Source organism: Egbenema bharatensis FJBBOT/2019 (genome assembly GCF_048077055.1).
Classification (GTDB): domain Bacteria; phylum Cyanobacteriota; class Cyanobacteriia; order Elainellales; family Elainellaceae; genus Egbenema; species Egbenema bharatensis.
Genome location: NZ_CP182236.1, coordinates 5,158,677 through 5,270,283 on the forward strand (window position 1 = coordinate 5,158,677; position 111,607 = coordinate 5,270,283).

Consider the following 111,607-nt stretch of genomic DNA (forward strand, 5'->3'; position numbering starts at 1 on the left):
TTCTAGAACAACTTTCAGGCAAGGAATTCCATTGTTTTCAGCTAGTCATACCAATGGTCGAGACGATCGCGCTTTAAGTGGGAACACTGGAGAAAAGGTTCAGGGGCAGCAATGCCTCTGGGCCATGGGATACTCTGGTAATGTATGTGGCACCGGCTCAAGAATTTTGCGCTTAGTTTTAAGACCTACAGGGCTTTGAGTCCCGATTGGCAAGTGCGTCAACGGGTCAATCGGGTACTGGCTCATCGTCCTAGCCTAAATCTGGATGAGTGGTTTGAGCGATTTTATCAACGTCAGGGCATTGCCTATCCGATCGCCCAGTTTGTTTACACGCGCCTGAGCCACTATTCAGGGCTGGAATTTGGGTGTGTCTTGCCCAGCGATCGGCTCACAGAAGATCTGAAATGGTCCAGGGTTTGCTGGTTTGATTGGGATCTTTGTTTCTGCGATGATTTTTATGGACAGTTTCAGGTGGATATTAGCGATCATCTGGATGAACTGCCTACTTTAACCGTAGAAGAGCTAATTTGCTTACTCGATCGATCGTTGAACGCTGAAAAAAGCTGGGATCAAACTCAAAAAAAGCTAACGTAAGGGAGATAGGTTGCAACCTGAAGCAATCGTTCACTCACTTCAATCTCTCTTCTCGATCTCACCATGAACCGCCGATCGTTTCTCATCACTGCCAGTTCCCTCACGCTGATGCAGCTTTTAGCCGGGTGTCATCGAACCTCCAATGCTCTGGTGCAGGTGCGGCTCCTGGAGAACTCAGTACCATTGCAGATTTTGCGAGAATTTCAGCGACGAGTGGAGTCGGCTCAGAACATTAACGTTTTAGCGAGTGGGCAACTAGCAGAATTGTTTGACCTCTTGCAAACCTGGCAGCAGGCGGATCCAGAGACAAATGGTTCTGCTCAACCGCAACCAGCAGCAGATCTGATCACTTTAGGAGATTTCTGGCTGGCGGCAGCGATTCAGCAAGGACTGATTCAACCCCTATCCCTGGATGAAATTCCGGGATGGGAAGCTCTGGCAGAACAGGAACTCTGGCAAACGCTGGTACGGCGCGATCGCCAGGGACAGCCCAGTGATACTGGAGAACTGTGGGCCGCTCCCTATCGCTGGGGAACGTTGATGATTGCCTATCGCCGCGATCGGTTTGAGGAGCACGGAATTCCCGCACCAACGGACTGGCGAGATCTATGGCAACCTGCCCTGGAGCGACGCATTTCTTTACCAGATCATCCCAGAGCCGTAATTGGCTTAACCCTGAAGCAGTTAGGGGAATCAGCGAATACCGCCGATCTTTCTACCGTAGCGAACCTATCCTCGGACCTGGAAGCCCTGCACCGTCAAACCCGGTTTTATAGCTCCGATGCTTACCTGCAACCGTTAATTTTAGGGGACACCTGGGCGACAGTGGGATGGTCTACCGAGATTTTGCCGCTGGCAGAACGCAATCCCAAAATTGTCGCCGTTGCGCCTGCCTCTGGAACGATACTGACAGCAGATCTCTGGGTGCGTCCGGCGGTGGAGCCTGCGGTGCAATCCGTGCAGGAGACCACCCCAGCGGGGATTCCCGATCGCTCGAATTTACTCAACGAATGGATTGGCTTTTTCTGGCAGCCCCCGATCGCCAATCAGCTTTCCCTGCTGAGTTTTGCCGCTTCTCCCGTTTTAGTAGGAACCGATCGCACCCAACTGCCAGCGGCCCTGACCAATACCCCCCTTCTGCCGTCCGACGAGATCCTGGAAGCCAGCGAATTTCTGCTGCCTCTGGATGAATCGGCTACTGCCCAATACCAGGCGGAATGGGTTCGGGTGCGCCGTTCGGGATCGGACTAGCGAAAATGCCCAGCCCAAAGGTATCCAGAAACACCCGGCAGTCTGATGCAATGGGTGGGGTAGCGGGAGGCAGAGGGGATTGTGCTGGTTCAAACTGACAGACGTATACCCCCAGCAAGTCTCCCTGCCAATCATAAATCCGGGTTTGATAGCCAAAGTCACTGGCGGCCGTGCCAAAGTGATTCAAAAACGCATAGCGATCGAGGTAGGTGGAGCGCAGCCAGACCTGGCGATTGATGATCAGATCCACCCGACGCAGTTCTCCATTCACGCCTGGATAAGCCACCCAAAAGTTCAGCAGATTATCCCCAAACTGCTCCTGAGTCCACCAGAGGCTGGGCGGGGTCAGGTTGGTCTGGGAAATGGTGCCCTCTGTAATCACTGAACCATCGGTGGGAACTTCCCCCTGCCAATAGCGAATCACCTGGGGCATATCGATCGGTTCCAGGAGCAGCAGTACGGCAGTATCTTCAACCGCCACAGCGGGCGGTGATGCCAGCAGCAATCCACCCAGACCCATGCCACTTGCCAGGAGTGACCTGATTCGCTCAGGCAGATGTTTCAGCCAGTTCCGCATCATCCTCTGCCTCATCCTCCGCATCGGGTAACGTCACCACGATTACGCTATCAACTTTCTCCTTTTTCGCCAATTTAAACAGCCGATCGCCAGATTCATCTCGACGGCAGACAGGGACTTCATCCACTGGAATTCGCACCATCCGGTCTTGATCCGTTAACAGCATCAGTTCCGTGGTGCCTAAGCTGGAAGCAATTCCCATCAGGGTATCGGTTTTCAACGCGAAGGTCATCGCCTGCACCCCAATTTCCCCCCGGTTGATTTTCTTGATTGCGTTCACCGCCATCTGCTTGGCATAACCCTGGGCCGTGACCATCAGCAGCCGATCGTCCGATGCCAGAGCCACACAGCCCACCAGGGCCTCTTTTTTGTGCAGGCGGAGGGCCTGCTGCCCCTGGGCCGTCCGCCCCATTACCGGGACTTGCTCATCGTTAATTTCAAACCGCAGGACTCGCCCGCCCGTCGTGGCCAGGAGAAGCTGTTCCCCCACCTCCGCCAGGGTCGCAAACAGTAATTCATCATCATCCTTGAGTTTCAGCGCAGTCAGCCCTCGTCCCGTCAGGTTGGTAAATTCTGACAACGGCAATCGCTTAATCCGTCCCTGCCGAGTCAGCATCACCAGATCCAGGGTTTCCAGATCATCGGTATACAGGACAAACTGCGTCACGATCGTTTCTGGATCGCCCTGAGCATTGGATGGCAGCAGGCTCACCAGAGGCGTTCCCTTCGACTGGCGAGTGGTAACGGGAATATCACTGACCTTGATGGTGTAAGCCTTGCCACTACGGGTCAGCATCAGCAATTCCTGCTCGGTGGTGGCCATTTCTACCAGGGTGACAAAATCATCACTGTCCATTGGCTCCAGGGAAGGCAGATCATCCTGCTTGGACTGCTTACGCTGAAAGGATCTGGGCGAAGATCGACGCACATAGCCCCGCTGGGTAAACTCCAGAACGGCTTCCTGCTCACTTTCTTCCTCGACGATCTCCGCCAGTTGGGCGGATTCCTCGGCCTGTTCCTCCGCTGAGATCAGGTGGGTGCGACGCGGATCGGCATATCGCTTTTTGAGGGCTCGCAGGTCTTTTTTCAGGGCTTTCATCAGCTCCTTGCGATCGTCCAGTAACCGATGCAGTTCCTCCATCCGAGTCAGCAGTTCATCAAACTCCTGTTGAAGGTTCTGGCGTTCCAGTCCGGTCAACCGCCGCAACGGCATAGACAGAATCGCATCCGCCTGGCGATCGCTAAAGTCAAACTCCTCCTGCATTCTCACCTTGGCGGTACTGCCATCGGGGGCACTCCGCAAGATTTCAATAATCGCATCAATATGTTCCAGGGCAGAGAGCAATCCCTCCAGAATATGGGCCCGATGTTCTGCCTTGTTTAGCTCATGGGTGAATTGCCGGGTCAGGGTGATTTCCCGGAAATCGAGGAACTGTTGCAGCATTTCCCGCAGGGGCATCTGACGCGGTTGCCCATCGGACAGGGCCAGCATAATTGCCCCGAAATTAGTCTGCAAAGGCGTGAGTTTGTAGAGCTTATCCAGCACCAGAGCCGGTTGGGTGTCGCGCTTCAGTTCGATCACCACCCGCATCCCATCTCGATCGCTCTCATCCCGAATATCGGCAATCCCATCAATCCGGTTGTGGTTAACCAGATCAGCGATTTTCTCAATCCAGGCGGCTTTATTCACCTGGAAGGGGAGTTCCGTCACCACGATCGCCGTTCGCCGATGCCGTCCCCGACCCACCTGAACTTCCTCGACATGGGCCACCCCACGCACGGGAATGCTGCCACGCCCGGTGGTATAAGCATCTCGAATGCCTTTAGTGTCAATAATTTGCCCGCCGGTGGGAAAGTCGGGAGCCGGAATCAGCCGGAACAGATCTTCGTTGGACAAGTGGGGGCGATCGATCAGCGCGATCAGCCCATCGACAATTTCTCCCAGGTTGTGGGGCGGCACATTGGTGGCCATGCCGACGGCAATTCCAGAGCAGCCATTCAGCAAGAGGTAGGGCAACTGGGCGGGGAGGACGATCGGCTCCTGCTGGGAGTTATCAAAGTTGCCGATAAAATCCACCGTCGCTTCGCCAATCTCCGACAGCAAGCCCTCATTGCCGACTGCCGCCAGCCGCGTTTCCGTATACCGCATTGCCGCCGGGGGGTCGTCATCCACCGAGCCAAAGTTGCCGTGTCCCTCCAGCAGGGGATAGCGACTGGAAAAGTCCTGTACCATCCGTACCAGGGCATCATAGACCGCTTGATCACCGTGGGGGTGGTATTTACCCAGCACATCCCCCACCACACGGGCACATTTCCGGTAGGGGCGATCGGGCGTTAAGCCCAACTCATGCATGGCGTAAAGGATGCGGCGGTGTACGGGCTTTAACCCATCTCGCACGTCAGGGAGTGCCCGTCCTACAATAACGCTCATGGCATATTCAAGGTAGGAGCGTTGCACTTCAGTATGGAGTGCAGTAGTGATAACCTGTCCTGATGGGAGAATGCTCAACTGTTCAGCCATGAGTTTTCCTTCTAGCAAGTCCTAGCGTGATAATACGGAGATTCGGTACGGGGCAACAATTCACAGTATTTTCACAGTAGTATTCGATCGCAGGGGATAACGATGAATCATTAGGATGATTTTTATTGATAACACTGGGGGCAGCTTGGATCGAGAGTAGATTAATAACATTAGCAGGTGAATGTTCAATCGTTAGGCACAGCACTATGAAAACGGTTCTGATTGTAGAGGATGACTTGATTAATGCTCGCGTTTTTTCCAAGATTTTGACAAAACGCGGTGGCTTGGAAGTCAAGCATACCGAAAACGTGGACGAAGTGATGAAGATTGCTCAAGCACGGGAAGCAGATATTATTCTGATGGATGTTTCGCTGTCGCACAGCGTTTATCAGGGAAAGCCAGTAGATGGCATCAAGATTACCCAGATGCTGAAGGCGGATCCTCAGACCGCTAGCTTGCCCGTCATTCTGGTCACGGCTCATGCAATGGAAGGCGATCGAGAAAGCTTCCTGCAGCAAAGTGGTGCAGATGACTACATCTCTAAACCCGTTGTGGATCATCAACAGTTTGTCGATCAAATCCTGGCCCTCCTGCCAACCGACTGAGTATATGTGTACTATTGTGCCAGACTTATCGGTGCTTCGTGAAATTTCTTCCCATCGAAATCGTTACAAATGGTCTAGCTGTTGTTACAGATTGTCTGGTTTTATCCAACTTCAGTCATCCAGGACAGGTCATGTCAGGGTCTTGGCGTTGCGCGAGGAGTGGGGAACTGTGAGCCTGGTATTCAAGCAATAGCGGTTGATCCCGCCCGTTCGGTAGTTCTCTGACCAGCGCAGGAAAAGTTACGCTAAGAAAAGTAAAGCAGAATGGGATTGTGTGATCTATGGGATCTGCGTGATCTGTGGGATTTGCGTGATCTGTAACGTTCAATAGGAGACTTAATCTTCATGGTGCAGTTTGCCCCTGACTCAACCAGCCTGACCCCCATCCCCTCCGATCGCATTCATCAACTGGTGCAAAATCAGCGATCGTTTTTTAGCACCGGCAAAACCAAGGATGTGGATTTTCGCCTGGCTCAACTCAAAAAATTACGGCAGGCACTCAAAGATAACGAAGCATCGATTTTGCAGGCCCTCCATGCTGATTTGCATAAGCCAGAGTATGAAGCGTTTTTAACTGAGGTGGGGGTGATCCAGGAAGTTGATTACGCGATCAAACATCTGCGCTCCTGGGTGAAGCCGAAAAAAGTTTCTGTGCCGCTGACTCAGATGCCCGGTAGCGCCAAAATCTATTCGGAACCGTTGGGGGTTGTGCTGATTATTTCCCCCTGGAATTATCCGTTTCAGTTGGCGATCTCTCCGCTGGTGGGAGCGATCGGGGCTGGAAATTGTGCCCTGATTAAACCGTCTGAAATTGCGCCTCACACCTCTAAGGTGATCGCTGAAATTGTCGAGAAAACCTTTGATCCAGCCTATATTGCTGTCGTAGAAGGAGGGGTAGAAACCAGTCAGGCGGTTTTAGAAGAAAAGTTTGATCACATCTTTTTTACAGGTGGAACGGCGATCGGCAAGATTGTCATGCAGGCCGCAGCGAAGCAATTGACCCCCGTAACGCTGGAACTGGGTGGCAAAAGTCCCTGCATTGTTGCCCCAGATACGAATTTAAAAACGACGGCCAAGCGCATTACCTGGGGTAAGTTTTTGAATGCTGGACAAACTTGTATTGCACCCGACTATTTACTGGTCGATCGCCGGATTAAAGCGGCTCTAATTGACGAGATTCAGAAAAACATTCAAGCGTTTTATGGTGAGCATCCAGCCCAGAGTCCCGACTATGCGCGAATTGTCAGCCACAAACATTGTTCTCGATTAGCAGAACTGATTGATCCACAAAAGGTGATCACGGGTGGTGAGGTGAATCTGGACGATCGCTACATTGCGCCAACTATGATGGATTCCGTCACCTGGGATGATCCAGTTATGCAGGATGAAATCTTTGGCCGATTCTGCCGATTCTGGAATATGACGACATCGCAGAGGCGATCGAGCAAATTAACCGTCGCCCTAAACCGCTTGCCCTTTACCTCTTCACCCACGACAAATCATTACAGCAACGGGTTTTACGCGAAACCTCGTCGGGTGGGGTTTGTATTAACGATACGATTCTGCAAGTAGGTGTGACGGAACTGCCCTTTGGTGGAGTAGGCGATAGTGGCATGGGTTACTACCACGGTAAAGCTAGCTTTGATACCTTCTCCCACCCCAAAAGTGTTTTCTTCAAACCCTTCTGGCTCGACTTTGCCATCCGCTATGCCCCCTACAACGGGAAGCTAGAAAAGATCAGAAAGTTACTCAATTAACTTTTGTGGGTGGGCATCTTGCCTGCCCAGTCCATTGGACTCAATCAATTCTTAACTCTTGTGGGGTGGGCATCTTGCCATTGGTGTCAAGTTAAGTAAAAGGCACTGTTGTCAAGCAAATTACAGAATCTAACAGATTGCTCTGTCGGTAAGGCCTTCCGGCAATTCAGTAGTTTTCATACTGATTCCGCCAAACTGTTAGAGAACTGCACATTTGGTTGGTTGCTCTAATAGAAACGCCAAATATAGGACTTGACAAAATCGATTAGCCTTTAACTTGTCACCTATGGCATCTTGCCTGCCCAGTCCATTCCACTGATCTATTACACGCTACTACACAGATTGTTTGTCCACCTCTCCGAACACCGAACCATGCAAAGCTTAATCGATTTTTTTCTAGGACGAACCTCAGAACAGGTCAACGCCAACGTTGAAATCTACACCTGGCAAACCTGTCCCTACTGCATTCGAGCCAAGTTACTGCTGCGCTGGAAAGGTGTACCGTTCACAGAATACAAAATTGATGGCGACGGCGGTGCCAGAGTCCGAATGGCTCAACGGGCGAATGGACGAAGAACTGTACCACAGATTTTCATTAACGATCGCCACGTCGGTGGGTGCGATGATCTGTACGCACTCGATCGGCAGGGCAAGCTGGATGGGTTGTTGGTAGAGGGGGAGTAGGGGCGCATTGCGTGCGCCCGCACAGGAAGATAGGGAGTAGTAGGGGCGCATTGCGTGCGCCCGCACAGGAAGATAAGGAGTAGGGAGTAGTAGGGGCGCATTGCGTGCGCCCGCACAGGAAGATAGGGAATAGGGGCGAATCTCGATGCGCCCGCACAGGCAATAGAGAATAGGGACAAATCGAGATTTACCCAGGGAGAGGAGTGGGGTTCCGTTAACTATCGCCAGACTGGAAAGAGCAGGATAGAATCTGCTTAAGGAATGGAGGTTCAATCGTGGGTTGAATGACGGCCTGGATGGGAGTCGATCGTTTTCCAGTTCTGTTTTCGTTTTGTTTGATGGAGCGATCGACCTTCTGAGGACTGCGAATTTAATCATCTGGAATTCTTGTGGGGTGGACATCCTGCCCGCCCAGTCAGTGAAGCAAGTTGTCCAGATTATTTAATCTATATTTAATCCACGATCCTGAGTCATTCAGTTCTGTGCCTCTGTATCCGGTATTTGTTGAATTCCACCCCAATCCTATGAAGATGCACCTCCCTTGGTTGGCTTATCGGTTCGGCGCGATGACAACAACGATGACAGCAACGATCGCAACAACGATCGCGGTGATGGGGTTGCCCCTGTCGGCTTCGACAGTTCTGGCAGAAAGTTTGACAGAGTACTCGACAGATCGTTGGATTGGCGGACAAGCGCCGCTTCAGATCGCGCAAACTGATTCAACCGAATTTAATCCCGCTCTGACCTACGTTCAACGAGGGCTGTTGTTTGCTCGCAGTGGTGATTATCAGCAGGCGATCGAGCAGTTTAATTTAGCGATCGAAATGGATCCTGAATTGAGTGTGGCCTATGGCAATCGGGGCTTTACCCGTGTCTCAATGGGTGATAACGAGGGTGCGATCGAGGATTTTAGTCGGGCGTTGGAGTTGGAACCAGACAATGCGATCATGCTGGCCAGTCGGGGGATTACCTACGCAGAAATGGGGGATCCTGAGGCGGCTCTGGTAGACCTCGATCGATCGATTGAGATTAACCCAGCGTTTGCGCCAACCTACTACAACCGGGGGCTGGTTCGGATTGAGCTAGAAGACTCGCAGGGTGCTCTGACTGATCTGACGACCACGATCGAACTGAATGGGAACTTTGCCGAGGCCTATGAGGCGCGAGGACGGTTGCGATCGGACTTAGATGACACGGAAGGAGCGATTGAGGATCTGGAGCAGGCAGCAGAATTGTTTCAGGCTCAGAGAAATAATGCAAGCTACAGAGAAACGATGGAGGAATTGGAACGGTTAAGAGGGGAGGAGTAGATTTTGCAACGCTGGGGGCAGGTGTCCTGTCTGCCCCGTCAACGAAGCATGGCGGTAGCCCAAGTCAGTGAATCCACCCTCCTAAGCGACCACAGTCATCGATCGATGGTTCAGATCCAACCCTTTGGGCAAGATTGCCAGGAGTGCCTGTTTACTGCTGCCGCTTCCGTCTGCATCAAAGAATAGCCTGCCATTGGCTGAGTTGTAGATGAACCGATCGTCTCCCCCGGTTGCTCTTGCTCCCAGGACAAACTGCTGGGCGGCTAACCTGCCTGCTTTAAGCTTTCCTCCAAATCCCCTAGCAGACACGATAATGCGATCGCGTTCGGCAACAGAGAAATCCTTGATGTGATCGCCCCGTTCGGACAAAGAGTTGAACAGGAAGCGATCGGCTCCCAACCCGCCCAGCAACCAATCTTTGCCGAGTCCGCCAATCAGCACATCGTCCCCATCCTCACCGAAGATCTTGTCGTTGCCCGCTTCGCCCCAGAGTGTGTCATTACCTTCGCCGCCTACCAATGTATTGTTTAACCCATTGCCGTGAATGACGTTATCCAGTTCATTGCCAGCCCCACGAACTGCATTACCCGTCAGCCGCAGATTCTCCAGATTTTCCCCCAATTCGTAGTTGATCGAAGCTTCAATCCAGTCAATCCCTTCTTCAGCATTTTCCACAATCACATCACTACCGCGATCGACAATGTAGGTGTCATTGCCTGCACCGCCTGTCATAGTGTCAGACCCTAATCCACCATCCAGGGTATCATCCCCCTCAAAGCCGTTCAGATCATCATCTCCAGCATTGCCGCTCAGATGGTTGTCAGCATCATTACCGAGGAGAAGATCATGCCCCGCACCGCCGATCGCATTTTCAATCGTCACGCCGTAGGCAATCGCTACATTCTCGGAAGCTCCGCCCAAATTAGAGCCGATCGAGCTAAATTCTCCCGCCTTGAGGTTGATGACCACGTCTCGGAGTTGGTTGTCTGCACTGATCGTGTCATTGCCACCCGCATCCCAAATCGCCTCCAGAAATGTTGCATCCGGATTCCAGCGATAAATATCATCTCCCGTACGAGTGGTCATATTCGCCCCGTAGAGATATTGAATCGCAGCAATGTCATACAGCATTAGCGATCGAGGAGCCCCAGCCCGATCGCCATAGTCGAAATGCTTGTCGTAGGCCATGATGCTGTACTTGAGGTTGTCTTCCTCACTCCAACTGATAGTCGGATATTGATCAAATGGATGTTTGAGTCCTAGTGCATGACCGATCTCATGCAGCAACGTATGGAAGGAATCTGTGCCGGGGAAGGGTTTATCGTTTTCGGCATATTCATCGTTGCTTAACCAGACATCACCCTCAAATCCCGCGAATTCCTCAGCCGGTGGATTGGCCCATCCTAAGATGCCTGTGAACTCGTTGTTCCTGCCATCTACACCTTTGGTGCCTCTTGTCTTCCACCAGTCTTCCCAAATAAAGTCATAGTAGGGTAGAGCTGTGCCAAATTGGATTTTCCCTGCGCCCTTAGGATCTTCTGTAAAGGTCAGTCCTGATACGTCTGAATAAAACTGGAAGGCGCGGCGAGTCGCTTGTCGTTGTGCTGCTGAAAAGGGTTTAAAGTCTTTGAGATCCAGGTATTCATCTTTCCAGGTGCCATCCGCAGTCGGTTTGTATTGTGCAGGCACAGACTCCATGAAGCTATAGGTCAAGGCAGTGGGCGTTCCCAGCGGAGCCTCTTTATTCCAACGGGCATTCCCGGGCCATAGCAAAACGCTGATGTAATACGGATTGGCAGTAATATCTTCAGACATAGGGTAGAGGTAGAGTCCTGTAGTAACGTTGAGTATTCAAAGGAGAAACAACAAGCACCCAGTCTGCCATTGCATCCCAGCACAGGGCTGGATCACTGAGGCACCCAGCCCGACACATCCCGAAAACTGGCGAGATGGGTTTAATTAAAATGGGTTTAAGAGTGAGTCGTTGAACTGTAATGCAGCGCAGCGCAAATGCAGACAACTTGTAGAGAAGATCTCGTCAAAACAAGTTGAGCTAAAACGGAGAACCCAGTTTGAGTGAGGGCATGAGAGGAAATAAGAGAGAGCAAAAGGGCTGTCAAATTCGTGTATCGAGTATTGACCAGCAGCGAGGGGAATTGCAGGTGCAGGGAAGCAGAACCCAATTTCCAGGACACATTTGGAGAAGATTGTACAGTTTCTTTAACGCTGTGTCGAATTGCGCTTTAGACACTTCTGGAGGGCAGGGAGCTATATCAATCTATGTCATGTCTAGGTCATATTTTTGTACTGATCCTCAGTAATTTCACTAATATAGCAAGTTCTTTCATCGATCGCAGGCTTGGAAATCACGGAATCTAGGACAAGCTAGTTCACTGAATTTATTCTCATCTAAATGACGGGCAATGACATTCCCCTGGAGGAGACTTGGCAACTCCTCTTTTTTAGCTCTAATGTTCTGATTTGATCATTTGTATTTGACCATTTTTATTTGACAATCCCTAGTGTTCCCCGATCGCCATCGAGCCAGGCGGGCACACCCACGGGTAAAGCGGCATTGGGGCCATCGTGGCCAAAGGGCAGGTCTGACACGACCGGAATTCCCCCAGATACCAGATCAGAGAATCGATCGCGCAGCACTTCTTCCACCGTGAAGCTCGGTACATTAGCAGGTGGATCACACTGACTGAACCGGCCGATCGCAATCCCTTTGACCTTCTGAAATATCCCCATCATTCGCCACTGGGTTAGCATCCGATCAATGCGGTAGGGAGCCTCAGTCACATCTTCAAAGGCCAGGATGACCCCTTCCAGAGCGGGTTGAGCAGCGGTTCCTAAGATATGGGTTGCCACCGTCAGATTTGCCGGGAGCAGCATTCCCTCAGCCCGTCCACCACCCCAGCCTGTTCCGGCGATCGAGGGAATCGATCGACCTTCCACCCAGTCAAACAGTCTTTGAACTGACCATTCCGGCTCCGCCGCCAGGGTAGTGAGCAACGGCCCGTGAACCCCGGATACCCCCTGCCGACATAATCCCCATAGCAAACTCGTAATATCAGAAAAACCAATCAACCATTTGGGCCATTTAAGATCTCCCCAATCCCAGTTCTCCAGCAACCGCGCTCCCCCATAGCCTCCCCTGGCGCACAGGATGCCCTGGTACTCTGGATCCTGTAAAGCATCTGCAAGCTGCGATCGCCGTTCAGCATCGGTTCCCGCCAAATATCCCCAACGCTGGTCATAGCCAGGACTGAGATCGATCTGGTATCCCCTCGATCGCCAGATTTCTACTCCTTTCTGAAAGGTTGCCAATTCTCGCAAGGCTCCACTGGGGGCAATGACCCGCAGCCGATTGCCCGGTTTGAGGGGAGGAGGAAGGAGGGGGGAGGAAGGAGGGGAGAAAGAGGAATCAGGCATGAATGGGAGTGTTTCTCTGGAATTGGGTGTGCCAATACTGCAATAGGGGTTCAGCCTCGATCGGTTGACTCCGAAAGCCAATGTAACCATCGGGTCGAATCAAGTAAAGGGACTCGGCTGCTGCGCCGTATTGCTGATGCAGATCTTGCTGAGGATCTAACAGCAATGAACCTTTCCAGTTTAGGTCAGTTGGGGGTTCCAGTGCGGCCACGATGATATGCGACTGGATGATTTCGCCAAGCTGCGTTTCAATTTGGGCATAAAAGATTGAATCATGCCCAGATTCAGAAGTTGGGTCAATAATTGATCCCGAATCAACCGAATCGCTGGATTCTGAGTGGTAATTATTTGAGTCGAAGCATGGGTTTCAGTCAGGACAGTTTGGGCGATCGGAATTGCATCTTCCCGATCCAGAAGCCACTGCGCGAGTGATTTTAGGAACGATCGCGTACTACATCATCTTGCAGGAAGTAATGCATGGGAAAGACATTCTGCCGATGGAGCGCGATCGAGTGATTGATAGTTTGGTGTTTCTGGTCACAAGGACAGGTTGACGGGTTGACTTTTGTTCTCAAGGCTCTCAACGCTCTAAGGATCGCGGATTAAATAACCTGTCCACCGTTCTGCTTATTTGACTGGGCGGGCAAGATGCCCATCCCACAAGAATTGCAGCTTGTTAAAACTGTATTCCTAAATCGGTCTTTCCGCGAATTCGCTACACTGAGACTGTAGATATGAAGTTTTGTTAAAGTGAGCATTGAAACCGTTAAGCTTGGCTCCAGTGATGTTTCCGTCGTTCCCCTGGGGATTGGGACATGGGCCTGGGGAGATCAATTATTCTGGAGCTACGGTAGGGATTACAGTCAGACCGAGCTACAGGGAGCCTTTCAAGCTGCTCTGGACGCAGGCATCAACTTTTTTGATACGGCTGAAATTTATGGGTTGGGTGAGTCCGAAAATCTCCTGGGACAATTTATGCGCCAAGCCGATCGCCCGGTGCAGATTGCAACCAAATTTATGCCCTTACCCTGGCGGTTCAGTTCTCAGTCTGTCACCGATGCCCTCACTGCTAGCTTGAAACGGCTAGAGCAATCAACGATCGCGCTTTATCAGATTCACCAGCCCTTTGATTTTTTTATAGGGCAAAAGAATTTAATGAACGTTCTGGCGGATGAAGTGCAGCAGGGACGGATTCAGGCGGTGGGAGTCAGTAACTACTCAGCAACTCAGATGCGCCAGGCTCACCAGTACTTGGCCGATCGTGGAATTCCGTTGGCTGTCAATCAGATGCATTACTCCCTACTCGATCGGCAGATTGAGACCAATGGGGTACTGGATGCAGCCCGCGAATTAAACATTACCATTCTGGCCTACAGTCCCCTGTCCCAGGGTTTGCTAACGGGTAAGTATACGGCGGAAAACGACAAGAAGCCGAGTGGGGCGCGAGTCCTCAATCCGCGCTTTAGTAAGAGTGGATTAGAAAAGTTGGCTCCGGTGCTTCAGAAGTTGCAGGAAATTGGAGCACGGTACGATAAGACTCCGGCGCAGGTATCGCTGAACTGGCTGATTGCGCAAGGAAATGTCATTCCTATTCCGGGAGCCAAAAATGAACAGCAGGCACGGCAAAATGCTGGAGCACTGGGTTGGATGATGACTCCAGATGAGGTGGAGCAGCTTCGGGAAGTGGCTCGATCGGTCTAATACTCGATCGGTCTAACTATCTGGTCAAAGAAATGGATTAAACATCCGTGATGGTGGGAGCATGTCACTTTTGCAGCCCTCACCCTAAATCCCTCTCCCTTTGGGAGAGGGACTTCCAATCCCCTTCTCCCTGGGGAGAAGGGGCTGGGGGATGAGGGTAAACTTTCAAAGGTGACATGCTCCCCGTGATGGTTCTGCTTGGTTGACTGGGCAGACCTTTTGCTATGGGCATCTTGTGGGCATCTCATTCAGGAAGGGTCTAGGTCAAAACGACAGCTTCCCCCTTGCTACTTTTCAAAAATTCGATATCATTAAGCCTCTAGATGGCACAGTCGATCGCCAGTTTTTGCTGCATATGGAGTTGAATTAACAAAATATTTTATTTTTCCTCTACATATGGTGATTTATGTGCCATGATTGAGATCAATTTTTCCAGGTTGAGCTGGTTAAGTTGATTGGATGGATTAAGGGTGCGCCAAGGACGAGGCAACGTTAGGTTAGATGGCTCTGAATTCAGTCCATAGGCAATGCCTACCCTACGGGAAATCTGACTCGTTTCTGCAAATCCGTCCTTTAGAACCGATCGGATATCGAGTGTATTGACTTATTTTCAAAATTTTCGACTTTTGCCTGTGGTTTGTTGAGATTGGATAGGAGTAAGGGAAATGCGTCATAGTTCCTCAGTTGCCCCATTAGAATCCCCTCCGGAAGGGCTACATCCCTTGCTGGGAGCAGCTTTAGATAGCTTGGATGTGGAACTGGAAGAGGAACTAACTCGATATCGTCGGCAGAAGCATCGGATGGCGCGGCAGGTTGGGTACAGGCAGCATATTCCCACCTGGAAACCGACCTATCGCTCCGTGCAGAGGACTGCGATCGATTTACCGTTCCATACCTCACCTCCCGTGCTGGATCCACCCGAAGCTCATCAGCTTCAGCAATTGGTGCGGCAAACGGAGGTCGTGAACCAGACCTTGAGGCAGGAGTCGAGGCAGACCTTCAAGCAGATGCCGGATACTCGTGCTGTGACCTATCAGGATCGGGCAATGGCCAACGGTGTGAATCCTGATCTGGATGTTTGGGCAGATCCAGCCCCGACTCCAAATCAGGCTGATCCTGGTTCGGGAGTTTCAGACCCTTTACAACCGTCCACCCGCCCTCTGACGCAGGTTTCTGCTAGTACATTGAGTGGTGGAAAACTGACAACTGTATCAGCGCAATCGCAATCTTCATCTACACCGGAGGAATCCGAAGCAGAATCGCTCCCTTCCTCTGCCCTGATGGTTCAACCCCATCGATCGATCGACTCAGCCGGATTTGCGGATACGGAAGACTCCCCCGATGATTACCTGGAATCTTCTGAAGAACTGTTGCGGAGCATGGGAGAGGAAACGCTCGATCGGGAATACGAACAGGAAACCACCCTGCTGGACTCCATGCTATCTCCCCTGGGAATTGGTTCGATGTTGCTGTTGCTGTTGTCTACGGTCACTTTAGGCTATGTGGTGATGCATCCTTCCAGCCTGGACTTTTTGACCGCCCAGGAGCAACCCAGCCCGGAATCAGCAGGCTCGATCGCCTCGCCAACTCCAACTGGTTCCGCTTTTGTCCCCGATTCACCGAACCTGGCCGCCGAGGAGTTTGTTGATCTCAATGTCAATAATCTCAGCACCCTGCCCAGACCCTCTCGACCCAATACCGTTGCCAGTCCTCTGCCCAATTCTCCTACCGATGGGGCCAGTCCGGCTCCTGGCGTGGCAGTATCTCCTCAAGCTCCCCAGGATTTAGGTCGTCCCACTTCAGACCATTCCAGCAGCTATGCTCAACCTGCACCAGCTCCCGTTCCCGTCGTTCCTCCCTCCGCCCCATCGGCACCTGTCAGTGTTGCGCCTCCAGCCTACGAACCTCCGGCGATCTACGAATTCCCAACTTACGAATCCCCTGCCGCGATCGACTATCCACCCCCGATCGATTATCCACCCCCGATCGACGCTCCACCTGAAGTCACAGCCTCTACCCCCGCTGCATCCAGTGCGCCCTACTACTATGTAGTTACACCCTACAATGGCGACCCCAGTCTGGAAAATGCCCGCGAGGCGGTTCCTGAAGCCTATGTGCGCAACTTCGATTCTGGGGCAAGTGTCCAGTTGGGAGCATTCAGTGATCCTGCTAAGGCCCAGGAACTGTTGCAGCAGCTAGAATCTCAGGGAATCCCTGCTGAAATTTATCACCCATAAATTCCAGAACGAAATTGGACTTTAACTTTTATTAATTAACTATTGGGGCAGTTTAGTTCATGCTGATTCAAAAGATTATTCAGGAATTACAAAATATCCCCGAAGAAAAACTCGCAGAGCTTTACGATGTCATTCACTACTTTCGCCTGGGGTTGAGTAAAGAGACAGCCCAGCCCCGTACCCCCGGACTCCTTGTAGGAAAGCTTGGCGATGCCTTCTTTGAACCCCTGCCCGAAGAAGAACTTCAGCCCTGGGAATGAGCTATCTTCTTGATACCCATATCTTGCTCTGGTGGCTCTTTGACGATCCGAAACTTGACTCCACCTGCCGCGATATTATCCGCAACCCCGATCATCGTATCCTTGTCAGCAGTGCATCTGCCTGGGAAATTGCTACTAAATATCGCCTTGGCAAACTCCCTGAAGCTAAACAACTGGTAGAAGCATATTCGCAGATCTTGCAGCAAGCAAAATTCATCGAGCTTGCCATTACGGCTGCCCATGCCGTCAGGGCTGGCAGTTTACCCATTGCTCACCGCGATCCATTCGATCGCATGCTAATGGCTCAAGCCGAACTCGAAAATTTGCCCGTTCTCACCTACGACGAAGTCTTTCAGACTGGATTGATCCAGGTACTTCCCTCGCGCAAGTAAAGATCATAAACAAAGCTGAAACCCGCGCAAAACCATTGATCCAGCCCTTCAAGCCGCAGGGTGGGGAGTTGTGGAAGCATGTTCATGTTGCCTGTAGTTCCTCCCATGTCCGCATTTTCCCCGGATTCAATAGACCATAGGGATCAACTCTTTTTTTGAACTCTAACTGCTGAGGATCGATCGTCTTGCGTCCCCCCTCTTCAATGATGTAAGTATGAGGATTGGCAATAAGCGCACCATTGTCTTCGTGGTATTTAATAATCTCCTGAAGTCGTTCTGGCGTTGAGTAGCGAACAATTTGCAGGGCAGCAGGAATCACAACTCCCTTCACGCGAATATACTCCAGGTGCATCATCACCTCATCGCCAAAGTGGTGATAGAGATGCTCAACCAGCTTCAGTTCCTTATCGGCTGGAAAGAGAGTTTGCAGGTAAGTCAACGATGGATCAATACTGCGGGCATGGAGCGTCGTGTGGTTCCAGGTAAATTCGCCGATCGCCACTCCTTTCCCGGTTTCCTGGGCTGATTTTTGGTAGCGAATCATCCCACCAAATTCTTTAACGAGTTCACCAAACGGTTCCAGACAGGGTTCTGCGACCATTAACAGGGCACAGTGACTATCGGCAGGAATGTGATCCTTAAAGGGGGCAAAGTAATTAGAAATGGGGGCAGCGCAGATGCAGATCAGCTTTTTGACAATGCCATCGGCATCCCCCAAAGCCTGTCCAAACCGGGCAGCCGTCATGAAGTCGGGAAAGGTGACAATGAACTCAGCCCAGGGATAGGCTGGAGCCAGGGGAATTTCTAGCTCAGTGATAATACCGTTTGTGCCCCAGGCATGGGCCACCTTGTAGACATCATCCCCCCGCAGTTCAATCACCTGCGGCTCCTCCTCCATCGTCACCACCCGCAAGGCTAGCAGGTTCCCCCGATCGGCTAGTAGCCCATAGGTGATCGACCCAATGCCACCACTTCCCCCCCCAATAAAACCGCCGATCGTTGCGGTGCGGTAGGTAGAAGGAGCCATGCGAATTTCCCAGCCGATCTCGCGGGTTTGCTTGTCCAGGGCAGCCATCTTGACTCCGGCTTCAACTCGCGCCATTCCCGGTTTAGCCCACTTCACTGCCTGCATTTTGCTCATGTCGAGAATTACCCCACCCCGTAGCGGAATGCACTGGCCGTAGTTGCCCGTTCCCGCGCCTCGAACAGTGACCGGAATTCGATGCCGGGTGCAAACCGCTGCCACTTGGATGACCTCCGCTTCATTGGCAGGACGCACCACCACGTCACCAACCTTATCCGCTAGAGCAGCTACCAGCAAGGGACTATAGGAATAATAATCCTTAGAAAGCTTTGCCACCTGGGCTGGATCGCGGATGATTTCAATGGTCTCCGACTGTCCGGAGGCAATCGACTGTAATTCGGTCAACACCTGATCCCAATCATGCGATCGAGTTGTAGCGGCTGTCATTCCCTAACCTCCATCATTGTCCTGGGTCTTTATTCTCGCACGACCCTTTATGACTGTACCAAGGAATACCCTAACCAGTCTGACAGTCCAAATTTGCTGTAATAGTTACGATTTGAGAGGATTTAGGATTTAGACAGGGTTCCGTCTGAACATTTAGCGTTTCAGCGTCAAAAGCTCCTTCAGTGCTGCCAGCAGCTTTACCTCAACGGAACAGATTTCAGCAGAATCATTCAGGACAAAATTCCACCCGACGTTAACGCTGAACAAAGCGGTTTGAGCGGTTCCCACAATTTTGTAGCAAACGTCGCCTGAATCCAGTGATTCAATGGTTTTGCGCAAGGGAATGATATGCAACCCCTGAGCGTCTTTATTGAGGTAATCCACGATCGCCTCTTGTCCAACCATTCCTGACTCAAAGGGCGGATGCATCACCCCATCCTCCGCAAACAGGGATGCAGTCCCGGCAAAATCGCCTGCATTCAGGGTTTTGAAGTAGCGATCGAGGGTTTGCTCGGCAGGTGACGGATCAAATGTCAGGGGAATCACAGGATTCTCAGTTTGATGCCCGACGGTTGTATTTCCGTTACTAGGATACTCTGCAGCAACCTGATATTCGTCCTGATGCTCGATCGTTGAGTTGGACGATAGGGATTGAGTGGATTCAGCCATACAACAAAGATTATTTGTATATCGGTTTGTATCAAGAATTCGCATTCATTGTGACATTCCTAGATCAATCACAAATCCACCGCTGGGTAGGTCGCTTATCTCCCCCTTCCGCTAGGTTTGACGAATGTTTAGGTTTGTTAAGTTGTCAGTTGAGGTGTCAAAAGGAAACCTTTTATGACTTATACAACGACAAACGCCAATAATTCTCTCGTACAGGCTTTTCAAAAGCTAGATGTTGATCAACAGTTAGCATTGTTCTGGTACATCTACACTGAAATGGGAGATTCCATTACTCCTGCCGCTCCTGGAGCCAGCACCGTTTCTCCCCAGGTTGCTCAATCGCTATACGATCAAGTTGAAAAGATGTCCAGTGAGGAGCAGCTTGAACTTCAGCGCGATCTGATCAAGCAGAAGAATTCACTGATTGCCCGCGAGTATGGCGCAATGAGCGATACAACTAAGCTCCTGTTCTGGTATCTGCTGGCACAGGGCATGGAAAAGATGACGATCGTGCCATTCCCCCAAAACTATAAGCTGGTTTCTGAGGCAGAACAATTGCTGAATGAAGTCAAGAAGCTTGATTTTGGTCAACAAATTACTTTCTTTAGAGATATCGTTGCACCGATGGGTGTTGACCCCAATGCAGTTCCCCACGATCAAGAGTCGGGTCTGTAAGCAGCACCAATCGGCAGATGAATGATGCTGAACTAGGGCAGATAATTGGTACTCACTTACCGGAAACCACGGCTCTCAGCGATTCAAAGTTGCTGATGTAACGCCATTTATCTTTAGATAGCGAAAAGGGGCGATCGAATGATCTGCCCCTGTAAAATATCTTTCTGCTGCAAAGTACGGGAATAAATTCACTGCATCTCATCTTTAGCTGCATGTGGCATCAGAGGGTCAGTTCCGTGTGAGTGGGCCTGACGTACTCTTCCTGATCAAAAGTCATTCCCTGAACAATTAGCACAGAGCAGGGAGCATGGTGAATCACATAGTTGCTGACACTACCTAGAACAATCTCCTTGATGCCCTGATGTCCTCTTCGCCCCACAACAATCAAATCGGCATTCCAGGTTCGCGCCAGTTCACAGATCCATACGGCTGGTTCTCCAGCATGACAGTCTACTTCAGTAGGAATTCCCTGCTCGATCGCCTGCTGATAGTAAGACTGCAACCATTCCTCAGCCTGATCTAGCTGTTTCTGAATCCGTTCCTGGTGCAATCGCTTCATGGTGTTGTAGGTGTCTACGTCAGCGATCGTACCTAAACCCATGAAAGCACCCGTTGAGATCTCTGATTCCACTCGTACAGTATGGGCAATCATCAAACAAGCCTGATTTCCCTGCATTTGCTCCAATGCCTGTTCAAAAACAATGGGAGCTTGAGAGGAGCGATCGATTGCCACAAGTATGCGCTGATATCCCATGATTATGATCCTCTTTTGAACAAACGGCGGATTTAAACGGTGTCTATTGTCACGCTAGACGAAAAATCTGAGGATCTTGTGAAGATGGAGAGGATAGGGACACATCTGAGATGCAATTAGGCTACTGCGGCTTGAGCTAAATCATCAGGGGTGAGGTGATCGTGCAAAACCTGACCGTCCCGAAACCAGACGATCCGATTGGTTTGACGAGCCACTTCCGACTCATGCGTCACCATAATTACCGTAATTCCAGAAGCATTCAGTTCCCCGAAAATTTCTAGCACTTCTTGAGTGGTGTGAGAGTCTAAGGCTCCGGTTGGTTCGTCTGCCAGTAAGACGACGGGACGATTGACAATGGCGCGGGCAATGGCAACCCGTTGTTGCTGCCCCCCGGAAAGCTGGGTGGGTTTGTTGTTGATCCGATTGGCTAATCCCACACGCGTCAATGCCTCCACCGCTCGATCCCTGCGCTCTCTGCTGAGCACTCCCCCATAGACCATCGGCAGCATCACGTTCTCAACCGCCGAAAGTTGGGGTAACAAATGGAATTGTTGAAAAACAAAACCCAGCTTGCGATTGCGAATATGGGCCAGTTCCACATCAGACAGATTGGCCACATCCACTTCATCCAGGAAGTACCGTCCCGATGTGGGGCGATCGAGGCAACCAATCACATTCATTGCAGTGGATTTGCCGGAGCCAGAGGGGCCCATAATGGCGCAATATTCCCCCGACGCAATCACGAGGTTCACATCATCCAGGGCGTGAACCGCCGTTTCGCCAGAGCCATAGGTTTTGTTGACGTGTTCGAGTTGAATAATCGGTTTCATGCAATTAGGCACTCCGCAATGCCACGATCGGGTCTAAACGAGCTGCCTGACGCGCTGGGAACACGCCGAAAAACAAGCCAATGCCACCAGACACCCCAACCGCCAGGGCAACGGCTGCGGTGGAAACTCCCGCTTGTAGGGGAGTGGTGACGGCCACCAGCGTCACGCCAGCGACCCCAATGCCCGTGCCAATTAGCCCACCGATCGCCGATAGGATGACCGCTTCAATCATAAATTGCAGCAGGATATCACTCTGGGAAGCCCCGATCGCCTTCCGCAGTCCGATTTCCTGAGTTCGTTCCCGGACTGAAACCAGCATAATATTCATAATGCCAATGCCGCCCACAAATAGGGAAATTCCGGCGATCGCGGCCAGCATAATGGTTAGAGCACCCGTGACGTTGCCAACAATTTCCAGGGCATCTCTCTGAGAACGGATTGTAAAGCTGTCTTCGTTAACTACTCGATGGCGCAACCGGAGTAAGTTAGACATCTGAAACTGGGCAGCGTTGATCGCATTCTCATCTCTGGCGGTGACGGAGATAAAGGTAACTTCTGTGCCATAGGGGGAAGTGTTGCCCGTAATCCGGCTAGACATGGTGGACACAGGAATATACACTGCATCATCCTGGTTATTCCCCAGAAATGCCCCCTTCGATTCCATCACCCCAATCACCTCAAAGCTGAGGTTGCGAATCCGAATCTGCTGCCCAACGGGGTTAGAGTCATCAAACAACCGCCGAGCCACATCTGAACCCAGGGCCACAACCCTGGTATTACGCTGCACGTCCTGCTCGCTGAAGAAACGACCGTGATCCATGTCAAAATCGCGGACGATCGTAAAGTCTGGCGTTGTTCCCACAATCAGAGTGCTAACCCGGCGATTTCCTGCAGTGACCGGCTGCTGGCTCTGAAGTTGAGGTGCCACAGCACGCACCGAGGGCACCTGGGAGGCGATCGCTTCTGCATCCTCCAGGGTCAGGGCCCGTTCTACTTCAAAGGTACGCTGCCGTGCTTCATCACTGCCGGGAATGATAAATAGCGTATTTGGCCCAAGGGTTTCAAACTGTTCTGCGGCATAGCGTTGGGCCCCCTGCCCCACACCCACCATTGCAATTACAGAGGCATTACCGATAATAATGCCCAGCATGGTGAGAGTACTGCGGAGCTTGTTTGCAGTCAGGGTTTTGACTGCCATATTGACGCTTTCAAATATGTCCATCTGTTCTTCCTACCCTTCGCTAAGGGGCTGATTCCATTCCGAGTTAGCGGGAATATCGGTGAAGACTTGCTCCCCCGGTTCCAAGCCCTCAATCACCTGGGTCTGATTCCCCACGGCTGTGCCTAAGGTGACAGGACGAAATTCAGGGTTGTTCTCTGCATCGGGAACCAGAACTCCTGTTTCTCCCTCACGGGTGACGATCGCCACCGTCGGAACCACCATCGCATTCTGAACTTCTTCCCCCAAAAACACCACATCTACATTCATGCCTGAGAGCAACTGTTCCTGCCCCGTCAGCAACTCTACCCGCACCTGAAACGAGGTGACGTTTTGCCGAACAATCGCTTCCGGAGCAACCAAACGCACCCGCCCTTCAAAGCGGCGATCGGGGAAGGCATCGGCAATCACTTCGACGGGTTGCCCCACTCGAAGCTGCTGAATGTCCACCTCTGGGACTTCTGCCAGGATCTCTAACCCCTCCGCCAGAGCGACGATCGCCGTTGAGGTAGCCGACGAAGCATCCGAAGCCGACGTAGCCGGAGCCACAAAACCACCCGGAGTGGCGTATTTCTGAGTAATAATGCCGTCAAAGGGAGCACGGATAAAGGTATCTCCCAGTTCCACTTCCAACGCCTGGAGATTTGCCCTGGCTTCCTGCACCTGGGCCTGCGCCTCATTCACATCCTCCACCCGACTGCCCCGCTCCGATAGCTCCAGGGCCCGCTGGGACTCTCCCAATGTTGCCTGATTTTGCTCCAGGGTGGTTCTGGCCACTTCCGCCTGATTCAATACTGTATCCAGATCATCCAGGGAAATGGCTCCCGCTGCGGCCAGATCTCGATTTCGCTGAACTCGTTGCTCTGCAAGCTCCAGTTGCACCTGAGATTCCCGCACCCTGGCTTCTGCCTGGGCCACTCTGGCTTCTGCCTGGGCAATTTCCTCTGGACGGTTTCCCGATCGCACTCTGGCCAGACGCGCCTCTGCCTGGGCAACTCTAGCTCTAGATTGCTCCAATCGAGCTTCTACATCATCGTATTCCATCCGCGCCAGGACTTGCCCCCGTGTGACTCGATCGCCCTGTTCGACGTAGAGTTCTGCCAGGATACCCTGAATTTTAGGACTGACATTGACGGTTTGGATCGGCTGTACCGTGCCGCTGGCATCAATCCGCACCTGGAGAGACTGAGACTCGACCTGCACCGTCATGCTGGATACATCCGGAACCGCCGATCGATTGCGTAGCGTCCAGTACGTCACAGTACCCGTACTAAGCAAACCCACTGTAACCAACCCAATCAGCCAGGGGGCAGGTTGACGCGCTTTACCAGTGAAAGGAAATGGCATAGACATGGTTCTATAAGATCAAGAGAGTTTAGCAAGGGACAGCGTTAGCAGTCATGCGTTCCACCTGCAATTAAGTTTGCGCTCACGTAACCAACCGCTCGTTTGTTGGCATCCTCAAAGCGATATCCAATCAATTAACCGAATCAATTAAACGAGTTAAAAATATAAAGTGACAAAAGCTCCATTACCTTTCCTCCGACTGAGTGGATTGGCGATGCCGTTGCTCTTGCTCCCAGCGTTCATCTAATAGGGGTAATTCCCGTTCCCAAAAGGCGTGAATATCCCGCATTTCCTGAAGTCGCGCTTTGTGGTCAGACGGCATTCCTTCCAGCAGTGAGAGTCCCTTCTCGGCCAATTGGCGAAATGTAGTAATTTGAGCAATACGCTGTTTGGTTAGCTGCGACCAGGCTTGCGGCTTAATCTGGAAATAGTCTCGACGCGCCCTTGGCAAACTCACCCGTTCAATCAACCCGATTTGAATCAGCAGACGGGTCATCGTGCTAATTGACCCCTTACTGGCTTGCAGTATTTCTACTAGATCCGATGTGGATTGTTGGGGCGGGTCAGCAATTAATAGCCACCCCAGGATGCGCCCTGACATGCGGGGGAACCCGACCAGCTCAAACATTAAACCGACTTCTTCGACAAAGTGAATGTGCTCAAACGGCTGCTTAGGGATACTCAATTGCTTTTGTCTTAAAAACTCAGATATCATCGTTACATTTATTAACTCAGGTTAACATATTTTTGGGGTGTTCAGTATATACTGAACGGACTAAACGATTGTGCTTCCACTTTAACTCACCTTCACGGCATCGCCATCCCCCACTGAATCTCATGCGATCGGGTGATGTGGTTTAGGAGACACCCTGAGAGAGGCGTTAGCATGGATGCTGAAGTCACCTTTGAGCTATTTTGAGCTATGATGTCGTTTCCATTCTTTAAGGGAGTGCTTTAAAGGCTTCTGTCAATGGCATGGCTGATTTTGACTCCCAGATGCTCTATTTCATTAATGTCTGTTTTAGCTATCTGTTTTTAGCTATCTGTTTTTAGCAGGTTATTTTTAGCTATCTATTTTTATCGCCGTTCTACTCCCATTAATGCCCTGTGATGAATCTTCGATCGCATTTCCCTCGCTCCGTTTTTCCATCCTTGCTGGCTGCCAGTGCGGCATTACTCCTGATTAGCTGTGGTCGCTCCTCTGAGGTGTCTTCTACCGCCACGACTCCATCCGCCGATGAGACCATTGCCGCAGACCTCCCCTCCACTGAAACGCCATCCACTCCAACGGTGACTCAGACGACATCGGCCGCAGATAAAACATTAATTTCAGCCCGGGGGATTGGTGATGCCCGGTTGGGTATGAGCCTGGGTGAGCTGAAAGATATTCTGGGGGATGAGGCAGAATTTACGGTTGAATCGCCCTTCATGGTAGATTTCGATGCGATCGCCGTGCGTCAAAATGATGAGGTCGCCTACTACATCCTCTATCTGGCAGGAGAAACCCTGACCGATGCGGATGTGATTCAAGGACTGCTGACCGATAATCCCACCTTTCAAACGGCAGAAGGAATCGGAACCGGAACTTCGATCGCTGAAGCAGAGCAGACTTACGGGTCAGCCCATCTGTCCTACAACACTCTGAATGAGTCGCGGGAATACGCCCGTTTTCAAAATCAGCCCGCCAACAATATTTCCTTTGCAACGGGGAATGGCAATCAGGAGCTAGCAGGGATCTATGCTGAACCCGCAGATGAATACAATGAAACAGAAGCCTTCCGTGAGGATGCCACGATTCAATCGGTGCTGGTCATCTGTCTCTCTGAGGTCTGTGCTCCTCCAGGAAGCAACTAAGGGATCTGCAATAACAATAACTCCCCATCTTTGAAAAAACCGGCTGTAAGGACGCACAGCAGTGCGCCCCTACCGGATCTGCTATTTTTCCGCATACCCCTAAACGGTTCTGCTGACCTACCACAAACTAAGTCCAATGGTCAAAATACTTACCTCAATCATTCTGGCGGCATGGATCTGTGCGATCGCCCTGCTGGCTATCCAGAATGCTGCTCCCATTTCCCTCTACTTTTTCAACTTCCAGTCCATCCAGATTCCCCTGGGCATCATGCTGGCTTTTAGTGTGGCGGCTGGGATGGTGGGTACGGCGATCGTCCTTCCCTTGTTTCGTCCTGCCCCTGTCCGTCCTTCCCTGCGCGATCGAGAGGATTTTGAGTAAGTTCTACTCCCCACTCCCCACTCCCGGACGGGCGAACGCAATTCGTCCCTACTCCTCACCCTTTGACTGCAATACACTCGATCTCCACTCGCACATCCTTGGGTAAGCGAGCCACCTCCACACAGGCCCGCGCAGGAGCTGTGGCTGCCTCGAAGTGTTGGGCGTAAACTGCATTCATTGCAGCAAAATCATTCATATCGGCTAGAAATACCGTTGTTTTGACCACCTCACCCAGGGTTACTCCAGCGGCCTGCAAAATTGCCTTGAGGTTGGTGAATACCTGCTCTGTCTGCTGCGCCACATCATCGCCGCCCACCAGTTCTCCCGTTTTCGGATCTAATGGAATCTGTCCCGCGACAAAAACCAGTTGCCCGGAAGCGACGATCGCCTGATTGTAGGGGCCAACGGGTGCGGGAGCGTGTTCAGTGCGAATGATTTGGTGAGTCATGGGGCGGGGAGTAGGAGCTAATTTAAAGAGTTCTTCCCTAGCCTACATCGTTATTCCTCGATCTCTGCCAGATTTCCCTTCTGCCCAGGAATTTTGCTGATGCGCTGCAAATCTGTTTTGTCCTGCTGCCGCTCTCTCTGTGAAATTTCCAGCTTTCCGCGATTCTGCTGAAGGAAACTACGGAGTAAATGCTAGACTGTTGATGTTCATAAGTTTCAAAAGGTTGCGGTACGTTGAAACTTTTTTCCCAATTTGGATTTTACGGGGTACTGCTGTGGTACCTGGAAATGAAGTTGCAGCGTAGAAGATTAGCAATTCCTGCCCTGTCCTGGGTTGACCGTTGTGAAGGACCCAGTATGGGCTGATCGACCTGTAACTTTAGGTTTGCGGACTTGCTAGATAGATGGTTAAACCCCGTGAGTGGGTTGTGTGTATTCCCTCACCCAGTACCCTGCAAACTCGGTCGATCGCTGCTCTGTGAGCGTTTTACAAATTAACTGGTTCAACGGGTTGTTCTGCTGAATAGCGGCTTCCCGATGGGTTGGACTGCCAGTTTTTAAGCATTTGGTTCGGTGTGCAGATCTTTCTCGACCTCAGTGGATCTGCGGGTAGAGCCTGCTGCTGATTTTGGGCAGTTTACCCATGGAACATGCCTGAGCGCATTTCCCAATTTTGTACTTTGTCTCTTTTATGTACTTCGATCGCAACTATCCAGGAGATCAGCCATGTCTAACGTGCTTAGTCACAAAATCGCACCCGCCCCCATGCCTGCTGAAATCAACGTCGTAGACTTGATTGACGGCTATTTCACTGCTTACAATTCGGCCCGTCTGCGCGAAATTTGTCATCTTCTCAGCCGTGAGGTGATGCAGGCGGGAGTAACCGTCGCGGTCAGTTTGTCTGGAGCCATGACCCCGGCGGGTTTTGGGGTTTCGGTATTGGCTCCCCTGATCCGCAATGGCTTTATTGATTGGATGATCAGCACTGGGGCAAATCTCTACCATGATCTGCACTACGGTTTGGGCATGGATCTGTACGCCAGTCATCCGTTTGTGGACGATGTCAAACTGCGGCAAGAAGGGCGAATTCGGATTTATGACATTGTGTTTGGCTACGATGTGCTGCTGGAAACCGATGCCTTTATCCGGGAGTTGCTCAAGGCGGAACCGTTCCAAAAGCGGATGGGAACGGCTGAGTTTCACTATTTATTAGGCAAATATATCCATGCCGTTGAGAAACAGTTGGGGGTGAAAAATCCCTGTCTGCTCTCCACTGCCTACGAGTGTGGCGTTCCGATCTACACCTCTTCTCCGGGAGACAGCTCGATCGGCATGAATGTGGCAGCTCTGGCGTTGGAAGGCTCCCAACTGGCGATCGACCCGATGCTGGATGTGAATGAAACGGCGGCCATTGCCTATGCGTCCCGCGAGTCGGGGATTCCTGATGTGGAGGGCAAGAGTGCAGCGGTGATCATTGGCGGTGGCAGCCCCAAAAACTTCCTGTTGCAAACTCAGCCGCAAATCCATGAGGTGCTGGGCTTGGAAGAGCGGGGTCACGACTACTTTATTCAGATCACCGATGCCCGTCCTGACACCGGGGGATTGTCTGGAGCCACTCCGGCCGAAGCGGTGAGCTGGGGCAAGGTTGACCCGGAAGAACTGCCCAGCACGATCGTTTGCTACACCGACAGTACGATCGCCCTGCCCATCATGACAGCTTATGTGATGAGTCAGTGTGCCCCTCGTCCCCTGAAGCGGTTGTACGATCGGCGGGAGGAACTGCTGGATCAAATGCGGATGGACTATTTTGCTGCCAAACTCAGACAGCCAGAACAATCCACCGTTTCCGTAGCCCAAACCGTAACCAGAGAGGCGATCGAACGGGAACCTGTGATTGCCACCTATCCCTGCGGCACTCCAATTCGCAATGGTCGGAAGTAAGGCGAGAGGGTGAGAAAGTAGTGTGGCTCCGAGTTCTGCCAAACGGTGTCAAGCATCTGGGTAGAACTGGGTTGACCACACTCTTTCCACCAAACAGGGCCAGTCCACCAAGGGGCAGGATGAAGTTAGAGGGCTGATTGACTGACAAAACTCCTAAAACCCTGATTCTCTTGTAGGTTGGGTTAGCGATAGCGTAACCCAACAGAATATAGGCTGGTGTTAGGTTTCACGTTGTTCAACCCAACCTACGGGAAAAGATTTGTCAGTCAATCAGGTTAGAGGGTCATCGATCGCACGTAGATCCGCATAATTTCTCCCGGTGCTTTGGTGGTCGCCTGCTGAATGTGCGAGAAGGGCAGGGGTCTTGACCAGTCTTCCACACGGCAAAAATCGCACTGATACAGACGGGCAATGGTCAATTCCACATCGTCAGGTTGCCCGATCATCAGTATTTTCACTGAACGACGGGCAGGGGAAATCAGCCGATCGCCCTCTGGAGGCAGACCGAATCGTTTGTCGGACATGATTTGTGAATCTCCTTATGTTCCAGGGTTTGAGGAAACCCTAGAGACTGGCTCCCAGCTCAGACGGTGCGAGCCAAGGACTAAGAATGCTATCATGCACCCTAGCCCGGACTAGCTCAGGTAGTCTGTGGTGAGGAGGTTGGGCGTTAAGCTTGCTAGGCACGCTTGACCTCCGCTAGAGAATTTCGTCTCTAGGTGATCCAGCTACCCCCCAGGTCTGTGCAACCCAAAAGATAGCTATAGCTGATGAGCGTAGCATTTTCGATCGAGCAAATCAAGTCAAATTTGTTACGGTTTGATTATCCTCAGGAAGATCGCAGTGGAGAGAGGTGATCGGTTTGGTTAGCGGAGCAGGGCAACAAAGCCCGCTTGTTCAAAGTGGCGATCGTGGGTCAGGGCTTCAAGAATGTTCCGTTGCTCCATGATGCAAAATGAGGCACAGTCGGTTTGACTCCAGGCTTTATCGGCTCTTTGTTCGTAAAGATGAAGAGATTGTTGAAATAGATCGCTAGTTTGAGGCACAACCTCAATTTTAGAATTACCGAACGATCGCCTGACAAATTGAGCAATTGCTTGCCTGAAACTAGTTTTTTGTTTGGAGAAGGAATTCAAGACTTCGGTAAAGACCATCTCACTAGTCAAGATTTGAAAAGGTTCCAGAGTATTGGAAAGATTAACGGCTTGAACGTGTAGATCATCCGCCGGATTGAGGATTGCAATCCAATACCCTGCATCGGCAAAAACGGTTTTCATTCCTCGTCCTTGGGTGCACCATACAAATAATGATCTAAATTCTTAGAAAGATCTGTAGGAAGGGCTTCCCATTCTTCTCTGGGAACCTGGGCACTAATTTCTTCAACAAACTGGAGGAAGGCAGGAAGACTGGGAGATTGTTCTAAATCGATCGCCTGATTTTCCTCGATTTTGTGCTTTAGGCGAACTTTGATAAACAGCAAAAAGTCTAAAACTTCCTGCACAACAAAATCAGGAGTTCGATCGAGTTCTTGAATCAGTTGTTCTTTTGCGCTTGTCATATTTATTTCCCTAATTAAGTATTTGTGATTTTACATTTCTTTATTTTTATTTTCTGCCAATCCGTCATTTAATGGGAGCATCCCACTTCCGCCTCAATTTTCCTCTTGTGGGGTTAGGCATCTTGCCTGCCTAGTCAACAAAGCAACGAACCATAATACTGCTCAATCCTAACGAACCACAATACTGCAATCCCCTGGATCAGCTCACCCAACCCACCCCTTGATTTTTCTCCCTTCAAGAGTTAAAGTAACTATCAAGAGATTTATAAAATTTGTTGCATCTACCGTCAGAGGCGGGCACAAGTTCATCGGCGAGATCGGTCTACTAGAGAGAGATCGGTCTCGTTTTGTCTATATATCAGTGCATTCACTGAGGAAACCTTCTCCGACCAATGGCTTGATATCCTAGGGCTAGCCAAGATTTGCAGCTTGCTGAATCTTAACGGTTGCAATCATAAAAATTTGCTATCTTGTACAGCCGATCGCCAACTTGACCCATTCACCTCAACCACTCTGACGGTACATCACAAGACGGTACACCACAAAACGTTGATGCTATGAGACTCTCTTTCCGAAAACTGACCGCGATCGCAGCAATTACTGCGTTGCTGACGATCCTATTTACAAGCCGACCTGTTCCCGCTGCTACATTTGGCCAACGCGAAGTCGATCAAAGTCGTTTTATTGCGATTGCGGCTCCGGTATCTGGGGGAGCAGGCCATCAACTGCTCATTTTGGAGCAACTGACCGAAGAACGTCCCTGCTGGCGGGAATTTGGTAGCCAGCCTGTAATTGTTGATCCGGTACTCACCAACTTTGACTTTACGGGGATTTGTGGGCGCAGTACGGATAGTAACGGTTACTCTGTGCGGGTCAATGGACAGGATATGGGGTTAGATTTCAACCTCCGCGTCCTCCGACGTGACAATGACCTGAGACTGTATGCCGTGTCTGGCACACGAGGTCAAAATGAAATTGAAATTGGTCGAGCCTACGGCACCACTTCCGATTTTGCCCGAATTTATCTGAACCCTGGCTGGCGGTTCACCAAGCGGACACTAGACGATCGCACCCTGGGACACGTTTACCTCACCTACGAAGGCCAGTTCCCACCCGCCCCGATCGCCGATCTGACTCCCCCACCCGCCCCTGAGTCCTTTGCCTTCCGCGATATTGCCAACGATACCTATGTCAGCGAAATTCAGCAGGCGGTTCAAATTGGCTTTATTTCAGGCTTTGAGGACAATACCTTCCGTCCCAGAGAAACGCTGACCCGTGAGCAATTGGTTTCAATGGTGCTGGAAGCCCTGGTGCGGGTTCCGGGACTGAACGTCACACTTCCCAATACTGCATCGAGCAGTCCTTACCGCGATGTGGATGCTGGTCGCTGGAGTGCTGCCAAGATTCAGTTTGCCCAGCAAAACAACATTGTCAGTGGCTACGAGGATGGCACCTTCCGTCCCACGCAAGCCGTCACCCGTGCCGAAATGATGGCGGTTCTCCGGCGAGCGGCTGAGTATGCTAAGTCTCGTCAGGGCGTTAGTACAGAACTGCAACCCACTCAACAAACGTTCACTTTCTCAGACACCTCAGGACATTGGGCAGAGTCACTGATTAGTCAAATGTCTGCTTACTGTGGAGTCGCCACTCCGCTGAATGAAGCTGGAACTGCCTTTGCGCCTAACACAGGCACTCAACGGAACTATGCGGCAGCGGCCACCCTGCGCATGTTGGAGTGTAATGCACCCCAAACGGCACGAAACTAAGATGTTGCCTTTGACGGAGTGTTGATGCCCTAACGACATCTATATAGATCTAATAGTCTCAGTAGATCGAAAATGAATTTGCATTTATGGCAACACCTGCATTTGATCCCCCTAAATCCTCCTTAAAAAGTGGGACTTCAAGCCTTTTTCGGATCGGTTCTCCCTTTTTCAAGGGGGGCTAGGGGGGATCTAAACAGGGTTTGCGATCGCCTGAGTCTAGAGATCTAACAGACATCCAAGAATATCTTGCTGAAGTGTCCTGCCATTCAGGGCACTTTTTTATTATTAGATGATAGAGTCCCCTGCAATGATCCAGATTTTGGACGAAGGCGATCGACTGTGGATTATCTCCTCTGTAACCTGGCAAGAACGACTTTTGTTTGCGTTCCTGGCTCTGCTCCCTCTGCTTGCGCCCTACGAACTGGTGCTCCGCATCCAATGGCGTGACTACCGACACCCGGTTTTTATCCTGGCGGCCTTCATCTCAATCGGAGCGATCGCCGTGAGCCTGCTATTTATTTGTGCTGCCCTGGCTGGATTAAATTTTCAAACGACCCTGGATACAACGCGCTCAACCTTCAGCTACTCTGAGTCTGCGCCAGTGATTCGATCGCGGACTCAAGTATTCCCGTTATCCTCGCTAGACAGCATTGAGATTCGCAGCCATGAATGGAGTGATGGTGCTCCCAGCTACTCCTTAATGATCAAAATCGGCAGAGCTACGTTTAAAGCGGGTTCATCCTGGTCGCGTCAAGAGATAGAACAGGCCAAAGCGCAGATCGAAGCGTTTTTAGACCGAGAATGTCCCCTTTGGCGATCGTCTTAATTTTTGGCTCTTAATTTTGGCTCTTAATTTTTGGCTCTTAAGCTTGAGTTCACTCTCTCCAGTTCCGGGAACCGCTATCCGCTTTACTTTTTACTGGTAGAAAATCTTCACCCCTTAGATTCCGTGAATTTGGGTAAAATCCTGATCCCAACCTGATGATTTTCAGCACATCGAAAACGTTGATTTTTCAGTTTTTTTACGGAGATGATTTCAGGAGAACCACGAATGGCGATCGGTTCAATCTTGGGTCTGAATCACAAACCTGCTCGCTTCTGGATGGGCTGCGGGTCAGTCTGACGGGGGCACAAGTTCCCATAGGTAAGTCAGGTAGTGGGTTTCCCCTGATTTCACCCGATTCAAACAAGAGAGTGCGTCGGTCAATCGTTCTTTACCGATGGACGAATTAAAACCAATCAGAAATCGTTGAAATCCTTTTTATAGATAAATAACCATTTAGATTTATACCGTTGCATCTCTGTGACTCTATAGAGATGTACATCTCCCATGAACCCAAAGAATAAGTGTGAAATTAATATAAAGTTTTCATGAAGCTGAAAAACAAAAAAATAGGGTAAAAACCTTGTCAGTAGGAGCATTTAGCCTTAAAGTGCTTTATGAAGCTTGTGTAAAGTTGTGCCAATCTCCTGGCTGTCCCTGATTCCCACTACAAAAACTTCATGTTAGTCTGTTGCAGTTCAGCTATTAGGAGCAAACCCGTAACGAGTACGAGTTAGTGAATGGACATTAGGTTTTTCATCTACCGCCTGTCCAATTGAAGTCACTCTCCTAGTACTATTTGTGAAGAGCGTATGAGTCAAAAACTTTGGAGCGGTTTAACCGCCGTCACTCTGTTAGTCACCACCATGGGAATTGCGCCTTTGAGCTACGCAAACCAGGCTGGCTCAGAGGACGGAAATGCAGAGGCTCAAGTTCCCACTCAGGAACCCTCAACCGATCGGGCAAATGCGGATTCCGCGCAGCCTGCGTCCGAGCCTGTTGCTTCTCAGTCTGACGAAGTTGTGAAAGTCGGAGAATACCAGTCCGAAGCCGAGACCGATTCTGAAGCCACTATCACTGAAATTTTTCCCCACGAAACTGGAGGAAGGGATGCAGCAACCCTCTATGTCAGAAATATTCCAGTTCTGACCTTCCTTAGCTCCGAAGAAACTTCCTCCGTCGGAGCACGTTCAGAGTCCGCATCCAGCAGCTCAACCGATTCAGAGGTTAAAGTTGCCAGTGTGCAAAATCACTCCAGCGATCGGACCGATTCTTCAACAACCAATGTTTCAGTTACCCGATCCAATGCGGCAACTGAAAGCGGGGCAGAGACAGAAAACGCTGATTCAAACGAACCTGTATGGCGAGCAACCTCCCTGGCGGCTCGGCTCAACCAACTCTACCGTGATGGTGTGGATGCGGATGCGATCCGGGCAGAATGGGACTCCCAGCAGCAACGCTACCTGATTAAGGTAGGCGATGACGAACTGGTTGAAATTAATTCAGACACCGTTTTGCCTCACACTACGCAAGACCTCGCAGAAGATACAGTACAGATCACTAACCTTCTGCGCCGACTGTTAGGAGATGCACCCCCAATTCAAAGCGTGGCAGGCGATCCACGTTACTCTAACCGAATCTCAGTTGGCCCGGTGCAGGTTTCCATCTCGGGAATGGCATCCTGGTACGGCCCAGGGTTTCACGGTAATTACAGTGCTAGCGGCGAAGTATTCAATGAGAATGCGTTAACAGCAGCTCACCGTACCTTGCCCTTTGGCACTCAAGTCAGAGTCACCAACATGGATAATGGACTGTCCGTCGTTGTTCGGATCAACGATCGTGGTCGATTTCACGGGAATCGAGTCATTGACCTCTCCACTGCGGCTGCCCGTTCGATCGGGTTAGTGCAGTCAGGAGTAGCTCCAGTGAATGTAGAGGTATTAGGTGCGACCCAATCTGCCTCTAGTACACAAGAGTAATACACCTCTTATTCACCTAATAGATTAAGATGCCACTTTGGCAAGTGTCATCTATCAAATGAATTAGGGCAAACGAGTTAGGGCACAGGTCAACTGTGCCCTTTGTTTTGCTTGCTATACAGTTTTGCTTGCTACACATCGCCTGCTCCCTCTACCCGTCGTTGCTTCGCCTGTTTGCGTTCTTCTAACTTCAGCAATATTTCGGTATGGGCTTCGCGGGTGATGGGATAAAAGTAGGTCACGATTAACCCCAGCACTAGAAACAGGGCAGGAAGAGGGCCGATCGTCGCTCGAATCGCCAGCAGGGCCGCAGGAGGTTGGACTTCAGCAGTTCCGTCAAATCCAGTGGTCTGGAGGGCAATACTGACTAAAAGTTGCCCCAGGGCTAAACCAATCTTTTGCAGAAACACCATAAAGCCGTAGAAAATTCCTTCCCGGCGCTGTCCGGTGCGTAGCTCATCCAGATCAATCACATCGGGAATCATTGACCAGGGCACCAGATAAGCGGTGGCGACCCCAAAGCCCGCCAGTACCGCATAGAAATACATCAGCCCCACCTGATCCGGTTGCAGGAAAACCAGCCCAATTTGGGCAATAATCCACACGGTCATTCCCATGAAGTAAACCGCTTTCTTGCCAACCCGCTTGCTGACCAGACTCCACACCGAAAGCATGATGACCGCCGTTCCCTGAACCGCCAGGGCCGCCTGCGCTGAATGTTGAGCCGGTAAACCCATCCAATCGGTGACGAAGTAGGGAATAATGGCCGCCGTATTCTGGAGCGCCAACCAGGAGAAGAGGTAGATTCCCACGACGCAGAGAAATGCCTTGTTGCTAAAAGCCAGCTTCAACTGCTGCAAATAGGGAATTGAAGTGGGAGCTTCTTCCTCCTCTTGATGCACTTCCGCAATTCTCCGTCGCGTTCCCAAGATGCAGAGATAGGGAGTCACGGTACAAAAGATCGCACCTAATCCGCCCAGGAGGAGATACTGCTCAACTGGATTTTCCAGCCTGGAGAAAATCACCTGCGCCATAATCAGGGCCAGGATGCCGCCGCTGACGGAAAAGGTAAAGCGGAACTGGTTCAGGCTGGTGCGCTCGTCGTAGTTTTTGGTTAGCTCTGGCGTGAGGGCACTGTAGGGCAGATTGACAGCAGTATAGGACGCATTAAAGAAAATACTGACCACTACGTAGAACCAGAACAAGGCGATCGTCTGCGTCCCATCATCTTCGCTGAACGCTGGAATCAGCCAACTGAGAAAGAACGAAATTCCCAGGGGCAATGCTCCACAAAACATCCAGGGATAGCGTCTACCCCAGCGGGACTTGGTGCGATCGCTCATTACGCCAATCAAGGGATCATTGACTGCATCCCAAATCCCACCGATCGTCCGGACACTGCCTGCCAGGACAGGAGGCAATCCGGCTACATTCGTCAGGAAAATCAACTGGAAGAACAGCAGGATATTGGCGCAAAGGGCGGTTCCAAAGTCGCCGATCGCATAGGCCAGCTTGGTCGTAACGCGGAGTTTACTTTGGACGACGGTTTGGGGTGGAGTGGGATGGGAGTCGGTCATGGAGAGTGAGGAGTGAGGAGTGAGGAGTGGGTAGGGGCGATTCGCGAATCGCCCGTACTAGGCAATGGGTAGGGGCGATGCTGTAGGGGGTTTAGAAATCGAGTTCAGTAGTTACACCGTACGCCAAATGTATGCTTATCGTAACTTGTCAGGAAACCCCTACTCCTGAAACTGCTGGGCATAAAAGCGGGCATAGCGTCCAGCCTGATCCAGCAATTCAGCATGGGTTCCCGATTCGACCACCTGACCCTTTTCCATCACCAAAATTCGATCGGCTCCGCGAATGGTGGCTAACCGATGGGCAATGATAAATACGGTACGCCCCTGCATCAGGCGTTCTAAGGCCTCCTGGACTAATGCTTCAGACTCCGAATCGAGGGCAGAAGTTGCTTCATCCAGGATCAGGATACGGGGATTCAGCAAGACGGCCCGGGCGATCGCAATTCGCTGCCGTTGACCGCCGGATAGATTGACTCCCCGCTCTCCCACCCAGGCGTGATAGCCATTGGAAAACTGACTGATGAACTGATGGGCATTGGCCACCTTGGCCGCTTCCTGCACAGCATCCAGGTCGAACTGTTTTTGTCCGAAGGCAATATTTTGGGCGATCGTCCCGGAAAACAGCACCGTCTCCTGGGGCACAATCCCGATCTGCCGCCGCAAGCTTCGCAGGGTGACATCCCGAATGTCTACGCCATCAATTAAAATTTGCCCTTGTTGGGGATCATAGAAACGGGGCAGCAAATTCACTAAGGTTGTTTTTCCCGCACCGGATGCTCCAACCAGAGCGATCTTTTCTCCGGGCAGGGCGAGCAGGTTGAGGTGATGAAGAATCCAAGGGGCAGAAGGGGAATAGGGAGTAGGGAGTAGGGAGTGGGGGGTAGAAAGGGGGCGTAGCTCTTGGGCAGGAGGGGCATTTTGTCTGTCTTCGATTTCCGACTCCTGATTTCCCACTAACTTCTGCTCCCGACTCCCGACTCCCGACTCCCGACTCCCCATTCCCTCATACCCAAAACTCACTTCCCGATACTCAACCTTACCCGTCACGGTTGGCAGTTCGATCGCCCCTGATTGCTCGACCACCGCAGGCTGAATTTGGAACAGTTCAAAAATGCGATCGACGGAGGCTTGACCTTGCTTGAATTCGTTGTAATTTTCGGTGATGTGGCCAACGGGATCAATCAGCATGGCGACGGCGACCACGTAACTACCAAACTGTTCGCCCGTGAGATTGCCCTGGGAAATTTGCCAACCACCCAGCAGGAGTAACAGGAGGACGGAGAGGGCGTACATGAAGCCCACAACAGGGAATTGAACCGCTTTTAAGTGGGCTGCGGCGTACTTTGCCTGACGGTTGCGCTCGGCTTCTTGACTGAACCGATCGACTTCATAATCTTCTGCGGCGAAGGCCCGCACCAGCCGAATGCCGCTAAATACCTCCGTCAGGATAGAAGACAGATCGGAAATCAAGTTCTGGCTGCGGCGAGAATACACCAGCATCCGATCGCCAAACCAGCTAATCAGTAAGCCCATCAGGGGCACGACGATCAGGCTGGCCAGGGTAAGTTGCCAGTTGAGGTAGATCATGTAGGCAAACACGGCGATCAGTTGCAGGACGCAGGGGGTGAAGTCATGCAACACTTTGTTCACCACTTCGCCAATCCGATCGATATCCTCGGTCAACCGATAGGACAAATCTCCCGTTGGGGCTTTCTCAAAGTAGCTGAGGCTGAGGGTTTGCAGGTGGGCGTACACCCGGTTGCGGAGGTCGAGGGCGATCGATAAGGCGGCCTGGCCATCCACGCATCTTGCCCATACTGAGCTAATTTTTGAACTAGAAAAATTCCGGCGACGATCGCGGCAGTTTGCGCCAGTTCCAGCACATTTCCCTGCACCAGGTAGCCCAGCAACAGTCCCGCAATCCATGCTAAAAGGGGCCAGCATAGGGTAAAAATCAGCGTACAGATAAACGCCTGGAGAATGGTTCGCCAGTGGGGACGCAGATAGGGCAGGAGGAGCCAATAGCTGGCACGGGATTTCATAAGTCGGACGGTGCAAAATTAAAGTAGGACTGACAAGAGGCATCATCTAATGGTGGCAATCGTACCACAGGCAAATACGCAACCCATCGGCGAAAAGCGAGTCACGTTACGCGGGTTGAACTGGCAGGCTTACCAACAAATTCTCCATGCCTTACCCCAAAGCCGAGGGGCACGTCTGACCTACGATCGCGGAATTTTAGAAATCACAATGCCGTTAGAAGATCATGAATTTGCCAGTCGGATGATTGAATTGTTTATCCGCATTCTGGTGTTTGAAATGGGTATGAAACTCAAAACAATGGGATCGACCACGATGGATCGAGCGGATCTCGATCGCGGTTCCGAACCCGATTGTGCCTACTATATTCAAAATCAGCCGCGAGTCGCCGGTCGCAAGGTTGACTTTACCCATGATCCTCCCCCAGATCTCGTTTTGGAAGTAGACATTACCCATACCGATATTGATAAGAATCGGCTCTATGCTGCGATGGGAGTGCCGGAGTTCTGGCGATTTAACGGACAGGAATGGCGCATTTTTCAACTGGAAGATGGAGCGTATCAAGAATGCGATCGCAGTCCCACCTTTTCCTGGGTTGAAAAGGAGTATTTATACCAATTTTTAGAACAGGCGCAACAGGATGAAATTGCTGCTGAAAAAACGTTTCGTGCCTTTGTTCAACAAAAACTTGCAAATTAGTATCACATCATGATTCAAGCCACTGCTATCACAAAAGCCATTCTCAGTTTTCGGGATGTGGAAGAAAAACTGGGTTTACAACGATCGCGCAATCCTAACTTTTTTCCAGAATGGCAAGGAACATTACCCCTCCTCACGGATAGGGAAACCGCTACACTCAATCGGCTTGCCGATCGCTATTTGCATTACCTGGAAGAAGGAGAGGTGAGTGAGGGGACATTGAATATCATTCTGCTCTCGCCTTTGCTTGATGCGTTGGGATTGTGTGATCCACCCTACCGGATTCGGGGAGAAACGTGGGTTGGCGTGCAAGCCTTTGTGGATAGTGAAGCGGGAAGAATTGAGCTAGAGGGACGTATTGATGCACTCACGATCCAGGATGAGTTTTGGTTAGTGGTGATTGAAGGCAAACGGGGTGGATTTAATGTACTGCGGGCAGTTCCCCAGGCAATTGCCTATCTGTCGGCAACTCCACACCCCGATCGTCCGGTTTATGGGCTGGTTAGCAATGGCTATGATTATTTGTTTATCAAAAAACACCACCAAGAGTTTGCCGTATCCCACAACTTTTCGTTGCTGTCTGATGTCGATCGCAACTTGCCAAAAGTTGGGCAAATTCTCAAACATTTAGTTCAGATCAGTGCCCCAGCCTTGGGGGACGATGAATGATCGACGACTACCCGAATCCCGGAAATGAAATAAAGTTAGCCTGACAACTCAGGTTGATACAGAGCTTTACGCCTCCATTTCGGGCACTCTAGCGTTAGTGGCTTCATCGATAGAGGATCAGAGTAACGATGCTGGCAAGGGTTTGGAGTGCATCATTAGTGGGGATCGACGCAGTGCGGGTGGGGGTGGAAGTTGATATTGCGGGCGGACTGCCGGGGGTGGTGGTCGTGGGTTTGCCCGATACTGCCGTGCAGGAAAGCCGGGAACGGGTGAAAGCGGCCCTGAAGAATGCGGGGTATGCCTTCCCGATGCGAAAGGTGGTGATTAACCTGACTCCAGCAGACCTACGGAAAGAAGGGCCCAGTTTTGATCTGCCGATTAGTGTAGGCATCCTGGCGGCTTCGGAACAGGTGAATACGCAACTGCTGGACGATTACCTGTTTCTGGGGGAAGTCTCCCTAGATGGATCACTCCGTCCGGTGGCGGGCGTTTTGGCGATCGCAGCCGCCGCTCAACGGATTGGCTGTAAAGGGTTAGTGGTTCCGGCGGATAATGCCCGGGAAGCGGCAGTCGTGCAGGGGATCACGGTCTATGGCTTTCAGCACCTTCTGGAAGTGGCGGATTTTCTCAATGATCCCAGTCGCTATCAGCCAACTCAGGTGAATGGGATCGAGGAATTAATGCGATCGCGTTCTCTCTCGCTGGATCTGAAGGATGTGAAGGGACAGGCTTACGCTCGTCGGGCGTTGGAGATTGCAGCGGCAGGAGGACATAATTTGATCTTTGTTGGGCCACCTGGAAGTGGGAAAACCATGCTGGCTAGACGATTACCGGGGATCTTACCCGCGCTTTCCTTTGATGAAGCCTTGGAGGTGACGCAGATTCACTCGGTTGCCGGATTGTTGGAGGAGAAAGGATCGTTGGTGGGAGAACGGCCCTTCCGCAGTCCCCATCATTCCGCGTCTGGGCCGTCCCTGGTGGGGGGAGGCAGCTTTCCCAAGCCAGGGGAAATTTCCCTGTCCCATCGAGGAGTCTTATTTCTGAATAATTAAACAATAGCAAGTGCAATGCAGTACACTAATCTGCATGAGGATTATTGGATACGCCAGGGTTTCAAGTCGAGAGCAAGCCGAAAACTCTCATGCCCTAGAACAACAAATTGAACGTCTTAAAGCCGCTGGAGCTACAGAGATCCTGTCAGATGTTGAGTCCGGAACCAACAACGATCGCATTGCCTTCAATCAGGTCATCGATTTGGTTAAGTCCAGGGCCGTTGACGGAGTGATTGTGACCCGCCTCGATCGCCTGACTCGATCGTTGCCAACCTTGCGGGTTGTCGTTAATCAGTTTCAGCACACAAGTGTCAACCTCTGTGCCCTGGATGACAATATCAATCTGTCCACAGCCGCCGGGAAATTTCATCTCAATATATTAGGGTCGTTGGCAGAGATGGAAGTCGATCGCCTCAGTGAGCGAGTCAGGCATGGTTGGAGCCATCTTCGAGATCGCAAGGTCGCCATGAATCCCCCCTTCGGATACACCAAAGTGGACGATCGCCACAAGCTAGATCACAGTCCGTTTCTATCCTTGCTGATGTGTCCGGTGGAACCGCTCCTAGATCGGAATACTCAGCGTCCAATAGATCACCCCGTCGAGTATTCAAAGGCGATGATTGCTGATTGTCTCATCAATAGCTTTCTGCAATACCGCACCCTACGACGTGCGCTTCGTTGGATGAATGAAACCTACGGAATTCAAACCTTTGCCCATAACAACGCCAATGGTAAACCCCGTGGGGGAAGGTTAGCCCAGCAGATGTTCCGGTTCAGCCCAAGTGGATTTAAAGAATGGTTGATCAATCCTGTCCTGCAAGGTCATACCTGTTATCTACGGAAGCGGAATGGTCAACGGCTAAAACCAGAAAACTGGGACATCCGCCATAACACTCATCCTGAGCAAGCATTAGTTACGACTGTAGAAGCTCAACAGATTGAAGCAATTCTTAGTCATAACCGCCAGGTACGTGGATATGGTTCAACAGCCCTAAAGTACCCCCTAAGTGGACTAGTCTTTTGCGGAGAATGTCGCTCTGCCTGCTATTCCACCTGTGGACGCAAAAATTATAAGCACCCAGAACGTGGTTTTAATTACTACTTCCAATGTAAAAATTGGCGTGTACGGAGCTGCACCCAAAAGACGACTGTTCGGATGGAAGTTGCAGAGCAAGCTGTCATTGAAGCCCTGACTCAACGAAGTGAAACCATTAGCCAAATTGCTCAACTTCCCCCAGAACAACAGGAACCCCTTGAACTGAAAGAACTACGTCAGCAACTCAAGCAACTGGAATCGATACCAGGGCATAATCCAGTCATTGAGGGTGCTAAACGTGAACTGCGGCAACAAATTGATGCCTACCAGTATCAGCTCAAGCAAGACGATACAGCAAAATCAGCAAACCGTGACTTACTTCTACAGGTCTTTGGCGATCGGTCTTACTGGAAGACGCTGCTGGACTCAGAAAAGCGGGAAATTTACCGTGCTTTGGTGGATCGGGTCATCATGCGAGATGGGCAGGTTGAACAAGTCCAGTTGAAGGTATGACCTTTAAATCAAGTCAATCAAGTCAATGAGATTTCACCAATGACAAATCACGAGATCAGGCAAAATCGCTTTGGACAAGAGATTCAATGCTAGTCCGCACGGGAAGCCACTGGAGCTTTGAGAGTGAACGAGCTTTGGAAAACATCGTCGCTGACCATCTCCAGTCCTTGCTGTCCCTCAACCTACTCCACCGTCAGTACCTTTGCCAGGGGGAGATTTGCGATCTGGTTGCTACGAATGTCGATCGCCAGCTTGTCATCATTGAACTGAAGAATAGTGAAGACCGCTACATTGTCCAGCAGTTAACCCGCTACTACGAAAGCCTTACCCTGGAGCAACCCTGGTCAGACCAGCTTGACTACACCCAACCCGCCCGCCTGATTGCCATTGCACCCAGCTTCCACCGTCATAATTTCATCGATCGCAAGTACAATCGCCTCAGCCTGGAATTCTTTACCTTCCAGGTCATCCAACAGCAGGAGAGGTTCTGGCTCCAACTCTCATCCGTTGATGCCCACGACACTACATCCATTCCTCTCAACTACACCGAGGTCAGTCTCCCGCCAGACGACGACTTGCCTGCTCCCCCCCAACGCTTGTTGGAAGCTTTAGGAGCGATGCCACCGGATGCCCAGCAAACTATCCTGGCTTTACGCGATCGGGTTCTCCGCTTTGACCCACGTATCCAAGAAGTTGAAACGGCTGAGTCGATCGGCTATGGGCGAGGGCAAAAGAACTGGTGTGTTGAGTTGTCCTTTGACCGCAAGCAGTCTGGCCCAATTCTATTTCTGTGGCTTCCTCTGTTGAGCCATCGACATAAGAAAGCGATCGGACGGCATCGGATTTGGACAGACTGGGCAACGATACTGTACTGGGCGCATGTGCCCTCTGGGTTAGGGCAAGCTAAACCGATGGAAGAATGGCAACAGATTCCACCAGAGAAACATCCCCGCAAGACTTTGGCAGGTGGCAAGTTTAAGTACGTGGCGAACGGCTTCAGCCCTAATGTTGCCCTTCACTTCGGCTGTACAGAGCAAACGGCATCTCTTCAAGCGATCGTCGATGCGGCTCTCCAGCAGTGGCAGGCAAGACTGTAACTTTAACGACGCTTCACAACCAAAGGTTTTGTCTCACTCACACCCAATCATCCTTCCAACCACAGTGAGCGCAATCCCAATGCACCAGCGGTGGATAGGTCGGTAAAATCGGCATCTCACATTCAGGACATCGCCCTGTAAACATAGGATGCCTGTCCAACAACTGCAACTGCTCGGCTTGGCTCCACCGCTGCTCTGGCTGAAGAATCAGTTCCCCGTTGTAATAGCTGGCTCCAATCGGCTCCCAAACTTCCTCTGGTGCCGCATCTGGGTTAATCCGAAAATCTGGGCATTCGTCCTCATCTACCCCAGTAGGATGAACCGCACAGATCAGATGGGAATTATGGGCATAAAGCAGGCAGCGATCGCACTCTGGGAGTTTAGGCATTTAGCGAAAGTTCCTTTGAGTCTCTTAAACTATATTGTTCGAATAAATGTTCAGAAGGAAAATTAATCATGGGCTGGGAGGACATAGCTTGGTACTCAGGGTTGTTCGCCTATCCTCTAGTTCTTCAGCCTATAATTCCCAATCCTAAAATTCCCAATCCTATGGCTGGCTACTGCATTACTGAATCACTTCACAATTTGGGAATACTGAGATACAACTGCTCCATCCCCTTGCCCTATGGCGATCCTCATTCCCTCCTACTCCACCTGTGCCCAGCGCATGACTCCTGGAGAACGTCGGCTAGCCCAACGGCTTGAACAAAAGCTAGAAGATGATTATCTACTCTGGTACGATGTGGCGATCGGCTCCAGGCAACTCCACCCTGATTTCATCATCCTGCATCCCCAACGCGGCATCTTTGTTCTGGAGGTGAAAGACTGGAAGTTCAGCACGATTGAGCAGGTCGATCGTCAATCAGTCCGTTTGCTCACCGATACCGGGATCAAGTCCGTTCAAAACCCGTTAGATCAGGCAAGGGGATATGTGCTGGCGATCGTCAAACTCCTGGAGCAAGATAAACTGCTGACCCAAGCTGATGGTCGTTACCGGGGTAAGCTGGCCTTTCCCTACAGCTATGGTGTGGTATTTCCCAACATCACCCGCAGGCAGTTTGATGGTGCAGAGGGACTGTATCAGGTGTTTGAGTCCCATTTGACCATTTGCAAAGATGAAATGTACGAGTCTGTCGATTCAGGAGACTTTCAGCAGCGGCTCTGGAACCTGTGCAGCTATGAATACGGAGAACCCCTCACCTCCCCCCAGATCGATCGCATCCGCTGGCACATCTTTCCCGACATCCGCATTGACCACACTCAGCTCTCTCTATTAGACGAGGCAGAACCGGAAGTGGTCATTCCTGATCTGCTGCGGGTTTTAGATCTTCAGCAGGAGCAACTTGCCCGTAACCTGGGAGACGGTCATCGGGTAGTACATGGGGTGGCTGGCTCTGGGAAGACCTTGATTCTGGTGTATCGCTGCCTGGAGTTGGTGGAGCAAATGAATCAACCGATTCTCATCCTCTGCTTTAACGTCGCCCTGGCGGCCAAACTGCGGCAGATGCTCCATGAAAAGGGAATTGGCGATCGCGTAGTGGTGCGCCATTTTCATGGCTGGTGTTCTGACCTGCTGAGGCAATATCACCTTGATAAACCCAGCTCTAACCAGTTCAGAGGAGAAGCCTATGTCCGGGAGCTGGTGCAGTGCGTGATTCGGGCAGTGGAGGCAGGGCTAATTCCAGCGGGGCAGTATGGAGCGGTGATGATTGATGAAGGGCATGACTTTGAACCAGAATGGCTGAAGCTGTCCGCACAAATGGTTAACCCCCAAACCAATTCACTGCTGGTGCTCTATGACGATGCCCAAACCATCTACGAGAAACGCCGACGGCAAAAGTTGAACTTTAAGCAGGTTGGGATTCAGGCGCAGGGCAGAACCACCGTTTTGAAACTCAATTACCGCAACACCCAGGAAGTCTTAGCTGTCGCCTATGCCTTTGCCCAGGATGTGTTTGCTGCCACCGCCGCGACAGAAGAAGATACGCCGGTGTTAGTGCAGCCCCAAAGTGCCGGACGACGGGGAGCCAAACCCGAACTGGTTCGCTTACTCAGCTCTCGCCAGGAAATGGCATACCTGATCGAACGAGTGCAGCAATGCCATGAGCAGGGAACCGCCTGGAAGGACATGGCGATCGTCTACCGGGATAGGGACATGGGAGAACAGATTGCCAAGCAACTCAAAGCCGCCCTACTTCCGGTGGAGTGGATTAATGAAACCAAGGAGAGCCGCAACTATCACCCTGCCCAAGACAGTATCAAGCTGGTGACGATGCATTCGAGTAAGGGGTTAGAGTTTCCCGTGGTGTTTGTTGCTGGGGTTGGTTTGATGCCTCATCCCCATGTTCCCGTTCAGGAAGATGCGCGGCTGTTGTATGTGGCCATGACCAGGGCGATCGATCGGTTGGTAATGACCTGCGATCGTCCGTCTCGGTTTGTCAAGCGGTTGGAAGTGGCGTTGAGGAAGGTAGCGTAAAAATATACTGATGCCCAAATCTATGTAGCATATTGAATCTTTGCTGATTAAGGTCAATCAAGACATTCCGTGTTTGGGCAATACGAGGTGTGCTCAACGCCTCACGGCATCAGAGGTTCATCACCAATCACCAAACGAATCAATCTCAGATGCCCTGGGTGCTCAACGCCTCACGGCATCAGAGGTTCATCACCCGATGAATCGGTCGTGTTTGCGCGGGTTAAATAGTGCTCAACGCCTCACGGCATCAGAGGTTCATCACGAGATAACAGCATCAGAGCGGGAACTAGAACGGGCGTGCTCAACGCCTCACGGCATCAGAGGTTCATCACAAGGCCTCGTCGGGGTTGGAGGTTTTCGTCATCGGTGCTCAACGCCTCACGGCATCAGAGGTTCATCACTTGTTCGTTCATCCCCAAAACACCCGAAAGCCTCAGTGCTCAACGCCTCACGGCATCAGAGGTTCATCACGTTTCCCTCATGCTTGATGCACTCGACAGCCGAGTTGTGCTCAACGCCTCACGGCATCAGAGGTTCATCACGACCGTTGCAACGCGAATGGGCTGCACTTATAGCAAGTGCTCAACGCCTCACGGCATCAGAGGTTCATCACGACCGTTGCAACGCGAATGGGCTGCACTTATAGCAAGTGCTCAACGCCTCACGGCATCAGAGGTTCATCACAACCGATGTCCACCGGAACCATCCGATCGTCCTACCGGTGCTCAACGCCTCACGGCATCAGAGGTTCATCACGAGTCTGCCCTTGCTATCTCACGAGAGTTAGGGCTGGGTGCTCAACGCCTCACGGCATCAGAGGTTCATCACTGGCTATCGCGTCAACAAAATCGGCGCGTTTAGCGTGTGCTCAACGCCTCACGGCATCAGAGGTTCATCACACAGAACCCTTGCCAGTGGTTAGATCTCCAATAAAGTGCTCAACGCCTCACGGCATCAGAGGTTCATCACCCCAGGGATGGTAACGGGCACTTGCACCGGCTCGATGTGCTCAACGCCTCACGGCATCAGAGGTTCATCACCCTGCCCCAGGATAAACAGGTCGTACTTTCCCCTAGTGCTCAACGCCTCACGGCATCAGAGGTTCATCACCTCATCAAGATCACCATTCTCCATCAGGATTTGAGCCGGTGCTCAACGCCTCACGGCATCAGAGGTTCATCACACCTCCTTCTGGCGTTGCACCTCTGCCAGTTGGTGTGCTCAACGCCTCACGGCATCAGAGGTTCATCACGTAAGCAGGTTAACAATGTTGCTATAAGTGCAACCGTGCTCAACGCCTCACGGCATCAGAGGTTCATCACTAATGAGGCCCGTTGATGGTGGTAATACGGGCTTGTGCTCAACGCCTCACGGCATCAGAGGTTCATCACCAACCCCTTGGCGGCGGAAGTCCACCGCCCATTCTGTGCTCAACGCCTCACGGCATCAGAGGTTCATCACAACCGAAATGATTTCTGAGTTGACCTGTTCTCCCTGGTGCTCAACGCCTCACGGCATCAGAGGTTCATCACGATTTTAAGGGTGTGGGCTGTGTCGTTCGCAAAATGTGCTCAACGCCTCACGGCATCAGAGGTTCATCACTACTGCATTGGAGCGGCCCGCTTTTCGGCTTGCTGTGCTCAACGCCTCACGGCATCAGAGGTTCATCACTGCCCAGCTCTAGCCCAGAGCAAAACATCATCGATGTGCTCAACGCCTCACGGCATCAGAGGTTCATCACCCATCAGTACCTCTTTAGCCCTCCTAGGGCTAGCAGCGTGCTCAACGCCTCACGGCATCAGAGGTTCATCACTAACCTATCAAGTGCAATATCTGCAAGGGATTTATGTGCTCAACGCCTCACGGCATCAGAGGTTCATCACCATCGGTGGTGTGAGAATTCGCAGCATCAGTCGAATGTGCTCAACGCCTCACGGCATCAGAGGTTCATCACCACCTGGCTGCTCTGGGTGGCAACCAGTGCAAAGTAGTGCTCAACGCCTCACGGCATCAGAGGTTCATCACATGTTGCCTGACCCATCGGTGAGAATGCTGCCAATGTGCTCAACGCCTCACGGCATCAGAGGTTCATCACGTGATCGCGCAATCGTTTGTCAGGCGGGCGCGATGTGCTCAACGCCTCACGGCATCAGAGGTTCATCACGCTGTCTGCGGCGAGTGTTGTTTCTGGGGCAAGAGTGCTCAACGCCTCACGGCATCAGAGGTTCATCACCTGCATTGAGTTTCATCAGTGGGAGCAGAAAGCTTGTGCTCAACGCCTCACGGCATCAGAGGTTCATCACAGGGCTACAACTACAAAGGTGATGATTTTCTCCAGGTGCTCAACGCCTCACGGCATCAGAGGTTCATCACCCGCAACGGCTGTATGCTCAAACTTGGGTCTTTTCTCCAACGTGCTCAACGCCTCACGGCATCAGAGGTTCATCACTACTAGCCAGGGGACGGTCTTTCTACCGTACTTAGTGCTCAACGCCTCACGGCATCAGAGGTTCATCACCTTTTGCCGCAATCAACCCATATCAGCGTAAAAAGTGTGCTCAACGCCTCACGGCATCAGAGGTTCATCACTTGCCCTTCCTCAATCCAGCAATGGGTTATCCCTGAGTGCTCAACGCCTCACGGCATCAGAGGTTCATCACCACAAAGCCACCAGTGATACTGGCTTAGGATTCCTAGTGCTCAACGCCTCACGGCATCAGAGGTTCATCACCTCCTTCATCGCTTCACGATCGGCTCTGGCTTCCTGTGCTCAACGCCTCACGGCATCAGAGGTTCATCACGCCAACCTTCCTTTCCGGAGCAAAAATTGTATCCGTGCTCAACGCCTCACGGCATCAGAGGTTCATCACACCTAACCCCGATATCTATTCCTTTTCCCCACATCCGTGCTCAACGCCTCACGGCATCAGAGGTTCATCACCTGCTCAAACCTTAGTTAGGGATCTCGAAGGGTTGTGCTCAACGCCTCACGGCATCAGAGGTTCATCACGCCGCGTTCTTTGAGGGAAGTTTTTTTCATTCGTACGTGCTCAACGCCTCACGGCATCAGAGGTTCATCACTCCCTGTTTGCGCGACCACCCGACACGCCGAATTTCAAGTGCTCAACGCCTCACGGCATCAGAGGTTCATCACATGGCGTTTCCCGAAACAGTAACTCTCCCTCCTGCGTGCTCAACGCCTCACGGCATCAGAGGTTCATCACTGGACGCTGGATATTCAACAACCGGAACCCCCCCTTGTGCTCAACGCCTCACGGCATCAGAGGTTCATCACAAGATTTTTTATCTTTCGTCGCCACCATCGCCTGGTGCTCAACGCCTCACGGCATCAGAGGTTCATCACATCTCGAATCTAAGCGACTGCTTGAGAGTCGGTAGAGTGCTCAACGCCTCACGGCATCAGAGGTTCATCACGGAACTGATATTATCGGAACAGTCCACCCAACCATGTGCTCAACGCCTCACGGCATCAGAGGTTCATCACGCACCCTGGCTTCTACACATCCGCCCAATAAACAAGTGCTCAACGCCTCACGGCATCAGAGGTTCATCACAGGTTCATCACACCCCGTTAGAGCTACAGCAACTCATCCCCTGCACGTGCTCAACGCCTCACGGCATCAGAGGTTCATCACGGGCTGATTCGTGCTGTCAAGGGGGCGGCCCAAGTGTGCTCAACGCCTCACGGCATCAGAGGTTCATCACCAGGCGTTGCTGAATTGCCTCAGCCGTCATTGACGTGCTCAACGCCTCACGGCATCAGAGGTTCATCACGCCGATAGCCAAAAGCCTTGATACAAGCCAACTAGCAGACCAATTTGCAAGCATCATAGAACTTTTAAGCATGGTGTGTTTTTTAACTTCTCATTCATCTATTTTACCCAAACCAGCAAACCTAGCAAATGCTTGTTTTGTAAAGGTTTGAGTAAATTTGCAAGCATCTCCTGCACTTTGTAAATCCTAGAATCATTGATTCAGACCTAGTTTCACCCTGTTTCATACAATTTTGGCTTGAACAAACAGTGATCCATGCGCTCCAATCCTTCCAGGCTAGAAAATTCGATACTGCTCTTGTTGCACAGTCCAAACCTCTGGACGGTTACAAGCTTGGATTCGAGTCACACACCGATCGCATAATCCAGCGATCAACAGGCTGTCCTCTGGAGACAAAATTTTCTCCAACTCCCATCGTAGTTTTTCTCGTTCTCTTTGCGTTAACCGACACCGTATGATCGAATATTGCAGCGTCTCACCGTAACCCTTGAGTAACTGGTAAGCTTTGCGCCACCGTTTTGGATCGCGGATGTCGTAGCAGATCAGGTAATAATTCTTCGATTCAGACATCACACACCTCACCGAATCACGAGTTGTGCGAACAGACCACCTTCACCCATCCACTCCTTCTCTAAGAGCCTGACTTCCAGTTCAATGAGCCGACGATAGGTAAGTGAATAACCTGTTGCAGGATGTTTCCAGCTTTCCTCCTTGCGGCGTTCATAAAGACTGATAAATTTACGCCGACCGCTTTCAGAAAGCCATACTTGGCTACCTCGAATCTCGAAATCTGCTTGAACATCCCACTGATTTCGATTAATTGATCCCATAATCGGCAGATCAACCAGAGGAACGCGAAAGATCTCCATTAAGTCCAGAGCCAAAGGTGAAGCCTGAGTTCGCGGCTGATGGTAGAACCCAAGGGCAGGCTCTAATCCAACCACCAAAATGGCATTCATAACATCCTTCAGCAACAGAGCATAACCAAAACTTAGCAAGGCATTAAACCGATCCTGCGGTGGGCGACGATTACGTCCTGAAAACCGAAACTCTGGAGATGCATTCTCAGACAAAAGGTGAGGCAAACCCTCAAAGTACAAAGCCGCTATGTTGCCTTCTAACCCCAGCAGAGAAGGGATAGATTCAGCCTGCGGCACCTGCTTGAGAATCCGCTGCATCTGCTCGATCGCCTGCGTCACAACATCCGAAGTGCTGTTCTCACCTCGTTGTCCCCGCATCAAAAACTTGCGCTGGCTTTGCCCACGACAATTAACCAACTGCCGCGACAACTGTAGGCATCGCTCTGGGTCGCTAAGAGCTTTGTACTGCCGGATGCGACGCTGAATGCTGCCTTGACGAGTATCAAAGCTGCCCAGATAACGACCACCTCCAGAGATGAAATGCACCCCAATATCATGTTCAGCACAAAAGTACAGAGCCTGGGTCGAAAGTTGAGCATAGCTATGCAGGACAAGCTGGCCCACTTCACGAGATGGAATGACATCGACTGAACGATCTTTACGAGTGATTTTGAACTGTTCTCCACTCTTACCAACAGACGTGCCTGGCTCAAGAATGTGAATGATTTGGCGATCGTCATCTTCTGGGAACAACCGAGATGGATAGGGCTTGTTCCCCTGGGTTAAACGCACTTCTTCGGGCAAACAAACGGGAGCCAGTGAACAGCGAACGCACAGTCGTTCATTGGTCGTTACCGGAGGACGTTCAGTAGATAGTCGTAATTGCCGTGCCTGTTGAATCGCAGCCTGAACATCCTGTCGCCCACTTTCATCCAGGGGCACATGAACCAAAACATTATCAGCGTGATAGCGAATCCGCCCTTCTGGAACCGTTATCCCCAGAACAGCCTCAATCAAACAGGCATAGGCAAGGATTTGCAGGCGATCACTTTCCCATGCCTGGGGTTGATTATTTTCTCCCCGATGGCAACGTCCTCGTTTGTGTTCATAGGGGATGGTTTGACCGTTACGAGTGCGAAGGGCATCCACTTTCCCCCGAAGTCCTAACGCTTCATTCTCCAGGGTTAAAGATACCCACTCGTCCCCTTCATCCTTCTCAAGCTCGACGTGCAACCTGCGCCCAGCAAAAACGCGATCGTCTTGAGTGTAAAGTTCTTCCACCTCTTCCAGGTAGAAGAGACGCGGACAATAGGCTAGAGCGTGTAGTGCGCTCACACGAATGGTTTCCTGCAATTCAGCAGGATGAGTGACGATTGTATTCATAACAGGAAAAGCTCAAAAGGTCGGGCGATTGCAGTAATGCAGTCAGCCTTACATCTAATAAGGCAGGCTCTCTACAGAGAAATTTACGCAGATGTACCCTTTTTGAGAACCTGAATACACCTGTATTTCGGTGTTTTGCAGGATCGGTTCAGATCAAAGGAAATGAGGAAAACGCCTAATGGCATCTGAGGTTTGCTCATGCAACTACACACATCTATTCAGAAAATATTTAGTTTTCAAGGTTCAAAGCTTTCAATACTAGGTTCAAGCCAATCAGAAACTTAAACGCTTTTAGCTAGATCGCTGTCCACGCTTAGTTCTTGATTTGGTTGCCTGAACAGGTACAGGAGAATGAATTCTTACCCAACAATTTTCACTAAATTCTCCTAAGCTGAACCGTTGGAATGTTCCTTGTTCTGACTTGCGATCGATCCAGACAGGTAGACTGATCAAACCTCGGTTATCTGTAACCAACCAACGGATTGAACCATCCTCTTCTCGGTATGTCCGAATTCCATTGATCATTGCCCAAGATTCACCTAGACTCAAGCCGCCAAAACGAGTGATTTGGGATGGGTTAGAGAGGGCGATCGCTACTCGCTCTGCTAATTTTACAGTTGCTACCTCTTCACTCGAATCAATCTGAACCGACACTTGTAAATCGGTCAAAAGCTCCTGGAGGTTAGGTTTGGAGAACTTGCTGGTAGGGTATGTACCCATATGGGTCTTGCTGAACTTGTGATGCCGCTGCTTTCGCACAATCCGAGAGATAGGTGGATTATTTCCGATAATGCCAATCGCCAGTTTCACCCCTCGATGGGCTTCCATGTCCACTTCTCCAATAAGGGAGAGCAGTAAGCCGTAAACTGTTGAGGGAGGTGGATACTGGTAGGTTTCTTTGTAGTCCCGTGCAAAGCTGCGAGGGAAGCTAGTGCAGGGACAATCAAGATACAACTGCATCAGGCGGAAACCTCCGTTTCGGTTAGGCTCTTCTTGGCAAACATAATTGCTTCTTTCACCCCACGGCAAACCTTTACCCCTAAGTCAGTTAGCTTTTCTCCATAGGGCGTATCGGCAATCTCGCCCGCCACAATCAACTCACTGGCGGTAACATCTCCAACCTCTACCAAACGTAGCAACTTAGGACAACCAATGGTGTCTCCCATCCGCTTAAAGCTATCCATGATCCAAGGGCTGGGATCTGAGGTAACGCGAATCACAATTGACTCTGGGCGGAAGTCGTACAGAAACCGCGCATGGTTGCCACCGACATGACGAACTGCACCAATTGCATCCAGTACCACCGCTGCACGGCTTGCATCTTGGAGGCTTTCGGGGGTAAGGGCGATCGTGTATTGGTAGGCGGTGCAGTGAACCTCAGTGCTATGGATAGAAGTTTTACCTTTTGTCCCGCCTTTAGAGCCAAATGCCACATCACCCCAAAATGGATCAAGGCTAATGGCACGGCTGATTTCTAAAGCTCCCCGTCGTTTGGTTGTAGCATCTTCATTATCTTTGCCCTTCTTGGCATCCATAAAACCAAACAGGTCATCATCAATGAACTTTTTAGGGCTGAATTTTTCGTCCTTAAAATTGTACTGATCCTTATCCGGATCAAATGTGCGATTGGTTTCGTCAGCGTTGGTATTTTGCAAATACTCCCGTAATCCCCAACGAATGGCTTCAGCACTGACCGTTGTATATTGATCGTTGCCACGGGTAATTTTTTGAAGCGTTGATAGTGTGCTGCCGTCTCCTTCTCCACGGTTATTAGCTGCTACAGCAGTCGAGGTTACGATCGTTGCGAATAGATGTTGAGACATGGTAACTCCTCCAAATTTTGTCAGTGAGATAAATTACTGGACGTTGGCAGTTTCGTCGGTAGAGGTTTGTTCAATCTCTTGTTCAATCTGAGACTTTTCTTCCTGGCTTTGCCCTTGGTAAGTAGCTATGGCAAGGAGTGCTAAATCTCTTGCCTTACGCCAGTTTGACTCTTGATGAAGCCACCAAAACACCTGTGATCCACTAGATAAAGCTGCCTTACTCCGAAACTGGCTCAGGAAATCCACCAAAGCTGTAGCAAATTCTTGTTGAGTGCTGGGTCGCTGTAGGCGGTAAATCACCTTGTTAGTAATTTGTTCCCAATCAGGTTGACGACCTTGACGCTTTGCTTGATCAATCTGTTGACCACGATATTTTCTAAACGCCCCTTGCACTGCATCAAATAAAATTTGCTCATCAACATTTAAGTATTCACTCATTATAATTAGCCCTCTCCTATCTTCTGGATAGATCGTGTTTGACTTGCGAAACTCAAAAAAACCGTTATACCAAGTCTTGTCCAAAATTAAGTTGTCAGAAATCCAGGCTAAAACTTTAGACTCTGCCAGCCAAACTCCTTCACCATCCTGTTTAGAACGGAGCCTTGGTTTAAGATTCTGATATGCAATTCGATATAAACTCAGCGCATCATCCTTTAGTGGAACTCGATATACTGCCTGCTTGATGAAAGATTGATTTCCATTCCAAGGCTGACTACCCAATTGATAAACTTCGCAGTAGTTCACCTTAAATAGATACGAGTCATCTAGTTGTCTTTCGTCAAGGAGAAACCTTAAAGCAGCTTCTCCTGCACTACTAGCTCTAAATTTGCCATAAGCCGATCCGAAATTGGCGTAAATCTTGCTAGGTAATTTTTGACGGAGCTTTGCCCATACCTTTAAGTTTTGCACTTCAGGAATTACGATTGCAGATCTGCTCTTTCCGTTAAAGATAGGCAACTGGTAGTATCCGCAAGCGAGAGGCAAAAAAAGTAATGCTAGAAAATTACTAGATGATTCTTTGTAGGAGCCATTGACAAAGCATTCCTCCAAACCAGGTAGTATTTGGGTCTTGACTTCTGGTTTTCCGGAGCTAAAGTCTTTTGCCCGTTTTGCTGCTTCTGTGTAATAGCAGGAATTCAGCAATGTATAGCTTACAGAAATTTCGGGTTTGTCTGATTCAATCATGAAATTCAGCGTTTGTGTTTTGTAAAATTTCTTTTTTCCTTGTTTAGGCTTACTGGGATCTTCCACAAAACTTTTCTGCTGACCATGTTGTAGGAACGAAGACAACATCCCTTGATTGAAGGTAAAACATCCCTGTTCATCAAGATTTAAAGCTGGAGCAATTAATAGCCCACGTTTAATTTGATAAGTCTGCTCCAAAAGCCATTGAATAGCTTCTTGGTCACTTCCTTCCCACGATAATTTCACAGCATCTTCTGTCACCTCCCATTGCATTGGGGCATCAGTTGGGGCGATCGCTGACAACGCCAGAGCAAGTCCAGCAATACCTGCTCGATGGGGAAGCAAAGTGTTTGGATCGAAGATTGACAATACAAGTTCAGTCAAAATTAATCACCTCCTGCCCAGTTGATAAGCGCCAATATCCGATGAGTAGCCCCAAGCATCTGCCGGAGCCACCGGATACCGCCGACATTTCTTCCAACCTTTGGTTTGCTTACCATTCACCATCAACGGCACTGTGTAGCGTGGCAATAGCTTCGCCGGTAACTTCTCTATCGTTTTCACATCCTGCTCTAGCAGTACTGTTGTGGTGTATCCAGCTTCCCGCAGTGAGGCTGGGTAGGTGCGCCATTCACCATCCAGCCATACAGAGTCACGATCCGGTTTACCTTGGACGGCTGCTTGCTCCAACCACGAAGCTAGGTCTGCCTGACACACCTCTCCCCCAAAGCTTTGAAGCAGAGCAATCCCCATATCTAACTCGTCCTGTCTATAGGGAAAGTCCACTTTTTCATCGGGGTAGAACAGTGCATCGAGGGCATGTCCACAATAGCGACGGTTTAAGCGTCCGAGTCGTTGAATAAGACCCGCAGGATCGGAAATTTGAGACACCAGCAGAGTGGCAGATAAATCGAGCGACATTTCCGCAACCTGAGTGGCGATCGCCATCACTGCGCCATCGCCCTTAAACCGATCCACGACCTCCCGGTGATGATTGACGCGATCACCATACTTGTAGCGGCTGTGGTAAAGCAACGGTTTTAGACCACGCTGCTGGGCTTCCTCGAATACAGCGATCGCCGTATTCACCTGATTGCACACCCACAAGATCTTGCCACCCTGGTCAAATTCGGCTTTCACCCGTTCCCAATCTGGTGTATCCGCTAAATGAAACCGATAACGCGGCCTTGTTTCTAAGTCTTGTGGACCTTGGATGATTTTGATGGATTCACCTACAGCCTGCTCAATGGCTTGCACCTGCCACGGCAAAAATGAAGCTGACATCAGCAGGATAGGAGCTTTAACCACTTCCAAAAATCGCAGCAATGCCCCAAATAGCTTGTCGTCGTAGCAATGGACTTCATCAAACACAAAAGCAGCTTGGGCGATCGCGGGAAAGCAGTACATCGGGCGACGGTTGCACTGCAACAACCCCAGCACCGTATCCACCGTGCAAACACTAACTTTAGTGTTCCAGGCTTTGAATGATTCTAATTTGGTCTCCAAGTCGTCATCATCACCTGTAGATTGCAGGTGTTCTAAGTCAACGGCTGCACGACCATGTAGCAAAGTTGAGTCCACTTTGTCATGAGCGTAGTCAAGAAAGCCTTCGGTGCTGGTTCCGGTTGTGGGATAGCAGAAAAACAGTTTGCGCCCCACAGCATGGCGTTTCGCCCAGTTGTAAGCTCCTAATGTTTTACCTGTGCCGCAGCCAGCCCTGGCTAACGTGACCCGTGAGGTTGTATTCCCCAACTGCTCTTGAAACGGGCGCAACGATTCGCCGTTCAATCGTTCATTCACGACATGTTGTAGCTCAGGCTCCGTCAGCGTGTAACGAATCTGAGTCTGAATCCACGGTTGGATTTCTACATTGTTTGCAGGGAGCGCTGAACCACTGGTATCCCCTGCCACAAGCAACGCTTTAACAACAGCCGTCAAAACTGGATCAGCATCCCATGTGGCAAGTTGCTGTAAAAGAAGTTGTCTACGCTGTTTGATGTCTGCAATTGTCCAAGTGGTTGGTAAGCCTTGGGGAAGGTCTGAAGCAAGTCCGCAAACTTTCTGTCCATACCGCAGCAAACCCATAAAGTGTCTGTGGTTAGTGTAAAGAAGCAAGCGATCGCCCCGCGTCCACTCATCTACACCAGATTCTCGAATCTCTCCCACTTCATCCGTTTGCTTTCCTGCTGCACCGCCCAGCTTGAGATGATGTCCACCCGCAGCAGCGATCGCCACCATCAAATCGCCATCTCCTGTTGACAACCAATCTCTCAATTCCCAGGACAGCAAGACCGACAGCGCCTCATGCCGCATCAGTTGTGGATGCTCCATTGGGTTCTTGAGCTTGCGAACTACCGCTTGAAAATGGTCATTCGCTTTACCCAAATCATGAAGAAAAGCCGCAAGCCGAGCGGTAGCACGCAAGGTTTTAAAATCCTGAGATAGCCCAAACTGCTTGATTAATCCATCGCCTAATTCATCAAGTAGCGTAGTCACCGCTTCTACAACAGCCGCCGTATGACCAGCTAGGGTATAGGCACCTTTCCACGGCGTTTCCTTTGATTTGGCTAATAGCAATTTGGGTCGTAAAGGTTGGTGTTTAGCTGACATTTGCTTCCTCCATAGGATAAAACCAGCCACAACCAAAATGTTGTCGTCCTCCTAAGCCATGCCACTGCAACTTCAATGAGTCCGATTGATTGAGTCCCTCTATGACTACGCTGTAACCAACGATCTTCTTGTCTCTGATCTGTAATGTGCGTCGTGCTAGATCACCATTTACATCACTTGGAATAAATGCTTGACCACTGACTTCTAAACGTTCTAGCCCCTTCTGGCAAGATTCCAAAAAATATCTAGGTAACTCCACATGATCAATCGCATCCAATTTAAACGTCACCATTCTCGACGCTAAAGTTTTACTTGCTTCCGGCAATGTAATTCTTGGTTGAACTAATCGAATGAGATGACCTCGAATATCAAAAACTTGGTTTTGCAGGAACCGATACCAGGTTTGCATTTGCTCCGATGGGCATCGCAGTCTAAATCGTGATCCTCGATTAAGATAAATCAGGCCTGCTCGATCGGGAACGCCTGGTATGCTACACAGATGAACCTCTGCGGGCAAATCACTGGGGAGTGATTCATCCTTACTTTCTTGAAGTCGCTGCTTAACAGCAGAATATAAAGCATACCCGTGATCCGCAGGTAACGTTTTACCTCGTAGTGAAAACTGAATTTCCAAAAAGTTCATCGCTTTAATTCTCCAAATACTGCCTGCCCATCCCCTCCACCTCTGCCCTGACCAACTCCACCAACTCCGGCGGAGACTGAACGATCGCTCCTTTCCCATACCCCAACACCCACCGCTTCAGGTCGTTTAGTCCTCGCACGAACAGATGCAAGGTAATTGACCCATCCGCATGTTCCTGCACCTCCTGGCTGGGATGCCAGCGACGTTCTCGAACATAAGGGGAAGTCGATGCGTCAAACCAGATTGAAACAGGCATCGGGACACCGCCAGCTTCATGCTGAAAAATCATTTCCAGGTGATCTTTGGCATCAAAGGTAGGGTCAGGTACAAACGTCTCCCCCAGAACCTCAAGCTGTTTGATCCGATCGACTCTGAACCAGCGGATCTCTTGCCGTTGATGGCAGTAACCAATCACATAGGGATTTGTCCCCCGGTAGATGTGCAGCAGGTAGGGGTCGAGCTTGCGCTGGGACACTGCATTGCGGCTGGCTGTGTAGTAAGTCATCTGCACCGTCTTTTGGTAACGGCAAGCTTCCTCTAACCGATGCCAGATATCGGGATCAAGGTCAGTCTCAGCCCCCGATCGAAACAGAATGCGTTCCTCAGCCAACTGCTGTAAGTCCACCCACGTTTGATCTGGTAGCCGTTCACCGAGACGAGCGATCGCAGAGCGTAACTCCTGAGCGTAGGCTGATCCGGCATAAGCTTCCAGCATTCTGGCTCCCAGCGTTAGAGCAAACAATTCACCTTTACTGAGGCTAATGGTCGGCAATCGCCATGCCGAATCAGTATAGTAGTAGCCCTTGGTGCGATGGAATTCGAGGGGAGCATGGTAGCGATCGCGGAGAAAATTGAGGTCACTCCGAATCGTGCGTTCACTCATCTCTAGAGCAGATGCGAGGCTGGATGCCGTTTGCCGCTGCCCAGAACGGAGGAGTTCATCAATTTGCAATAGTCGTTCAAGATGGCGAGACATGGCAGATATCTATCAGACTGGCTCTATCGTAGGTGGGCTACCCTGCAAAAATGTTTCCGGGTTGAAAATGTCAAAAAAAATTTGGGTGGGTATTGAATTGGCATTTGCTGCAAATCTACTTGCGGTTCCCCTATGACAGTGTTCCCAGTTCGTTAGAGAAAATCCTGCAATACTGCGTGATTGTTAACAGAACTTTGTGCAGTTAAACTTTCTAAGCGCTCCTTCGCATTGGTAAGCCGTACAGCAGATCCTGAATCTGATGGGGCGATCGCTGGAGTTTAGCCGCCCTGGTTTTGAACGCAGCAGCCGTCTCCAGGTCATCAATCACACTGAGTAAGTTTCCTAGAGTTGTCACCCGTGAGTATTTCCCAATGCTGTTACTTACAAAAGACACATCCGCCTTTTCGGCAAATACGACCACGCCATAAACCACCACTCGATTCGCGGATACCTCATTTCTCAGCTTCTTCATGACGCTATCGACATAGCCATTGACCTGAGCGTAAGGGTTTGTGCCAACGCTAGCGATAGGAACCTCTGCTCCACTCAGACGTTGAGAAAACCAGGGAGTCAGTTTGGGAGTCCCTCTGGCTTTAATCACACCATCAAAGTTCTTAGCTTCAATCACGACCACATAGGACTTGCCGATGAGAAGAACATCCACAAACTGACGACTCTTACCAGGTTGGACATCCAGGTGAGAGAGAACCAACCACTGTCCCAAATCAAACTTTGAGGTTGATTGCAGCCGATCGACGATGGCCTGCTCAAAGCGATCGAGGTTGGGAGTATCCATTTGTTTGATCGTTTCCTCCAGCGCCGCCTTCTCCTGTTGTATGGCGAGAAGCGATCGCTTAAAATCTTCTTCCCGTTGTTTTGCTGATTCCGCTTCGCGTTGTTTCGCAGCTTCGGCGGACTGTCGCCATTGTTCGAGCAACTGAGTCATTTCGTGGAGTTTTTGATCCTTCTGGCGATTTTGCTGCTGGAGGTGATCCAATAAAGACTGGTTTTGCTCTAGCTGCGTCCTGGCAGAGGCTTGCTGTTTCAGGGCTTTTGCCAACTCCTGTTTAAGCGTTTCAACCGCCTGGGTATTTTGCGAGGAAGACTGGGTTTGAGTTTGAAGCTTCTGCTGTAAGGAGGCGATCGTCTGCCCCCGTTGCTCAATTTCGTCCAGCAGAGCGGACTGAGCTTGCGTGAGTTGCTGGGTGTTGTCAACGGATGCGGTCTGCTGAAGTTGTTGCTCCAGTTTCACAATCTGCTGATTGAGTTGATGGGTTCGTTCATCCTGCTCCTGCTCATAGGTTTGCAGTTGCAGCGCAAAGGATTCCCGTTCTGCAATTAATTCCGTTAGTTGAGCCGATCGCTGTTTCAACTGTCGTCGCAAAATATCATTTTCCCGTCGTGACTGTTGCTGGGCCATCAACGCCTGCTGCTTCTGGACTCCTTTGCGGTGAAGAAGCCACTCAATGAATGACCAGGCGGACAACCCCATCGCCAAAAATAGGGCCGTGGTTAGGCTGTAATATCGGTGGGTTCCACTGTTACTCAGAAGATTACCGACCCAACGCTGATAGTCCTGGGCAAAGGAAGGCGGAATGCCACGAACGTAGTAGACCCGTCCAATGATCTGGCCAGCATTTTGTTGATGGGTTGGCTCGCGGTGGTCTGCACGGGTACTCTGATACGACCACTCGGTTTGCAGGGGAGGCGGATCACGGAGGAGGTCAAAGGGATGATGGTGGAGATTGTCGAGGTGAAGCTCCTGTGACCAGCCTCGCTCGGATTGGGTCATGTGGAGAATCTGCTGATCTGGGCAGACCTGGGCGGTGGTGGTGCAATCTGTAACGACCATGCCAAACAAACCATAGTTGCTGTTCAGAGTACGCTGGATCTCCTCTACGTCATCCTCCAGCAGGGCATAAGACAGCTTAGTGGGCAACATGCTGGAGAGAATGTTGAAATCTGTAGTCTGAACTCGCTGGATGGTTCCATACCAGTAGCTGCGATGGTTAGCCAGGTTAGAAACCGTTGCAATCCCGATCGCCGCTGTGCTGATGAGGGTTAAACGTCCTAATAGGGCAAAGATAGTTTTCACAGAAGTTCACCTTGAGATTAAAGCAGCATTGGAGCGATCGGGGCAGGTTCATCCGTTGGATCTGGCTCCGGGTGAGGTATCCCCACCGTTGTTAATACGCTTTAGACGAGCCAGACGCGCACTGAAGCTCATCACCGTTCACGATGGGGGATGCTGGAGCCGTCTGAGAAGGGGAGTCGCTTTCACACACAATCGATCGGGTGAGTCGATTAATGACTGCAACCGCCCCGGTATAGCTCTTTAGATCGGCTTGCTGGGCAATTGCCGTCACAATTGCCTTATTTGTGCCTTCAAGCACGATGGAGAAGGTATAGTGTTCTGTTTCTTCATCTCTCCCGACATCCAACCCGGCGATCGTGGGTGAGAACCGACCATTTTCGATGTGATACGCCTGTTGTGCTCGATTGATAGAAGCGATGGATGATCTTGCAACACTTCGTGCCAGGGTTTGCTCAAGCTGCCGTTCTAATTCCTTGGATTGTCGCTCTAATTCCTTCAGGTTTCGCTGGGCTTGAGCCTGGGTTGTGGGTCGTCTGACAATCACTTCATATAGACCCCGACTGGATGAGCCTTCACCTGACACAGCTCGACGGGCTGATATGACCTCCCAGCCTTCTGCCCCCAACTGCTGCATCTTATAGTCAAACGACAAATCTTCAACCCCTTCCACTTTGTATTCCCAGACTCCGGGGTTAGGTCGGTTCGCACTCCAAGCACCCACAACCAGAAATAGAAAGATTCCTGCCAGCAGGGTAGTATTGGCGATGTCACGGATTTGAGTGAACTGGTTGAGCAGGGGAAGAACCTTTCCAGCTTGCTTGGGTTGAATCAGCGTTGTGAGGGTTGAACGACTCGATCCATTGGTGCCATTAGTGCCACTGGATGAACTGGGTGAGAGCGTGAAGCTTTCTCGCCAACTCGAATGGCTTTGCCCTGCGGCTTTCCCTTGAACTACAACGCGCTGAATCGATTTTGGGTTGAGGCTATTGAGTCCCTGGCGAATACACTCCACCAAAGTCGATTGATCCGGTTTGGTTTTCGCCTCCGCAACGATCGTCAAACATTCTCCTGCTGTTGTAGCAGTGACGGTAATCCCTTTGGGTTGCAGCGTTTTGTTCATCAGTGCGGCGATCGCTACCGGATTCCCTTGTTTTGCTGAATCTAAGCCATTTTCAGTCGTCATTTCTTTCTTTGCCTGGTTTGATATTCTTTATCCTTGAAGCATTCATGAAAGAGGAGAGATTACTGTTCAAATTCATGCTGACTCTAATTTCTAAAACCGTTCGATCGCTTCATCCATTAACTGCCTGACATCCTTCAATCCACACATGGCGTATTGCCAGTGCCCATACCTGCCATCGGCGTTGACTGCACTCACCCAACGTTCTGCTGCATCCCGTTTCACATCCCGTAGCGGGTCATATCCTTTGGTTTCCAGAATGAAGTAGCAGGGCTGCTCAGTCTTAAGCCGAATGATGAAATCAGGCAAATAATCATGGGGTTGTCCGTTGTGGACATAGGGAATGGCAAAGCCCAATCCAGCATTTTTGACAAAGGCTGCCGTCGCGGGGTGGGTATCAATGATGTAAGCTGCGGCCTGTTCCCATTGCCAGGTATCCGCCACCACTGCATTGACATGAGAGTGAACCACCTCCCGCACAGGTTTACTCGTCCAGAAGTTCACATCCTCGGTTGAGCAGTGCCCTCGATGGGATTCATAGCGGGGAACCTCTGGGGCTTCACCTTGCTCGGTATTGGGTCGAATAGCATGAACCAACTGTTCAATCACCCAGCCATAGTAGGGAGACAAGAATACATCGATCAGTTCAGCCGGTTTCACCGGAACCACCTTTTCACTCAGGTAGCGATCGCAGATGTGACGAAGCTGGGGAAACAGAACATGGGCTGGAGCTTGATAGCTGCCTGATTCCACATAGCTTTTGGTTAACCCACCTGCCAGATCAAACACCAACTCTTGAAAGCGACGACCTTTGCGATAAGGATTGAGATCTACACTCTCCAGCTTGCCTGGCCCCGACAGAGACGGTCTACCCTGATTGTTGGGTAAGGTTGCCTTCATCTGCACTTCAGGGGCAATCTTAAAGGGGTCAAGCTTCAAAGGGGCGATCGCCTCCCAATCCACCGCCACACGATTGCGAATGGACTGGGTATAGCCTTCAACTCTAGGAATCTCAATTTTGTACTGTGCTTTGCCAGGAACCGCATAAATTCGATGCCGCTTTTCCTTCTTGGGGCTGGCTGTATTGGGATTCGCCTTGTAGGGAATGATGTCAAAGGGCACACCAAAGATTTTGGCAACCTCTTCACTCATCAGCCCGGTTTCTTCATTGAGGTCGTAGCTGGCACGACGCAACCCCCGTCCCACCACCTGCTCACAGAGAAGCTGCGACATAAAGGGACGAAGCCCAATGATATGCGTCACGGTATTACAATCCCAGCCTTCGGTGAGCATCCCAACAGAGACAATGCAGCGTACATCACGCCCTGGAGGATGCAAAGGTCTACCCAACTTCAGTGCCAACGCCTCAAATCCGTCCGGGTAGATCGGGTTGCCCTGTTTGTCACACGTCCAAGCCCAACTGCCCACCGTATCGAGGGTGTAGCGCATCCACCGGGATTCATCCGACTTGGAAGCCCCAGACTCCATCTCCTGCACCACTTTGGAATCAACCCGAATGGTGTTAATTTGTTCGTCTTGATTGCGGAAGCCCTCAATTTTGCAGGGGGAGATGTGAGAAGCTTGTTTACCTTCTGCCAGCCACTCATAGATCACCTTGGCGATCGCAGTGTTTTTACACACCAAAATGAACACAGGCGGTCTTGGATCTTCACGATCTGGGTCTTGCTCCCATTCCAGCCGATTCTCTTCCCATAACCCTCCCAGCATGGCGATCGGGTGTTGAGCATACTTAAGAATGGCATCAGGCTTGGGATTAGATTTCTTGCCCCCTCGCTCAGCAGGAGTGAGCTTATCCATCACCCATTTCCAGATGTTGAAATAGCCAGGAATTTCATGTCCGGTAGTATCTCGAACCGCAAGCTGAGGGATTTTGACTAATCCTGCTTCGATCGCATCCATCAAGCTAAAGTCAGATACCACCCAGGGAAAGGGCTTATTGGCATCTTTGCCCACTCGACTGAGGTAGTAGGGTGTTGCAGAAAGATCGACACAGAAATTAATGCCGCGATGCTGATGAATGCGGTCTAAGCCCTCGACCCAGATAGTCGCTTCCTGCTGTTCATACTCACTGACTTCATCCTCGTCATCGGCTTCATCGTTTTCCGCTGGACGAATGCGATAGGCGTGATGGGCTTCATCATTGAGAATCAAAATATTTTGTTTGCCACCCACTTCCCGTCCTAGAATGCGATGAATCCAGGCTGTATCACTCTCAACGTAGCGAACAGACTCTACCTTGACTGATTCCAGGTTGCCTTGCTTGTCACGTTTCTCTTCGACCACTGCCAACATTCCCTGAGCGATTTGGAGATTCAGGGTTTCTTCAGTCAGGTAGCGTTTTCCCCGTGCAGTGTCATTTTTAGCGGCAATGCGAATGGTTTCAGTGGTGTAGAGAGGAACTCCCACCCGACTCACCTTGGCAGGTGCATCCCCAGATGTTTGAGGTGATCGCTTCTCAAAGACGTGCCAGTTCGTCGTCAGAATTCTGCCCTGGCGCAGGCGATCCATTAATTCAGCAGGCACCAGGTCACGGGTACGATAAAGGCTGGCTTCCCCCCGTTCTGGATCAAGTTCACCCAGGCGATCGCGGATTGTCACATTTGGGCAGACAATCAGCACCACATCAGAAAATCGAGCATCGCTGCGATCATTGACCTTGTTGAGAATACTCCAGGCACACAGCATTCCCATAACAGTCGTTTTGCCGCTTCCGGTTGCCATCTTGCAGGCGTAGCGCGTAAAGGCTTTGATGCCCTCGGATTGCTGCTGCTCTGTAGGTTCATCCGTTGGAATAGAAATGCCTTGCAGAAAATCAGCTCGCGCCTCTTTGAGGAAAATGATGGTTTCCACCGCTTCCAGTTGAGCATAGAACAGCCGCCGTTCTCGCCCTTCTCGCTGCCAGTAGTGGAGCAATTCATGGGTCGTACGAGTCACGCCGGGATAGTCCTGCGATCGCCATTCCTGCACCCGCTGGCGGATGTAGTTGACCAGCACCATTTCATAGCCAGGGTCAAACTCTTTAGAAAGAGCCAGAACCTGATCGCTTAAGTCCCAGGTGATTTCCCCTTCACGCGGCGGATAGACAATTGCAGGTCTACGCCCATCGCGCAGTTGCGGTTCTTCTCCTTCCCGTAGAAACCAGTAGCGATCGGGTTGGGCAAAAGGAGAATTGAGGATAGGAGTATCAACTTCGTAGGTCATGACTGCACCACTGTCTCCTTAGCAACCCAGCACCGATTTGAGCAAGCGTTTCATGTCTCCAGAGATGGGTAGCCAATCAATTTCCCTGCATAGCTGAGAGCAAGATTCACCGTTTTGGAGCCGTTGCATGTAGATGCCCTTAAGCAGTTCTTCTAACCCAAACTTGGTCAGCATCTCGGCAGCCAAACCAATGATGCCAAGGAAAATGATCCCACCAATCATGCCACCAGGGCCAAGCAACGCCAATGCAGCCGTAATCGCAGCCGCTCCAGTCAAACCTGTTGTTGCCATGACGATTAGCAACACGATCGCCGGTAAACCAATTCCAGCCGCCTTTCTCACAAACTCATCCATAATCACCTTTCCTCAAATCATTTAGAGAGATTTCACAACCAGTAATTCATTTCCCCGCTCATCAATCACCTTCACCGCGATTTGACGATGCGCTCCCGGCTCAAAGGAGGCACTCAAGGTTCCAGCCAAATGCCCCCATAACGATTCTTCATAGGTCTTACGCAACGACTTTTTGAGGTTGTCCCAGGCTTGCGTTTTGGGAAAGAAAGCCTGACACACATGGAAGCAAAGCCCGTTATAGTCCGTATCCAGGAACCAGGCAGGTACATCATCGCCGCGTCGGTGATAGGGTTCCATTGATACTGGGTCAAACACATCTAAACCAACCAGGGCAACTCGATACTTTTCATCCACTCGCTGAATGCTGACATCGGGCAAACCACACACGCTGAAGATCTGAGAACTCTTCATGTTCTTGAGCAAATCACCCATCAGCAGATCTGGAGTTGCCTGAACATAGGTGGCTGGAATGCCAGTTACCGCATCACAGTTATCGATCAACTTACGGGCATTGGGATGGATGGCAAAGCCAATCACATAGAGATGGGTATAGCGTTTGTTGCTGGCTTCATCAGCGGCTCTGTAAACCAGATGTTCCACAACTGCTGCATTTTCAGGACCAAAGACCAGAGCGACGGGCTGCTCATCAACGATCGCTTCAGCGGATAGGGAGAGAGATTTCGCAGGTTTGCGGATCGTCTTAAAGGTAATAGTGCGATTGCCTTCAAGCCTTAAAACCGGACTCTTGCGGAGAATTTCTAAGAGGCGATCGGTGAAGGAAGTTTCATCATTAAGCTGAATCGCTTGATGTCCGTTTCCATTCCCATTTCCGTTTCCATTCCCATTCGCTGATTCATCTAAATCGACTGGAACCGGAATGGTGGCTTCAACTGTAAAGGCTCCAGTGATACGGGTAATGCCGTTGAGAGTTTCAGGGCGATCGACCAGGATTTCTTCATCAGGGGGTTCGTCATTGGCAATGCTCTTAAGCGTGATGTGTGGGACAATGCCGCCCACTTCTTCTCCCTTTTTGTTTTGCTTACGCTTGTAAACAAAGCCACCTGCCGGACCACGCGATTCGTCTTTGAGATCGTAGTAAGGAAAAGTTGCTGTCAGAAGGCGTTGACGTGCCAGCGCGAGAGGAACACGGCTTACATCACAAGTAATCCAGCGTCGTCCCCACTGTTCAGCAACATAAGCCATACTACCGCTTCCGCAAGTTGGGTCAAGAATAAGATCACCTGGATCGGTAGTCATCAGTATGCATCGTTGAAGCACACGCCGTGCAGTTTGAACTACATAAGTTTTGTCAGCTCCAAAACTTTCGATCGTGTCTGTCCAATTGTTAGTAAGTGTAGAAAATGGATAATCTGACAAGTAAACTACAAAGCGTAAAGTGTTCCCAATCTGAATCAATCGTCTCTGTTGACGAAGTCTTTCAATACCTTGAGGATTAGTTGACCATCCACGTCTCGGTCTAAATATCTTTCCTTCAAACTCAATTGGAAAGTTTGATGCATCACTACCACTTGCAGATTCTAATGCTCGGTGAGTAAAAACTTTTGCACCCAACGGTATTTCTTGGTCAGGCGAGAATCTTGCACGTTCACCATTAGCACTTTCAATCCATAGAGCCTGCGATCTAGCTGCCCAACCTCCGTCACCTATCCATATGTTATTGAGTTTTACTAAGCTAATATCACGAGCATACCAAAGGAGAAAATCTGAAACTGATGACAAACCTTTATCTGTTTGAGCACCTCCTCTTAGAAAGCTAATTTGAGAGACTAGGTTTTCTGCACCAAACACCTCATCCATCAATTCCCGAACATGGTGCAAATTCTCATCCCCAATCTGCACAAACACACTACCACTGGATGTCAGTAGCTCCCTTGCCAACACCAACCGATCGCGCAAGTAGCTCAAATAGGAGTGCAGTCCCATATCCCAGGTATCCCGATACGCCTTCACCATCTCCGGCTCACGGGTCATGTCTCCATCTTCGTTATGCTTGACATCCCGCTTACGGACAAAGGGTTGAAAGTTAGAGCCAAACTTGACTCCATAGGGCGGGTCAATATAAATCATCTGCACCTGCCCCCCTAGCCCTTCGTATTCCAGCAGGGAGTTCATCACCACCAGCGAATCCCCCAGGATCATGCGGTTCACCCACTTATCCCGGTGTTCATAGGCTTTGAGGACTTGATCAGTAATGGGATGCTGTGGATCGCCCCATAAGTCCAAACCCAACTGATCACCCCCTTTTTTATGTCCTCTAAGGGTTTCAATAATCGCTTGAGTAGAGAGCCGTTCATGCACAAACAGCGGTAAGGTTGGCACATCAAAGGAGAGCCGTTCTGCTTTACCAGTCCAATTGAGAAACGGTTGACTGAGTGCCTTCAGTTTGGCTGCTGCCGCTTTCGCCGCGTCGAGTGAACCGGCTGCCAGAATTTCAGCGATGAAGGCTTCTGCCTGGTCACGAGTGGGGTGATTGTCCCAATCCAGCATAGGGGACAGGGAGGAATCGTAGCGATAGGTTTTAGGGGATTTATGCTTACTTTTGGGGAAGCGTGGTTGCGTCCCTACATCAGGACGTAAGGGGCTATCTGATTCTGGATGGTTGTAACTCTGTGCGTCTTTGTTCGATTGAACCGTCTTTCGTCTAGCCATTTTGTTGACTTCCCTAAAACTTTGCACATTCCTAAGCAGCACCTATGATACAGTGCCTTTTTTGACATGAAAAGGAGTGAGTGCAGCACGGCACTCGATCGCATTACAGATAAATTGAATTAACTAGAAAAATACTTCGTGAGCAAATCCTGTCCAGATTCACCCATCTGTTCAAGTAGTCCGCGAATGGACTGGAGGGCGAGTCGAGAGGGTTTGGCGCGTCGGTTTTCCCAACGATTGACCGTTGGAAAGGTAACACCGAGATGGGCGGCAAACTGCTCTTGAGTCAATTCCAACCGTTGGCGGAGTTCCAAAATCAAATCTGCACTATCTTGCGGACGGGTCACAGCTTTGGAGGATACGTTATTGATCATGTTTCATAAATCACCCTATAAAGAGTGATATCAGTATGATTCCCGCATCCTTGACAAAAGCAACACAGAAGTGTCAGAGAACGATGAAGTGGCAAATGACCTTAACCCAGCTTCTTGATGTGGTAAGGGCTGGGTAAGGTAAGGCAGTAGACCAGAATCAACCGCTGGTGAAGCACTCTACTTTTTGTAGTAGTCCAATTTCCAAATCTCACATGCAGCCTTAGCCATCTTAGTCTGTCGTTCTTCAATTTGTTTTGGACCCCAGATAGAATATTCCAAAATTTCTTGCGTGATCTCCAACTTAGAATAGGAAAAAGCCTTGGAACATTTGTCCTGGAATGAGCTATTCCCAATACTGCGATTTCTTTTGGAGTCAAGTAGGGTTAGATTGCCAAGTCTATAAATATACTGCCTAGAATCTGTTTTGTTGAATTTTGCCAACCAAATATCATTAGGCTTTTGTGGAAGAATATGTTCGAGATTCACTTCGGTTGCATCAGGGTTTGCAATCAACTCTTTATGCCCTGAGTAATAGCTATTTAATTCTTGCAAAATGTATCGTGCTAACTCAGTATGATTTTTATCAAAACTTCTCTTCTGAAAAGCTTCAAAGAAAAAATCATCATCAGGATAAAGCTTTTCTAACTTTTCAAAAACTTCCTTTAGATTTTTGGGTTTATTCTTTCGGATGAATACAGAAATCTCACTGTATAAAGCCTCAATTTTAGGATTGAGATTACAAATCACATTATATCGGAAAGAGAAAATAACAATCATCCTTAAAAATTTAAGGAATAAGCTACCTGTAAAGGTTTCTTTCGCAGCGAGTAAAGCAGGATAACATTCACTAACATCAAAAAGACGCAACTTTCTAATTTGGTTCTTGACATCCAGATGGTAGGAATACCATACAGAACTTTGTGGATTCTTGAATCCACTGTATATTTCCGCTGATTCATATAGCGAATTTACAAAGTCAAGAACATCTAATGGTTTTTTAAGCTTAGTTGATACTTTGCGGAACAGATCTTTTTCACTTACATAGCCGTACTTTGACATCCAGTAGTGATGAATAAATTTTGTTAAATCAAACTTATCTATTTCACGATTGATTTCCACCCATTGTTTCTGAACATCCAGGAGTTTGTCAGACGATTTGGAAAATAAGTGATTTTTGAGCAAATCTGCAACAGATAGTTGTAATCCTCTATTATTTAGAGTTTCAAAAATCAAATATGAATTTGATTCATCAGCTACTGAAATCACAATTGAATTTAATTTGTCTCTGATACATTCTTCAAGCTGAATTAAGGTTTCTATAAAATCTTTTGCCTTTGATGCGCGTTCATGAACTTTTTTATGTAGAAGCAAGTATGCAGAGAGCATCAGCTTATTTGACTTACGCTGCCCTTGAGACATCTTTTTATTTTGATTCTTTAGAAAAGAGATATCTTTAGGCTCAATGAAATTTTCTTGATAAAATTGATTGTTTGTATCGTTAAGAATTATTTTTGGCTCAGTTCTTCGGGTGCGTGAGTCTAGAGAGCCTAAATAGTTTTGCGAAATGATCAAAGCTAACTGCGAGTCTCCCTGATCTGTAGCAATATCTCGAATCACACACATTAGTAGGGAAACTGTTGTCATACGCTGTTGCCCATCGATTAGCTCAAGTTTAGGCTTGTTGGAGTTATTAACAACAATTGCACCAAAGAAGTGTTCATTTCGATTTTCATCAATTGTATTTACAATGTCAGTCCACAATTCTTCAACTTCTGTATCTGTCCAGGAGTAGTCACGCTGAAAATTTGGCACTACATAGTAATTGCTCCCAGTCAGTAGTTCACCAAAACTCATGAGTCTGCTATCAATGCTAGTCGTTGGCATTTGAGAACTCCCTCTGAAACATACGTTTAATCCAGGATAAATAAACTTCTCCGTATCGTACACCCCTAGTCCTTACTCCAAACCCAAATATCGCCTTCATAGCGATCGAAGATTTAGCGGTATAATTCCTACCTCCTCCCCCCGATCGCCCACTCAATAACCTCATCAATCTCCAAGTCACACTGAATTGGGATACCTCCATCAATGCCATGAGGCGACAAGCTGGCAGCAGTGGCTCATCCAATAGCCCCTATACCTTTGAGGTGTTCAGATTCGGGGGGATGAGTAGCGGTGAGGGGGGTGGCAGTTCTGGTGGTGGAAATTGCAACACGCCAGGAGACACAGCAGCCGATGGTAGCCGATGTGGGGGTAGAGCCGCCAGTGAAAGACCAGGAGGGCGTTAGAAATAAGCTTCCCGCACTGAGATGAGAAATCACGCCGACCTCTAGGGGTGATCAGCATTATGAATTAAGATACTGTCTGATCATCGATCTCAACTTAACGGCACACGAAAGCAATGGCAATTCCCACCGCTCCCTTAACGGGCAAGGCTCTACTCAAGAAATTGAAAGAACTCTCGCACCTTTCCAAATCGGAAAAGGCACAAGCCTGCGGTTATGGGACTGAGACTAAATCGGGGGAGATCCGCACTAACCTATCGGCATTCATTGAAGCCGTGCTGGAAGCGGAAGGGGTGAGCGTTGATCCAGAACACGCCATAGGCAGGGGAAGAACACCCACCTATCGAGTCACTGTTCATGCCAATGGTCAACTCTTGATTGGCAAAGCGTATACCGAGATGATGGGATTACAGCCAGGGGACGAGTTTGAAGTCAAGTTGGGATACAAACACATTCATCTGGTGAAACTTGCAGCAGGTTCAGGCTCAGAGGAATAACACCAGCCTGTATGTTCTCAGATTGCAGGGCTTGCCTACTTCCTCCCCCCGATCGCCTGCTCAATCATCTCGTAGATCTCCGAATAACGCTCACCCCTGGCAGGTGGTAAAACTCGCCATTGGTCAACGGGACGAGGAATGAAGGTCAGCAATAACCATTGATCACTATCGGGCTGCTCCACCTCCCAGGCGATCTGATTCTCCAGCTTTTTGACTCTGTAACCTTTTTGAACTAATGCAGTGGCGATCGCATTTCCCTGCATCAGCAGAAACTGTTCCCTATTCAAGGGGTCGTCCTCCTTTCCGGCAATGGCGGATCGACTTGCCCTCGTAATGCACCGTAAATGCCGCAGTGGGGTTAATCTTCCGCAGTTGCACAATGATCCGGTCTGCTTCGGCGCGGGTGGTCGCACGGGCACATTCCTTACCGTTTTTGCGAATGCTCCAGGTATACCGTTCAACGTCGTAACTCATACCAACTCCTTGGCAAGTCAAGAATGGGGCGAAGCACTAGCGAAGCTTTCCGCAGGAATCGCCCCTGAACTTTGAACGCTTGTGATCCGTTGGAGAATTGCGGCTCTACACCGCTAGCCTCTGGTGAGTTTGCTCTGGCTGGTCATGCAGGCATTCCCTCCGCGCCTTCTCCAAAACCTTTCCCGGACAGCATTACACCACCAGGGGTTTTTCATCTTTAATTGACGGCACTGCTACGATATCGTTGCAATATGCTTACAATATTACGACAACTGCCGCAAGAAATCAGCTTGTCTGCCAGGATTTTTCAAACTTGGGCAGATCTTCATTGCCGCAATATTGTTGCAATATTAGGAGAGAGGTTAAATGCAGGAGAACCTGGTGGCGGATACGCGAGTCGGTAGTGCAGAGTTTGGCGACTACCACTACAACGAATTTTTGAAATGGAGCTTTGGCGATCGCAAATCCAAGGCGGCATTGTTGCGGGATATTGCAGTGGCCCGAACCGATGCCAACAAGGAACTGCTCGATCGCAAGATTGCCTACTATTGCAACCTGTACGGCTTAACGGAGGAGGAGTTGGTCGATCGGATTCGTCAAGCCGATGAGGATAACATCAGTGTGGCAAAGCTCCATCAAACCCTGGCAGCAGAAGCTGGGCTAAATCCCAAGCAAACCAAACCCTATTCAGGGGAATAAGTAGTCCTTACCGCTAACTCCACCGATACTTCCAAGGCCGCATCGCATTCCCATGCCGCCACACCCTCGCCCAGCCGATCGCGCCTCGATTTCCAGTGCCTCTGCCCTGGCTTCAGCTTCCAGGTATTGCTCACGAGTTGCCGCACAGTCGTCTAGATATTGCGAGTAGACCACTGCATATCCTTTCTGCTGAAACCGTTGCAGGTAACTTGTCTTACTGGGCGAAAATATCAGCTTCGATCGTCCAGACTTTACATTCTTTTATGAGGATCGACCCGTCATCATCAATCGCGTCGATCGTGATAATGGTTTTGCCGTCAACAACATCAATTGATGCGATCGGATCTTCCTCTTCGATTCCCTCATGTCCATACTGCTTCCAAGCTTTTACTCCGTTGCTTGTTCTCAAGTCGTATTGAAAGAGATGCTCGGCTCTACCAGGTAGGTTAGGACTAGTGACAACCAAAAACTCAAAGCCGATCGGTTCATCACCTTCAAAATCAACTCGGATGTTACCAGAAAAGGTCTGCTGAAAATCTAGACCTGTCCAAATGAGAGATGCACGATATTCCTCAGTTCGATTGAGAGGAACGATTGGGCTTGGTTCTACGCTTGGTTCTATGCTTGGTTCTACGATTGGTTCAGCCGCGATTGGTTCAGCCGCGATTGGTTCAGCCGCGATTGGTTGTAACTGCGTAGGTTCAGGTTGCTGCACTTCTGCCTCTCCCTGAGACAAGAATGGAGTTTGAAGCGCAATACAGATAGGAGCAGCAACGATCCCCGTCGCGGCCCAAGCCAGCCATCGAAGAGATGATTGCTTAATCGACTTGCCGTAGAGATGAAAAACGATCGGGCTAACAATCGCCCCAACTACCGCACCCGTTAAAAACCCTACGCCCCCAGCAACGATCAAACTATTTCTATTGTTCACTTTTATCTCCAAAAACTCTGGTTGGTACAACTTAACCCGCTCAAATAGCAAAGTCCGATCGCTTTCACTAGACGCGCTCAAGTCAATCGAATCGGATCAAGTCGCCTCTGACCCAACCAGTTGCGCCGCTACCCGGAAAACCGACAAAATACCAGGTGTATCCCTCGGACACAGCCGATCGCGTTGCCCAAACCCGATCACCGACCAAACCATAATGAGGTGCGTTAGCCGAGGTTGATGGAGTCGATCGGACGTTCACCTGAGAACCTGGAGAAGCCGATAAGACCATCCATCCAGGTATAGTCGATCGGTTGGTTGCCGGAAGATTTGTGGTTGGTCTAGGTGCTGCTGTTCCGCGTCTTGGTAGATTCTGGCACGCAACGCCATCACCATCTCGATCGAGCCTTCTGCTGTAGTTGGCTTGCGCGTCTTCCTGGTAGGCAAAGTCGCTACAGGTTTGCGCTAAGGCTGGTGCGGCAATCAGGGATAAGGCGATCGTGCTTGTCAATAGTATGAATTTGTTTATCTTCATTGAAATTGCTCTGTATGTAAAAATTCAGAAACGTCTAGGATTCGTGGAAGTTGTTCTATACCCAGATTTGCCATCAGTTGAAAATACCAGCTTCGATCGGACTTGGGTATCCAAGACGAGTCATCCTGCGGACTGAACAATGGTTCTGCATCGATCTGGATGCCACCTAGAGCATACGTATACTCCTACACAGGCAGTTCTGCCCGTTTCAGGAATCCCAACATATACAATTCCCATAATTGGGATGCTTGATAGAGAATGCAGCTGCGGGCAGCAGAGAACAAAATCAATCAAGGAATCTGTTTGTCTGGCTGATCGAATATCGGAGTGATCGGAAATCTACGAAACCACCTTCCCAGTATTCCCACCTCAAATCCTAACCACCAACCAAGCGACCTTTTTTTATTACCGATCGCGTTCATAACAAACCGGACTACTGCCCCCTGGTCTGGAGTACGCCGATCGCCCACCACAGCTTCGCCCTGCCGAATCCACATCATAGGGACAGTCACAACTTCCCTGCCGTGCTGCCCGAACCGGGGCATTAGGGTTAACAGTAGGAGTAGGGGGTGGCAAAGGAGAAGGCTCTACCTCAGCGATCGGTTCTGGTTCTGGTTCTGGGGATGAAGGTTGCCCCACTTCCCCCTCAACCGCTCTGGCAAACCTCTGGGCGCGATCGGCATCGGTAAAGCTGGCCACTTGCACGGTAGGATTCCCTGTCTCCGAGCGAACCGTACTGACTGCATCGGCACAGAAGGACTGCCGTACCACTGCTACATCAGCTCCATCAATGAAGACCGGATACCAGGTGTCATCATCAGAGCCAGAGCTATCACCACAGGTGGACTGGGGAAACTGGAACTGAGCTACTTCTGGGCTGGGAGAGACTTCTGGTGTCGTGGCTGGTTCTGGGGAAGATTCAACCAGCGAAGGAGTTGCCTGGGGCGAAGGAGATTCCTGAACGGTGGGTGGCTCAGAGGGTTCACCCGTTGCAGCAGTGAGGATAAAGAACACAGCAGTTGGCAGCCCATAGGCTTTAGCAATCCGCTTGCGGCTCCGGTCGCCGATGAAAGGAACTCGTTGCGGTTGGGCCAGACCAAAAACTAGACCCGTAGATGAGAGCAAAAAGAGAAATGCGAATAGACCACCCATTGGACAAGAACTCAATTCAGCAAAATGGTGCAGTCATTGCAGCAAGGCGAATCGCTTCCATCGCAAATGCCTTAACTTCAACTGACAATTACTGCACTACTGCATCCCTCTTCTAATTGTGCCACCCACCATCCGGGTGTTTTGACCATTCACCTGGCTTCAATGAGCGCGACGGTTCTTCCTCATCTACCGCACCATCTGTTCATCTTCCATGTCCTTCAGCAGTTGGACGATCGCCTGTCTGACCAGATCTGCCTTGGAACGACGGCAACGGACTGCCAGAAACGATAAGTCTCTGTGTAGGGATTCATTCAAATCCACAGTGAAACGAATTATTTCTTCCTTCTGCTCACTCATATCCAATTTCTCCTACCTCCTACCTATGGTTGAGCTGACCCGATTAGGGGAACAACGTCTGTACTACCCCCTCGATCGCCCTCGTCCACACAGCCTGTCTCCTCAATCTTCTGCAAAATGTTCAGACATACCAGCTTGAGTTCTGGGTCAGCGGGGAGTTCACCTGTCGCTGCCAATAAACAGTGCCGTAGCCAATGAATTTCGGTTGAGTCTAGATCTAGCCGCATGGTTTTCCCTCAATTCAACTGTTGCTCCTGGTCGATCGCCTCCTGATACCGCTGCACCAACACAACCTCCATCAGAATGCGCTCTAGCTTTCGGCGGATTCGATAGGTTGCAACCAGCTCTCCTTGAAGTCGTCCCAACCAATACGCTGCCCCAACCAACACAAGAGTTATCCACCAATGCATTACGGTTCCTCCCCTGATCGAACTTCCAGAACTGCCAAAACTTCCGCGATCGGTCGTCCTTCTATCTCCACCATTTGCTGCACTCGCCAAAGTTTTCGAGCCGGGATATAGCGGCTGTGTCTGCCTGTTGCGTCCTCCCACTTGTAGACGTAGTAGGTCGTCGGCATTTTGCGCTTCTTATTAGCAAGCCGCTCCTCAATCCAGCCTGACGCTGCTCCCTTGGGAGAATGCCTGCGTTTGCGCTTCGTTGGGTTATCCCCAGAACACCGATCGGCTTTTGTGTAGGAATGCCCACGATGAAAAGCGGTTCGTCTCTCATGCCACTGTTCTGGGGATAACAGGCTCTCCTGGGTGTGGGGATGGGAAATGCCAGAACCGTAGTCTGCCCAGATCACCGTTGCCCGACCGACTTGCTCAGTGGTTGTCACCGTCGCTTGACCGCTGCTTGTGGTGATGGTTTCCCCTGGTTGGGGTGGATTGGCAATGGCATAGGAAGGAACCTCCAGCAGGAAGGAAAGCTGCCGTCCTTTGAGCGTCATGGCAATCCTCCTGACACTTCAACTGGATGGGCAGCTGCGGCCCATCTCGATCTAGCACTAACCCCCATTCTGGATGCGCTGTAATCGCCTCTCGTACTGCTTTACGGCATCGGGCAACCTTCCACATCTGCTGGCAGCGTTCCAGGTGTTCAGCAGGCGTTAACTCGGCTTGTTTTGGCAATTCAAAAACGGGTTCCGCTCCAGGTGGCGGAAGATTTGCCCTCACCGATCGCTGTTGAGACTTGAGAAATGCCTGTTGATTGATTGGATCTTGAGCTTGTTTAGTAATCCATTTGTCAACTAATGCGGGTCGTTTCGGTAATTCCTCTGCCCGTTTTAGTAGCCACTTTCTGTAGGAGTCGATCGGCTGTCCATCATTCAATAATTCTGTTTCTCTCTCTCTTGGGTGGGGTGGGTGGGAATGAGAGAGAGATGAAGAAGATCTGAAAGAGATCTGAAAGAGATCTGGGGAAGTCGGCAAAGCCTTATCAGGCAAGACTTTAAGGGGGGTGTCACTGTCACCACTGTCAGTCTCCATGACACCACTGTCAGTCTCTATGACATTTTTGTCAGTCTCCATGACACTGCTGTCAGTCTCCCTGTCATCTGTGTCAGTGGATGAATCGTCTAAATCCTCTTCATCCTCATCCAGGTCGCCATCCATGCGGACGACCCGATCGGTATCAGTTCGGTATCAGTAATGATCCAAAGCTTCAGTCGCCCTTTGATGCGCTCCCCTAATCTGCCTTGCTCAATCAGCTTGGCTTTGGCACGATAAAAGCGGCGTTCTCCAATCTCCCACAACTGACAAAACTCAGCGACGTTGGGGATATCGACCACCCAACCATCACGCTTCAAGGCTCCCAGCAGATGAATCAAATAGCCGGAAGCTGTATAGTCTCCTAGCTTCCAGTGCTGTTTAACCTGTTCTGGGGTAAGCCGTTTATGCCCTGGCTTGCGGTGATTGCCAGGGGACTTGGAATCAGAGGTAGAATCTGACATGATGTACCCTATGTAAAGAAAATGAAACAATTGCCCCGACTCTGCACTTACAGACCGGGGCACTTTTTTTAGATCAAGTCGTCAACCGTAAAACCGCAATTTGAACAAGGATGAGTTTCATCCCACGGTGATAGGCATCTGGGGCAGGCAGGTTCTAGCTGGTCTTCCAACCACCACACATCGAAGAGGGAACCCAGTCCAGAGATGAAATAACGCCATGAGCCGTTATCGCTGCGTAGAATGCCTTGAACCACTCCACCTCGTTGAATGGGCAGAACATAAACCCGATCGCCAAAGTCATAAGGGTGGTTGGGAAAAGTAGATGCAATTTTTCTCGTTGTCATGAAAACTATGCAGGGTCGTAGGAGGCACATCATTGCGGTGTGCCTGTTGCAGTGCACTAATTTCGTCTTTCACTCGTTGCTCGAACACACTTAAACAGGGACACGCTTCACAATGGGCTGCCGAACCAGGACGAGTGCAACCGCAATCGGGAATCCATTGGGAAAGGACACGCTGAACAGCCGCTTCATAACGCGCGGCAGATTGTTGCAAAAGAGTAGATAGGCTCACGCTGGTTCCTGGTCTAGACCGAGAAGAATGATCAGCTGATCTGCCTTCGCTTGAGCTGCAAGGGCAGTAGCCACGTCTTGTCGCCTTAGCTCAAATCCCTTGAGCACTTCAAACTTGCTGGTATGCAGTCCGAGGGCTAATCGCTCCAAAGTCTGCTCTGAAATTCGTCGTCCCCGATCCCATCTCGGAAAGTTGTTGGCGCGAATTCCTGTGAGTTGAGAAAGCTGAGTATGGCGAATATGCCGAATTTCTTCCGCAGAAAGGAGGAATTTTCGGGGAATTTTCATGAAGTTCATTCTATTTTCCAATAATAAATTATAGGAAAGTATAACAGATTATATTTATGTGTAATCTCGTATTCTATGAACTTGGAAGAAATTACAGGAAAATGTAAGTAAGTTCACTGTGGACAAACGGCACCGCTAAATGAAATTTGCTGACGCTTTCAGAGAAACGTTATTTCGGTTTGAGTTAACAGGGAAGGAGATCGCCGAACGAAGTGGGTTGTCTCCTGCTCAGATCAGTGAATTTCGGAATGGGAAGAACTTGAGAATTGATAGCGTTGAGAAGATTCTGGATGCCTTACCGCAAGAAGCGCGGAACTATATGCTGAAACTCGTTGCAAGAAAAGGGGTAGAATCCACTGACTCTATCCCCCTGCCCGAAAATGATACTTTTATGAATGGTTGAAAATGCGATTGCTGTCTTGTGTCCCATAGGACAGTCCTGAGTGTCCTGTCCTTGCATAGGACACTACCTGGTTAGACTGTTGTTTCAGTCAAGCTCTTCCAACGGATCACCGTCTCACCGTCCATTGCTTTAACAATGTCATCGTTGATATAGGTTGCACGACCGTCCGGGTCTTTCAGGCATTTGCGGATGCTGCTCTCAATGCTCGTAAAGTTAGCATCCTCGCCCCGTGCTTGCCGCAGCTCGACAACTTTTTTGGCCAGTTGGTATGCTGTCAACCCCAGTTCTTTCATCCGCGCTTCGTAAACCTCTTTCCGTCCCATGATGTCGTAGTAACGCACGTTTGCACTGCAATCATAGCCCAAAGGTGCTATGTACACTTGCCGTTATTCTGCCTCTGCCTTACATCGCTGCATGAATACGGTAGAGGTAAAGGCTCTGACGGTATCTTCCCGGCACTCTGGTAACGCTGCGCGAAGTTGGCGAAAGATCGTCACAATTTCTAGACAGTCCTGATCCTGGGGCAGGACAGGTTCAGCCATCGATGGAGCCACTGGAGGGCGATCGCTACCGTTAATAGGAGCCGAATCACTATGACTCACCAGCTTATAGCCTTTGCCGTTTTGCATCAGGCTCACGTCTTGTCCTTTGCGAAGGGGGGTGAGGGAAGGGTCGCCGGGGTTGCCCCACAGTCGAACGTCTTCGCCCGTGCTGAGGGTAATCATCACGTTAATCCGATCGCCATAGATAGTCTGTCTAGGTTTACCTGCGGCGTATTTGACCTTACCTGAGATGAGCATTGCTGTGGCTACCATAATGCGTTCTAAAAATGAATGAGGGGATCGCCGGGGCACGACTCCCGGTAACGTGCAGATTTTCTAGATGGGATCAAGCTGCTCTAGTGATTAAAGAGATTGGGCTGACCATGTGAGAGACTTCATAGCTCTCCTACCTCACTCTCCTCATCGATCTGAATCAGGCGATCGATCGCTGCCTCCAGGTGAAGTAACGCATTATCTAATTCATCTGAAACCTCGTCATCTGTGGCCCGATCGCGGAGTTCAATCAGTCGCTCTTGAATTCGCTCAAGGATGTTTTTCATCAGGTGTTCTGGGGATAAAGTAATCTTGATGGGCGGGTTCTGTATCGATCAGGGTGTGTGGGATTTGATTTCCTGCCTGAGACGAAGCAATTCTTCAACCACGCTTTCTAACTGCTCTGGCGCAATCCATACACAACCCATTTGAATGCGCTGGTTTGGGCTGTCGTATTCCTCAATTGCAATAAATGTCTCTTTGCCACACTCGCCAGCAGTTTGAATGATCTGAACGCAAATCATGGGAAATCCTTGGGTTTGAGGCGTTAACAGGGGGCAGTTTGACGGCACTGCCCTAGCCGGGGAATTAATGGAGCTTGGCACTGGCGATCGATGACTCACACTGAGCGATCAACCGTTTGATTTCGTCGTCTGTGCTTCCGGTTTCCATTGCCTTGAGTGCCTTGTGCAGTAGCTTGTGTGCCCTCTGCAACTCCATGTAGGTCAGGAAGAAAGTTCGATCGCTGCTCATAGCTCTAGCAACTCCTTACCCTGCTCTTCCCAAGCCAGCATCAGCCATTCAAACTGTTCAGGGTACTGGCTCTCGAACTCCTTGCCGGGGGTCAGAATGCAGGACTCACGCCGAATGGGGCATCGCTGACCGATCAAGGTCTTGACCTGGAAATTCTTTGGATGGATCATGCTTAGAACTCCCCACAGTCGCATGGATCGGGGCTATCAACCATGCCATAGGCAAAATGTTGACGGGGGCTGTAGTGCTGGATTGTGCCGTCTGGGTTGGTGGGTAGTTCTTTCAGCTTGGCAACATAACCCATGAGATAGGCAGTATCGGTATAACGGGGCAGTTGTCCGAAAGCAGCATCTTCTGAGCCATCCAGGTAACGGTTAAAGGCTGCGGTGTCCTGCTGTTCGATTTGCTCTTGAGCCAGTTGTTGTTGTTCAAATGGAGTCATAATGAGATGTCCTCTGTTCTGGGGATATGCCCCTGCTGCTCTTTGGTCGGATAGGCAGGGGCGTTAAACATAAGCCGTTTAACGTCATGCTCAGGACGGCATAGTTTAACTACCGTGTGTAAACATGAACGGTTTGATAGTCTTCTTTATGGGAGAAATAGCTGTTAATAAAAGCGTCGTTGGCGATCCGCTCCCAGTCGATGTATTGATCTAGCGTTGCCCAGTCAAAAACCTGGATCTTCTCTGCTGCTTCAGCAATACCAAAATGCTCTTCGCAAAAATCGGCTTCTGACTGGTAGCAACCCAGGTAGATATCGCTGAAGTTATCGATCTCTGCTGCGGTGTTGACGCTACCAAGATGGGCAATGAAGCCTTTTACCGCTCCTTCCCCGTGTTCATTGATCAGGTTGGCAACCTGACACAGTAGCTCTAGATCGTGGCTGCGAAATTCTGCAAAATGTTCGCTGTCGTGGATGTCCCATTCTTCCGCGTCTGGTTCTGGGGAACGCTTCAGCATCTCGTCGATCGGGGCCTGTACGTCTTCCGCGTCTGTATCGGGGGTGAACTCGATCCAAGTTCCGTGCAAATGTCCGGCATTGTAAGCGGCAAGACAAGCAACGTAGATCTGAGGGTGAGATTGCTTTGACATATTTTTAAGTCCTTTGTTCTGGGTTCTGGGATAATCGCGTGGTCGGACGCGAGAGCCGTTTTATGACTTGCTCAGGTCAAGATCGATCAGGCTTTTTTGGTGCTGGTAATCCCTAACTGTCGCTGTACCAGGTGCTTGTAGATGGCTTTCGCGTTGGGGCTAAGGGTGAGCAACTGCCGATCGCTTAACCCTGGCTTGAACAGTAGGGCCGTAAGCTGTAAGGCTTTTTGCAATTGGTAATGGCTCACTGTCTGGTAGTCGTAATGCATCCCGCGATAGATCGTTAACTGGGTGAAGTGGTAGTAAGCGGCTGCAATGTCGAAACGATCGAAGTGCATAGAATGTTTTATCCTTTCGTGTTCTGGGTTCTGGGATAATCGCGTGGTCGGACGCGAGAGCCGTTTTATGACTTGCTCAGGTCACTACTCACTAGGCGGCTTGCGGTGGCTCTGGGCTGCGCTTCAGGCAACGAGAAACAAGGTGTAAAAGCTCTGGAAACTCCCAAACTTTCACTTCCCACGCGCAATCCGGCAGGCGATCGGCTTCCCGTGCGATGGCTCTGATCGCTTTGCTTTGGCAATATTTCTGAAATTTCACGGCTTCGGCTTCTGTCTCAAAACCAAAGTAGGCACACTGGATCAAGTCTTTTCTGCCTTCTTTGCCTGGATGTTGCAATGCTCGATACATCAATCCCAGCCGGGGATTAATTGTCAAAAACGAAAACCCATCTTTTAAGCGCGTAACGCGAGTGCGGATCATGGTGAAATCTCCCTGTCGAACTAATACTAATATAGCACAAATAAACTATAAATAAAGCACAAATGTGCTATATTAAGAATAGGCAAGGGGGCGAGTAAAGCCTTTGAACGCAGTAGTAACCGCAGGATGGCAGCAGGGGAACTCCCGAACCATCGCATCAGTAGCAGGGGAACTCACCGAACTGGAGCAACTGCCTAAGCCGTAAGCCGTGATGTTGAGCCTATCGCCAAGCCACCCACTAACCAGAAACCTGATCGAGTAAAGGCGAGAGCTTCCAGGGGCGCAAGGAGCAGCAACCGAGCAAGACAGGGAAACGATAGGGGCATGGGCACGGCAACCCACCAGCAAGCGACCGGGGCAAGCTGGAAAGCCTGGGCAGAGTAACAGGGTTTATAGGACACTCTGCCCTTTTATCGCACAAACGGACTATATCAGATGAGCTATAAAACCTTAATTCTTGGATTCTCTGGCGTTCGCCATCTCGCACCGGTGCAAGTCGAGCAAGTTAAACACGATCTAATTCAACTCAGCCAGCAGAAGGCACACTGGCACGTCGGCGACGCAACCGGCGTAGATGCCCTAGTTCGCTTGATCGCCCAACAGCAACAGCAAAACCTCACCGTATACGAAGCTGAAACGCGGGAACCCTGGCAGCTCCAACGCCGAAGCAAACAGATGATCGATGCGATCGCTATCTCAGGGGGAACCCTTCATGCTTGGGTAAATAAGCCTTGCCCAGTGGGGTTAACTTTGACGAGCTGGCAAGGGAGCGGCACATGGGGAACCGTACGCTATGCCCACAGTAAAGAGGTCACGATCGTTTTACATTGGCTCTGCAACGATCCAGTGATGCCGGAGTGGATGACCCAGGAGCAACTCAGGCTGTTTTAGGGCGATCGCGGGTGTCCGACATCTGGCAGCCTGCGGCTGCGCCTTCCGCTTTCCTGTTCGTTTGGTTCGGGGTGGGGGGTGGGGGAGAGGGGTGGGTTAGTGGCTGAGAGAATTCTTCTTTTTTATCTAATAGCGGTTGGGTGGCAGGGGGTGTGGGAAACTTTTTCCGCTAAATTCAAAAAAAAAATAAAGTTTTCCATGCCTCCTGCCGGGTGTAGAACTAAGCAAGATATCGTCTTGCCGCTCCACAGATCCCCAACCGCACGAGGGCGTTAAATCGCAGCAGATCAAAGTTCTAATCACCGTCAGTCCTTTCGTTCAAGCAGATTTGGCTAAAGATTCATACTTCTAATACTGTTACGAAATCAGGCTGAAAACCTCTTTAAGCGGTCATCTCCACAAACCTAGCCGAAAAGTGGGGACTAGGGGGTTTTGACTTACCAAACGAGGGTTGGGGTTCACTGAACAGGCATCGATCGCCCTACTGCTGGATCTACTCCTTCGGGCATCACATAGCGAATGTTCGTATGTCTGGGCTTCGCTTCATCGTCCAATATGATGCCAGCCTCATCACTCGTCAGAAAGCTAAAGTCCTTCACTCCCGCAAACTCAGAGATGAACGATAGATCACAGCAGTGAAACTTTGACCTTGCCAGGAGGTTCCTGCGTTGAATGGCAGCGATCGCCCATTGGAACTTTTCACTACCGTAGTAACCCAGGTGAATAACTTTGACCCTTTGACCTCTGGCTCCCGGTAAATTGTACTGGTCGGACTTGAGCCGATAATAGCGACGAGAACCAGCCCACCTGCCATAGTTCTGGATCGTCTTAGTATCAATCATCCCTGCCTTGACCTGGAAGCCAGTGCAGTAGCCTCTGATGACGCAGTGGAAGGGTGCAATGAAGCCCTCCGCCTGAAGCCGATCGCTTAACTCACAGACTTGCTCCGGCGAATACACCAAAACGTTTGGCGCATCACGACACACTAACAGCTTATCCTTGGCTAACTTCTCCGCTCTCATCCCCAGAACCGTTTCAACGTAAGCCTTCAACTCCAGATAGCTGTACTGTTTCGTCCATGCCCCTCGATTGCTGATTCGTCCTGAGTCGATCGCTTGCACCCCCTCACCTCGCACATCTGCGGACACAATTAACCGCGATCGGGTCAATGCCCAGGCATTCAGCAATGCTGCTCGACGTTCATCCGGGTCTTGGATGCAGTTAAGGACGTAACCCATCGTTACTACATCCGCCGAGGCAGGGGAACCCGGAAAATAGTGCGGATCATAGCCATTGGACGCATAACCCCGTGAACGCAGTTGCTCAACGTCCCCTCCACGACCACAGCCATAGTCCAGGTGAGTTTCGTTAGAGGAAAGTAAACCTCGATTGAGCATTAGTTGAGCGGTCGCTGAAAGAGTACGTCGGTAAGGAGCAGCCAAGTGAGAGGTCATGGAAAATCCGATCGGGTTTACCTCAGAGTGCCCAAGATCTCAATTGTTCAGAAACCGATCGTTCATAACCATCAGCAGTAGATTTGGGGGAAAGAATTAAAGCGGCTTTCCTTATTGCAATCCCCTTCAGTGACGAGTCGAAAAATTGATGCCGCCTTGGATATTCACTTGCGCTCCGGTCACTTAAGCTGTTGGTGTGCTGTCATTATTGGAAACTCTTATGGCTCGTTTCCTAATTGCGACGATTCCTGTCATTGGACATGTCTCTCCGATGCTTCCCATTGCTCAAACCCTGGTCAGCCAGGGACATGAGGTGTGGTGGTATACCGGAGCCCTTTTCAGGAGCGCATTGCCGCGATCGGTGCTCGTTTTTGTCCCATGAACGCAGGACTTGACTACTCGATCGCGGAGAATGTTCCGCCTGAATTATCAGCTCAACGGAAAACACTCCGAGGGTTGTCCCAGTTAAAGTTCGACCTGAAGTATTTCTTCATTCAAGCAGCGATCGGCAATGCCCAAGACCTACTCCATCTCCTGGAAGAGTTTCCAGCAGATGTAATTGTGGCAGATTCTTTCTTTATTGCCGCGGACTGGGTGCATGAGCAGACAGGTATCCCGTGGGCGCAACTTGGAGTGTCCGCCCTGACACTCCCCAGCCAGGATACTGCACCCTTTGGTCTGGGATTAAAGCCGAATGCCTCACCCTTGGGACGCTTCCGCAATCGTATCCTCTATGGACTCCTCCAAACTGTGATCTTTCGATCGCTCTATGCCGATGTCAATGAAGCGCGATCGCAGGTATCCCTGGGTGCGACGAATACCTTATTGTTTGATGTTCTTTCTCCCTATTTGTACCTGGCGGGAACAGTGCCAGGATTTGAATATCCTCGGAGTGACTTACCGCCACAAGTTCATTTCATTGGTCCACTGCTGCCTGCAACATCATCTACCCACTTTACGCCACCTTCCTGGTGGGATGAGCTAAACCAAGACATTCCAGTTATTCTCGTTACGCAAGGAACCGTCGCTACAGACTTAGCCGATCTGATCATCCCAACGCTGCAAGCATTGAAGCATGAACCCGTGTTAGTCGTAGCGACCACAGGCAATCGCTCGGCAGCAGATTTGGGAGCATTCTCGCCGCCGGATAATGCCAGAGTAGAGCCATTTATCCCCTTCCAATCCCTGCTCCCCTTCGTCGATGTCATGGTGACGAACGGCGGGTATAACGGTGTTCAGATGGCATTGGCTCACGGCATTCCCTTAGTTGCCGCTGGTAAATCAGAAGATAAAGCCGAGATCTGTGCTCGAATCGCTTGGCGTGATATTGGCATTAATTTGAACACGAAAACTCCAAAGCCCAAACAGATTCGGCAAGCAGTACAGCAGGTTTTGTCTGATCCACGCTATCGCCAAAATGCTAAACAGTTGCAAACGGAAGTCGCCCAACTTCATCCGGCTGAACAAGCGGTTGCCTTACTTGAAGCCCTGGTTCAAACCAAACAGCCGATCATCAGGTGTCCTTAGTTCGCCTGACATCAGACGATCGCCCCCAAAAACAACAAACCCCGATCTGAACGAATCAGACCGGGGAAGAACGTGAGGGGAACTTTGCAGGATTAGGCGGCTTTGATGTCCTGGAACCGAACCATGCCGCGTTCTGCTAAATGCTCAATTCTAGACCAGAGGGGAAGACGTGATTTTAGCCCTAACTGCCGGATCAGCGTCTCTTCAGAATGCTGCCCATCTCCCAATGCCAGCAGCAAGCGGTAAGCATCCGCCTGTCCTGAAGGTAGGGTGTCATAGTTCGGGGTTGGCTCTAGCAATTGGATCTCGTGATTACCAATTCTCATGGGTCTTCCCTCTCAATAATTGTGATGTCCTCTGACACAAGACTATCATAGTACGTCTGAACCTCTTCAGATGAGGAGAATCCAACACCAGAATCATCCTGGGTTTGGGGTAGAGCATTCGCTTCATCATGGGCATCATCCCGGTAGTCGTTGTTGAAATCGCCCCAGTCTTCAATCACCCCCTGGGGGTCAAGCCCCTCTTTGAGATTGAGGGCAAAAAATAGCCGTTCGTCAGAATCACCAGGGAGGTCGTTACTGTCAAGATTTCCTGGTTTCGTCATATCAACTTTTCTCCCTAGTTCGATCGTAGCTGATAGTCTTGTCGGTAAATCCAACCACTGCGGATGTGCAGCAGGATAGAGTGTTCGGGGTGCCATTCCATTGGAAATGCCCAGATTCCATCTGCAAGGATTTGGCCAAAGGCTGTCCGTGTTCGCACTGGATGACGGTAATAGCCCTCTGCATCCATGCCTCTCCCCAACTGCGTCAGGTAAGCAAAGCCAGAGCGCGTCATGGGCTGCCCCTGGTAATGGGCTGGGACGTATCCTTGGGAATTGCGATCGGTGCCCTGCCGAAACTGAGCCTGGGCTGGAATTGCTGGGAGAGCGATCGCCAAACTAAGCCCTATGACTAGGACAAGATTTCGATTCATAATGCAATAAGCTCCAATGTTTGATCGACTGCGGAGTTGCTAGGGGGGAAGGGTTCCAAGCTGTCCCCTCTAGTCCTCATTGAGTGCCATTAAGCGACAATTTGGGTCATCTTGAGAACTCTCTGAGTGAGGTTGGTTTGCCCCTTCCGAAACTTCTGTAAGTGCCAGAACTTCTGCGATTTCTGTAAGTTCTGCCTGATCCTGTGATTCTTCAAGGGGGTCAGGAGGTAGTGTAATCAATCCTTTGTCCTCCAAATCTTTGAGTAGTTGAGCAATAATGCCGTTGATGCGCGTCATGACCCAGGCAATCGCTTGTAAGCCACATCGATCGCCTGACTGACTGAAGCACCCGATCGCTTTCCCGTCTTTAGCCGTCGGAGCAGTTTGGCCATCTTGCGAGTATCACTGTCTTCAATGAACTCAGCCAGCTCCTCAATCTCTGCATCTTCCCGTTGCTCGATCGTCTGCTTGATGCGGGATAGGTCACTGTCGCCCCGGCGAGTAATCTTGCCCAGTTCAGTAAAAGCTTCATCCTCCAAATCGTTTGCGGTGGCTTCGGGCTGAACCGACTGGAAGGACTGGACATTACGGAATTGGTCAAACTGCTGGAAGTGTCCTGCCTGCCGAAGGGTGCGGACTTTTCGGACATATTCGGTTCCCTTCAGCCGTCGCGTTTCCTCCGTCTCAGCAAAGTACATGGCTGCCTTTTGGCTCACATGCTTGGCACAGAGGGTCAGTAGCTCGATCGCCCAAGGAGGAAATGGGCCACTACTGGGCAATAAGATTTCAAACGCCTGATAGGTAAACTCCACCCAGTTCTGCACCGTTTTGGTAGAGACTCCCCAGGCGTTCGCAAAGTCCTCAATCGGAGTCAGCGCATCGGCTGTCCCCTTGAGTTGCTTGGTTTGCGCCATAGAAACTCCTCGTTTCAGTTTTGGAACTTCTAGAAGTCGTAAAACTTCCGAATGGATAAAAGCTTATCAAATTTTTCAGCTTATGGATGCCTATGGATGCCAAATGAAGCCATAATTTAACCACGGATGCTTTTGGGTAAAATGAGATGCGTGATTTGGTAACGGGTGAATTGCCACGAAAAGACGAACGAATCTCGGTTCCGTTTGACCTGGAAACATACAAACGTCTTGAGGAGTTAGCTTCTCAGGAGGAGCGTCCGATCGCCCGTCAAGTAACACTATTGGTCAAAGCTGCCCTTGAATTAATGGATGAGCAGGACTTTCATTTAGTCGCGGGCAAGCTGAGAAAGGTGTCCTTTGACCCTCTAGATGCTGATGAAAAGAGCGATAAAAGTTAAGTTTGCTTACATTTGAGACAAGGTTTTCTCACCGATCAGCGTTGATCTAACTGAGGTTCCGCTGTCCTGTCCTGTGTAAGACAGTGCAGTAAGTCAGTAACCTCCATCTCCCACCAGGCAAGCGATTTCGCTATCTTGTCCTACATAAGACAAGACACAGGACAGGATAATGACCACGGAACTCGATTCATTCACCATCAAAGATTTTGAGTCTCGCTACGGTGTGACGCGATCGAACATCTACAACCGCATCAGCGGACTGAGAGACAAGGGCTATTACATGGAGCCAGAAAAGCAGGGCAACCGAGCGGTCTACAATGCCGATCAACTTGCCTTCATGGATCAATTGGATCAGCACATTAAAGGGGGTGGAGCCACTGCTGAGTTTCCTGCCTTCAATGAACCTACTCAACTGTCCTACCGTCCTACAGGACAACCCCAACCGTCCTACAAGACACAGGACACCCCATCCACTGAACTGGCTCCCATGACCTTCGGCATCGCTTCTATGATTGATACGATCGCCTCCAAGGTGGCAGATATCATCAACTCCCGGCAGTCGGTTCCAGTTGAAATCCGCCTACCTGAAAATATGCAGCAACCTGACCCGCTTGCCCACCTGCGTTCCCTCCAGGAGGTTGCCGATCGGGATTGGTTATTATCTACCTCACAACTGGCTCCCCTGCTGGGACTCAAAAGCTTGCCGGGGAAAGCAGTCTTCGATCGCTATGGGTTCCGCTTCACCAAAGCCGGAAAAAACGGGTCTGAGACTGCCTGGAAGGTCAGCAGGCGATCGGAGGAAGAGAGTAGTAATTGAGGGTAAATCGTAGAGACTTCTACAATCCGTGAAATAGGTGGCTCAGGAATTCTCCAGCACTTTCTAGCAACCTACCGATTAATCCAAACAAACCTTTCCCTGTGACTTCATCCACAACACCCTCTAAAGCTGTGATGATTGCATCCGCTGAACCACCAGCTTTCTGGTTTTCCGCTTCAGCTTGCGATTCCGCTTCAGGCTGCGGCTCGTCTTCAGGCTGTTTGAAGCGCGATGCAATGAGTTCATCAATACCGTATGCACCCAGGCAAAAGAGCAGAAAGCCAAATACTGCGATCGCTAAGTATTTCATAAGCATTAAGGTTCTCTAACCTCAGAGTGCCCCTCTGCATAAAAAACTACCGCAGGCTCAACGGCAATGGACTGCTGCCATTCTTCTAATGCCAATTGGACGATATCCTCAACTGATTTAGAGAGGCGATCGCTCCCCGTTAAGCTTTGATAGAGTTCAGCATATTCTGGTAGGGTGTAGCGTTTGCTGTAGCGACTGCGGGTTTTGCCCAGATAGAAAAACAGTTCTGGTTCTGTTGGCTCCGCCGATGATGGGAATTGCCATACCTGTGCCCAAGCTAATCCTTTCACGGGTTCTGGCAAATAGGTTCTACCTGGGCCACCAAACTTCCGCCTGGGATGAGGGAGCAGCAACATTAACCGAGGTCTATAAACCCCTGGATACAGAGGAATGACTTCAGCACACTGATGGGTCTTCTCAATCTCATTCCGATCCTTGTGCAAACCATATTGGGTTGTTGTCGTTCGTCCCACTTCAGCCATGCGCTCATCAAAGCTCAAAATCTGTGATCGAACGGTCAGAACATCGGCTTTCTGTTCTGGGGATAGGGGTTCCAGCAGCTTGAGGAGAGATGAGGGAGGTGGAATGACCATTGGCAAAGACTTTAAACGACCAAGGGATTCATAGTCGCTGCCATTCATCCTTTCTGCAAGACAGAAAGGCGAGCAACAAAATCATGGCTACCGTTCTAGCACTTTTCAATTTTTCCCATATTCAAAGTTAATGCATCGGCTACCCTCAGCAGCTAATCCTTGGCTTTAGTTTTTTCTCCACGTCGGTTTAAACTCCAACCCACAAGGCCTGCTACGGAACCGGAACCCACAGTCAATCCAAGCAGTTCCTTCCAATTGGCCGTGAGAAATCCCCGTAGAGAATAACCCCAATTCGCTTTAACATTTCTGGCATCTCTAAATACCTCTACTTCTACCGGGCGTGTTACTCCCAGTTCTGGAACATTTAAATCTAACTTAGCTTTAACAACTATCAAATGTTCTCCAGGTTTAAGAGGTCTGACTTGCCAGATCCATTTGCCAGGTAGCTCACTGGTCACGAATTGTTCACCACCTCTTACTTCAAGAACATCAAATACATCAGGACTAGCGACCAGTTCCATGTTCACGCCAGACGGGTTAAACCGGACACCAGAGAAGGTGGTGATCTCTCCCTGCCCTTGAGCCTCTTGTCTAATTTTCTCAGTAATTTCTGGAGCCACCCCAGCTTCAATAATTTCTGCCTTTCCAACCTGCATCTCTTGCGGAATATTATGATAGACCTCGCCCAAAGGAAGTCTTTCGAGTCGCCTGCGAATAATTGAAGCAGCATCAAGCTCTTCATCAGGCTCTTCAGTAAACTCTGGGCTTGGCACAGATGGCGGTGGGGGAGGAGGCTCCTGCGCTTCAGGTGCCATCCCTTCTTCATACCCTGCAACAGGCGTTGGTGATGCATCCTGCCGTTCAATTGGACTAGGTGATTGGGAGACGGATGGTTGTGGAAAAGGCTCTTGTACTACTGGGGGATTATAAGGTTCCGGCTCTAGCTCATCATCCCCTGGAGCACTTGCAGAAGGAGCATCAGCGGGAGCATCAGTAAACGCCGTTTCTCCGCCACCGCAAGCAACCAAAGTAGTGGAAAAACCAAATAGCACCAGCAAAAATAGTGCAAGATTTTTATTCATAAGGCTCTCCTACTGCAACGGAAATCACTTACACACATTGCAGATATAGATAAAAAATCAACACCGATTGAAGCTTTGTTGATTTCACTCAAAGCCAAATTTTGAATCAGCTTGTGATCACGTCAAGCGACAAAAAAGATATCTAATAGTGCTGAGCCAAACTTCTAACCTATCTGCACCCTATACTTCAAAGACTTCCTGAAAAAACAAAGCTTTTACTTACAATTAAAGCAACCTTATATGTCTTACAGCACCTAACAAAGATTAGGGATATGTATTACAAAACGTAAATCATGTTCCCGGCAACTGCTGCCGCATCGCCTGCACGATCGCATCTAAGTTCTGTAACTGCCGCTTCACCTTCCCAAGTTCATCCTCTGGTTCTGGGGGAGAGAGCTTTTGTTTAATTGCATCCAATAACCACTCCGATCGCGCCTCTGCATCTGGGGGCAGTTGGTCGTAAATTTCGGTGGGGACTCTGAAGGTAATGCGTGGATTTGGCATGGTGACAACTCGGTGACAAGGGTAGTGGCAGTGGTGACAGCAGTGGTGACAACCTGAACCAGGGTGGTGACAGCAGGTGGTGACAGCAGTGGTGACAGGGGGTGACACAAGCTGAAACATTCTGGTGACAGTATGCCCAGACTACCAAAAACAGCTTTCTATAAACCAAACTTATGAATTAACGAGAGAATCAGGGTTTTAGCCGCTTTAAGCACTCAAATATTGATAAGTTGTACTTAACCCGAATAAGTTCATTTGTTCAAATAACGACATACCAATACTTTAAGCGTGTTACATGAACAAACTATAATTTGTTCATGTACATCAGCAAAATTCCCTGTGAAAGTCGATCGGCACGGTCAAGCAAAAGTTCTTTCGCCTGATGAAGCGCAGCAACTCTTCAACGCCTTCACTACTAACCGCGATCGGGCGTTGTTTGGCATTTGTCTATTCACAGGTTGCCGAATCAACGAAGCCTGCACCTTACTGACGAACGATGTCTACGACACTGCGGGAGTCAGAACTAAGATCACTATCCGCAAACAACACACCAAGGGCAAGCAAGAAACCCGACAAATTACCACTCATCCCAGCCTCAAAACCTACCTGGAAGCCTATCAGGAGCAGGCAGGCAAACGGTATCTCTTCCCTGGTCGGCATCGACGAGGACACCTCAACCCCAGATCCGCCGATGCAATTCTACGGCAGGTGTGCGATCGGCTCCACCTGGAAGGCATTAGCACCCACAGCTTCAGACGAACTGCCCTCACCCAGATGTCATCAGCAGGCATTCCATTGCGCGTGATTCAGGAAATCTCTGGACACCGCAGCCTCCAAGCTCTCCAGAAGTATCTTGAAGTGTCTGAACAGCAGGTAGAGCAGGCGATCGCTGTGGTGGGGTTTTAGGGAGAGAAATTTAGTTGTTTTGAGTGTAGTAAAGTTTTATACAAATCTTTCACGGTTGACTGCTAGTAAAGCTAGAACGGAATCAGGGTGCTTCTTGCCATAGAGCGTTTTAAGGGGGCACAATCATGTTTAGGAATCTCTTCATTGCTTCAATCGCTGCAACTGCCGCACTGACCCTCACTGCAACCCCAGTTCAAGCGCAGTATAACCGAGCCGAAACCGACTTTTTAAGTACCCTTGCAAGTGAACTGAACGCAGGTGGTTTGCATCGTGATGCTCGGCTTGTTTTCAATTCTCTAACTTATCAACGGGATGCGATTGATATCGGTTATTTCGTCTGTAATCGATTTCGCTACGGTGAAACTCCCTCCAGTCTGATGAACCAATTGAGAAACCGCGATTATGGGATTGATCTACCCATCGTCGCTCATGCAGTTACAGTGTCAGCCGCGACTCATCTCTGCCCAGAGTTTTCTTACTTAGCAAGTCAATCCATGCGGCAACCAGACTACTACTCGCCAGATCAATCCTGCACCTACCGCCTTAGACCAGACACCAACATTCGATCGGGCCCTTCAACCACATCGAACGTGATTGGGAATGAATCTACAATGCTTAGTCGAACAATTCAGCTTCACTCGTCTGAAACAGGTAGAGATGGTAATCAATGGAGCTGGATTGGTTATCAGGGAAGTGATGGTAGAACCGCAGGATGGGTGCGATCGGATTTTGTGGTTTGTGATTGAGCCGTATCAACACCAGAGATTAATCGAATGTCCGGTGAAGCAGGTTCCAGTGTCGATAGTGGTTTGGGGAAGATGAGAGATTTGACGTTTGCGAGGCTGGGGCAAAATGGCTGGAAGGCTGATTCTTTGGTTGGGAGCCTCGATGTCCTGTGGGGCAAGGATTTCAGGGATTTGAGCAGGGAGTTTTGGAGGGATTTGAGGGTGATTTGGGATGAGCCTCGCAAATGGGGTCTGGACATCCGATGGGGGATGGGTTTCAATAGGGGGGAGTCCCCACTCGCTGGGGAAACTAATTGAATGGAAACTAATGTTCATGAGGATTCCTAACTCTCTTACATGCCCTGTCCCCACTCGCTGGGGAAACTAATTGAATGGAAACCCTTTTGGTTTCTTTACATCTCGAAGACTGGCTTGTAACGGTCCCCACTCGCTGGGGAAACTAATTGAATGGAAACCTCTCTCACGGTGCTAGGCATTTGGGCAATCATCGGTCCCCACTCGCTGGGGAAACTAATTGAATGGAAACCTAATTCCCGTCCAGCCTTGAAGCCGACGCTTTGCATCGTCCCCACTCGCTGGGGAAACTAATTGAATGGAAACAAGGTAACCGAAAACCTATTAGAGGCCGTATACGCCATTGTCCCCACTCGCTGGGGAAACTAATTGAATGGAAACCATCAGAGCTTGTAGCCTGGCTGGATTCCTACCCACGTGTCCCCACTCGCTGGGGAAACTAATTGAATGGAAACTGCGCGGATAAGCTCCTTCGGGTCAATAGTTCCGGAAAAGTCCCCACTCGCTGGGGAAACTAATTGAATGGAAACAAGTAAGTAGCAATACGCCCATTCTTTAACTGAGCCCCTTGTCCCCACTCGCTGGGGAAACTAATTGAATGGAAACCCCGAAGCCGAAGCATTGCAACGGGCCATTGATAATGTCCCCACTCGCTGGGGAAACTAATTGAATGGAAACGCTTTAAATTGAGGCACAATCGGGTTAATGAAGATCTGGGGCCCCACTCGCTGGGGAAACTAATTGAATGGAAACGATACCAATGAGCCGGTATTGCCAAGGTAATACAAATTCCAAATGTCCCCACTCGCTGGGGAAACTAATTGAATGGAAACACTCACGCTGCACACGGTCATTCTGCTCCCTGAACTGTCGTCCCCACTCGCTGGGGAAACTAATTGAATGGAAACGTTCTACCTGAGTTTCTTGCTGGCAAAATCGACCAATGTCCCCACTCGCTGGGGAAACTAATTGAATGGAAACGCGTTCAGCATTGGTCATGGGTCGATCGCCTATTGGTGTCCCCACTCGCTGGGGAAACTAATTGAATGGAAACATAATTAGATTCACATTGTTCGTATGAGCAATCGATCGCGTCCCCACTCGCTGGGGAAACTAATTGAATGGAAACTCACAGACTTGTTTGGCAGTTCCTTCTTTAAGAGCAAAGTCCCCACTCGCTGGGGAAACTAATTGAATGGAAACACACCGATCACCCCATTCCTGGTTGCGATTTTTAACCATTGTCCCCACTCGCTGGGGAAACTAATTGAATGGAAACCAATGGCAATACCTTTAAGAATAGATTTGCTCATTTGCGTCCCCACTCGCTGGGGAAACTAATTGAATGGAAACACCTGTGTGTTAGATGTGTTATCACCGACTCAACTGTCCCCACTCGCTGGGGAAACTAATTGAATGGAAACCAGATAACGGGGTCAGACGACGAGACAGGTGCCCTGTCCCCACTCGCTGGGGAAACTAATTGAATGGAAACTCGACTAGCAACTTAAGGGTAGCGATCATGTGTGCGAGTCCCCACTCGCTGGGGAAACTAATTGAATGGAAACCTCTTCGTCATTTGCTGCTTCGACAATCTTGTTAACACAGCAGTCCCCACTCGCTGGGGAAACTAATTGAATGGAAACTGCCCATTGAGAGCACCATTCTTCCACACAAAGCCAGGTCCCCACTCGCTGGGGAAACTAATTGAATGGAAACCAACCGTTAGCGCCCCAGCGATGGCTACTTGCAGGAGAGTCCCCACTTGCTGGGGAAACTAATTGAATGGAAACGCAAACCCGTCAAGGATAGCTTGATTCAGCGCAGCAACGTCCCCACTCGCTGGGGAAACTAATTGAATGGAAACATTGGTGTAGCCGATCAGCGGATTCAAACTTTACTGGTCCCCACTCGCTGGGGAAACTAATTGAATGGAAACACCCTCAAACAACTCAACCGAATAACCAGAACCACCCCGTCCCCACTCGCTGGGGAAACTAATTGAATGGAAACTCGTCATCTCCTTTTGCCGCTGTTAGGACAGACAGCTGTCCCCACTCGCTGGGGAAACTAATTGAATGGAAACGCGCAAGAATCGATCGGCTAACCCTCCCTTCCCTTCGTGTCCCCACTCGCTGGGGAAACTAATTGAATGGAAACCGGCTACGTCCAGACATGTACTCTTCATACTTCAGTCCCCACTCGCTGGGGAAACTAATTGAATGGAAACGCCTGTAAGTAGTCTCCTGATGTTAGGGAGTACACCAAGTCCCCACTCGCTGGGGAAACTAATTGAATGGAAACTTCATTGAATCCAGTAACGGTAATTTTTGTGCCGTTCCAGGTCGTCCCCACTCGCTGGGGAAACTAATTGAATGGAAACTCGTCGCTGCGGCATTCCCCAGCAATGCCGCCTTCACAGTCCCCACTCGCTGGGGAAACTAATTGAATGGAAACATCTGACAATTACTTTGCAAATTCAAGTCACTCCATAGAGCAAAAATTGTCTCAATCTCCAGACTTCACTCATACTGTGCCACCCTCGGTATCTCCACATAGTCGATCGGATTCACGGCTCCCCCTTCAGCCAGATGAATCTCAAAATGCAGGTGTGGCCCGGTTGAATACCCTGTACTCCCCACCTCCCCGATCGCCTGCCCTTGCGCCACTGCTTCATTTTGGTTAACCCAAATCCGGTTGAGATGGGCATACCGAGTCAGCGACCCATCCGCATGGCGAATCTCGATCAGGTTGCCATAGCCGCCCTGATGCCATCCAGCGAACACGACCACGCCAGCCGCCGAAGCCTGCACCAACGTCCCAATCGGGGCTGCAATATCAATTCCCTGGTGTAGCCTGCCCCATCGCATCCCATAGCCAGAAGTCAAGGTTCCTTGAGTTGGCGTTGTATAGACAGGGAGTGGGGCTTTGATCTCAACTTCAGGCAAATAAGTCGTTGGATGGGCTAATGGCGGAAGCTCCTGGGCACGGACAGTTGTACTGATGACAATACCCAGCAAAAAGGCTGCAATGAGCGATCGATTCATAATGGTGTGAGGAAGTGGAGTAGCCCTCACCTATTGCCCAGTTGCGCCGCCATTCAACCGTAGATCTATGGAGGGATTACAAACCCCAATAGAAGCCAAAAAGTATTCCCGTGAAATGGAGTAACTCGCATTTCGCAAACACCAACAAAATTTCATCGATTCATCTGCCGAAACTCCCAAGGACGCTGATACTCCCCACTCCAAACCCCCAGACCTTCCTCCTGGGCGATCGCCTCTGCCAGCTTCATTGGCTCTGGGTTGGGACAAGAATCAACGTACTGCGGGTACACATATGCCATCCCAGCCAATAGCATTTCCTCTTGAAGTGATTTCTCCCCAGTTGGCAAGAGGGTAAAGACTTCAGCCACCATGCGTCCGTAGCGATCGCGGTCAGTCTGCATCAGCAAAACTCGTCCACCCGCCGCATCGATTAGCTGCTGTAGATAGGTGGTTGCCTCGGCTCCCCAGGGCTGCGCTGCCTCCGGTGCATCAATGCCGCAAAACCGGACTCGCTCCTCTCGTCCCCCAGAACGCACTACGATTGAATCCCCATCACTGACTCGTACAACCTGCCATTCCTCACTTTGTTCAGGAGATGATAACAAAGTTGTTCTGGGGGAGGGAGCAGGATTATCGTAGTCTGGGCGATCGGCTTGGTTGCGCTGCCACTGCTGGTAGCCCTGGAATCCAACTAACCCCAGCAAGCTGATGCTAACTACTACCGAAAAACCATTCTGAAGCCGCTTCATTCCGTAAATTCCTCGATGTTTCCCAGGGGAATTGGTGAATAGGTTCCCCTCAGTAGTAAGTTTTCCCTCAATTGAGGAGTGAATCTATGGCAAAAAGAATTCGTGTTCGTGCCTGGTTGGGGCTGTTGCTCGGTACAGCTACCATCGTCTCATCTTCCCTACCTGCCGCCGCTGCCCCTCCCCCCGATGTGTTCAAAGATGCCAGGGGGAATGTGTACGTCATTGGCTCCATCGCCCAAACCCTTGCCTCTGATACCAGTGCCAGAATTCAAACCGATCAATCGTTAACCCGTCGCGTTCGGGCTGGCTACTGCGGTGAAGTGCGGCTGGCGACCTCTTCCACATTACCCAGCATTGGAGACTCCTGGACAATCAATGGACAAACTCGCACCCGTGCAGCCCTGCCTTCCATCACCAGCCGTGAACTTCTCCCAAGATGCTCTGGTAATGCCTTTGCCCCTGCCTTAGATGCCAGCATTACCACAGCCGGGGGCTACATCGACAATACCGCCTCGGTTCCTCGCGTCTTTTTGGTCGGCTATAGCCCAGGCATCAGCTATGACGTAGACTTCAACGATGTCAACTCCTCCCAGGCAGCTCGTCCAAATCAGTGTGGTTTCTATCGCCTCTCCAACACAGAAGCGAATCCCCTACCCTCCACGTTGACCATTAGCGGCACAAACTACACCGTGTCTTCCCTGACCGTCGCCGATCCACCCCTCTGCCAGCGGGGAAGCAGTGGTCAGTATGTCCGCTACAACCCGATGTCCTGGAACTAGCAATTGCACAAAGGAGAATAAATCATGAATCATTGGCGATCGTTCACTCTGGCGATCGCCCTCTTTTTGTATGTTGTTATGGGCAGCCAAAGAGGGCAATCTCAGAATTCCATCAGCCCGATCTACACTCAGTCGTCGGTCTACGGTTCCGTCACCCCTGGTAATGGAACAAACCTGAATGACACCATTGGCAGCACTGGAACAGGAACTAACCATACCAGCGCATCCTGGATTCAAGCCGATCTGGGTTCAGCGAAAACGATTTCAGCCGTGTTGGTTGGAGGGGGCAACGTGTCCGGTTGGGGATCGATCGCCAGCTACCTCAACAACAGTCAAATCCAGTGGAGCAATGACGGACAGAATTGGGCAACCGCAGCTACCATTTCAGGTGTAACCGATTCAGGCTCCAATCAATTCCGGCAATTCACCTTTACCCCAGTCGCTGCACGATACTGGAGAATCCTGCGATCGGGCTACCTGTCCACCACTGAGTTTCAATTCACCGAAAGTACAGAACCGCCTCCCCCTCCCCCTCCGCCAGCACTGAGTTATACCCAGTCCTCAATCTACGGTTCCGTTACCCCTGGCAATGGCATCAACCTGACTGACACCATTGGTACAACTGGGACAGGAACTAACCATAGCAGTGCATCGTGGATTCAAGCGGATTTGGGTTCTGTAAAAACTGTTGCAGCCGTGTTGGTTGGAGGGGGTAATGTATCGGGTTGGGGATCGATCGCCAGCTACCTCAACAATGCTCAAATCCAGTACAGCAACGACGGGCACAGTTGGATAACCGTAGCAACTATTTCAGGCGTAACTGATTCAGGCTCCAATCAATTCCGGCAATTCACCTTTACCCCAGCCGCTGCACGATACTGGAGAATCCTGCGATCGGGCTACCTATCTACTACTGAATTCCAATTCACTGAAGACGCAGAATCGCCGATACCCGACCCTACGCCTACGCCTACTCCAACCCCAACCCCAACCCCAACCCCTACTCCTACGCCAGAACCAACCCCTACTCCCACTCCAACCCCAACTCCAGAACCCTCTCCAACACCCAGTCCCTCACCCTCACCCTCTCCAACTCCTAACCCTTCACCCTCCCCAGTCCCCACCCCAACCCCCGGACAAATCCAGGTCTTTCGAGATCCTGACGATCGCCTTTACATCACAGGACTGAACAGTGAAGAGTTCATTCGTGTTCTCTACCAAAACCAATTCCGCCGCGTCAGCGTTCGCCCCAACTCCAATCGCTGTAACCTCGTTCAGTTTTGGAATACCAATCGCTTCAGCCTCTACAGACAAGAAGGCATCACCATCTATTTGCCCTCTGGAGGCACAATCAATTTCAATCCCGACAATATTGCCCAAACGACCAGCCAGGTCTGCATCAATGGTGCGATTCAGTCTGGACTCACCTGGACACAACTCGGTTCTGGGGTAGAGGCGATCGGGGCAGAAATCGAGGGCTGGAATCGGTATTACAGTGAGCAAACCACCTACATGATCCTGGTGCGAGGATTGCCATCTCAAGGAGCCTACGCTACTGACCACACCCCAGCTCAACGCTTTGGTAAGGCAAACACCTGCGGCATCGCCCGATTTAGCAACACCGTCCGGTACGACAACAGCAACTTAGGGCGATTCACCTTCATCCGCGTCCAGGATTGGGCTTCCGAGGCTGGTTGGTTTAACTGGAGTAATCTAACGGTCTACAGTGCGCCACCCTTGTGTCGTAATGGGGTTTTGTATCTGCCTGCTGAGTGAGTAGGCGCAGAGGAAAGAGTTTAGCAATCAGTTCAATCTTTTGTTTCTTGATCGGAAGATTAAGAAAGAAATAACTAATCTCGGTTGGATAAATTTGTCAACTATTATATGGGTAGATCACTACAGAAACTGAATTCCCCAACCTTGGGCTTAGACGCTTCATTGATGCCAAGGAGCTTTATCATGAGCGAGTTTTATAAGTCAGAGAGTTTACTAATATTACTTTTTCTGCTTTTAATACTTTGGGTTGGAGGACCCAAAGCAGTTGAGCTAGTCGAACGGATAATTCAAGTCCTATCAACTCCAGTAACAGAAACCATCCCATCCTCACCTGAGAACACTTCAACTCCAGTAACAGAAACCATCCCATCCTCACCTGAGAACACTTCAACTCCAGTAACAGAAACCATCCCATCCTCACCTGAGAACACTGTTGAAAAATATTTTCAATTCATTAAGGAAGGGGAAACTCAAAGTGCATGGAATATGTTGCCAGATTCAGTTCAACTAAGTAGACTGGCAGGTGGTGAAGATGGCTATACTACTTGGTGGAAGGGACTCTCAAACATTAATTTCAAAATTGAACCCATCTCACGAGCTAATGATAAAAGCATCGTTATTGTAAACCTTACTTACAACAATTCAGATGGAACGTTGATGTTTGACAAAAATCGTTTTGAGCTTTCCTATGACTTTCAAGAAGGAGATTGGAAGATAGACAACATTCTGAATGCTAGACAGGTAAGTGGTAGTTTCGTCAGAATTCGTTCAGGATCAGGACAACAGTATGAGGTGATAGGGATTGTTAATTCTAATGATTTAGTCTGGTTGATTGAAATTTCTCAAAATCCTGATAGTTCTGGGAGACGCTGGTACGAGGTTTTATATCTAAATGATAACTATGAGGTGCAAGGATGGATAAGAAGCGATTTTATAAAGAGACTCTCGCAGGAGAGTGTTTAGAAATGAAAGATACAGAATACTAAATTTCTATTCTCATTCCATCTAAAGCACAGCTTAACCTCATCAGTGAGGTAGAATTATACGATTAAACCAATCATCGCATGAACCAGAGTATCTATCAGTTTGGACACTCAACCGTTTTCCTGTTGGCGTCTCCATGTCGAGCCAAATTCCACAAGTTTTCTGTGCATCAGGATACTCTGGAAATCTCATCTCGAAAGTAACTTCCAGATACAAAGGAAGCCCCCCTCTGCTAAGAAAATTACTGGTTGTAGCAATTGTTGCTTCTACTGGAACAGTTTGTGAGGGAAGAGCACCAAGACTGGGCAATGTAACAGATGGGAAAAAACAGGAACCTACTGCGTACTCTATTTGGGTTTCTAAATTTTCATAAAGATACTGAGGCGATTCTTCACTAGAAACTGTCAATGTGCATCTTCCATAGCCTCGCCGTACATAGTAAGTCCCCGTCGTGATATTGCGAGCAATGTTGACTCGATAAAGATCCATTGTATCTTCAATATCACTATCTTCGCTGACACTGGGGAAAGCAGCAGCACTCCCGTTGAAGATCAAAAAATTAGCAAGGAGAAAAGCTATTTTCTTCATGATGAACCCTCGAAAAGGAAAGTTTTTGAGATTTGTTGCTATGCCTCATTTCATTAGTTTGCTATTTTGACTGTTGCCAGCAGCTATTTCACAATTTCCAGCACGTTATTGATCTGGATTTGCCTTGCTTCTATATTCAATGGGTACCCCAGTCTGAGCGTTCGTGCAGTCATTTCCTCCGAAAAGAAGTTGGAACCAACAAAGTTATGGCAAGTAGCCCAGTAAATTGGATAGGAGCTCATGTTGTATCCAGACCACTCACCACCTGGGTTTAGTAAATGAACGTAATATCCACTAGAATCAGGAAAAATGTAAGCAGGCCTTGTCGTTGAACAGTAGACATAATTTATCTGCGATGGTTCAAAAGTAGCAGGTCGTTCACCACCATGCTCCCAAGATCGACTAGCCAACTCCACTGAATAAAGAGTCCCACGACTTCCTTCTCTCAACACCGTTTTCTGAGTTAACCTATTCTCCCAACAGTGACCCATATGGCATCTACCTGGTAGGCTGACCTCAGCCAGTGCTGGTTGAGCAAGTAGCGCCGCAGCTAAAGTGCTTATAGTCAATGCAGTTTGTTTAATCATTTTTCACCCTTTATGGTTAGCCTGACCTTGGCTGACCAGAAATTTTGTCGCTGCTGGCTACCACGTATGTAAATAAATTTCTGTAGAGTTTATTCCAAGAGTAGCCTACTTACTCCTTTGTACACGCTCTATGAGCAAATTCATTGAGGTTATTCGTAAAATCATATGATGTTATCTGAGACTTTATATTTCTGTATCTGCAAGGCTTTTTTATGCGCGCCAAAATGTTATGAACTAAAAATGCTTACAGTTGCAGTTTGGTATGCGTTAACCACTACATGAAATCCTGCGGTACCCTAAATCCACCCACCGAAACTCCAATAGCAGAGCACATCGTAGCTAAATAAGCAGCAACAGGTGGAACAGCTGAAGCAATAAGCACATCAACGGTACAACAATCGTTGTCAATATGATTCTCCCATGACCCCCTCCTCTCCTCGTCAAAAACTCTCATCCCCCAGAACCAACAACTTCACCCGCGTCAACTGCGATCGCATCCGTGCCCACGATCGATAGGTCTGGGCTTTTTGATTGTCCAGGGCATTGATCTGAGCCAAGTATTGAGGCGTATTGAGGCTACCCTCCGCATTAAAGCGATAGCCCTGCTCCAGAATAGCTAAACGTAACAGGTCACGGCGCGTCACCTCCTGGGAGATCTGAAACTCCCGCCGATAGGTATCAAAGTCCAACACTTGCAGCATCACCTGTTCCCGAATGGACTGCGCCAATTCCCCCCGCTTATTCTGAATCTCCGCCACCTTCACCTCCAGGTCAGCGATCGCAATCTGACGATTCTGCACCTCTGCACTGCCGCCGATGCTTGCCCGAAACAGGGGTAAACCCAACTGGGCAAAGATGTCGTTAATTCCCATGAGGGGGCTATCAAAAAAGCTGACAATCCGATCGATAAAGCCAATCCGCCTGGTTTGACTGGTGCCATCCGGCTGGATCTCCGTGCGTGTACCAATTTCAAAGAAGGCGCGTACCGCAGGCTCAAAGATCCCCAGGCTAATCGTCCTGAGATTATTTGCTCGTGCCTGGTCGATCTTCTCCTGCACCAGGTCTACCCGCTCATCGATCGCCTGAAGTGCCAGGGAGTTGCCGATCGCCATCTCCTGAAGCTCTCGAACACAAGCCTCCGTCACATCCAAGCAGGGCAAATCCCCCAACATTGCCGTCCAGAGGTCTTCATTAATGCGGAGTTGAATCAAGCGATCGATCGATTCCCCAGCCGGATTGAGCGGGTTTTGATCCGTATCAAAGGGGGCATCTAAGTCACGTTCGCTGCTGGGTTCCAATTCGTCAAGCTCCTCGAACTCCTCAAACTCCTCAAACTCCTCAGTCGGTGGGGGTTCCTCCATCTGCGCCATCCCCGGCAGTGTCCCGATCGCTCCCCACATCAGCAGTGAGAGACAGCACCACAATAAGATTTTGATCCTGTTGCCCTTCATATTTGATTCTCCGAATTGTGCCTGAAAATGGACTACGAACCGCTGATAGTTGAAACAGTTGGGCATTCAAAGCCGCTATCTTTTCCTCCATCTGCGCCACTTGAAACGCCCGTTCCTGTTCCTGGCGTTGCTGCTCCTGGAATTGTTGTTGCCGTTGGATCTCTGCCTGCTGGATGGCGATCGCCCGCTTACTCATCTCCAGGGAGTGAACATATTCTTGATGCTGCCGTTCTGTCTGAGCCTGAGTCAGTTTTGCCTCTGCCAGTTGTAAGTCCGCCTGCGCCTGGGTGAATTCCCGCCTGCGTTGCTCCAACACTTCCGTCTCATGGGGAATGGTCGCCTCTGGAAGACTGGCACTTGGCATCGAAGAGAGCATATCCAACATCCGCTGTTGCTGCATCAGGTTACGCTCTGCCTGCTCCACCTTGAGCCGTGCCCGTTCAATCTCTGCCACCTGGCTCAGAAAACTCGCTGGGGGTAAACCTGCCACCTCTGGAACCGGACGGGAAGGAGATGCGCCAGGAATGGGCTGCTGCAATCGCTCCATCTGAATCTCAAGCTGTCTGCGCTGTGCCTCCAGCCGATCCCGGTCGCGCGTCCGATCGGCAAGGATCTGCCCCTGCTCCACCCGATCGCCCTCCTGTACCTTGAGATCATCCGGTGCGGATAAAGTCAGTCGGACATCGAGCGATCGGCGGTTGCTGGTGGAGTCACTGGTGATGATGGAGGGGGACGGCAGTGAAGGGGATGGGGTTTGCGCCTGGAGGTGTCCTGCACAACCATAGGACAGTCCCGACAGTCCTACGAGACACAGGACAGAGAATATACTTTTCATGACTGCCTCACCTTGACGATCGCCTTACCTTGCACAATCCAGAATTCCCCAATCTGCGCCAATATCTGTGCAGGTCGGGCATTTCGTAACTCAATCTGTCCTCCCCAGCTGCGAATCGTGTCGTAGCTACTAAAATCAGTGGCGATCGTGACTTCTCTGCTGTCCTCCAGTACCAGTGAACCACTGACATAGGCGTTCTGGGGGATACGCTTCAGCCAGTCTGCCACCAGAATTTCCTTGAGCAACACTTCCTCTGAGGTGATGGCGATCGGATTGCCCAGCTGCACCTTGACCCGTGATGGTCGGATCTGTGCGTCGGGGGAGTTACCAATCTTGTAGAGTCTGCCGTTGGTCTGGCTCTCGGCAATCAAGTCATTGGAGGTCGTTTCAATCACGGTATAGCGGTCTTCGATCGCCTGAGAGGTATACGCCTGCAAGCCTCTCACTTCGACGGTCACAAGCCGTTCTGAACCGTACTTCTGAAACAATTGCACGGCGGTCGCTGCATCTTGAAAGAATCCTTTGGCAAACTGCTCCACGATGCCGCCGTTACTGGTCAGGTTAATGCTGGCGATACACAGGAATACTGCCATCGATAACACCCAATATTCCTGGGGGGATTGGCTTCGTAACCGTGCCCTGGGGTTCCCTGGAATCACCAACCGGGCTGGATTGGGATAAAACGCGGCTACCCCCGATCGCGTGAAGGCATCGGCGAACCATCCGGTGAATTGCCCAATCATCAGGGCGGCCCAATAGTGCCAATGAAAGAAGAACAGGATCGGAGCGGCAAGAATCGCCAGGGTAAGGGTAGACAGGAAGCTATGGGTAATAGTGCGGTGGGGGTATCGCTCCTCAATGTAGTGGGCGATCGGATAAGCCAGTCTGCCAACCCAGGATTCAGTGCTGTCCAGGTCAGGTAACTGGGAACCTAAGACAGCTAATCCCAAGATGAATGCATTGGCTGTACCCAACGAGATACTGGTGGTGGCGGTGGCGATCGCGGCATGGGTGACGGACATCATAGGCGTAAGGTGGGGAACGAAGAGGAGGGGAATGGCAAGGAAGGCGATCGGTCGGGAAGAGGAAGGAGGGGAGAAGAGGAGGAGAATGGTTGGCGATCGCGATCATCACAGCAAAGAGGAATACCAGATCCGAATAAGAGAAAAGAGTATAGGAGTAGGGATTGGGCAATTTGAGTTGTAGATTTTCCAGATACGTGTCCGTACATGGACTGCAAAATTAAAAAATTTTTAACAGAGACGGACTACCCCTAAAGCCTTCGCCTGCCTCGGTTTGCGGCATACAGTAAACCGCGCAACGTCACTGCAATCAGGGTGATAATTCCCCCCAGGACGTACAGCACCTTATCGCCCATTCCCAAGCCAGCAAAGCGAATGATACCGATGAGGGAAATCAGCCCGATGAGAAACGGTGTCCCATCGATGTACTGGTAATGATCGCCAGTAGCCGTCTCAGAGATCCCCAAGACCGTCTCACGGATCACCCGTTTAGCAAGAGCCGGATTGTTCCCCGATCGCTGCTGGAGTTCCGCGACTTCGGATGCTACCAGTTGAATGCCGTAGGATTCCGCCTCAGTCATCATCAGTTTGCGGATGTCCTCGTCTCGGATCAGCGGGAGTTCGATCCGGGGCATCTTCACGAACAGTTCTTTGGGTGGGCAGGGTGAAGCCACCAACAGCAGCAGGACACCCTCTGCCCTCAGCACGTCCTCCAACCAGTACCGTAGACTGGCAGACCAACGGTGGGCATCGTCGCAGATTAGAACTGTCCGCTTACGAGTTAGCCGTTTGGTCAGAGCCTCCCGCAGTTGCGCTGCTGTGAGTGCCTTGGGTTTCTCATCCAGGGTCATGGTTGATACCCCAAGCTGTTCCGCGATCAGCACCAGACATTCCTTTGCAGAACCGTTGTAGGATGCCATTGCCACGCTCCAGCGGTCTGCCCCTAGCCGTCGCTTCACCGCTTCGCCCAAAGTAGACTTGCCCGATCCAGGTTCCCCCAGAACGAGCAAGGACTGGTTGGAGAACAACGCCTCACTCACCTGCTTAATTTCAGCCTCACGCAGTTCCATCACCGATCGCCAGCTACGAACAGGACACAGGACAAGACAAACAGGACATAGCAAATCAGGTAGAGCTTAACGAGCATCGATCAGCCCCCGTGCTTTCTTCCAACGAGACACAACCCGACGACTACAGCCAGTCCCCCGGTGTTGCTTCACGTAGTCAATCAGTTGAGGATAGGTGGTCAGCCCTTTTGAGTGAGCTTCGTCCAACAGAGCCGTTACCCCATCAGCAGAGCCGGAGTCTGTCTCGTCAGTCGATTCGATCGCAGGAGCTTGAGAGTTCTGGAAGTTCTGGAAGTTCTGGAAACTCCCAGTGTCTTGTGTGTCTTGTATGTCTTGTGTGGCCTGTATGTCTTGTGTGTCTCGTAGGACAGTCTGGGGTTGTCCTGTCATCGCGTAGGACACTTGCTCACTCACCTGAAGGGTTTCTTGTTCAGAGGGAGTTAACGCAGAGGCAACAGCGGTCGGCTGGGCGGCTACCAATACCGTTTGCGATCGTGCCATTAGCCGTGCCTGCTTCCGCGCCTGGACACGACAATGGGCAGTCCAGAAGAACTGAGCGATCGTCCTCAGCCCTGACCAGACTGTATTGAGTACCGTTTGTTTCGGTTTTGCTAAGGTCATCTTGTTTCACCGTTTCACGACAGTGCATCACTGGTACTGACCAACGAAACGACGAAACAATCTAGAAATTACGGAGACTTGAAGTAAAGTTTCAACGAAGGTAGTACCGTCGCTGTCCAGCTTCGATCCGAGACTGAACGATTCCCTCGATCGACAAGTTGCGCGTCTGCCGTCTCACCTGCTCGTAGGTTAGCCCAGACACGTCAACCAGTTCATTACGCGACAGTCCTGCATGTTGCCGAATCGTATCAATCAGTTGCGATCGGGTTTGCTTGCCCTGGTTAGTTTGACGATATTGAATGCTGTACATCGGAATTCCGTACCTACAGAGTAAAACTGCGACTCTGCATCCCCTAGTGCCCAGTTCCAAAGCTTAACAATGAGGAAAACCCTGACGGTATGGGAAGTTCACGGAATCTTTATGGAAGTTGTCAAGGGATAGTACAATTCTTCATCATCTTTGGTTGGGAGCTTTTCAAGGAGTAAGGTTATTGCACTCACTAAAACCCCATTCAACGACCGCTGTTCTCAGGTTCCAGCGTTCTTGGGTAGTGGGCGATCGTCTATTGAAGAGCTTGTGTTAGGGCCAGCCACAGAAGCGGGTAAGGTAATGGATTTGGAGCTGGTGTTTGCCAAACCCTGACAGGACACATAGGATAGTCCTATAGGACACAGGACACTAAACTTGATCACTCGATCGAGGCTGGTGTCACAGGCAGGTTTATATAAATTGCTTAACTGAAAAACGTTGGAGCGTACCAGGTGGACGCAAAAACCAATAGAGGGAGTCCGAGAACTCCTAGAGAGAGTCTGAGAACTCCCAGAGAAAGTACAAGAACTGCTAAGGACATTATCGACCAGGCAATTCGGGAAAACCGCTTCGGTGAACGATTGCTTTATCTTTTTGCCATTGTATTTTTAATAACGGGGCTGCTTTTGATGGGAGTTGCAGTTGCAAATCAAAACCCGATCAGTGCAATCCTTGGTGCTGTCTCCAGTGTGTTGTTTGCACCTGCGATGGATTTGGCTCGACGTACTAGACGAGAGAATATGTCAATTCGGCTCCTAGAAGTTGCGCTCAACCAAGCAGATACCTCTAGGGAAGCAGCCGAAGCCTTACGTACTGTATTTGTCGAAACCTTTACCAGCAGAACCAATGCTAGGAATAAGAAACTTCCTTAAACCTAAACACACAGCATTGTCTGTTATCGATGAGCTTGTCCAAGGTCTTGACGATGGCACGATTACCCTTGACCCTGTGACATTGCCAGAGGCGGTTGAGATCCCTGCTGAAGCGGCTGCTTTTTACTTAGCTTTGTTAAAGAGTGATGTAGAGGGATGGAATCAGTGGCGATCGGATACTGAAGCAAACATCAGCCTTAAAGGAGCAGATCTCAGTAGGGCAAACCTTGTCGGGGCAAACCTCAATAGGGCAAACTTCATTGGGCTGGATCTCCGTAGGGCAAAACTCATTGAGGCAAAACTCATTGAGGCAAACCTCCGTGAGGCAAACCTCCGTGGGGCAGACCTCCGTGGGGCAGACCTCCGTGGGGCAGACCTCCGTAGGACAGACTTCCGTGGGGCAAACCTCAGTGGGGCAAATCTCAGTGGGGCAGACCTCGGTGGAGCATACCTCGGTGGGGCAAATCTCAGTGAGGCGAATCTCAATAGGGCAGATCTCAGTAGGGCAAATCTCAGTGAAGCGAATCTCAATAGGGCAGATCTCAGTGGGGCAGATCTCAGTGGGGCAAACCTCTATAAGGCAGATCTCAGTAGGGTAGATCTCAGTGAAGCGAATCTCAGTAGGGCTGATCTCAGTGAAGCAAATCTCAGTAGGGCAGATCTCAGTGAAGCGAATCTCAGTAGGGCTGATCTCAGTGAGGCATACCTTATCGGGGCAGATCTCAATGGGGCAGATCTCAGTGGGGCAAACTTCCGTGAGGCAGACCTCCGTGGGGCAAACCTCAGTAAAGTGCTCGTTGAACAGGCAATTTTTAGCGGTAGTCAAGGACTTACACCCAGCCAAGTGACTGAGCTTAAAGCACGAGGTGCAATCTTTGATGATTCTCCGGGATCACCTGCTAATGTTTATGTGAACAGGTGACAGCCAGGTAGATGAGAAAAAGATGCTCGTCGGCTTTGAAGAGGTGGAGAGCTTCTAACCCTTTCCCAGTGCGCCATTTGCGGAATGAGCAATATACACTTGCTATCGTTAACTTATTTCTGGATGAATTAACAGAATTTAAGCGGGATGTGCTGGAATTTCTGCGTCAGCCTTTAGAAGATGGTCACGTTACCATTTCCCGTACGCGCCAATCGGTTTCCTTTCCTGCAAAATTTACCCTGGTTGCCAGCACCAATCCCTGTCCCTGCGGCTATTTCGGTGATTCGATTCAGCCCTGTACTTGTAGTCCGCGTAGTCGGGAGCAATACTGGGCAAGTTGTCGGGCCCGCTCATGGATCGCATTGATCTGCACGTCATTGTCAGCCGCCTCAAGCCAGAAGAAATTACCCAGCAGTCTACCGGAGAAGAGTCGATCGCCATTCGCCAACGGGTCGAGCAAGCCCGATCGATCGCCCAACAGCGATTTCAGGCAGAACATCTTCACTGCAATGCTGAAATGCAGAGCCGCCATATCCGCAAATGGTGTCGCATGGATGATACAACTCGTAATTTACTGGAGGGGGCAATCCGTAAGCTGGGACTTTCCGCCAGAGCCACCGATCGCATCCTCAAAGTGTCTCGCACGATCGCCGATCTTGCCGGAGATGAACACCTCCAGACTTCTCACGTGGCTGAAGCGATTCAGTATCGGACAATCGATCGAATGCAGTAGGGAACAGAACGAAACAAGAAATATCCAAGCAGATCGCCCCAACTTGAATGATGTAAGGACGATCCGCTTTTGTTTAGGTTTTTAGTTCATGCTCAGATTCATTCTCCTGGTGAATTAATGTCTCTGAATCGTTGGCGAACACCTTGGTAAGGTTGGATTGAGTCTGCAATAGGAGCGATTGGAAATTAGTGGGATCAAGAAAACGATCAGTGCTACAACACCAACAGTGAGAAATGCAGTACGCATCCATCGATTGTCGGGGGTGGCAATTTCCCAGAAGGGATCAACATCAACGAACGAAACCTTTACCTGCTGACCGGCTCTCTCAATATTCTCGGCTGCATTCGCCGCTGAACCATAATCCCCATCGGGAAGATAGCCCACCAACACCACTCGATTTTTCTTCAAAAACGAAGCATAGGTGAGTCCTTGCCCCTTGGCTTCGTAGAGTTTCTCGCGGCTGAGAACTTCTCGGAACTCGTATACAGTGGTTGCGGTGACAAGATCGGCTTTCAAAGAATCATTGACTCCGCAGGAGACAAATTTGTTTGCTCCGCGTCCTTTTCTCCGCAAAACTTCATAGCAATGATTAATGAGTTGATCCCGCGTCATCCGTGGACTTTTTGTCTGCATGGTAGATCACTTCCTTTATTTGACAACAAAAACTCTGCTTGCCGAAGCAAGTAGAAATTGAGTTGTTACGAAGATGTTTCTAGCCGCGCAGCATGAAAGCCTCCATAGCCAACTTGAGCTTCACATCATACTCAATATGACGAAAAATAACCCTCTCTCGTAACTGAGAAAGGGCTTACGCAGAGATGCGATCGTGTTAAGTTTGCGCCTGTCACCATTCGGATCAATGCGAATTTTAGTGTGAATGCCAACTTGTACAGTTTTGGGAACTTTTTAAACCATTGGCTTTGTTA

Annotated in this window: 118 protein-coding genes, 3 pseudogenes and 2 CRISPR repeat arrays (1 of these 123 running past the window's edge); of the genes and pseudogenes, 42 read left to right on the top strand and 79 right to left on the bottom strand. The window is 50.2% G+C overall.

Going from position 1 to position 111,607, the window contains the following annotated elements:
• From ACM1PF_RS23835 to ACM1PF_RS23845, 3 genes are all read left to right on the top strand, one after another.
• Positions 1 to 6 carry the 3' portion of a COP23 domain-containing protein gene (locus tag ACM1PF_RS23835; protein WP_416667729.1) on the top strand. Its footprint begins 945 nt before the window's first position, so 6 of the gene's 951 nt are visible here — the last part of the coding sequence; its start codon lies beyond the left edge, outside the window; it ends in the stop codon at positions 4 to 6.
• 189 nt (positions 7 to 195) lie between these two features.
• Positions 196 to 594 carry a hypothetical protein gene (locus ACM1PF_RS23840; RefSeq protein ID WP_416667731.1) on the top strand — a complete coding sequence of 133 codons (399 nt, stop codon included), beginning with the start codon at positions 196 to 198 and terminating at the stop codon, positions 592 to 594.
• A gap of 63 nt (positions 595 to 657) precedes the next feature.
• Positions 658 to 1,845, top strand: a complete 1,188-nt coding sequence (locus ACM1PF_RS23845; RefSeq protein WP_416667733.1) for an extracellular solute-binding protein — start codon at positions 658 to 660, stop codon at positions 1,843 to 1,845.
• Here the strand turns inward: ACM1PF_RS23845 and ACM1PF_RS23850 are convergent.
• Both ACM1PF_RS23850 and gyrA read right to left on the bottom strand, forming a co-directional pair.
• Positions 1,790 to 2,425, bottom strand: a complete 636-nt coding sequence (locus tag ACM1PF_RS23850) for a hypothetical protein (protein WP_416667736.1) — start codon at positions 2,423 to 2,425, stop codon at positions 1,790 to 1,792. The genes ACM1PF_RS23845 and ACM1PF_RS23850 overlap by 56 nt on opposite strands.
• Positions 2,394 to 4,943 (bottom strand): DNA gyrase subunit A, encoded by a 2,550-nt coding sequence (gene gyrA / locus ACM1PF_RS23855; protein WP_416667737.1) that lies wholly within the window; start codon positions 4,941 to 4,943, stop codon positions 2,394 to 2,396. The genes ACM1PF_RS23850 and gyrA overlap by 32 nt, the downstream gene beginning before the upstream one ends.
• A 206-nt stretch (positions 4,944 to 5,149) precedes the next feature.
• Between gyrA and ACM1PF_RS23860 the strand changes: the two genes are divergently transcribed.
• From ACM1PF_RS23860 to ACM1PF_RS23875, 4 genes and pseudogenes are all read left to right on the top strand, one after another.
• Entirely contained in the window at positions 5,150 to 5,548 is a 399-nt protein-coding gene (locus tag ACM1PF_RS23860; protein WP_416667740.1) for a response regulator, read from the top strand.
• A 345-nt stretch (positions 5,549 to 5,893) separates the two neighbouring features.
• Positions 5,894 to 7,305 (top strand): annotated as a pseudogene (locus ACM1PF_RS23865) (aldehyde dehydrogenase).
• Positions 7,306 to 7,677: 372 nt separating this feature from the next.
• The gene (grxC, locus tag ACM1PF_RS23870; protein WP_416667744.1) at positions 7,678 to 7,989 is read left to right on the top strand and encodes a glutaredoxin 3; all 312 of its coding nucleotides are present in this window, start codon (positions 7,678 to 7,680) and stop codon (positions 7,987 to 7,989) included.
• A gap of 566 nt (positions 7,990 to 8,555) precedes the next feature.
• On the top strand, positions 8,556 to 9,299 hold the full coding sequence (locus tag ACM1PF_RS23875; RefSeq protein WP_416667747.1) for a tetratricopeptide repeat protein: 744 nt from the start codon (positions 8,556 to 8,558) through the stop codon (positions 9,297 to 9,299).
• A gap of 81 nt (positions 9,300 to 9,380) precedes the next feature.
• Here the strand turns inward: ACM1PF_RS23875 and ACM1PF_RS23880 are convergent, their stop codons facing one another.
• The 3 genes from ACM1PF_RS23880 to ACM1PF_RS23890 form a co-directional block, all read right to left on the bottom strand.
• Entirely contained in the window at positions 9,381 to 11,114 is a 1,734-nt protein-coding gene (locus ACM1PF_RS23880) for a M10 family metallopeptidase (RefSeq protein ID WP_416667750.1), read from the bottom strand.
• Positions 11,115 to 11,804: 690 nt separating this feature from the next.
• Positions 11,805 to 12,734: a S66 peptidase family protein gene (locus ACM1PF_RS23885; RefSeq protein WP_416667753.1), complete on the bottom strand. Its 930-nt coding sequence runs from the start codon at positions 12,732 to 12,734 to the stop codon at positions 11,805 to 11,807.
• Positions 12,727 to 12,900, bottom strand: coding sequence for a hypothetical protein (locus tag ACM1PF_RS23890; RefSeq protein ID WP_416667757.1), 174 nt, complete (start codon positions 12,898 to 12,900; stop codon positions 12,727 to 12,729). The genes ACM1PF_RS23885 and ACM1PF_RS23890 overlap by 8 nt, the downstream gene beginning before the upstream one ends.
• Positions 12,901 to 13,129: 229 nt before the next feature.
• On the opposite strand from ACM1PF_RS23890, the gene ACM1PF_RS23895 reads away from it, so the two are divergent.
• From ACM1PF_RS23895 to ACM1PF_RS23915, 5 genes are all read left to right on the top strand, one after another.
• Positions 13,130 to 13,288 carry a hypothetical protein gene (locus ACM1PF_RS23895; RefSeq protein ID WP_416667760.1) on the top strand — a complete coding sequence of 53 codons (159 nt, stop codon included), beginning with the start codon at positions 13,130 to 13,132 and terminating at the stop codon, positions 13,286 to 13,288.
• Positions 13,289 to 13,490: 202 nt separating this feature from the next.
• Complete coding sequence (locus ACM1PF_RS23900; RefSeq protein WP_416676779.1) at positions 13,491 to 14,435, top strand: aldo/keto reductase; 945 nt, start codon at positions 13,491 to 13,493, stop codon at positions 14,433 to 14,435.
• A gap of 665 nt (positions 14,436 to 15,100) precedes the next feature.
• The gene (locus ACM1PF_RS23905; RefSeq protein ID WP_416667763.1) at positions 15,101 to 16,672 is read left to right on the top strand and encodes an SPOR domain-containing protein; all 1,572 of its coding nucleotides are present in this window, start codon (positions 15,101 to 15,103) and stop codon (positions 16,670 to 16,672) included.
• Positions 16,673 to 16,731: 59 nt separating this feature from the next.
• A complete protein-coding gene (locus ACM1PF_RS23910; RefSeq protein ID WP_416667765.1) occupies positions 16,732 to 16,932 on the top strand; it encodes a hypothetical protein in 201 nt (66 codons plus the stop codon).
• Positions 16,923 to 17,324, top strand: coding sequence for a type II toxin-antitoxin system VapC family toxin (locus ACM1PF_RS23915; RefSeq protein ID WP_416676781.1), 402 nt, complete (start codon positions 16,923 to 16,925; stop codon positions 17,322 to 17,324). The genes ACM1PF_RS23910 and ACM1PF_RS23915 overlap by 10 nt, the downstream gene beginning before the upstream one ends.
• An 82-nt stretch (positions 17,325 to 17,406) precedes the next feature.
• On the opposite strand, the gene ACM1PF_RS23920 is transcribed toward ACM1PF_RS23915, so the two are convergent.
• Together ACM1PF_RS23920 and ACM1PF_RS23925 are read right to left on the bottom strand one after the other, a co-directional pair.
• Entirely contained in the window at positions 17,407 to 18,795 is a 1,389-nt protein-coding gene (locus tag ACM1PF_RS23920; RefSeq protein WP_416667768.1) for an FAD-binding oxidoreductase, read from the bottom strand.
• Positions 18,796 to 18,948: 153 nt separating this feature from the next.
• Positions 18,949 to 19,464: a YybH family protein gene (locus tag ACM1PF_RS23925; RefSeq protein WP_416667771.1), complete on the bottom strand. Its 516-nt coding sequence runs from the start codon at positions 19,462 to 19,464 to the stop codon at positions 18,949 to 18,951.
• Between the two features lie 174 nt (positions 19,465 to 19,638).
• On the opposite strand from ACM1PF_RS23925, the gene ACM1PF_RS23930 reads away from it, so the two are divergent.
• On the top strand, positions 19,639 to 20,139 hold the full coding sequence (locus tag ACM1PF_RS23930; RefSeq protein ID WP_416667774.1) for an orange carotenoid protein N-terminal domain-containing protein: 501 nt from the start codon (positions 19,639 to 19,641) through the stop codon (positions 20,137 to 20,139).
• A gap of 220 nt (positions 20,140 to 20,359) precedes the next feature.
• Here ACM1PF_RS23930 and ACM1PF_RS23935 read toward each other — a convergent pair whose 3' ends face one another.
• The 5 genes from ACM1PF_RS23935 to ACM1PF_RS23955 all read right to left on the bottom strand — a co-directional run bounded on the left by ACM1PF_RS23935 (position 20,360) and on the right by ACM1PF_RS23955 (position 24,974).
• Positions 20,360 to 20,893, bottom strand: coding sequence for a universal stress protein (locus tag ACM1PF_RS23935; protein WP_416667777.1), 534 nt, complete (start codon positions 20,891 to 20,893; stop codon positions 20,360 to 20,362).
• Between the two features lie 116 nt (positions 20,894 to 21,009).
• Positions 21,010 to 21,723, bottom strand: coding sequence for an ABC transporter ATP-binding protein (locus tag ACM1PF_RS23940; protein ID WP_416667779.1), 714 nt, complete (start codon positions 21,721 to 21,723; stop codon positions 21,010 to 21,012).
• A 4-nt stretch (positions 21,724 to 21,727) separates the two neighbouring features.
• Positions 21,728 to 22,945 carry an ABC transporter permease gene (locus ACM1PF_RS23945; RefSeq protein ID WP_416667782.1) on the bottom strand — a complete coding sequence of 406 codons (1,218 nt, stop codon included), beginning with the start codon at positions 22,943 to 22,945 and terminating at the stop codon, positions 21,728 to 21,730.
• A gap of 9 nt (positions 22,946 to 22,954) precedes the next feature.
• Entirely contained in the window at positions 22,955 to 24,289 is a 1,335-nt protein-coding gene (locus ACM1PF_RS23950; protein ID WP_416667785.1) for an efflux RND transporter periplasmic adaptor subunit, read from the bottom strand.
• 184 nt (positions 24,290 to 24,473) lie between these two features.
• Entirely contained in the window at positions 24,474 to 24,974 is a 501-nt protein-coding gene (locus ACM1PF_RS23955; RefSeq protein WP_416667787.1) for a GbsR/MarR family transcriptional regulator, read from the bottom strand.
• Between the two features lie 425 nt (positions 24,975 to 25,399).
• Here ACM1PF_RS23955 and ACM1PF_RS23960 point away from each other — a divergent pair, with 425 nt between their 5' ends.
• Positions 25,400 to 26,143 carry a hypothetical protein gene (locus ACM1PF_RS23960; RefSeq protein ID WP_416667789.1) on the top strand — a complete coding sequence of 248 codons (744 nt, stop codon included), beginning with the start codon at positions 25,400 to 25,402 and terminating at the stop codon, positions 26,141 to 26,143.
• 136 nt (positions 26,144 to 26,279) lie between these two features.
• Entirely contained in the window at positions 26,280 to 26,522 is a 243-nt protein-coding gene (locus tag ACM1PF_RS23965) for a DUF1049 domain-containing protein (RefSeq protein ID WP_416667792.1), read from the top strand.
• Positions 26,523 to 26,577: 55 nt separating this feature from the next.
• Here ACM1PF_RS23965 and ACM1PF_RS23970 read toward each other — a convergent pair whose 3' ends face one another.
• Positions 26,578 to 26,970: a RidA family protein gene (locus ACM1PF_RS23970; protein ID WP_416667794.1), complete on the bottom strand. Its 393-nt coding sequence runs from the start codon at positions 26,968 to 26,970 to the stop codon at positions 26,578 to 26,580.
• Positions 26,971 to 27,695: 725 nt separating this feature from the next.
• Between ACM1PF_RS23970 and ACM1PF_RS23975 the strand changes: the two genes are divergently transcribed.
• Positions 27,696 to 28,910 carry a homospermidine biosynthesis protein gene (locus ACM1PF_RS23975; protein ID WP_416667797.1) on the top strand — a complete coding sequence of 405 codons (1,215 nt, stop codon included), beginning with the start codon at positions 27,696 to 27,698 and terminating at the stop codon, positions 28,908 to 28,910.
• A 275-nt stretch (positions 28,911 to 29,185) separates the two neighbouring features.
• Here ACM1PF_RS23975 and ACM1PF_RS23980 read toward each other — a convergent pair whose 3' ends face one another.
• The 3 genes from ACM1PF_RS23980 to ACM1PF_RS23990 all read right to left on the bottom strand — a co-directional run bounded on the left by ACM1PF_RS23980 (position 29,186) and on the right by ACM1PF_RS23990 (position 30,468).
• Entirely contained in the window at positions 29,186 to 29,434 is a 249-nt protein-coding gene (locus ACM1PF_RS23980) for a hypothetical protein (RefSeq protein WP_416667800.1), read from the bottom strand.
• A 342-nt stretch (positions 29,435 to 29,776) separates the two neighbouring features.
• Positions 29,777 to 30,187 (bottom strand): type II toxin-antitoxin system VapC family toxin, encoded by a 411-nt coding sequence (locus ACM1PF_RS23985; RefSeq protein WP_416667803.1) that lies wholly within the window; start codon positions 30,185 to 30,187, stop codon positions 29,777 to 29,779.
• Positions 30,184 to 30,468 (bottom strand): hypothetical protein, encoded by a 285-nt coding sequence (locus tag ACM1PF_RS23990; RefSeq protein WP_416667805.1) that lies wholly within the window; start codon positions 30,466 to 30,468, stop codon positions 30,184 to 30,186. Before ACM1PF_RS23990 ends, ACM1PF_RS23985 begins: the two co-directional genes overlap by 4 nt.
• 557 nt (positions 30,469 to 31,025) lie before the next feature.
• Between ACM1PF_RS23990 and ACM1PF_RS23995 the strand changes: the two genes are divergently transcribed.
• The 3 genes from ACM1PF_RS23995 to ACM1PF_RS24005 all read left to right on the top strand — a co-directional run bounded on the left by ACM1PF_RS23995 (position 31,026) and on the right by ACM1PF_RS24005 (position 35,036).
• Positions 31,026 to 32,234, top strand: coding sequence for a DUF3747 domain-containing protein (locus ACM1PF_RS23995; protein WP_416667808.1), 1,209 nt, complete (start codon positions 31,026 to 31,028; stop codon positions 32,232 to 32,234).
• A gap of 307 nt (positions 32,235 to 32,541) precedes the next feature.
• Positions 32,542 to 33,060 carry a hypothetical protein gene (locus ACM1PF_RS24000; RefSeq protein ID WP_416667811.1) on the top strand — a complete coding sequence of 173 codons (519 nt, stop codon included), beginning with the start codon at positions 32,542 to 32,544 and terminating at the stop codon, positions 33,058 to 33,060.
• Between the two features lie 809 nt (positions 33,061 to 33,869).
• Positions 33,870 to 35,036, top strand: a complete 1,167-nt coding sequence (locus tag ACM1PF_RS24005) for a septal ring lytic transglycosylase RlpA family protein (protein ID WP_416667814.1) — start codon at positions 33,870 to 33,872, stop codon at positions 35,034 to 35,036.
• A 131-nt stretch (positions 35,037 to 35,167) separates the two neighbouring features.
• On the opposite strand, the gene ACM1PF_RS24010 is transcribed toward ACM1PF_RS24005, so the two are convergent.
• The 3 genes from ACM1PF_RS24010 to ACM1PF_RS24020 form a co-directional block, all read right to left on the bottom strand.
• Complete coding sequence (locus ACM1PF_RS24010; protein WP_416667816.1) at positions 35,168 to 36,613, bottom strand: MFS transporter; 1,446 nt, start codon at positions 36,611 to 36,613, stop codon at positions 35,168 to 35,170.
• 159 nt (positions 36,614 to 36,772) lie between these two features.
• Positions 36,773 to 38,368, bottom strand: a complete 1,596-nt coding sequence (locus tag ACM1PF_RS24015; RefSeq protein WP_416676783.1) for an ABC transporter ATP-binding protein — start codon at positions 38,366 to 38,368, stop codon at positions 36,773 to 36,775.
• Positions 38,293 to 38,655 (bottom strand): hypothetical protein, encoded by a 363-nt coding sequence (locus tag ACM1PF_RS24020; RefSeq protein WP_416667819.1) that lies wholly within the window; start codon positions 38,653 to 38,655, stop codon positions 38,293 to 38,295. Before ACM1PF_RS24020 ends, ACM1PF_RS24015 begins: the two co-directional genes overlap by 76 nt.
• Before the next feature lie 49 nt (positions 38,656 to 38,704).
• Between ACM1PF_RS24020 and ACM1PF_RS24025 the strand changes: the two genes are divergently transcribed.
• The 5 genes and pseudogenes from ACM1PF_RS24025 to ACM1PF_RS24045 all read left to right on the top strand — a co-directional run bounded on the left by ACM1PF_RS24025 (position 38,705) and on the right by ACM1PF_RS24045 (position 43,719).
• Positions 38,705 to 39,352 (top strand): Uma2 family endonuclease, encoded by a 648-nt coding sequence (locus ACM1PF_RS24025; protein ID WP_416667822.1) that lies wholly within the window; start codon positions 38,705 to 38,707, stop codon positions 39,350 to 39,352.
• A 9-nt stretch (positions 39,353 to 39,361) separates the two neighbouring features.
• Complete coding sequence (locus ACM1PF_RS24030) at positions 39,362 to 40,021, top strand: type I restriction endonuclease subunit R (RefSeq protein WP_416667824.1); 660 nt, start codon at positions 39,362 to 39,364, stop codon at positions 40,019 to 40,021.
• A 128-nt stretch (positions 40,022 to 40,149) separates the two neighbouring features.
• Positions 40,150 to 41,067 (top strand): annotated as a pseudogene (locus ACM1PF_RS24035) (YifB family Mg chelatase-like AAA ATPase); the annotation flags it as partial.
• 40 nt (positions 41,068 to 41,107) lie between these two features.
• Positions 41,108 to 42,622 (top strand): fdxN element excision recombinase XisF, encoded by a 1,515-nt coding sequence (gene xisF, locus ACM1PF_RS24040; protein ID WP_416667827.1) that lies wholly within the window; start codon positions 41,108 to 41,110, stop codon positions 42,620 to 42,622.
• 86 nt (positions 42,623 to 42,708) lie between these two features.
• Positions 42,709 to 43,719 (top strand): recombinase RecB, encoded by a 1,011-nt coding sequence (locus tag ACM1PF_RS24045; protein ID WP_416667829.1) that lies wholly within the window; start codon positions 42,709 to 42,711, stop codon positions 43,717 to 43,719.
• A gap of 37 nt (positions 43,720 to 43,756) precedes the next feature.
• Here the strand turns inward: ACM1PF_RS24045 and ACM1PF_RS24050 are convergent, their stop codons facing one another.
• On the bottom strand, positions 43,757 to 44,107 hold the full coding sequence (locus ACM1PF_RS24050) for a hypothetical protein (RefSeq protein WP_416667832.1): 351 nt from the start codon (positions 44,105 to 44,107) through the stop codon (positions 43,757 to 43,759).
• A gap of 237 nt (positions 44,108 to 44,344) precedes the next feature.
• On the opposite strand from ACM1PF_RS24050, the gene ACM1PF_RS24055 reads away from it, so the two are divergent.
• Positions 44,345 to 46,195, top strand: coding sequence for a DEAD/DEAH box helicase (locus ACM1PF_RS24055; RefSeq protein ID WP_416667835.1), 1,851 nt, complete (start codon positions 44,345 to 44,347; stop codon positions 46,193 to 46,195).
• An 89-nt stretch (positions 46,196 to 46,284) separates the two neighbouring features.
• Positions 46,285 to 49,990: a CRISPR direct-repeat array (repeat unit 35 nt; unit sequence GTGCTCAACGCCTCACGGCATCAGAGGTTCATCAC).
• Positions 49,991 to 50,266: 276 nt separating this feature from the next.
• Here ACM1PF_RS24055 and cas2 read toward each other — a convergent pair.
• The 15 genes from cas2 to ACM1PF_RS24130 all read right to left on the bottom strand — a co-directional run bounded on the left by cas2 (position 50,267) and on the right by ACM1PF_RS24130 (position 71,249).
• Positions 50,267 to 50,560: a CRISPR-associated endonuclease Cas2 gene (cas2, locus tag ACM1PF_RS24060; RefSeq protein ID WP_416667836.1), complete on the bottom strand. Its 294-nt coding sequence runs from the start codon at positions 50,558 to 50,560 to the stop codon at positions 50,267 to 50,269.
• 8 nt (positions 50,561 to 50,568) lie between these two features.
• On the bottom strand, positions 50,569 to 52,233 hold the full coding sequence (gene cas1, locus ACM1PF_RS24065) for a type I-MYXAN CRISPR-associated endonuclease Cas1 (protein WP_416667838.1): 1,665 nt from the start codon (positions 52,231 to 52,233) through the stop codon (positions 50,569 to 50,571).
• A gap of 291 nt (positions 52,234 to 52,524) precedes the next feature.
• On the bottom strand, positions 52,525 to 53,193 hold the full coding sequence (cas5, locus tag ACM1PF_RS24070) for a CRISPR-associated protein Cas5 (RefSeq protein ID WP_416667839.1): 669 nt from the start codon (positions 53,191 to 53,193) through the stop codon (positions 52,525 to 52,527).
• Positions 53,193 to 54,056, bottom strand: coding sequence for a type I-B CRISPR-associated protein Cas7/Cst2/DevR (gene cas7i / locus ACM1PF_RS24075; RefSeq protein ID WP_416667842.1), 864 nt, complete (start codon positions 54,054 to 54,056; stop codon positions 53,193 to 53,195). Before cas7i ends, cas5 begins: the two co-directional genes overlap by 1 nt.
• Positions 54,057 to 54,089: 33 nt before the next feature.
• The gene (cas8a1, locus tag ACM1PF_RS24080; RefSeq protein WP_416667845.1) at positions 54,090 to 55,625 is read right to left on the bottom strand and encodes a type I-MYXAN CRISPR-associated Cas8a1/Cmx1; all 1,536 of its coding nucleotides are present in this window, start codon (positions 55,623 to 55,625) and stop codon (positions 54,090 to 54,092) included.
• 6 nt (positions 55,626 to 55,631) lie between these two features.
• Entirely contained in the window at positions 55,632 to 57,851 is a 2,220-nt protein-coding gene (gene cas3 / locus ACM1PF_RS24085; RefSeq protein ID WP_416667848.1) for a CRISPR-associated helicase Cas3', read from the bottom strand.
• Positions 57,841 to 58,494 (bottom strand): type I-MYXAN CRISPR-associated protein Cas6/Cmx6, encoded by a 654-nt coding sequence (gene cas6, locus ACM1PF_RS24090; RefSeq protein ID WP_416667851.1) that lies wholly within the window; start codon positions 58,492 to 58,494, stop codon positions 57,841 to 57,843. The genes cas3 and cas6 overlap by 11 nt, the downstream gene beginning before the upstream one ends.
• 4 nt (positions 58,495 to 58,498) lie before the next feature.
• Positions 58,499 to 59,470, bottom strand: coding sequence for a helix-turn-helix transcriptional regulator (locus ACM1PF_RS24095; RefSeq protein WP_416667854.1), 972 nt, complete (start codon positions 59,468 to 59,470; stop codon positions 58,499 to 58,501).
• Between the two features lie 211 nt (positions 59,471 to 59,681).
• Complete coding sequence (locus ACM1PF_RS24100; protein WP_416667856.1) at positions 59,682 to 61,565, bottom strand: NERD domain-containing protein; 1,884 nt, start codon at positions 61,563 to 61,565, stop codon at positions 59,682 to 59,684.
• A 91-nt stretch (positions 61,566 to 61,656) separates the two neighbouring features.
• A complete protein-coding gene (locus ACM1PF_RS24105) occupies positions 61,657 to 62,748 on the bottom strand; it encodes a type IV pilin-like G/H family protein (protein WP_416667859.1) in 1,092 nt (363 codons plus the stop codon).
• A 90-nt stretch (positions 62,749 to 62,838) separates the two neighbouring features.
• A complete protein-coding gene (locus ACM1PF_RS24110; protein WP_416667862.1) occupies positions 62,839 to 65,967 on the bottom strand; it encodes a BPTD_3080 family restriction endonuclease in 3,129 nt (1,042 codons plus the stop codon).
• 18 nt (positions 65,968 to 65,985) lie between these two features.
• Positions 65,986 to 66,321: a hypothetical protein gene (locus tag ACM1PF_RS24115; RefSeq protein WP_416667865.1), complete on the bottom strand. Its 336-nt coding sequence runs from the start codon at positions 66,319 to 66,321 to the stop codon at positions 65,986 to 65,988.
• 21 nt (positions 66,322 to 66,342) lie between these two features.
• Complete coding sequence (locus ACM1PF_RS24120) at positions 66,343 to 68,991, bottom strand: site-specific DNA-methyltransferase (RefSeq protein WP_416667868.1); 2,649 nt, start codon at positions 68,989 to 68,991, stop codon at positions 66,343 to 66,345.
• Between the two features lie 119 nt (positions 68,992 to 69,110).
• Complete coding sequence (locus tag ACM1PF_RS24125) at positions 69,111 to 69,338, bottom strand: helix-turn-helix domain-containing protein (RefSeq protein ID WP_416667871.1); 228 nt, start codon at positions 69,336 to 69,338, stop codon at positions 69,111 to 69,113.
• 204 nt (positions 69,339 to 69,542) lie between these two features.
• Complete coding sequence (locus tag ACM1PF_RS24130; protein ID WP_416667874.1) at positions 69,543 to 71,249, bottom strand: DUF262 domain-containing protein; 1,707 nt, start codon at positions 71,247 to 71,249, stop codon at positions 69,543 to 69,545.
• A gap of 209 nt (positions 71,250 to 71,458) precedes the next feature.
• Here ACM1PF_RS24130 and ACM1PF_RS24135 point away from each other — a divergent pair, with 209 nt between their 5' ends.
• On the top strand, positions 71,459 to 71,653 hold the full coding sequence (locus ACM1PF_RS24135; protein WP_416667877.1) for a hypothetical protein: 195 nt from the start codon (positions 71,459 to 71,461) through the stop codon (positions 71,651 to 71,653).
• 113 nt (positions 71,654 to 71,766) lie between these two features.
• Complete coding sequence (locus tag ACM1PF_RS24140; RefSeq protein ID WP_416667879.1) at positions 71,767 to 72,147, top strand: AbrB family transcriptional regulator; 381 nt, start codon at positions 71,767 to 71,769, stop codon at positions 72,145 to 72,147.
• Between the two features lie 35 nt (positions 72,148 to 72,182).
• On the opposite strand, the gene ACM1PF_RS24145 is transcribed toward ACM1PF_RS24140, so the two are convergent.
• Positions 72,183 to 72,434, bottom strand: a complete 252-nt coding sequence (locus ACM1PF_RS24145; protein ID WP_416667882.1) for a hypothetical protein — start codon at positions 72,432 to 72,434, stop codon at positions 72,183 to 72,185.
• Positions 72,427 to 72,621, bottom strand: a complete 195-nt coding sequence (locus tag ACM1PF_RS24150) for a hypothetical protein (protein WP_416667885.1) — start codon at positions 72,619 to 72,621, stop codon at positions 72,427 to 72,429. The genes ACM1PF_RS24145 and ACM1PF_RS24150 overlap by 8 nt, the downstream gene beginning before the upstream one ends.
• A gap of 366 nt (positions 72,622 to 72,987) precedes the next feature.
• Between ACM1PF_RS24150 and ACM1PF_RS24155 the strand changes: the two genes are divergently transcribed.
• Positions 72,988 to 73,320 carry a hypothetical protein gene (locus ACM1PF_RS24155; protein ID WP_416667888.1) on the top strand — a complete coding sequence of 111 codons (333 nt, stop codon included), beginning with the start codon at positions 72,988 to 72,990 and terminating at the stop codon, positions 73,318 to 73,320.
• Here ACM1PF_RS24155 and ACM1PF_RS24160 read toward each other — a convergent pair.
• The 11 genes from ACM1PF_RS24160 to ACM1PF_RS24210 form a co-directional block, all read right to left on the bottom strand.
• A complete protein-coding gene (locus ACM1PF_RS24160) occupies positions 73,309 to 73,494 on the bottom strand; it encodes a hypothetical protein (protein WP_416667891.1) in 186 nt (61 codons plus the stop codon). The two genes, ACM1PF_RS24155 and ACM1PF_RS24160, sit on opposite strands and share 12 nt — an antisense overlap.
• Positions 73,495 to 73,534: 40 nt before the next feature.
• Complete coding sequence (locus ACM1PF_RS24165; RefSeq protein WP_416667894.1) at positions 73,535 to 74,251, bottom strand: hypothetical protein; 717 nt, start codon at positions 74,249 to 74,251, stop codon at positions 73,535 to 73,537.
• An 82-nt stretch (positions 74,252 to 74,333) separates the two neighbouring features.
• The gene (locus ACM1PF_RS24170; protein ID WP_416667896.1) at positions 74,334 to 74,783 is read right to left on the bottom strand and encodes an excalibur calcium-binding domain-containing protein; all 450 of its coding nucleotides are present in this window, start codon (positions 74,781 to 74,783) and stop codon (positions 74,334 to 74,336) included.
• Positions 74,784 to 75,188: 405 nt separating this feature from the next.
• On the bottom strand, positions 75,189 to 75,935 hold the full coding sequence (locus tag ACM1PF_RS24175) for a hypothetical protein (protein ID WP_416667898.1): 747 nt from the start codon (positions 75,933 to 75,935) through the stop codon (positions 75,189 to 75,191).
• A gap of 186 nt (positions 75,936 to 76,121) precedes the next feature.
• Positions 76,122 to 76,292 carry a hypothetical protein gene (locus tag ACM1PF_RS24180; protein ID WP_416667901.1) on the bottom strand — a complete coding sequence of 57 codons (171 nt, stop codon included), beginning with the start codon at positions 76,290 to 76,292 and terminating at the stop codon, positions 76,122 to 76,124.
• Positions 76,293 to 76,315: 23 nt separating this feature from the next.
• Entirely contained in the window at positions 76,316 to 76,519 is a 204-nt protein-coding gene (locus ACM1PF_RS24185; RefSeq protein WP_416667904.1) for a hypothetical protein, read from the bottom strand.
• Positions 76,520 to 76,528: 9 nt separating this feature from the next.
• Complete coding sequence (locus tag ACM1PF_RS24190; protein ID WP_416667906.1) at positions 76,529 to 76,702, bottom strand: hypothetical protein; 174 nt, start codon at positions 76,700 to 76,702, stop codon at positions 76,529 to 76,531.
• Positions 76,702 to 77,241, bottom strand: coding sequence for a hypothetical protein (locus ACM1PF_RS24195; protein ID WP_416667909.1), 540 nt, complete (start codon positions 77,239 to 77,241; stop codon positions 76,702 to 76,704). The genes ACM1PF_RS24190 and ACM1PF_RS24195 overlap by 1 nt, the downstream gene beginning before the upstream one ends.
• 627 nt (positions 77,242 to 77,868) lie before the next feature.
• Positions 77,869 to 78,243 carry a hypothetical protein gene (locus ACM1PF_RS24200; RefSeq protein ID WP_416667911.1) on the bottom strand — a complete coding sequence of 125 codons (375 nt, stop codon included), beginning with the start codon at positions 78,241 to 78,243 and terminating at the stop codon, positions 77,869 to 77,871.
• A 68-nt stretch (positions 78,244 to 78,311) separates the two neighbouring features.
• Complete coding sequence (locus tag ACM1PF_RS24205) at positions 78,312 to 78,587, bottom strand: hypothetical protein (protein WP_416667914.1); 276 nt, start codon at positions 78,585 to 78,587, stop codon at positions 78,312 to 78,314.
• Between the two features lie 225 nt (positions 78,588 to 78,812).
• On the bottom strand, positions 78,813 to 79,112 hold the full coding sequence (locus tag ACM1PF_RS24210) for a hypothetical protein (protein WP_416667917.1): 300 nt from the start codon (positions 79,110 to 79,112) through the stop codon (positions 78,813 to 78,815).
• Between the two features lie 130 nt (positions 79,113 to 79,242).
• Here ACM1PF_RS24210 and ACM1PF_RS24215 point away from each other — a divergent pair, with 130 nt between their 5' ends.
• Positions 79,243 to 79,506 carry a helix-turn-helix domain-containing protein gene (locus ACM1PF_RS24215; RefSeq protein WP_416667918.1) on the top strand — a complete coding sequence of 88 codons (264 nt, stop codon included), beginning with the start codon at positions 79,243 to 79,245 and terminating at the stop codon, positions 79,504 to 79,506.
• A gap of 71 nt (positions 79,507 to 79,577) precedes the next feature.
• Here the strand turns inward: ACM1PF_RS24215 and ACM1PF_RS24220 are convergent, their stop codons facing one another.
• The 11 genes from ACM1PF_RS24220 to ACM1PF_RS24270 form a co-directional block, all read right to left on the bottom strand.
• Positions 79,578 to 79,886, bottom strand: coding sequence for a hypothetical protein (locus ACM1PF_RS24220; RefSeq protein WP_416667920.1), 309 nt, complete (start codon positions 79,884 to 79,886; stop codon positions 79,578 to 79,580).
• Positions 79,887 to 79,892: 6 nt separating this feature from the next.
• Entirely contained in the window at positions 79,893 to 80,321 is a 429-nt protein-coding gene (locus ACM1PF_RS24225; RefSeq protein ID WP_416667922.1) for a hypothetical protein, read from the bottom strand.
• 122 nt (positions 80,322 to 80,443) lie between these two features.
• Complete coding sequence (locus ACM1PF_RS24230; RefSeq protein WP_416667925.1) at positions 80,444 to 80,608, bottom strand: hypothetical protein; 165 nt, start codon at positions 80,606 to 80,608, stop codon at positions 80,444 to 80,446.
• Between the two features lie 48 nt (positions 80,609 to 80,656).
• Positions 80,657 to 80,845, bottom strand: coding sequence for a hypothetical protein (locus ACM1PF_RS24235; RefSeq protein ID WP_416667927.1), 189 nt, complete (start codon positions 80,843 to 80,845; stop codon positions 80,657 to 80,659).
• Positions 80,846 to 80,909: 64 nt separating this feature from the next.
• The gene (locus tag ACM1PF_RS24240; RefSeq protein WP_416667928.1) at positions 80,910 to 81,074 is read right to left on the bottom strand and encodes a hypothetical protein; all 165 of its coding nucleotides are present in this window, start codon (positions 81,072 to 81,074) and stop codon (positions 80,910 to 80,912) included.
• A complete protein-coding gene (locus tag ACM1PF_RS24245; RefSeq protein ID WP_416667930.1) occupies positions 81,071 to 81,244 on the bottom strand; it encodes a hypothetical protein in 174 nt (57 codons plus the stop codon). The genes ACM1PF_RS24240 and ACM1PF_RS24245 overlap by 4 nt, the downstream gene beginning before the upstream one ends.
• Positions 81,245 to 81,246: 2 nt before the next feature.
• Positions 81,247 to 81,516 carry a hypothetical protein gene (locus ACM1PF_RS24250; RefSeq protein WP_416667933.1) on the bottom strand — a complete coding sequence of 90 codons (270 nt, stop codon included), beginning with the start codon at positions 81,514 to 81,516 and terminating at the stop codon, positions 81,247 to 81,249.
• A gap of 109 nt (positions 81,517 to 81,625) precedes the next feature.
• Complete coding sequence (locus ACM1PF_RS24255) at positions 81,626 to 82,165, bottom strand: antirestriction protein ArdA (RefSeq protein WP_416667935.1); 540 nt, start codon at positions 82,163 to 82,165, stop codon at positions 81,626 to 81,628.
• Between the two features lie 86 nt (positions 82,166 to 82,251).
• Positions 82,252 to 82,503: a hypothetical protein gene (locus ACM1PF_RS24260; RefSeq protein ID WP_416667937.1), complete on the bottom strand. Its 252-nt coding sequence runs from the start codon at positions 82,501 to 82,503 to the stop codon at positions 82,252 to 82,254.
• Positions 82,504 to 82,594: 91 nt separating this feature from the next.
• Positions 82,595 to 82,924, bottom strand: coding sequence for a hypothetical protein (locus ACM1PF_RS24265; RefSeq protein WP_416667939.1), 330 nt, complete (start codon positions 82,922 to 82,924; stop codon positions 82,595 to 82,597).
• Between the two features lie 194 nt (positions 82,925 to 83,118).
• Positions 83,119 to 83,325, bottom strand: coding sequence for a hypothetical protein (locus ACM1PF_RS24270; protein ID WP_416667941.1), 207 nt, complete (start codon positions 83,323 to 83,325; stop codon positions 83,119 to 83,121).
• Between the two features lie 34 nt (positions 83,326 to 83,359).
• Here ACM1PF_RS24270 and ACM1PF_RS24275 point away from each other — a divergent pair, with 34 nt between their 5' ends.
• The gene (locus tag ACM1PF_RS24275) at positions 83,360 to 83,815 is read left to right on the top strand and encodes a hypothetical protein (RefSeq protein WP_416667944.1); all 456 of its coding nucleotides are present in this window, start codon (positions 83,360 to 83,362) and stop codon (positions 83,813 to 83,815) included.
• 458 nt (positions 83,816 to 84,273) lie between these two features.
• Here ACM1PF_RS24275 and ACM1PF_RS24280 read toward each other — a convergent pair whose 3' ends face one another.
• Positions 84,274 to 85,269 (bottom strand): hypothetical protein, encoded by a 996-nt coding sequence (locus tag ACM1PF_RS24280; protein ID WP_416667946.1) that lies wholly within the window; start codon positions 85,267 to 85,269, stop codon positions 84,274 to 84,276.
• 220 nt (positions 85,270 to 85,489) lie between these two features.
• On the opposite strand from ACM1PF_RS24280, the gene ACM1PF_RS24285 reads away from it, so the two are divergent.
• Positions 85,490 to 85,651: a hypothetical protein gene (locus ACM1PF_RS24285; protein WP_416667948.1), complete on the top strand. Its 162-nt coding sequence runs from the start codon at positions 85,490 to 85,492 to the stop codon at positions 85,649 to 85,651.
• The gene (locus ACM1PF_RS24290; protein ID WP_416667950.1) at positions 85,648 to 86,796 is read left to right on the top strand and encodes a glycosyltransferase; all 1,149 of its coding nucleotides are present in this window, start codon (positions 85,648 to 85,650) and stop codon (positions 86,794 to 86,796) included. The genes ACM1PF_RS24285 and ACM1PF_RS24290 overlap by 4 nt, the downstream gene beginning before the upstream one ends.
• A gap of 92 nt (positions 86,797 to 86,888) precedes the next feature.
• Here ACM1PF_RS24290 and ACM1PF_RS24295 read toward each other — a convergent pair whose 3' ends face one another.
• The 5 genes from ACM1PF_RS24295 to ACM1PF_RS24315 all read right to left on the bottom strand — a co-directional run bounded on the left by ACM1PF_RS24295 (position 86,889) and on the right by ACM1PF_RS24315 (position 88,688).
• The gene (locus tag ACM1PF_RS24295; RefSeq protein WP_416667952.1) at positions 86,889 to 87,122 is read right to left on the bottom strand and encodes a hypothetical protein; all 234 of its coding nucleotides are present in this window, start codon (positions 87,120 to 87,122) and stop codon (positions 86,889 to 86,891) included.
• Positions 87,119 to 87,403 carry a hypothetical protein gene (locus tag ACM1PF_RS24300; RefSeq protein WP_416667954.1) on the bottom strand — a complete coding sequence of 95 codons (285 nt, stop codon included), beginning with the start codon at positions 87,401 to 87,403 and terminating at the stop codon, positions 87,119 to 87,121. Before ACM1PF_RS24300 ends, ACM1PF_RS24295 begins: the two co-directional genes overlap by 4 nt.
• Positions 87,404 to 87,417: 14 nt before the next feature.
• On the bottom strand, positions 87,418 to 87,774 hold the full coding sequence (locus tag ACM1PF_RS24305; protein WP_416667956.1) for a hypothetical protein: 357 nt from the start codon (positions 87,772 to 87,774) through the stop codon (positions 87,418 to 87,420).
• Positions 87,775 to 87,843: 69 nt separating this feature from the next.
• Positions 87,844 to 88,071 (bottom strand): hypothetical protein, encoded by a 228-nt coding sequence (locus ACM1PF_RS24310; RefSeq protein WP_416667957.1) that lies wholly within the window; start codon positions 88,069 to 88,071, stop codon positions 87,844 to 87,846.
• Positions 88,068 to 88,688: a hypothetical protein gene (locus tag ACM1PF_RS24315; RefSeq protein ID WP_416667960.1), complete on the bottom strand. Its 621-nt coding sequence runs from the start codon at positions 88,686 to 88,688 to the stop codon at positions 88,068 to 88,070. Before ACM1PF_RS24315 ends, ACM1PF_RS24310 begins: the two co-directional genes overlap by 4 nt.
• Positions 88,689 to 88,834: 146 nt before the next feature.
• Between ACM1PF_RS24315 and ACM1PF_RS24320 the strand changes: the two genes are divergently transcribed.
• Positions 88,835 to 89,086, top strand: coding sequence for a hypothetical protein (locus ACM1PF_RS24320; RefSeq protein WP_416667961.1), 252 nt, complete (start codon positions 88,835 to 88,837; stop codon positions 89,084 to 89,086).
• A 169-nt stretch (positions 89,087 to 89,255) separates the two neighbouring features.
• Positions 89,256 to 89,903: a hypothetical protein gene (locus ACM1PF_RS24325; RefSeq protein ID WP_416667964.1), complete on the top strand. Its 648-nt coding sequence runs from the start codon at positions 89,256 to 89,258 to the stop codon at positions 89,901 to 89,903.
• Positions 89,904 to 89,922: 19 nt separating this feature from the next.
• On the opposite strand, the gene ACM1PF_RS24330 is transcribed toward ACM1PF_RS24325, so the two are convergent.
• The 4 genes from ACM1PF_RS24330 to ACM1PF_RS24345 form a co-directional block, all read right to left on the bottom strand.
• Positions 89,923 to 90,219, bottom strand: coding sequence for a hypothetical protein (locus ACM1PF_RS24330; protein WP_416667967.1), 297 nt, complete (start codon positions 90,217 to 90,219; stop codon positions 89,923 to 89,925).
• The gene (locus ACM1PF_RS24335) at positions 90,219 to 90,854 is read right to left on the bottom strand and encodes a hypothetical protein (RefSeq protein WP_416667970.1); all 636 of its coding nucleotides are present in this window, start codon (positions 90,852 to 90,854) and stop codon (positions 90,219 to 90,221) included. The genes ACM1PF_RS24330 and ACM1PF_RS24335 overlap by 1 nt, the downstream gene beginning before the upstream one ends.
• Positions 90,855 to 90,958: 104 nt before the next feature.
• On the bottom strand, positions 90,959 to 91,888 hold the full coding sequence (locus ACM1PF_RS24340; protein WP_416667973.1) for a hypothetical protein: 930 nt from the start codon (positions 91,886 to 91,888) through the stop codon (positions 90,959 to 90,961).
• Between the two features lie 291 nt (positions 91,889 to 92,179).
• Positions 92,180 to 92,392 carry a hypothetical protein gene (locus tag ACM1PF_RS24345; protein ID WP_416667975.1) on the bottom strand — a complete coding sequence of 71 codons (213 nt, stop codon included), beginning with the start codon at positions 92,390 to 92,392 and terminating at the stop codon, positions 92,180 to 92,182.
• A gap of 339 nt (positions 92,393 to 92,731) precedes the next feature.
• Here ACM1PF_RS24345 and ACM1PF_RS24350 point away from each other — a divergent pair, with 339 nt between their 5' ends.
• Both ACM1PF_RS24350 and ACM1PF_RS24355 read left to right on the top strand, forming a co-directional pair.
• Entirely contained in the window at positions 92,732 to 93,298 is a 567-nt protein-coding gene (locus tag ACM1PF_RS24350; RefSeq protein WP_416667978.1) for a tyrosine-type recombinase/integrase, read from the top strand.
• 125 nt (positions 93,299 to 93,423) lie between these two features.
• Positions 93,424 to 94,044, top strand: coding sequence for a DUF732 domain-containing protein (locus tag ACM1PF_RS24355; RefSeq protein WP_416667980.1), 621 nt, complete (start codon positions 93,424 to 93,426; stop codon positions 94,042 to 94,044).
• Positions 94,045 to 94,313: 269 nt separating this feature from the next.
• A CRISPR array of direct repeats spans positions 94,314 to 96,795; the repeat unit is 36 nt; unit sequence GTCCCCACTCGCTGGGGAAACTAATTGAATGGAAAC.
• 65 nt (positions 96,796 to 96,860) lie between these two features.
• Here ACM1PF_RS24355 and ACM1PF_RS24360 read toward each other — a convergent pair.
• Positions 96,861 to 97,385, bottom strand: coding sequence for a M23 family metallopeptidase (locus tag ACM1PF_RS24360; protein ID WP_416667982.1), 525 nt, complete (start codon positions 97,383 to 97,385; stop codon positions 96,861 to 96,863).
• Positions 97,386 to 97,537: 152 nt separating this feature from the next.
• On the bottom strand, positions 97,538 to 98,134 hold the full coding sequence (locus ACM1PF_RS24365) for a thermonuclease family protein (RefSeq protein WP_416667985.1): 597 nt from the start codon (positions 98,132 to 98,134) through the stop codon (positions 97,538 to 97,540).
• 86 nt (positions 98,135 to 98,220) lie between these two features.
• Here ACM1PF_RS24365 and ACM1PF_RS24370 point away from each other — a divergent pair, with 86 nt between their 5' ends.
• The 3 genes from ACM1PF_RS24370 to ACM1PF_RS24380 all read left to right on the top strand — a co-directional run bounded on the left by ACM1PF_RS24370 (position 98,221) and on the right by ACM1PF_RS24380 (position 101,652).
• Positions 98,221 to 98,913: a hypothetical protein gene (locus ACM1PF_RS24370; RefSeq protein WP_416667987.1), complete on the top strand. Its 693-nt coding sequence runs from the start codon at positions 98,221 to 98,223 to the stop codon at positions 98,911 to 98,913.
• A gap of 24 nt (positions 98,914 to 98,937) precedes the next feature.
• Complete coding sequence (locus tag ACM1PF_RS24375) at positions 98,938 to 100,689, top strand: galactose-binding domain-containing protein (RefSeq protein ID WP_416667990.1); 1,752 nt, start codon at positions 98,938 to 98,940, stop codon at positions 100,687 to 100,689.
• 183 nt (positions 100,690 to 100,872) lie between these two features.
• Entirely contained in the window at positions 100,873 to 101,652 is a 780-nt protein-coding gene (locus ACM1PF_RS24380) for a hypothetical protein (RefSeq protein ID WP_416667993.1), read from the top strand.
• 63 nt (positions 101,653 to 101,715) lie between these two features.
• Here ACM1PF_RS24380 and ACM1PF_RS24385 read toward each other — a convergent pair whose 3' ends face one another.
• From ACM1PF_RS24385 to ACM1PF_RS24415, 7 genes are all read right to left on the bottom strand, one after another.
• Positions 101,716 to 102,261, bottom strand: coding sequence for a hypothetical protein (locus ACM1PF_RS24385; protein WP_416667996.1), 546 nt, complete (start codon positions 102,259 to 102,261; stop codon positions 101,716 to 101,718).
• Between the two features lie 1,027 nt (positions 102,262 to 103,288).
• Positions 103,289 to 104,209 (bottom strand): hypothetical protein, encoded by a 921-nt coding sequence (locus tag ACM1PF_RS24390; protein ID WP_416667999.1) that lies wholly within the window; start codon positions 104,207 to 104,209, stop codon positions 103,289 to 103,291.
• Positions 104,187 to 105,134, bottom strand: coding sequence for a hypothetical protein (locus ACM1PF_RS24395; RefSeq protein ID WP_416668001.1), 948 nt, complete (start codon positions 105,132 to 105,134; stop codon positions 104,187 to 104,189). Before ACM1PF_RS24395 ends, ACM1PF_RS24390 begins: the two co-directional genes overlap by 23 nt.
• Positions 105,131 to 106,159 (bottom strand): metal-dependent hydrolase, encoded by a 1,029-nt coding sequence (locus ACM1PF_RS24400; RefSeq protein ID WP_416668003.1) that lies wholly within the window; start codon positions 106,157 to 106,159, stop codon positions 105,131 to 105,133. Before ACM1PF_RS24400 ends, ACM1PF_RS24395 begins: the two co-directional genes overlap by 4 nt.
• Before the next feature lie 248 nt (positions 106,160 to 106,407).
• Complete coding sequence (locus ACM1PF_RS24405) at positions 106,408 to 107,280, bottom strand: AAA family ATPase (protein WP_416668005.1); 873 nt, start codon at positions 107,278 to 107,280, stop codon at positions 106,408 to 106,410.
• Positions 107,281 to 107,292: 12 nt separating this feature from the next.
• Complete coding sequence (locus ACM1PF_RS24410) at positions 107,293 to 107,844, bottom strand: hypothetical protein (RefSeq protein WP_416668007.1); 552 nt, start codon at positions 107,842 to 107,844, stop codon at positions 107,293 to 107,295.
• A gap of 91 nt (positions 107,845 to 107,935) precedes the next feature.
• Entirely contained in the window at positions 107,936 to 108,154 is a 219-nt protein-coding gene (locus ACM1PF_RS24415; protein ID WP_416668009.1) for a hypothetical protein, read from the bottom strand.
• 452 nt (positions 108,155 to 108,606) lie between these two features.
• Between ACM1PF_RS24415 and ACM1PF_RS24420 the strand changes: the two genes are divergently transcribed.
• From ACM1PF_RS24420 to ACM1PF_RS24430, 3 genes and pseudogenes are all read left to right on the top strand, one after another.
• The gene (locus tag ACM1PF_RS24420; protein WP_416668011.1) at positions 108,607 to 109,026 is read left to right on the top strand and encodes a hypothetical protein; all 420 of its coding nucleotides are present in this window, start codon (positions 108,607 to 108,609) and stop codon (positions 109,024 to 109,026) included.
• Between the two features lie 16 nt (positions 109,027 to 109,042).
• Entirely contained in the window at positions 109,043 to 109,948 is a 906-nt protein-coding gene (locus tag ACM1PF_RS24425) for a pentapeptide repeat-containing protein (RefSeq protein WP_416668013.1), read from the top strand.
• A 113-nt stretch (positions 109,949 to 110,061) separates the two neighbouring features.
• A pseudogene (locus ACM1PF_RS24430) lies at positions 110,062 to 110,681 on the top strand (ATP-binding protein); the annotation flags it as partial.
• A gap of 114 nt (positions 110,682 to 110,795) precedes the next feature.
• On the opposite strand, the gene ACM1PF_RS24435 reads toward ACM1PF_RS24430, so the two are convergent.
• Complete coding sequence (locus tag ACM1PF_RS24435; protein ID WP_416668016.1) at positions 110,796 to 111,314, bottom strand: hypothetical protein; 519 nt, start codon at positions 111,312 to 111,314, stop codon at positions 110,796 to 110,798.
• Positions 111,315 to 111,607 lie beyond the last annotated feature (293 nt).

Excerpts from the sequence above, each read along its gene's own strand:
- ACM1PF_RS23845 (WP_416667733.1), top strand. The coding sequence starts at position 658 with ATGAACCGCCGATCGTTTCTCATCACTGCCAGTTCCCTCACGCTGATG.
- ACM1PF_RS23850 (WP_416667736.1), bottom strand. The coding sequence starts at position 2,425 with ATGATGCGGAACTGGCTGAAACATCTGCCTGAGCGAATCAGGTCACTC.
- gyrA (WP_416667737.1), bottom strand. The coding sequence starts at position 4,943 with ATGGCTGAACAGTTGAGCATTCTCCCATCAGGACAGGTTATCACTACT.
- ACM1PF_RS23860 (WP_416667740.1), top strand. The coding sequence starts at position 5,150 with ATGAAAACGGTTCTGATTGTAGAGGATGACTTGATTAATGCTCGCGTT.
- grxC (WP_416667744.1), top strand. The coding sequence starts at position 7,678 with ATGCAAAGCTTAATCGATTTTTTTCTAGGACGAACCTCAGAACAGGTC.
- ACM1PF_RS23875 (WP_416667747.1), top strand. The coding sequence starts at position 8,556 with ATGACAACAACGATGACAGCAACGATCGCAACAACGATCGCGGTGATG.
- ACM1PF_RS23880 (WP_416667750.1), bottom strand. The coding sequence starts at position 11,114 with ATGTCTGAAGATATTACTGCCAATCCGTATTACATCAGCGTTTTGCTA.
- ACM1PF_RS23885 (WP_416667753.1), bottom strand. The coding sequence starts at position 12,734 with ATGCCTGATTCCTCTTTCTCCCCTCCTTCCTCCCCCCTCCTTCCTCCT.
- ACM1PF_RS23905 (WP_416667763.1), top strand. The coding sequence starts at position 15,101 with ATGCGTCATAGTTCCTCAGTTGCCCCATTAGAATCCCCTCCGGAAGGG.
- ACM1PF_RS23910 (WP_416667765.1), top strand. The coding sequence starts at position 16,732 with ATGCTGATTCAAAAGATTATTCAGGAATTACAAAATATCCCCGAAGAA.
- ACM1PF_RS23920 (WP_416667768.1), bottom strand. The coding sequence starts at position 18,795 with ATGACAGCCGCTACAACTCGATCGCATGATTGGGATCAGGTGTTGACC.
- ACM1PF_RS23925 (WP_416667771.1), bottom strand. The coding sequence starts at position 19,464 with ATGGCTGAATCCACTCAATCCCTATCGTCCAACTCAACGATCGAGCAT.
- ACM1PF_RS23930 (WP_416667774.1), top strand. The coding sequence starts at position 19,639 with ATGACTTATACAACGACAAACGCCAATAATTCTCTCGTACAGGCTTTT.
- ACM1PF_RS23935 (WP_416667777.1), bottom strand. The coding sequence starts at position 20,893 with ATGGGATATCAGCGCATACTTGTGGCAATCGATCGCTCCTCTCAAGCT.
- ACM1PF_RS23940 (WP_416667779.1), bottom strand. The coding sequence starts at position 21,723 with ATGAAACCGATTATTCAACTCGAACACGTCAACAAAACCTATGGCTCT.
- ACM1PF_RS23945 (WP_416667782.1), bottom strand. The coding sequence starts at position 22,945 with ATGGACATATTTGAAAGCGTCAATATGGCAGTCAAAACCCTGACTGCA.
- ACM1PF_RS23950 (WP_416667785.1), bottom strand. The coding sequence starts at position 24,289 with ATGCCATTTCCTTTCACTGGTAAAGCGCGTCAACCTGCCCCCTGGCTG.
- ACM1PF_RS23960 (WP_416667789.1), top strand. The coding sequence starts at position 25,400 with ATGAATCTTCGATCGCATTTCCCTCGCTCCGTTTTTCCATCCTTGCTG.
- ACM1PF_RS23965 (WP_416667792.1), top strand. The coding sequence starts at position 26,280 with ATGGTCAAAATACTTACCTCAATCATTCTGGCGGCATGGATCTGTGCG.
- ACM1PF_RS23970 (WP_416667794.1), bottom strand. The coding sequence starts at position 26,970 with ATGACTCACCAAATCATTCGCACTGAACACGCTCCCGCACCCGTTGGC.
- ACM1PF_RS23975 (WP_416667797.1), top strand. The coding sequence starts at position 27,696 with ATGTCTAACGTGCTTAGTCACAAAATCGCACCCGCCCCCATGCCTGCT.
- ACM1PF_RS23980 (WP_416667800.1), bottom strand. The coding sequence starts at position 29,434 with ATGTCCGACAAACGATTCGGTCTGCCTCCAGAGGGCGATCGGCTGATT.
- ACM1PF_RS23985 (WP_416667803.1), bottom strand. The coding sequence starts at position 30,187 with ATGAAAACCGTTTTTGCCGATGCAGGGTATTGGATTGCAATCCTCAAT.
- ACM1PF_RS23990 (WP_416667805.1), bottom strand. The coding sequence starts at position 30,468 with ATGACAAGCGCAAAAGAACAACTGATTCAAGAACTCGATCGAACTCCT.
- ACM1PF_RS23995 (WP_416667808.1), top strand. The coding sequence starts at position 31,026 with ATGAGACTCTCTTTCCGAAAACTGACCGCGATCGCAGCAATTACTGCG.
- ACM1PF_RS24000 (WP_416667811.1), top strand. The coding sequence starts at position 32,542 with ATGATCCAGATTTTGGACGAAGGCGATCGACTGTGGATTATCTCCTCT.
- ACM1PF_RS24005 (WP_416667814.1), top strand. The coding sequence starts at position 33,870 with ATGAGTCAAAAACTTTGGAGCGGTTTAACCGCCGTCACTCTGTTAGTC.
- ACM1PF_RS24010 (WP_416667816.1), bottom strand. The coding sequence starts at position 36,613 with ATGACCGACTCCCATCCCACTCCACCCCAAACCGTCGTCCAAAGTAAA.
- ACM1PF_RS24020 (WP_416667819.1), bottom strand. The coding sequence starts at position 38,655 with ATGAAATCCCGTGCCAGCTATTGGCTCCTCCTGCCCTATCTGCGTCCC.
- ACM1PF_RS24025 (WP_416667822.1), top strand. The coding sequence starts at position 38,705 with ATGGTGGCAATCGTACCACAGGCAAATACGCAACCCATCGGCGAAAAG.
- ACM1PF_RS24030 (WP_416667824.1), top strand. The coding sequence starts at position 39,362 with ATGATTCAAGCCACTGCTATCACAAAAGCCATTCTCAGTTTTCGGGAT.
- xisF (WP_416667827.1), top strand. The coding sequence starts at position 41,108 with ATGAGGATTATTGGATACGCCAGGGTTTCAAGTCGAGAGCAAGCCGAA.
- ACM1PF_RS24045 (WP_416667829.1), top strand. The coding sequence starts at position 42,709 with ATGCTAGTCCGCACGGGAAGCCACTGGAGCTTTGAGAGTGAACGAGCT.
- ACM1PF_RS24050 (WP_416667832.1), bottom strand. The coding sequence starts at position 44,107 with ATGCCTAAACTCCCAGAGTGCGATCGCTGCCTGCTTTATGCCCATAAT.
- ACM1PF_RS24055 (WP_416667835.1), top strand. The coding sequence starts at position 44,345 with ATGGCGATCCTCATTCCCTCCTACTCCACCTGTGCCCAGCGCATGACT.
- cas2 (WP_416667836.1), bottom strand. The coding sequence starts at position 50,560 with ATGTCTGAATCGAAGAATTATTACCTGATCTGCTACGACATCCGCGAT.
- cas1 (WP_416667838.1), bottom strand. The coding sequence starts at position 52,233 with ATGAATACAATCGTCACTCATCCTGCTGAATTGCAGGAAACCATTCGT.
- cas5 (WP_416667839.1), bottom strand. The coding sequence starts at position 53,193 with ATGCAGTTGTATCTTGATTGTCCCTGCACTAGCTTCCCTCGCAGCTTT.
- cas7i (WP_416667842.1), bottom strand. The coding sequence starts at position 54,056 with ATGTCTCAACATCTATTCGCAACGATCGTAACCTCGACTGCTGTAGCA.
- cas3 (WP_416667848.1), bottom strand. The coding sequence starts at position 57,851 with ATGTCAGCTAAACACCAACCTTTACGACCCAAATTGCTATTAGCCAAA.
- cas6 (WP_416667851.1), bottom strand. The coding sequence starts at position 58,494 with ATGAACTTTTTGGAAATTCAGTTTTCACTACGAGGTAAAACGTTACCT.
- ACM1PF_RS24095 (WP_416667854.1), bottom strand. The coding sequence starts at position 59,470 with ATGTCTCGCCATCTTGAACGACTATTGCAAATTGATGAACTCCTCCGT.
- ACM1PF_RS24105 (WP_416667859.1), bottom strand. The coding sequence starts at position 62,748 with ATGACGACTGAAAATGGCTTAGATTCAGCAAAACAAGGGAATCCGGTA.
- ACM1PF_RS24110 (WP_416667862.1), bottom strand. The coding sequence starts at position 65,967 with ATGACCTACGAAGTTGATACTCCTATCCTCAATTCTCCTTTTGCCCAA.
- ACM1PF_RS24115 (WP_416667865.1), bottom strand. The coding sequence starts at position 66,321 with ATGGATGAGTTTGTGAGAAAGGCGGCTGGAATTGGTTTACCGGCGATC.
- ACM1PF_RS24120 (WP_416667868.1), bottom strand. The coding sequence starts at position 68,991 with ATGGCTAGACGAAAGACGGTTCAATCGAACAAAGACGCACAGAGTTAC.
- ACM1PF_RS24130 (WP_416667874.1), bottom strand. The coding sequence starts at position 71,249 with ATGCCAACGACTAGCATTGATAGCAGACTCATGAGTTTTGGTGAACTA.
- ACM1PF_RS24135 (WP_416667877.1), top strand. The coding sequence starts at position 71,459 with ATGAGGCGACAAGCTGGCAGCAGTGGCTCATCCAATAGCCCCTATACC.
- ACM1PF_RS24140 (WP_416667879.1), top strand. The coding sequence starts at position 71,767 with ATGGCAATTCCCACCGCTCCCTTAACGGGCAAGGCTCTACTCAAGAAA.
- ACM1PF_RS24150 (WP_416667885.1), bottom strand. The coding sequence starts at position 72,621 with ATGAGTTACGACGTTGAACGGTATACCTGGAGCATTCGCAAAAACGGT.
- ACM1PF_RS24155 (WP_416667888.1), top strand. The coding sequence starts at position 72,988 with ATGCAGGAGAACCTGGTGGCGGATACGCGAGTCGGTAGTGCAGAGTTT.
- ACM1PF_RS24170 (WP_416667896.1), bottom strand. The coding sequence starts at position 74,783 with ATGAAGATAAACAAATTCATACTATTGACAAGCACGATCGCCTTATCC.
- ACM1PF_RS24175 (WP_416667898.1), bottom strand. The coding sequence starts at position 75,935 with ATGGGTGGTCTATTCGCATTTCTCTTTTTGCTCTCATCTACGGGTCTA.
- ACM1PF_RS24180 (WP_416667901.1), bottom strand. The coding sequence starts at position 76,292 with ATGAGTGAGCAGAAGGAAGAAATAATTCGTTTCACTGTGGATTTGAAT.
- ACM1PF_RS24185 (WP_416667904.1), bottom strand. The coding sequence starts at position 76,519 with ATGCGGCTAGATCTAGACTCAACCGAAATTCATTGGCTACGGCACTGT.
- ACM1PF_RS24190 (WP_416667906.1), bottom strand. The coding sequence starts at position 76,702 with ATGCATTGGTGGATAACTCTTGTGTTGGTTGGGGCAGCGTATTGGTTG.
- ACM1PF_RS24195 (WP_416667909.1), bottom strand. The coding sequence starts at position 77,241 with ATGACGCTCAAAGGACGGCAGCTTTCCTTCCTGCTGGAGGTTCCTTCC.
- ACM1PF_RS24200 (WP_416667911.1), bottom strand. The coding sequence starts at position 78,243 with ATGTCAGATTCTACCTCTGATTCCAAGTCCCCTGGCAATCACCGCAAG.
- ACM1PF_RS24205 (WP_416667914.1), bottom strand. The coding sequence starts at position 78,587 with ATGACAACGAGAAAAATTGCATCTACTTTTCCCAACCACCCTTATGAC.
- ACM1PF_RS24210 (WP_416667917.1), bottom strand. The coding sequence starts at position 79,112 with ATGAACTTCATGAAAATTCCCCGAAAATTCCTCCTTTCTGCGGAAGAA.
- ACM1PF_RS24215 (WP_416667918.1), top strand. The coding sequence starts at position 79,243 with ATGAAATTTGCTGACGCTTTCAGAGAAACGTTATTTCGGTTTGAGTTA.
- ACM1PF_RS24225 (WP_416667922.1), bottom strand. The coding sequence starts at position 80,321 with ATGGTAGCCACAGCAATGCTCATCTCAGGTAAGGTCAAATACGCCGCA.
- ACM1PF_RS24230 (WP_416667925.1), bottom strand. The coding sequence starts at position 80,608 with ATGAAAAACATCCTTGAGCGAATTCAAGAGCGACTGATTGAACTCCGC.
- ACM1PF_RS24235 (WP_416667927.1), bottom strand. The coding sequence starts at position 80,845 with ATGATTTGCGTTCAGATCATTCAAACTGCTGGCGAGTGTGGCAAAGAG.
- ACM1PF_RS24240 (WP_416667928.1), bottom strand. The coding sequence starts at position 81,074 with ATGAGCAGCGATCGAACTTTCTTCCTGACCTACATGGAGTTGCAGAGG.
- ACM1PF_RS24245 (WP_416667930.1), bottom strand. The coding sequence starts at position 81,244 with ATGATCCATCCAAAGAATTTCCAGGTCAAGACCTTGATCGGTCAGCGA.
- ACM1PF_RS24250 (WP_416667933.1), bottom strand. The coding sequence starts at position 81,516 with ATGACTCCATTTGAACAACAACAACTGGCTCAAGAGCAAATCGAACAG.
- ACM1PF_RS24255 (WP_416667935.1), bottom strand. The coding sequence starts at position 82,165 with ATGTCAAAGCAATCTCACCCTCAGATCTACGTTGCTTGTCTTGCCGCT.
- ACM1PF_RS24260 (WP_416667937.1), bottom strand. The coding sequence starts at position 82,503 with ATGCACTTCGATCGTTTCGACATTGCAGCCGCTTACTACCACTTCACC.
- ACM1PF_RS24265 (WP_416667939.1), bottom strand. The coding sequence starts at position 82,924 with ATGATCCGCACTCGCGTTACGCGCTTAAAAGATGGGTTTTCGTTTTTG.
- ACM1PF_RS24275 (WP_416667944.1), top strand. The coding sequence starts at position 83,360 with ATGAGCTATAAAACCTTAATTCTTGGATTCTCTGGCGTTCGCCATCTC.
- ACM1PF_RS24280 (WP_416667946.1), bottom strand. The coding sequence starts at position 85,269 with ATGACCTCTCACTTGGCTGCTCCTTACCGACGTACTCTTTCAGCGACC.
- ACM1PF_RS24285 (WP_416667948.1), top strand. The coding sequence starts at position 85,490 with ATGGCTCGTTTCCTAATTGCGACGATTCCTGTCATTGGACATGTCTCT.
- ACM1PF_RS24290 (WP_416667950.1), top strand. The coding sequence starts at position 85,648 with ATGAACGCAGGACTTGACTACTCGATCGCGGAGAATGTTCCGCCTGAA.
- ACM1PF_RS24295 (WP_416667952.1), bottom strand. The coding sequence starts at position 87,122 with ATGAGAATTGGTAATCACGAGATCCAATTGCTAGAGCCAACCCCGAAC.
- ACM1PF_RS24300 (WP_416667954.1), bottom strand. The coding sequence starts at position 87,403 with ATGACGAAACCAGGAAATCTTGACAGTAACGACCTCCCTGGTGATTCT.
- ACM1PF_RS24305 (WP_416667956.1), bottom strand. The coding sequence starts at position 87,774 with ATGAATCGAAATCTTGTCCTAGTCATAGGGCTTAGTTTGGCGATCGCT.
- ACM1PF_RS24310 (WP_416667957.1), bottom strand. The coding sequence starts at position 88,071 with ATGACGCGCATCAACGGCATTATTGCTCAACTACTCAAAGATTTGGAG.
- ACM1PF_RS24315 (WP_416667960.1), bottom strand. The coding sequence starts at position 88,688 with ATGGCGCAAACCAAGCAACTCAAGGGGACAGCCGATGCGCTGACTCCG.
- ACM1PF_RS24320 (WP_416667961.1), top strand. The coding sequence starts at position 88,835 with ATGCGTGATTTGGTAACGGGTGAATTGCCACGAAAAGACGAACGAATC.
- ACM1PF_RS24325 (WP_416667964.1), top strand. The coding sequence starts at position 89,256 with ATGACCACGGAACTCGATTCATTCACCATCAAAGATTTTGAGTCTCGC.
- ACM1PF_RS24330 (WP_416667967.1), bottom strand. The coding sequence starts at position 90,219 with ATGCTTATGAAATACTTAGCGATCGCAGTATTTGGCTTTCTGCTCTTT.
- ACM1PF_RS24335 (WP_416667970.1), bottom strand. The coding sequence starts at position 90,854 with ATGAATGGCAGCGACTATGAATCCCTTGGTCGTTTAAAGTCTTTGCCA.
- ACM1PF_RS24340 (WP_416667973.1), bottom strand. The coding sequence starts at position 91,888 with ATGAATAAAAATCTTGCACTATTTTTGCTGGTGCTATTTGGTTTTTCC.
- ACM1PF_RS24345 (WP_416667975.1), bottom strand. The coding sequence starts at position 92,392 with ATGCCAAATCCACGCATTACCTTCAGAGTCCCCACCGAAATTTACGAC.
- ACM1PF_RS24355 (WP_416667980.1), top strand. The coding sequence starts at position 93,424 with ATGTTTAGGAATCTCTTCATTGCTTCAATCGCTGCAACTGCCGCACTG.
- ACM1PF_RS24360 (WP_416667982.1), bottom strand. The coding sequence starts at position 97,385 with ATGAATCGATCGCTCATTGCAGCCTTTTTGCTGGGTATTGTCATCAGT.
- ACM1PF_RS24365 (WP_416667985.1), bottom strand. The coding sequence starts at position 98,134 with ATGAAGCGGCTTCAGAATGGTTTTTCGGTAGTAGTTAGCATCAGCTTG.
- ACM1PF_RS24370 (WP_416667987.1), top strand. The coding sequence starts at position 98,221 with ATGGCAAAAAGAATTCGTGTTCGTGCCTGGTTGGGGCTGTTGCTCGGT.
- ACM1PF_RS24375 (WP_416667990.1), top strand. The coding sequence starts at position 98,938 with ATGAATCATTGGCGATCGTTCACTCTGGCGATCGCCCTCTTTTTGTAT.
- ACM1PF_RS24380 (WP_416667993.1), top strand. The coding sequence starts at position 100,873 with ATGAGCGAGTTTTATAAGTCAGAGAGTTTACTAATATTACTTTTTCTG.
- ACM1PF_RS24385 (WP_416667996.1), bottom strand. The coding sequence starts at position 102,261 with ATGAAGAAAATAGCTTTTCTCCTTGCTAATTTTTTGATCTTCAACGGG.
- ACM1PF_RS24390 (WP_416667999.1), bottom strand. The coding sequence starts at position 104,209 with ATGGAGGAACCCCCACCGACTGAGGAGTTTGAGGAGTTTGAGGAGTTC.
- ACM1PF_RS24395 (WP_416668001.1), bottom strand. The coding sequence starts at position 105,134 with ATGAAAAGTATATTCTCTGTCCTGTGTCTCGTAGGACTGTCGGGACTG.
- ACM1PF_RS24400 (WP_416668003.1), bottom strand. The coding sequence starts at position 106,159 with ATGATGTCCGTCACCCATGCCGCGATCGCCACCGCCACCACCAGTATC.
- ACM1PF_RS24410 (WP_416668007.1), bottom strand. The coding sequence starts at position 107,844 with ATGACCTTAGCAAAACCGAAACAAACGGTACTCAATACAGTCTGGTCA.
- ACM1PF_RS24415 (WP_416668009.1), bottom strand. The coding sequence starts at position 108,154 with ATGTACAGCATTCAATATCGTCAAACTAACCAGGGCAAGCAAACCCGA.
- ACM1PF_RS24435 (WP_416668016.1), bottom strand. The coding sequence starts at position 111,314 with ATGCAGACAAAAAGTCCACGGATGACGCGGGATCAACTCATTAATCAT.